Source organism: Paenibacillus profundus (assembly GCF_021369635.1).
GTDB lineage: Bacteria > Bacillota > Bacilli > Paenibacillales > Paenibacillaceae > Paenibacillus_B > Paenibacillus_B profundus.
Genome location: NZ_JAJNBZ010000005.1, coordinates 188,905 through 283,524, shown reverse-complemented (window position 1 = coordinate 283,524; position 94,620 = coordinate 188,905). Strand labels below are relative to the sequence as shown.

The 94,620-nt window shown below is 47.5% G+C and carries 90 protein-coding genes, 1 pseudogene, 1 riboswitch and 1 other annotated feature; of the genes and pseudogenes, 58 read left to right on the top strand and 33 right to left on the bottom strand.

The annotated features are described in order from the left end of the window. The 9 genes from LQV63_RS10080 to LQV63_RS10040 all read left to right on the top strand — a co-directional run. A partial coding sequence (locus LQV63_RS10080) for a DUF5643 domain-containing protein (protein WP_233696585.1) occupies window positions 1-792 on the top strand: 792 nt, incomplete at its 5' end. A 104-nt stretch (window positions 793-896) separates the two neighbouring features. Continuing rightward, complete coding sequence (locus LQV63_RS10075) at window positions 897-1,889, top strand: hypothetical protein (protein ID WP_233696584.1); 993 nt, start codon at window positions 897-899, stop codon at window positions 1,887-1,889. Window positions 1,890-2,446: 557 nt separating this feature from the next. Beyond that, a complete protein-coding gene (locus LQV63_RS10070; RefSeq protein WP_233696583.1) occupies window positions 2,447-3,352 on the top strand; it encodes a transposase in 906 nt (301 codons plus the stop codon). A gap of 468 nt (window positions 3,353-3,820) precedes the next feature. Next, the gene (locus LQV63_RS10065) at window positions 3,821-4,999 is read left to right on the top strand and encodes a Gfo/Idh/MocA family protein (RefSeq protein ID WP_233696582.1); all 1,179 of its coding nucleotides are present in this window, start codon (window positions 3,821-3,823) and stop codon (window positions 4,997-4,999) included. 53 nt (window positions 5,000-5,052) lie between these two features. After that, on the top strand, window positions 5,053-6,318 hold the full coding sequence (locus tag LQV63_RS10060) for a glucuronate isomerase (protein WP_233696581.1): 1,266 nt from the start codon (window positions 5,053-5,055) through the stop codon (window positions 6,316-6,318). A 16-nt stretch (window positions 6,319-6,334) separates the two neighbouring features. Continuing rightward, window positions 6,335-7,105 carry an SDR family oxidoreductase gene (locus tag LQV63_RS10055; protein WP_233696580.1) on the top strand — a complete coding sequence of 257 codons (771 nt, stop codon included), beginning with the start codon at window positions 6,335-6,337 and terminating at the stop codon, window positions 7,103-7,105. 41 nt (window positions 7,106-7,146) lie between these two features. Continuing rightward, complete coding sequence (locus LQV63_RS10050; protein WP_233696579.1) at window positions 7,147-8,007, top strand: sugar phosphate isomerase/epimerase family protein; 861 nt, start codon at window positions 7,147-7,149, stop codon at window positions 8,005-8,007. 23 nt (window positions 8,008-8,030) lie between these two features. Then, a complete protein-coding gene (locus LQV63_RS10045; RefSeq protein ID WP_233696578.1) occupies window positions 8,031-9,104 on the top strand; it encodes a Gfo/Idh/MocA family protein in 1,074 nt (357 codons plus the stop codon). 30 nt (window positions 9,105-9,134) lie between these two features. Next, entirely contained in the window at window positions 9,135-10,205 is a 1,071-nt protein-coding gene (locus tag LQV63_RS10040; protein WP_233696577.1) for a mannonate dehydratase, read from the top strand. Between the two features lie 67 nt (window positions 10,206-10,272). Here LQV63_RS10040 and LQV63_RS10035 read toward each other — a convergent pair whose 3' ends face one another. The 3 genes from LQV63_RS10035 to LQV63_RS10025 all read right to left on the bottom strand — a co-directional run bounded on the left by LQV63_RS10035 (window position 10,273) and on the right by LQV63_RS10025 (window position 12,563). Beyond that, window positions 10,273-11,517, bottom strand: a complete 1,245-nt coding sequence (locus tag LQV63_RS10035; protein WP_233696576.1) for an MFS transporter — start codon at window positions 11,515-11,517, stop codon at window positions 10,273-10,275. A gap of 164 nt (window positions 11,518-11,681) precedes the next feature. Next, on the bottom strand, window positions 11,682-12,278 hold the full coding sequence (locus LQV63_RS10030) for a TetR/AcrR family transcriptional regulator (protein WP_019422870.1): 597 nt from the start codon (window positions 12,276-12,278) through the stop codon (window positions 11,682-11,684). 129 nt (window positions 12,279-12,407) lie between these two features. Then, complete coding sequence (locus tag LQV63_RS10025) at window positions 12,408-12,563, bottom strand: hypothetical protein (protein WP_233696575.1); 156 nt, start codon at window positions 12,561-12,563, stop codon at window positions 12,408-12,410. 95 nt (window positions 12,564-12,658) lie between these two features. Between LQV63_RS10025 and LQV63_RS10020 the strand changes: the two genes are divergently transcribed. The 4 genes from LQV63_RS10020 to fur all read left to right on the top strand — a co-directional run bounded on the left by LQV63_RS10020 (window position 12,659) and on the right by fur (window position 15,811). Then, window positions 12,659-13,246, top strand: a complete 588-nt coding sequence (locus LQV63_RS10020; RefSeq protein WP_233696574.1) for an NUDIX hydrolase — start codon at window positions 12,659-12,661, stop codon at window positions 13,244-13,246. Next, on the top strand, window positions 13,234-14,481 hold the full coding sequence (locus tag LQV63_RS10015; RefSeq protein WP_233696573.1) for an endonuclease Q family protein: 1,248 nt from the start codon (window positions 13,234-13,236) through the stop codon (window positions 14,479-14,481). The genes LQV63_RS10020 and LQV63_RS10015 overlap by 13 nt, the downstream gene beginning before the upstream one ends. Before the next feature lie 90 nt (window positions 14,482-14,571). Beyond that, window positions 14,572-15,201 carry a stage II sporulation protein M gene (gene spoIIM, locus LQV63_RS10010; protein ID WP_019422866.1) on the top strand — a complete coding sequence of 210 codons (630 nt, stop codon included), beginning with the start codon at window positions 14,572-14,574 and terminating at the stop codon, window positions 15,199-15,201. Between the two features lie 121 nt (window positions 15,202-15,322). Beyond that, complete coding sequence (gene fur / locus LQV63_RS10005) at window positions 15,323-15,811, top strand: ferric iron uptake transcriptional regulator (protein ID WP_019422865.1); 489 nt, start codon at window positions 15,323-15,325, stop codon at window positions 15,809-15,811. A 50-nt stretch (window positions 15,812-15,861) separates the two neighbouring features. Here the strand turns inward: fur and LQV63_RS10000 are convergent, their stop codons facing one another. Continuing rightward, window positions 15,862-17,268, bottom strand: a complete 1,407-nt coding sequence (locus LQV63_RS10000; protein ID WP_233696572.1) for a S8 family peptidase — start codon at window positions 17,266-17,268, stop codon at window positions 15,862-15,864. A 190-nt stretch (window positions 17,269-17,458) separates the two neighbouring features. Between LQV63_RS10000 and LQV63_RS09995 the strand changes: the two are divergent. The 15 genes and pseudogenes from LQV63_RS09995 to LQV63_RS09925 form a co-directional block, all read left to right on the top strand. After that, window positions 17,459-17,632: pseudogene (locus LQV63_RS09995) on the top strand (alanine dehydrogenase); the annotation flags it as partial. Between the two features lie 77 nt (window positions 17,633-17,709). Further along, on the top strand, window positions 17,710-17,946 hold the full coding sequence (locus LQV63_RS09990) for a DUF4227 family protein (protein ID WP_019422862.1): 237 nt from the start codon (window positions 17,710-17,712) through the stop codon (window positions 17,944-17,946). 103 nt (window positions 17,947-18,049) lie between these two features. Continuing rightward, complete coding sequence (locus LQV63_RS09985; protein WP_233696570.1) at window positions 18,050-18,973, top strand: tyrosine recombinase; 924 nt, start codon at window positions 18,050-18,052, stop codon at window positions 18,971-18,973. 129 nt (window positions 18,974-19,102) lie between these two features. Next, on the top strand, window positions 19,103-20,293 hold the full coding sequence (locus tag LQV63_RS09980; RefSeq protein ID WP_019422860.1) for a phosphopentomutase: 1,191 nt from the start codon (window positions 19,103-19,105) through the stop codon (window positions 20,291-20,293). Window positions 20,294-20,335: 42 nt separating this feature from the next. Beyond that, the gene (locus LQV63_RS09975; RefSeq protein WP_233696569.1) at window positions 20,336-21,163 is read left to right on the top strand and encodes a purine-nucleoside phosphorylase; all 828 of its coding nucleotides are present in this window, start codon (window positions 20,336-20,338) and stop codon (window positions 21,161-21,163) included. 18 nt (window positions 21,164-21,181) lie between these two features. Beyond that, on the top strand, window positions 21,182-22,510 hold the full coding sequence (locus tag LQV63_RS09970; protein ID WP_233696568.1) for a pyrimidine-nucleoside phosphorylase: 1,329 nt from the start codon (window positions 21,182-21,184) through the stop codon (window positions 22,508-22,510). A gap of 220 nt (window positions 22,511-22,730) precedes the next feature. Further along, window positions 22,731-23,960, top strand: coding sequence for a D-alanyl-D-alanine carboxypeptidase family protein (locus LQV63_RS09965; RefSeq protein WP_233696567.1), 1,230 nt, complete (start codon window positions 22,731-22,733; stop codon window positions 23,958-23,960). Between the two features lie 88 nt (window positions 23,961-24,048). Beyond that, window positions 24,049-24,402, top strand: a complete 354-nt coding sequence (gene spoIIAA, locus LQV63_RS09960; RefSeq protein WP_019422856.1) for an anti-sigma F factor antagonist — start codon at window positions 24,049-24,051, stop codon at window positions 24,400-24,402. Next, window positions 24,399-24,854: an anti-sigma F factor gene (gene spoIIAB, locus LQV63_RS09955; RefSeq protein ID WP_233696566.1), complete on the top strand. Its 456-nt coding sequence runs from the start codon at window positions 24,399-24,401 to the stop codon at window positions 24,852-24,854. The genes spoIIAA and spoIIAB overlap by 4 nt, the downstream gene beginning before the upstream one ends. Window positions 24,855-24,865: 11 nt before the next feature. Continuing rightward, complete coding sequence (sigF, locus tag LQV63_RS09950; protein ID WP_019422854.1) at window positions 24,866-25,621, top strand: RNA polymerase sporulation sigma factor SigF; 756 nt, start codon at window positions 24,866-24,868, stop codon at window positions 25,619-25,621. A 142-nt stretch (window positions 25,622-25,763) separates the two neighbouring features. Further along, window positions 25,764-26,405, top strand: coding sequence for a stage V sporulation protein AA (locus LQV63_RS09945; RefSeq protein WP_019422853.1), 642 nt, complete (start codon window positions 25,764-25,766; stop codon window positions 26,403-26,405). Continuing rightward, entirely contained in the window at window positions 26,389-26,835 is a 447-nt protein-coding gene (locus tag LQV63_RS09940; RefSeq protein ID WP_036704898.1) for a stage V sporulation protein AB, read from the top strand. Before LQV63_RS09945 ends, LQV63_RS09940 begins: the two co-directional genes overlap by 17 nt. Window positions 26,836-26,882: 47 nt before the next feature. Beyond that, the gene (locus LQV63_RS09935; RefSeq protein WP_407672906.1) at window positions 26,883-28,493 is read left to right on the top strand and encodes a spore germination protein; all 1,611 of its coding nucleotides are present in this window, start codon (window positions 26,883-26,885) and stop codon (window positions 28,491-28,493) included. A gap of 1,213 nt (window positions 28,494-29,706) precedes the next feature. Continuing rightward, window positions 29,707-31,038 (top strand): diaminopimelate decarboxylase, encoded by a 1,332-nt coding sequence (gene lysA / locus LQV63_RS09930; RefSeq protein WP_233696565.1) that lies wholly within the window; start codon window positions 29,707-29,709, stop codon window positions 31,036-31,038. A 162-nt stretch (window positions 31,039-31,200) separates the two neighbouring features. After that, window positions 31,201-31,641, top strand: coding sequence for a peptidylprolyl isomerase (locus tag LQV63_RS09925; RefSeq protein ID WP_233696564.1), 441 nt, complete (start codon window positions 31,201-31,203; stop codon window positions 31,639-31,641). Between the two features lie 50 nt (window positions 31,642-31,691). Here LQV63_RS09925 and LQV63_RS09920 read toward each other — a convergent pair whose 3' ends face one another. The 24 genes from LQV63_RS09920 to LQV63_RS09805 all read right to left on the bottom strand — a co-directional run bounded on the left by LQV63_RS09920 (window position 31,692) and on the right by LQV63_RS09805 (window position 60,553). Beyond that, on the bottom strand, window positions 31,692-32,429 hold the full coding sequence (locus tag LQV63_RS09920) for a peptidoglycan DD-metalloendopeptidase family protein (RefSeq protein WP_233696563.1): 738 nt from the start codon (window positions 32,427-32,429) through the stop codon (window positions 31,692-31,694). 69 nt (window positions 32,430-32,498) lie between these two features. Continuing rightward, on the bottom strand, window positions 32,499-34,313 hold the full coding sequence (locus LQV63_RS09915) for a DNRLRE domain-containing protein (protein ID WP_233696562.1): 1,815 nt from the start codon (window positions 34,311-34,313) through the stop codon (window positions 32,499-32,501). Window positions 34,314-34,345: 32 nt separating this feature from the next. Then, entirely contained in the window at window positions 34,346-36,595 is a 2,250-nt protein-coding gene (locus tag LQV63_RS09910; RefSeq protein ID WP_233696561.1) for a hypothetical protein, read from the bottom strand. Window positions 36,596-36,652: 57 nt separating this feature from the next. Next, window positions 36,653-37,858, bottom strand: coding sequence for a LamG domain-containing protein (locus tag LQV63_RS09905; protein WP_233696560.1), 1,206 nt, complete (start codon window positions 37,856-37,858; stop codon window positions 36,653-36,655). A gap of 29 nt (window positions 37,859-37,887) precedes the next feature. Beyond that, window positions 37,888-39,063, bottom strand: coding sequence for a hypothetical protein (locus tag LQV63_RS09900; protein WP_233696559.1), 1,176 nt, complete (start codon window positions 39,061-39,063; stop codon window positions 37,888-37,890). A 29-nt stretch (window positions 39,064-39,092) separates the two neighbouring features. Next, a complete protein-coding gene (locus LQV63_RS09895; RefSeq protein WP_233696558.1) occupies window positions 39,093-40,271 on the bottom strand; it encodes a hypothetical protein in 1,179 nt (392 codons plus the stop codon). Window positions 40,272-40,337: 66 nt separating this feature from the next. Next, on the bottom strand, window positions 40,338-41,618 hold the full coding sequence (locus LQV63_RS09890; protein ID WP_233696557.1) for a hypothetical protein: 1,281 nt from the start codon (window positions 41,616-41,618) through the stop codon (window positions 40,338-40,340). 15 nt (window positions 41,619-41,633) lie between these two features. Beyond that, window positions 41,634-42,311: a hypothetical protein gene (locus LQV63_RS09885; protein ID WP_233696556.1), complete on the bottom strand. Its 678-nt coding sequence runs from the start codon at window positions 42,309-42,311 to the stop codon at window positions 41,634-41,636. A 2-nt stretch (window positions 42,312-42,313) separates the two neighbouring features. Beyond that, a complete protein-coding gene (locus LQV63_RS09880) occupies window positions 42,314-42,889 on the bottom strand; it encodes a hypothetical protein (RefSeq protein ID WP_233696555.1) in 576 nt (191 codons plus the stop codon). Between the two features lie 15 nt (window positions 42,890-42,904). Continuing rightward, entirely contained in the window at window positions 42,905-43,519 is a 615-nt protein-coding gene (locus LQV63_RS09875) for a hypothetical protein (RefSeq protein ID WP_233696554.1), read from the bottom strand. 76 nt (window positions 43,520-43,595) lie between these two features. Beyond that, a complete protein-coding gene (locus LQV63_RS09870) occupies window positions 43,596-44,120 on the bottom strand; it encodes a hypothetical protein (protein WP_233696553.1) in 525 nt (174 codons plus the stop codon). A 58-nt stretch (window positions 44,121-44,178) separates the two neighbouring features. Next, window positions 44,179-44,559, bottom strand: a complete 381-nt coding sequence (locus tag LQV63_RS09865; RefSeq protein WP_233696552.1) for a hypothetical protein — start codon at window positions 44,557-44,559, stop codon at window positions 44,179-44,181. A 35-nt stretch (window positions 44,560-44,594) separates the two neighbouring features. Beyond that, entirely contained in the window at window positions 44,595-45,749 is a 1,155-nt protein-coding gene (locus LQV63_RS09860) for a hypothetical protein (RefSeq protein ID WP_233696551.1), read from the bottom strand. Between the two features lie 12 nt (window positions 45,750-45,761). Beyond that, a complete protein-coding gene (locus LQV63_RS09855; protein ID WP_233696550.1) occupies window positions 45,762-46,208 on the bottom strand; it encodes a PAAR domain-containing protein in 447 nt (148 codons plus the stop codon). 30 nt (window positions 46,209-46,238) lie between these two features. Next, window positions 46,239-49,784 carry a phage tail spike protein gene (locus LQV63_RS09850; RefSeq protein ID WP_233696549.1) on the bottom strand — a complete coding sequence of 1,182 codons (3,546 nt, stop codon included), beginning with the start codon at window positions 49,782-49,784 and terminating at the stop codon, window positions 46,239-46,241. 12 nt (window positions 49,785-49,796) lie between these two features. Then, window positions 49,797-50,438, bottom strand: coding sequence for a phage tail family protein (locus LQV63_RS09845; protein ID WP_233696548.1), 642 nt, complete (start codon window positions 50,436-50,438; stop codon window positions 49,797-49,799). An 11-nt stretch (window positions 50,439-50,449) separates the two neighbouring features. Beyond that, window positions 50,450-51,085 carry a hypothetical protein gene (locus LQV63_RS09840; protein ID WP_233696547.1) on the bottom strand — a complete coding sequence of 212 codons (636 nt, stop codon included), beginning with the start codon at window positions 51,083-51,085 and terminating at the stop codon, window positions 50,450-50,452. A gap of 14 nt (window positions 51,086-51,099) precedes the next feature. Beyond that, the gene (locus LQV63_RS09835; protein ID WP_233696546.1) at window positions 51,100-51,693 is read right to left on the bottom strand and encodes a distal tail protein Dit; all 594 of its coding nucleotides are present in this window, start codon (window positions 51,691-51,693) and stop codon (window positions 51,100-51,102) included. A gap of 13 nt (window positions 51,694-51,706) precedes the next feature. Beyond that, window positions 51,707-56,362: a rhoptry family protein gene (locus LQV63_RS09830; protein WP_233696545.1), complete on the bottom strand. Its 4,656-nt coding sequence runs from the start codon at window positions 56,360-56,362 to the stop codon at window positions 51,707-51,709. A gap of 51 nt (window positions 56,363-56,413) precedes the next feature. After that, complete coding sequence (locus LQV63_RS09825) at window positions 56,414-56,575, bottom strand: hypothetical protein (protein ID WP_019420059.1); 162 nt, start codon at window positions 56,573-56,575, stop codon at window positions 56,414-56,416. A 17-nt stretch (window positions 56,576-56,592) separates the two neighbouring features. Continuing rightward, entirely contained in the window at window positions 56,593-57,075 is a 483-nt protein-coding gene (locus LQV63_RS09820; protein WP_233696544.1) for a hypothetical protein, read from the bottom strand. Window positions 57,076-57,528: 453 nt separating this feature from the next. Beyond that, entirely contained in the window at window positions 57,529-58,299 is a 771-nt protein-coding gene (locus LQV63_RS09815) for a hypothetical protein (protein WP_233696543.1), read from the bottom strand. Between the two features lie 41 nt (window positions 58,300-58,340). Beyond that, window positions 58,341-59,063: a hypothetical protein gene (locus LQV63_RS09810; protein ID WP_233696542.1), complete on the bottom strand. Its 723-nt coding sequence runs from the start codon at window positions 59,061-59,063 to the stop codon at window positions 58,341-58,343. 215 nt (window positions 59,064-59,278) lie between these two features. Beyond that, window positions 59,279-60,553: a hypothetical protein gene (locus LQV63_RS09805; protein WP_233696541.1), complete on the bottom strand. Its 1,275-nt coding sequence runs from the start codon at window positions 60,551-60,553 to the stop codon at window positions 59,279-59,281. 158 nt (window positions 60,554-60,711) lie between these two features. Between LQV63_RS09805 and LQV63_RS09800 the strand changes: the two genes are divergently transcribed. From LQV63_RS09800 to LQV63_RS09780, 5 genes are all read left to right on the top strand, one after another. Then, window positions 60,712-62,031, top strand: coding sequence for a DNA sulfur modification protein DndB (locus LQV63_RS09800; RefSeq protein WP_233696540.1), 1,320 nt, complete (start codon window positions 60,712-60,714; stop codon window positions 62,029-62,031). A gap of 26 nt (window positions 62,032-62,057) precedes the next feature. Next, entirely contained in the window at window positions 62,058-63,035 is a 978-nt protein-coding gene (locus tag LQV63_RS09795) for a phage lytic cycle repressor MrpR family protein (protein ID WP_233696539.1), read from the top strand. Between the two features lie 192 nt (window positions 63,036-63,227). Continuing rightward, on the top strand, window positions 63,228-63,665 hold the full coding sequence (locus LQV63_RS09790; RefSeq protein ID WP_233696538.1) for a hypothetical protein: 438 nt from the start codon (window positions 63,228-63,230) through the stop codon (window positions 63,663-63,665). Between the two features lie 69 nt (window positions 63,666-63,734). Continuing rightward, window positions 63,735-64,007 (top strand): hypothetical protein, encoded by a 273-nt coding sequence (locus tag LQV63_RS09785; RefSeq protein ID WP_019420067.1) that lies wholly within the window; start codon window positions 63,735-63,737, stop codon window positions 64,005-64,007. Window positions 64,008-64,418: 411 nt separating this feature from the next. Further along, window positions 64,419-65,135 carry a transglycosylase SLT domain-containing protein gene (locus tag LQV63_RS09780; RefSeq protein ID WP_233696537.1) on the top strand — a complete coding sequence of 239 codons (717 nt, stop codon included), beginning with the start codon at window positions 64,419-64,421 and terminating at the stop codon, window positions 65,133-65,135. 380 nt (window positions 65,136-65,515) lie between these two features. Here the strand turns inward: LQV63_RS09780 and LQV63_RS09775 are convergent, their stop codons facing one another. The 4 genes from LQV63_RS09775 to LQV63_RS09760 all read right to left on the bottom strand — a co-directional run bounded on the left by LQV63_RS09775 (window position 65,516) and on the right by LQV63_RS09760 (window position 69,041). Continuing rightward, window positions 65,516-66,052 carry a PepSY domain-containing protein gene (locus LQV63_RS09775; protein WP_019420070.1) on the bottom strand — a complete coding sequence of 179 codons (537 nt, stop codon included), beginning with the start codon at window positions 66,050-66,052 and terminating at the stop codon, window positions 65,516-65,518. Between the two features lie 165 nt (window positions 66,053-66,217). Further along, window positions 66,218-66,970 carry a PepSY domain-containing protein gene (locus LQV63_RS09770; RefSeq protein WP_233696536.1) on the bottom strand — a complete coding sequence of 251 codons (753 nt, stop codon included), beginning with the start codon at window positions 66,968-66,970 and terminating at the stop codon, window positions 66,218-66,220. Between the two features lie 13 nt (window positions 66,971-66,983). Beyond that, window positions 66,984-68,339, bottom strand: coding sequence for a sensor histidine kinase (locus tag LQV63_RS09765; protein ID WP_233696535.1), 1,356 nt, complete (start codon window positions 68,337-68,339; stop codon window positions 66,984-66,986). 6 nt (window positions 68,340-68,345) lie between these two features. Further along, window positions 68,346-69,041 (bottom strand): response regulator transcription factor, encoded by a 696-nt coding sequence (locus tag LQV63_RS09760; RefSeq protein ID WP_233696534.1) that lies wholly within the window; start codon window positions 69,039-69,041, stop codon window positions 68,346-68,348. A gap of 179 nt (window positions 69,042-69,220) precedes the next feature. After that, window positions 69,221-69,378, top strand: a riboswitch (FMN riboswitch). 329 nt (window positions 69,379-69,707) lie between these two features. On the opposite strand from LQV63_RS09760, the gene ribD reads away from it, so the two are divergent. The 18 genes from ribD (at window position 69,708) to LQV63_RS09670 (ending at window position 86,521) form a co-directional block, all read left to right on the top strand. After that, window positions 69,708-70,877, top strand: coding sequence for a bifunctional diaminohydroxyphosphoribosylaminopyrimidine deaminase/5-amino-6-(5-phosphoribosylamino)uracil reductase RibD (gene ribD / locus LQV63_RS09755; protein WP_233696533.1), 1,170 nt, complete (start codon window positions 69,708-69,710; stop codon window positions 70,875-70,877). Further along, on the top strand, window positions 70,858-71,535 hold the full coding sequence (ribE, locus tag LQV63_RS09750) for a riboflavin synthase (protein WP_233696532.1): 678 nt from the start codon (window positions 70,858-70,860) through the stop codon (window positions 71,533-71,535). Before ribD ends, ribE begins: the two co-directional genes overlap by 20 nt. 19 nt (window positions 71,536-71,554) lie before the next feature. Then, window positions 71,555-72,793 carry a bifunctional 3,4-dihydroxy-2-butanone-4-phosphate synthase/GTP cyclohydrolase II gene (locus LQV63_RS09745; protein WP_233696531.1) on the top strand — a complete coding sequence of 413 codons (1,239 nt, stop codon included), beginning with the start codon at window positions 71,555-71,557 and terminating at the stop codon, window positions 72,791-72,793. A gap of 64 nt (window positions 72,794-72,857) precedes the next feature. Further along, the gene (gene ribH, locus LQV63_RS09740; RefSeq protein WP_019420077.1) at window positions 72,858-73,325 is read left to right on the top strand and encodes a 6,7-dimethyl-8-ribityllumazine synthase; all 468 of its coding nucleotides are present in this window, start codon (window positions 72,858-72,860) and stop codon (window positions 73,323-73,325) included. A 62-nt stretch (window positions 73,326-73,387) separates the two neighbouring features. Continuing rightward, window positions 73,388-74,185: a segregation and condensation protein A gene (locus tag LQV63_RS09735; protein WP_019420078.1), complete on the top strand. Its 798-nt coding sequence runs from the start codon at window positions 73,388-73,390 to the stop codon at window positions 74,183-74,185. After that, entirely contained in the window at window positions 74,154-74,771 is a 618-nt protein-coding gene (scpB, locus tag LQV63_RS09730; RefSeq protein WP_019420079.1) for an SMC-Scp complex subunit ScpB, read from the top strand. The genes LQV63_RS09735 and scpB overlap by 32 nt, the downstream gene beginning before the upstream one ends. Before the next feature lie 2 nt (window positions 74,772-74,773). Continuing rightward, entirely contained in the window at window positions 74,774-75,472 is a 699-nt protein-coding gene (locus LQV63_RS09725) for a metal-dependent hydrolase (protein ID WP_233696530.1), read from the top strand. 167 nt (window positions 75,473-75,639) lie between these two features. Further along, window positions 75,640-76,317 (top strand): DUF2953 domain-containing protein, encoded by a 678-nt coding sequence (locus LQV63_RS09720; RefSeq protein WP_233696529.1) that lies wholly within the window; start codon window positions 75,640-75,642, stop codon window positions 76,315-76,317. After that, window positions 76,290-76,745 carry a GerW family sporulation protein gene (gene ytfJ, locus LQV63_RS09715; protein ID WP_233696528.1) on the top strand — a complete coding sequence of 152 codons (456 nt, stop codon included), beginning with the start codon at window positions 76,290-76,292 and terminating at the stop codon, window positions 76,743-76,745. The genes LQV63_RS09720 and ytfJ overlap by 28 nt, the downstream gene beginning before the upstream one ends. A 195-nt stretch (window positions 76,746-76,940) precedes the next feature. Then, complete coding sequence (locus LQV63_RS09710; protein WP_233696527.1) at window positions 76,941-78,182, top strand: D-alanyl-D-alanine carboxypeptidase family protein; 1,242 nt, start codon at window positions 76,941-76,943, stop codon at window positions 78,180-78,182. Between the two features lie 27 nt (window positions 78,183-78,209). Then, complete coding sequence (locus tag LQV63_RS09705) at window positions 78,210-78,866, top strand: nucleoside recognition domain-containing protein (protein WP_233696593.1); 657 nt, start codon at window positions 78,210-78,212, stop codon at window positions 78,864-78,866. A gap of 100 nt (window positions 78,867-78,966) precedes the next feature. Further along, window positions 78,967-79,512, top strand: coding sequence for a spore maturation protein (locus tag LQV63_RS09700; protein WP_233696526.1), 546 nt, complete (start codon window positions 78,967-78,969; stop codon window positions 79,510-79,512). 282 nt (window positions 79,513-79,794) lie between these two features. Beyond that, window positions 79,795-80,535, top strand: coding sequence for a pseudouridine synthase (locus LQV63_RS09695; protein WP_233696525.1), 741 nt, complete (start codon window positions 79,795-79,797; stop codon window positions 80,533-80,535). 260 nt (window positions 80,536-80,795) lie between these two features. Next, a complete protein-coding gene (resA, locus tag LQV63_RS09690; protein WP_233696524.1) occupies window positions 80,796-81,317 on the top strand; it encodes a thiol-disulfide oxidoreductase ResA in 522 nt (173 codons plus the stop codon). 28 nt (window positions 81,318-81,345) lie between these two features. Continuing rightward, on the top strand, window positions 81,346-83,010 hold the full coding sequence (gene resB / locus LQV63_RS09685; RefSeq protein ID WP_019420088.1) for a cytochrome c biogenesis protein ResB: 1,665 nt from the start codon (window positions 81,346-81,348) through the stop codon (window positions 83,008-83,010). Beyond that, entirely contained in the window at window positions 83,007-84,266 is a 1,260-nt protein-coding gene (gene ccsB, locus LQV63_RS09680; protein ID WP_019420089.1) for a c-type cytochrome biogenesis protein CcsB, read from the top strand. The genes resB and ccsB overlap by 4 nt, the downstream gene beginning before the upstream one ends. A 99-nt stretch (window positions 84,267-84,365) precedes the next feature. Continuing rightward, a complete protein-coding gene (locus LQV63_RS09675) occupies window positions 84,366-85,082 on the top strand; it encodes a response regulator transcription factor (protein WP_233696523.1) in 717 nt (238 codons plus the stop codon). A gap of 2 nt (window positions 85,083-85,084) precedes the next feature. Continuing rightward, window positions 85,085-86,521 carry a HAMP domain-containing sensor histidine kinase gene (locus LQV63_RS09670; protein ID WP_233696522.1) on the top strand — a complete coding sequence of 479 codons (1,437 nt, stop codon included), beginning with the start codon at window positions 85,085-85,087 and terminating at the stop codon, window positions 86,519-86,521. Between the two features lie 164 nt (window positions 86,522-86,685). On the opposite strand, the gene serA is transcribed toward LQV63_RS09670, so the two are convergent. After that, window positions 86,686-88,272, bottom strand: coding sequence for a phosphoglycerate dehydrogenase (gene serA / locus LQV63_RS09665; RefSeq protein WP_233696521.1), 1,587 nt, complete (start codon window positions 88,270-88,272; stop codon window positions 86,686-86,688). A 65-nt stretch (window positions 88,273-88,337) separates the two neighbouring features. Further along, window positions 88,338-88,580 (bottom strand) — a binding site (T-box leader). Window positions 88,581-88,827: 247 nt separating this feature from the next. On the opposite strand from serA, the gene LQV63_RS09660 reads away from it, so the two are divergent. The 7 genes from LQV63_RS09660 (at window position 88,828) to prsW (ending at window position 94,249) form a co-directional block, all read left to right on the top strand. Further along, entirely contained in the window at window positions 88,828-89,418 is a 591-nt protein-coding gene (locus LQV63_RS09660) for a type II CAAX endopeptidase family protein (RefSeq protein WP_019420093.1), read from the top strand. Then, window positions 89,415-89,804 (top strand): hypothetical protein, encoded by a 390-nt coding sequence (locus tag LQV63_RS09655; RefSeq protein ID WP_019420094.1) that lies wholly within the window; start codon window positions 89,415-89,417, stop codon window positions 89,802-89,804. Before LQV63_RS09660 ends, LQV63_RS09655 begins: the two co-directional genes overlap by 4 nt. Before the next feature lie 6 nt (window positions 89,805-89,810). Then, on the top strand, window positions 89,811-90,641 hold the full coding sequence (locus tag LQV63_RS09650; protein ID WP_233696520.1) for a metallophosphoesterase: 831 nt from the start codon (window positions 89,811-89,813) through the stop codon (window positions 90,639-90,641). A gap of 71 nt (window positions 90,642-90,712) precedes the next feature. Beyond that, window positions 90,713-91,162, top strand: a complete 450-nt coding sequence (locus LQV63_RS09645) for a DNA-directed RNA polymerase (protein WP_233696519.1) — start codon at window positions 90,713-90,715, stop codon at window positions 91,160-91,162. Window positions 91,163-91,428: 266 nt separating this feature from the next. Continuing rightward, entirely contained in the window at window positions 91,429-92,049 is a 621-nt protein-coding gene (locus LQV63_RS09640; RefSeq protein WP_019420097.1) for a genetic competence negative regulator, read from the top strand. A 176-nt stretch (window positions 92,050-92,225) separates the two neighbouring features. Next, window positions 92,226-93,476 (top strand): Glu/Leu/Phe/Val family dehydrogenase, encoded by a 1,251-nt coding sequence (locus LQV63_RS09635; RefSeq protein WP_019420098.1) that lies wholly within the window; start codon window positions 92,226-92,228, stop codon window positions 93,474-93,476. A 2-nt stretch (window positions 93,477-93,478) separates the two neighbouring features. Beyond that, entirely contained in the window at window positions 93,479-94,249 is a 771-nt protein-coding gene (prsW, locus tag LQV63_RS09630; protein ID WP_233696518.1) for a glutamic-type intramembrane protease PrsW, read from the top strand. Window positions 94,250-94,620 lie beyond the last annotated feature (371 nt).

Here is a 94,620-nt window from a genome sequence, read left to right as displayed (position 1 = left end):
ATGGTTCATTTTTCCTTGCCAAGGGTTGCTAAGAACTTTGATTCAACTTATATAGAAGACATGGAAAATGAAAGATTTGAGTTCCGTTTTCCGGTTAAAAAGATTGCTTCCCGCACCCTCACGCCGAAGATAGAAAAGCAACGGGGCGAGGAGAAAATTGCGCTGGAACAAATCGAGATATCGGAAGCTTCCACGCGTGTGGTGCTGGCGTTTGATCATCCGGTCAATGAGGAAGATGGCACCAGCTACCTGAAGGACCTGAAGGTCGCAGTGTTCGATGACCGGGGGATTGAGCTTGAGCCAATAGGAGCATCCGGCACAGGCACGCGTATTGATACTATGTTGTACAATACGTTGAATAAGCATTACGCGCCTTTCCAGCGAATGCCGAAATCCATTACGCTGCGGCCGTATTACGATGAGTTCAAGATGAAAGAGATTAAAACGAAGGTGGAAACTGTGCCTACGGAAGATGCACCGCTCGTTCTGGATCAAGGTCCGGCTGGACACCTGGAAGTGTCACGCATCGAGTATAAAGATGATAAAACACTGCTCTATTACCGCTCGTTCGGAGATGAGCCTTTCCGCAACAGTGGACAGTTGTTAATAGAGGATGAGGCAGGAAATAAATATCATTATGATAAAAAACGGATTGAAGATCCGGAAACGTACAGCTTTGTTGCCGAGTACCCGGCGTTGAAGCCTGATGAAAAGCTCACGTTCATCACAGATGAAACCCCCGCGACGAAGTACATTGAGGAATTTGAAATGACGATCCCGATAACAGAATAATTCGAGGTTTAAAGCGACATAAAAATTTTTCTAATAAAATGGAACCGGAATTGAAGATGAATGATCTAACAGAGTGAATCTTGTATTGATGGAGGTACTTACTAATGAAACCATTTAAAATTTCCATGTTATCTATATCCGCAGCAGCGCTTGTGATAGCGTCCATACCGGGGCCTGTTACTCATGCAGCAAAGGGAAGTACGCAGCAGGAACAAGCCCAAGATATGAAATTTTCGGATTTGGATCCCAAAATACAAGAGACTGCCAAGAAATGGGTTACAGATTTGTCCGGAAAAAACATGGAGTTTGCCAGAGTGTTGAATCAGGATGGTGTATGGGTTATTGAATCTAAGGATGGAAAAAGCCAACTCTCCATTATCAAGAAAACGGGAGAAATGGAATATGTGAATATTTTCCTAACCTTTGACCAATTGGATGATACCTGGAAAAACAAAGCAATGACCGCACTTAAAAATATGGCAGGCGAACGTGAATTTAAGGTCGAACGCGTCGATATCAACCGACATGCCAATGACAAAGAAACAAGAACCTCAATGGGCGGTAAAGGCTTCGCGGTGTCCTTCACGGATTCGAGCCAGGTGGTGACGGTGGAGTATCCTATCAAGGAGGTGGACCGTTCCGTACTGCAAACGGTAGAACAAGCGCTTAAGCAATTTACGGGCGGGACAGCGCACAAGCTGACGAGCGCTACTCGCTATGATATTAATATTAACGATCCGAGAGAACAGGCTGACATATGGAGCCTATGGGGCGGAGATAAAAAACAAAGCTTGTATGTTCAAGTCGGCGCAAAAACAGGTAAAGTGACGCAAATTAGCGTGACGAAAGAAGAGACACCCGAAAAAGACAAAGCTTATGGCAGCCTAAAAGCAGACAAGGTGAAGGCGGCGGCGGCACCGGCGGCGAAGAAAATGTTCGGCATTGACCTGAAGGATTATGCCATGGAGCAAACCAATAGGTACGAAAACCATTTTGTTTTTGCGAAAAAGGGAAGTCCAACGTTGGAGGCGCGAATTGATTTGAAAGGGAATTGCTACAGCTTGGCAGTTAAGCCGGCTAACGGCAAGGTCGAGTAAATACAGTCTAAAGGGGCATACGCCAGCATGAAGACGGAAAGGTCAAAGAGTCGGTATCCATGAAGGCAAAGATGGTATTTGACATCGATATAGTTGTAATTACCGAGTAAGTTTTCGTATTGTATATTGCTAATCCAAGAAATTATACAAAGGAACTGGTGTGAGCCAGTTCTTTTTTTATCAAGTCCTCAGTTCCGTTTGTGCTCTTAAGCACGCTCCACCCTGTCTTGATGAGCACTTTTGCCCACTCACCCCAAGATTCAGATTACACGATGAACGGCATGTAGGGGGAGCAGCGACTGCAATCATTGTTCTTTCATCAGATCCACAGTAATTGTTACTTCTATCTATGCTCTCGAGCGCCCACATCCATGTCATAATGGCTCTTTTGCCCATTCTACCAATGACTCAGATTACGCAAAAAATGACTTGTGAAATATGACTTGTTAAATGGAATACGTATTTTTGCAGCGGATTTGAGTTGAAACTCTTTGCTTTGTTTGTTATAATTTGTATTTAGAACAAATGTTCTTATTTTTTTTTGGGGGGTCTGGACTATGACGGGGCAGATGTCGTTTGCGACTTTGGAACAGTTGTTGGCGCATTTTCATTCTGAGGAGTCATGTGTGAATGAGGTGTATCGGAGAAAGTGGCCTCAGGGCTTCGTCTGCCCTCGTTGCGGCCATCGTGAGGCATATACGATACGCTCACGCAGGCTGCCGCTTTATGAATGCTGCTCTTGCCGTCATCAATGCTCTCTCATTGCCGGTACTGTCATGGAAGGAAGCCGGACTGCTCTCAGAAAGTGGTTAGCCGCCATCTGGCTTATTTCGAGAACAGATAAGGGCATTAATGCGGTGCAGCTCAGTTCGCTCATCCAAGTTACATATAAGACCGCATGGGCAATGTTGCATAAGCTTAGGGCTGTTATGAGTGCAGCCGATGCCGAGCGCCCGCTTGATCAGGACGTTCGTGCGGCCTTGACCAGTTATGGACCACCTTTCACCCCGTTATTTGAGTTGCATCCCAAGGAGCATCCGTTTTTGATAGCTGCCTCCATGAACAATCCAGACAACATCCCCATCTATGTAAAAATGAAACTCGTAATACGTGAACATTTGTCCTATAAGAGCTTGGTGTGTGCGGGGAGAGGAGCATTTGTCTCACAGCACGTATCTTGTCATGCAAGCAACATAGATATCATGAATCACCCGTTCCGTTTTCGCAGACCTAATGCGCTACGTTATATCGCCGACCAGGCCAAGGCATGGATCAATAACACGTTTCACGGCTTAGGCGGGACCTATTTGCAAGCATATTTGGACGAATACTGCTACCGATACAATCTTGAATCTCAAAACGTATCGATCTGGGAGCGGTTAGCAGATCACTGTCTGTCTATCTCTACAGCATTATCATGGCGATGCCGCGGAAGAAGTGGAAGAATGGTTTTTGCTGCATGATGCTTTTTCCCTGTAGTTGATATGAAACTGCTATGCTTAAAGACATGTATTTCGATATGAATATAGTCATTTATTTATGGTTCCAATAAATAAGCACGCTTTGTAAGTAGTGTTGTATGGCGATACATAAAATTCAAGATTATCTTATCGCAGGCAACCGTGAGAATATGCTCATTTCAGATAAAGAGTGGGTAAACTCAAAAAACGGGTGATATTTCGATAGTTTATTTTCTGAATAGTTGGGATAGTGGACAAAAGGACCTTTTGGCAAGCCCTTCACGGGAGAGGGGGCGCCATGATTTTCAGAAGAGTCGTGGGACAGGGGAAAAGCCAATCAGAGTTAAATAGACGTTTAAAAGGACGCAACTGGATGTAAGCGTTCGCACATTATTGGTGGTAAGCTACTATCGAGTCCTAGCAATATTACAAGCCAAGAGAACAATGACAGCCGTTCAAGGAGGCAGAAGCATGCAAAAGGTTCGAGTTGGAATTATCGGTTTAGGCAATATGGGCGCCGCGCACGCAGCGTATTTGGCAGCCGGACAGGTGGAAGGGGCAACTCTTGCAGCGGTATGCGACGCGATACCATCGAAGCAGGCGTGGGCTTTGGAAAGCCTAGGGGATCAAGTTGCGTTCTACGAGCAAGAGGGCGAGCTGTTCTCATCGGGTCTCGTGGACGCGGTCCTCATCTGCACGCCACATTATCATCATCCGGCATCGGCGATCCATGCGCTTCAGCACGGCCTGCATGTGCTCATCGAGAAGCCGGCTGGTGTCTATACGAAGCAAGTGCGCGAAATGAATGAAGCAGCCAAAGCAAGCGGGAAAGTATTCAGCATTATGTACAATCAGCGGACCAACCCGCTGTATCAGAAGCTTCGTGAATTGGTTCAGAGCGGCGAGCTTGGTGAAATACGCCGCACGAACTGGATTATAACGAATTGGTATCGCTCGCAAAGCTACTATGACTCGGGCGGATGGCGCGCGACGTGGGCCGGAGAAGGCGGCGGTGTCCTCATTAATCAGGATCCGCATCAACTGGATCTATGGCAATGGACGATTGGCATGATGCCGGTTCGCATGCGTGCGTTCTGCCGTTTCGGCCGGTATCGCGACATCGAGGTGGAGGATGACGTCACGGCATATGTGGAATACGAGAACGGCGCCAGTGGCGTGTTCGTCACGACGACTGGTGAAGCGCCGGGGACTAACCGATTTGAAATAACAGGCGACCGCGGCAAGATCGTAATTGAGGATGATCGCATGACCTTTTGGAGACTCCGCACGCCGGAGCCTGAATTCAACAAGGATTTTAAAGGCGTCTTTGGCCAGCCGGAATGCTGGAAATGCGACATCCCGATCCACGGCCAAGGCGGTGCCCATCGCGGCATAACGCAGGATTGGATCCATGCGATCCAGAAAGGCACGCCGCTATTGGCGCCCGGGGAGGAGGGCATCCATGGCTTGATGCTATCGAATGCGATGCTGCTGTCCACGTGGACGGATAATTGGGTATCGCTGCCTATTGACGAGGAGTTATTCTACAGCGAGCTGCAGCAGCGAATCGAGCAATCGAGATATCAGGCTGATTCATCTAACTCCAGCGATGCAACAGTAGCCGATATGAGCAAGACATTTGGGTCATAATGGATTGACATTTACGCTATGATGAATTTGCTCCTCGAAAGGACGGTGCCGCTTTGCTCGCCCAAGAAGAAGGCTTGAGAAGGCTAACGCACGAAGTCGTGCAGCAATGTCCGGTTACGGATATGCATACTCATCTATATTCGGCTGATTTTGATTCTTTATTGTTATGGGGAATTGACGAGCTCTTAACCTATCACTATTTGATTGCTGAAATGTTCAGGCATTCCGATGTGGACACGGATACGTTCTGGTCATGGTCGAAGCAGGAGCAAGCCAATCATGTGTTCCAGACGCTATTTGTAGAGCGGACGCCGATTAGTGAGGCTACGCAGGCGGTTGTGGGCGTCTGTCAACGTCTGGGCATGCCGATCCTGTCCAAAGACATTGACGAGCTGCGAGAAGCATGGGGCAGCCGGAAGCTGACAGAGCATATCGATGATGTGCTTCGCATTGCCAATGTGCGTTATATCGTCATGACCAACGATCCGTTCGATTCACTGGAGCATCCGGTATGGATGAATGAAGGCGTATCCGATCAACGCTTCGGGGCAGCGCTTCGGATAGACTCGCTGCTGCTTAATTGGACATTCGCCAGCAACCGAATGAAAGCTCAAGGCTATACGGTGACGGAGCAGTGGACGGATGCGAACAGGGACAGTCAGCTTGAAGAGACTAGACGCTTCCTCCGGGATTGGGCACGGCGCATGGATGCGCTGTACATTGCCGCTTCTTTGCCGGGAACATTCGATTATCCGGCGGACGATTACGGCACAGCGGTGTTGGAAGAAGCGATTCTTCCTGTATGCAAGGAGTTGAACCTTCCGCTTGCGCTTATGATCGGGGTGAAGCGGCAGGTTAATCCGGCGCTCCTGCTGGCGGGCGACCGTAGCGAATGCGCGGATATCAATGCGCTGGAACGGTTGTTGGTCCGACATCCGGCCAACCGGTTCATGGTCACGATGCTGGCGCGCGAGAATCAGCATGAGCTGGCGGTGCTTGCGCGCAAATTCCGCAATGTGCTGCCGTTCGGCTGCTGGTGGTTCCTCCATATCGAGTCCATGATTGATGAGATGACCCGGTTCCGGATCGAGCTGCTCGGAACGTCATTCGTTCCTCAGCATTCCGATTGCCGGGTGCTGGAGCAGCTCATTACGAAATGGTGCTATTCCAGAACGATTATCGCCAATGCGCTGGCGCATAAGTATATCCGGCTGCAGCGGGAAGGCTGGCAGGTGGAACGGCACCATATCGAACGTGACGTGGATGAATTATTCAACGGCCAGTTCTGGAAGTTTGTCGGCAGGGAACGAAAAGATTGACCTTAGGAGGGGTGGCATGTCATCACTTTTTGACTTGCGCGGCAAGACGGCGGTGCTCTTGGGCGGCAACAGCACGCTAGGGCGCGCCATGGCGGAGGGGCTTATTGCCCACGGCGCCAGAACAGCTATCGTCGGCCGCAATGCCGATACCGTTGCGCAAGCTGTGGAGCAGCTCACGGAGCTGGGTGGGGATGCGCAGCCGTTTCTGGGCGACGTTACCCTCGAGGCGGATCTAATGCGAGTTCATCGCGAGATTATGGAGCACTACGGGCGCGTCGATATCTTACTCTATTGCCCAGGCGTGAATAGCGCAACGCCTTTTTTTGACATTGAGATGGAAGAATGGGAACACATCATGAATGTGAATGTGAAAGGAGCGGTTCGCAGCTGCCAGCTGTTCGGGAAATCAATGACGGACAGCGGCTTTGGCGGTTCCATCATTCTTATTTCTTCGGTATCGTCTGATCCGCCATTATCCAAAGTATTTTCGTATTCGATGTCCAAAGCGGCGATTAACAATATGACGCAATATCTCGCACGCGAGTTTGCACCGCATGGTGTCCGCGTTAACGCGATTATACCCGGTTTTTTTCCGGCGGAGCAGAACCGCGCCATCCTGGCGCCGGAGCGCGTTCAGTCCATTATGAGGCATACGCCGCTGGGACGCTTCGGGGATCCAGATGAGCTGCAAGGGGCCGTCGTCTGGCTGGCATCGGAGCGCGCTTCGAGCTTCGTTACCGGTTCGCTTGTGCGGGTAGACGGCGGCTTCGGGGCCATGACCATTTAGGTCATGACGAAATAGTTCACTGAATATAGGAGGCTAACATAATGAAATGGTCATTATTTACGGTTGCGGTACCTGACATTTCTGTATTTGAACTACTTCCAATTGCAAAAGAAGCGGGTCTGAACGGCATCGAATGGCGCTGCTGCACGATCGCGCCTGAAAACAAAGGCAAGCCGTTTTCATTTTGGGGAAATCACCAATGCACCATCGAACCGGATGCTGATATCTCGCTGCTGCAATCGCTGCGCAAAGAAATGGATGATCATGAGCTGGCCAATGCAGCCGTCATGCCTTATTTGAAGGTAGGGGATATGGATGCGGCGGAGCAGGTGCTGCGCATTGCGCATGCGCTCGGCGCCCCGAAGATGCGTATTGGCGTTCACGGCTACAATCGTTCGAAGTCCTATAACGAGCTCTATGACGAGCAAGTAAAATATATGGAGCAGCTGATTCCGCTGCTGCGGAAATATGAAATGAAAGGCTTGGTCGAGACCCATCATGGAACGATAGCGGCCAGTGCCAGCGCAGCGTATCGGTTAGTATCGCATTTTGATCCGCAAGATGTCGGCGTGCTGTTCGACCCGGGCAACATGGTCTTTGAAGGCTATGAGAACCATCGTATGGGACTTGAAATATTGGGGCCTTATTTGGCTCATGTGCATGTTAAAAATGCCGATGTCGCTCCGGAACGGGACGATTCTGCACCGAAGCTGGTCTGGTCGCCGCCTGAGGAAGGCTTCGTTCGTTGGCCGCAAGCGATGGCTGATTTGCAAGCGGTGGGATATGACGGATTTTGCGGTGTGGAGGACTTCAGCGGGACGCGAAGCTCCGTGCAGATGATTCAGCATTTCGTGAGCTGGATGAATGAATTGTCGAAGCAGACGACCTCACCGGCGACATAGCAAATAGATGGAGGCCAACCAAAATGAACCGACAAGACGGAATGCGTTATGCCCCGCAAGGCAAACCGAATCCGGTGTGTGATGCTGGACAGTTCGTGTTTGCAGCCATGGCGCTGGAACACGGACATATATACGGGATGTGCAACGGATTAATCGAGGCGGGCGGAACATTAAAGTGGGTGTACGATCCGGACCCTGCCAAGGTGGAAGCTTTCGTCAACGCCTATCCTTCCGTCCGGCGGGCCCGCTCCGAAGCCGAAATATTGGAGGATAGCGAGGTGCAACTCGTCGCGGCGGCAGCGATTCCATCCGAGCGCTGTGCTCTGGGGCTGCGGGTGATGGATCACGGCAAGGATTATTTTACCGATAAGACTCCGTTCACCACGTTGGAGCAATTGGCTTCGGCGCGGCAGAAGGCAGAACTAACGGAGAAAAAGTATATGGTGTACTACAGCGAACGACTGCATGTAGAAAGTGCCGTATATGCTGGACAACTGATTGCACAAGGAGCGATCGGCCGAGTCATTCAAGTAATGGGAACCGGACCGCATCGTTTGAATGCGCCGTCGCGCCCGGGATGGTTTTTTGACAAAGAGAAATATGGCGGCATTCTGTGTGACATCGGCAGTCACCAGGTTGAACAATTTTTATATTTTGCCGGCTGCCAGGATGCGCGTGTGCTTCACAGCAAAGTTGCGAACTATGCCAATAAGAGCTACCCGGAGCTGGAAGACTTCGGAGATGCGACGCTTGTGGGGGACAACGGGGCGACCAACTATTTCCGCGTGGATTGGTTTACGCCTGACGGGCTGGGTACGTGGGGGGACGGTCGAACGATTATTCTAGGGACGGAAGGCTATATCGAGCTGCGTAAATATATCGATATTGCCCGCTCCAATACGACCGACCATGTCTACATGGCGAACCATGAAGGCGAATATTATATACAGACCGCAGGGAAAGTCGGCTTTCCGTTCTTCGGACAGCTCATTCTGGACTGTCTGGAACGAACGGAACTCGCGATGACGCAGCAGCATGCATTTAAGGCCGCCGAATGTGCGTTGCTCGCTCAAGCCCAAGCGGTGCGTGTCGAATAATGACTTCATTTTCCGGGAGGTGGGGCACATATGGAATTAACGTTTCGCTGGTATGGGGAAGAGGACCCTGTCAAGCTGGAATATATCCGGCAAATTCCTGGCATGAAGGGCATCGTATCTGCTATTTACGATGTTCCTGTCGGAGAAGCGTGGAGCCTCGAACGCATCACAAAACTGAAGCATACCATTGAAGGACACGGATTGAAGCTGAGCGTAATCGAGAGCGTGCCGGTGCATGAACATATTAAGCTGGGGCTGCCGACGCGGGAACGCTATATTGACAATTATAAGGAAACGTTACGGAATCTCGCGCAGGCTGAAGTCGATATCGTATGCTACAATGTGATGCCGGTCTTCGATTGGACGCGTTCCAGACTCGATTTTCCGCTGGCTGACAGATCAACAACGCTCATTTATGAAGATGAGGTCGTGACGCAAATGGATCCGGTAACCGGTAAGCTGCGTCTGCCGGGGTGGGATACCAGCTACAAGGATGGCGAGCTGGAACTGCTGTTTGCACAGTACCATGAGTTGAATGAAGAGGATTACTGGGTGAACATCGCGTACTTCGTTGGCGAGATTATGCCGCTCGCCGATGAGCTTGGCATAAGGATGGCCGTGCACCCGGACGATCCGCCATGGCCGATATTCGGATTGCCGCGCATTCTAGGGAAAGAAGCGCAGTTCGAACGTTATCTAGCTTTGCACGATGGCCCTTCACACGGGATGTGCTTCTGTACAGGTTCACTGGGTTCCGATCCGGATAACGATCTGCCGGGAATGATTCGCAGAATAGGGAGTGAGGGACGCATTCACTTCGTGCATGCGCGCAATGTGAAAGTAACAGGACATCATTCCTTCATGGAGACGGCACATCTGTCAGAAGAAGGCTCGGTAGATATGGCCGAGATCATGTGTGCACTCTCCGATATCCGTTATGAGGGACCGTTGCGCTCCGACCACGGCCGGATGATCTGGGGGGAGACCGGGCGTCCGGGCTACGGACTGTATGATCGCGCCCTTGGCGCCGTCTATTTGAACGGATTGTGGGAAGCGGTCACGAAATGCCGCAAGCAGGAAGCGGCTGTTGCTTCACGATAGATAGAGAGCTTGAGCTTGGGTAGAGAGAAACCAGGTCATGGATGCTCTCTGCCCAAGCTTTTTTATGTTATACGCCGGCCGATTCTAATTGCGCATTTTGAGACTCGCTGGGATGGAGCTCGAGTTGGAAGCAGAACAAGACACTGAGAGCAATGAGCAAGGCAGAGCACGCAAAGACTGCAAAGAGTGACGTATATTGCATCAGAAACCCGCTAACCGAGGAACCGATCAGGATGCCGGCTGTAAATATTGGTGTGATGATGCCGTTGACGCGTCCGATATACTCGTCAGTCACAAGGGTAATGAAAAAGGTGCTGATGACGACTTGGAAGAACGCCATAATAAATCCGACAAGGAATCGCAGAGAACCGGTAAGCCAAGCGAAAGTAGACCATACTTCAAAGAGCGTGGCAGCGGATAAGATCAGAATGACGAAGCACATAATGGCACGCCCATGGCGGCGAACAGCATTGCCCATCAGAACGGCGATCCCAACGCCGGCGAACAGGCCGACGCCTGCAACGGTTGCAAACCACTGTAGCTGCTCTTTTTCCAATCCCAGCCTCTGTGTGATTAAAAACACTTCCATGGGCTGTATCAAGCCCACACCCAGACTAATCAAGCCGTACATGAGCGCAATGTTGCGAAGATTGGCGTGTTGTATGACATAGCGCAGACCATCTTTCATTTCTCCGATGATGCGGGATGGTTCGTCCTTAGGCTTTCTCGGACTGTGCGGCAGTGAGAATTGTATCGCAGCAGCGAGCAGAAAAATGAACATGAGCACAGTAAGAGACGTTTCCACATGAAAGGTCTGATACACAAAGGTGCCTATAATCGGCCCGACGATAAGGAACAACGAGCTCAGGCTTTGTCCGATGCCGACGGCGGCAGTAACTTGCGCTTCCGGAACGTGGCGCTTGAACAGCACCGTCGACGAAGGGCGCGAGAACTGGCTGACCATGGCGGAGACAACCGTCGCTACGAAGACGGACTGCCATATACCAGACTGCATGCAAATAAGGATCAGGCCGATGGATAAGGCGCTTAATATATCTCCTGTGATGACCGTTCGCTTCGGGTTCCATCGATCGGCCAATGTTCCGCCGATGAACGAAAACAGAAAGATAGGCAAATACTCGAACACGGTTATTAATGAGACGGCGACGGGATTGTGGTTCGTCATCTCCATCACATAGAACAGAATGGCTATATTTCGAATCCAAATTCCCAGTTCCTGCAGTACATCCGCAGTCGTAACGACGAGAAATACGCGGTTACGCCATAGGGGAAGCGCGGGGGAAGCGCTCATATGATATCTCCTCCCATAATATTAAATAATTAATCCGACCAGTCGGTATGAATATATTGAAAAAGGAAGGAACGGGTTACCGTTCCATTTCGTCACCAGAATCGTAAATTTACCACCGATCCGATGCAGAATGATTACTAGTCTATGCGTGTACCGCAGAAAGGTTATTGCACACTTATCCCTTGCAGAAAGATACGAATCGCTTTGTCATACAGTTCGCAAATCTCCTCTTCAGGTCGCCCCTCCATAAAGGTAATTCCCAAACCGCCAAGCATACTATAAAGAATCAACGTAAGGTCTTCCGTATTCGCGCGCGCAAATTCTCTCTTCGCCATTCCTTCCTCTAACAATTCGGAAATGATTGGAAATGGCCTGCGGGATATTTCAAGCATCACATCGATGATGTTCGTGTCGGATCCGCGCGAGAGCATGAATTCTTCGCTCGCTTTCATAAGCGGACTGTTGAAATCCTTCGCATAATGCTCAGCGAGCAGAATTAGCTTGTCGGTTGCGCTCATGGCAGGCTCGACGGTTTCATACCATTTCTCATTCCATTGTTCCATATCCATTTCATGCAAGTAGATGAACAATGCCTCTTTATTTTTGAAGTGGTAGTAGATGCTTCCTTTGCTCACACCAGATTGTTGGCATATCTGATCCATCGAGGTGGCTTGGTACCCTTGCTGGATAAAGAGTTGTTTTGCGGCCGCGCCAATCGACTTCTTCGTCTGTTCAGCTTCTTCCGCCGTACGCCGCGCCATAGGACAATGACTCCTTCTCAATATGTAGTGTGTGGATTAGATTATTAGACTAACTGGTCGGATTAATCTTTTGATGCGATTATATCGTTGAAGGAAGAGAGATGTCAACAGGAGGAGAGGGGAGGGCTACTATTTTTTCTTGTGTACGCGTGTCGCTTGCTTCTGCAATGTATGAGAAAGGAGGGAAGACTGGCCGTCACGTATTAACAACCGCCGCAGCTCCGCAGTAATTTCATAGCCTTTTCCTACAAACAACAAATCATGCTTGGAAACATATTGTTTCATTATTATCGTTCCTCATTTCATATCGGACAAGCCGTTTTGGTATAATGGGTATGTTCTGAAGAACGGATTTATGTATACAAAGGAGTGGCTGACTAATGATTGGCTCGAAGAATGACAGCAAGCAGCCGAATGGCGCGAAGTTCGAAGAAGTTACATTAGAAACGAAACCGATATTTGACGGGAAAGTGATTTCGCTGCAGGTAGATACCGTTAGTCTGCCTGATGGGACGACAGCTACCCGTGAAATCGTGCGTCACCCGGGAGCCGTTGCCGTACTGGCGTTGAAGGACAACCGCATGTTGGTTGTGGAACAATACCGCAAGCCTCTGGGCCGAACCCAGATAGAGATCCCTGCAGGCAAGCTTGATCCAGGAGAACAGCCTGAAGCGGCAGCACGCCGTGAACTCGAGGAAGAGACAGGCTTCCGGGCACAGTCGCTCATTCCGCTCGGAGCATTCTATACGTCTCCAGGCTTCGCGGATGAGATTATTCATCTCTATGCGGCTGAAGAACTGGTGTCCGGCGAAGCACATACGGATGAAGACGAATTTCTTGAAGTGGGCGCCATGACGTTAGAGGAAGCGTATGCGGCGATGCGTGAAGGAAGCATTAGCGACGCGAAGACGATCAACGCTATCTATGCTTGGCATCTGCGCGAGCTTACAGGACAATGGCCGAAGTGAAGCCGATGAAGGATACAGCGCTGCATGAATGGAGTGAACGACATGAATCTTCTTCACTCGTGACCATGTATGGGGATTTCCATATTCACATTGGCAGCACCTCGCGCAATCAGCCGGTCAAAATGAGCGCCAGCCGCAGCTTGACCTTCGAAGCGATCGCCAAGGAGGCAGCAGAGCGGAAAGGACTTCAGCTGATCGGGATTATTGACGCTCATGCGCCTGGAGTTCAAGACGATATTGCCAGTCTGCTTGATCGAGGCGAGATGGAGGAACTGGCGGACGGAGGGATTGCATACAAAGGAACGACACTGCTTCTCGGTACGGAATTGGAGATTCGGGAGGAAGGATACGGAATGGCCCATGTCCTGTGCTTTCTGCCGAGTTTCAGCGCCATGCGGCACTTTTCTGCATGGCTCTCGCCCTATGTGACCAACATGAGCTTGTCCTCGCAGCGGGTATATGTATCCGGGCGTACCTTGCAGGAACAGACAGCCGCTCATGGCGGTATCTTTATTCCAGCACATGTATTCACACCGTATAAGAGTGTTTACGGCAATTGCACCGACCGGATGTCGGATGTGCTGGATATGGAATTGATCGATGCGGTCGAATTGGGCCTAAGTGCGGATACGGACATGGCGGGATGCATTTCGGAACTGGACCGCTACACGCTGCTGACGAACTCGGATGCGCATTCCTTAAGCAAAATTGCGCGGGAATATAATGCGCTGACCTTGGCTGCGCCGACCTTTAAGGAATGGGCGCTGGCGCTGCGTCGTCAGAATGGACGCGGCATTCAAGCCAACTATGGCCTGAACCCCCGGCTTGGCAAGTATCATCGCACCTCATGCGTCAAATGCGGTCAGGTGATTGCCGATAAAGCGATGGAAGCGAAGCTGGCATGCGCCTCATGCGGAAGCACCCGATTCGTGCAGGGCGTGTGGGATAGGATTCAGCATATTGGAGATCGCGAACAGTCTCTCGTACCTGCACATCGACCGCCCTACATTATGCAAGTGCCATTGGAATTCATTCCAGGGGTAGGGCCGAAGACGATGGCGAAGCTGCTGGAGCGGTTCGGCACGGAGATGGCCATTCTCCATCAAGCGACGGCAGCGGAACTGGAGCAGACGGTAGGCGGGAAGACCGCTGAGCTGATCGTAAAGGCTCGGAGCGGGCAGCTGGCGCTGCAGAGCGGAGGCGGCGGCACGTACGGCAAAGTGATCGATGCATAAGCGGCAGCCGTTATCATAAATGGACGGGCTTCTGCATAGAGTGGATCGACTGGAAGATTCGCAAGCTGCTTGTGAAAGGAGTCATCCCCTATGAAGCCATTAGCTCATTCATTGCGCGCACAGCTCCACCTTTATATTTTCGTATCGGTCCTGTTTCTTGTCGGCGTCGTATTCGGTGCCCTGCTGGTCAATGCGTTAACCTTGGAGCAGCAGCAGGATATCGGAAGCCATCTCGGGCATTTTTTCACGACAATCGATCAGAACGGAACTTCGGCGAATGGCGGGGAAGCTTTTCTTGATTCGGTATTGTTCTATTTGAAATGGATCGCCGTAATAGCGTTGCTCGGCATTTCCATTGTAGGATTTCCGCTCGTATTGGTGCTCGTGTTCGCCAAAGGCGTGTTCGTCGGGTTCACGGTCGGAACGTTGGTCGGACAATATGCTTGGAAAGGCGTCTTGTTCGCCTTTGTGTCGGTAGCCCCGCACAACATGATTGCTATTCCATTAATTATGATTGCAAGTGTCGCATCTATGGCACTTGCCATGCACGTATTGAAGCACAGGCTATTCATGCCCAAGCTGCAGTCGCTGCGGGAACCGATCGGCCGTTTCTTTGCGTTGCAAGCGTCCGCAGCGCTTGGTATGGGGGCTGTTGCCGCCGTCGTGACCTGGGTATCACCCGGATTAATGAAATGGGCCGCGCCTTTTCTAACCGGGTAAGCTAATGCACAGTGAAGAAGAAAACTTGCCTTCGTGCAAATGATTTGACACTGCTTGCATTCTCCCCCTATAATAATAGAAGTGAAATCGAAATGTGGCTTGGCGGGCAAGGGGGGAGACCATGGAAGCGCGGATTGAGAAGATTAAACAACAACTGCAATCCCAAGGGTACAAGCTGACACCGCAGCGCGAGGCAACCGTTCGCGTCCTGCTTGAGAATGAAGAGGATCATCTTAGTGCGGAAGATGTCTTCATGCTCGTGAAAGAAAAAGCGCCAGAAATCGGTCTTGCCACCGTTTACCGTACATTGGAATTGTTGAATGAGTTGCACGTTGTGGAAAAATTGAATTTTGGCGATGGCGTAGCTAGATATGATTTGCGTGGAGACAACAACAAGCATCACCATCACCATCTCATTTGTGTCCAATGTGGGTCCATGCAGGAAATTCAGGAAGACTGGCTCGGGCCATTGGAAGAACGCTTGGAGCAAGAATTTCATTTTACGGTGATCGATCACCGTTTGGATTTTCAAGGAATATGCAAGCATTGTCGCGAAAAAGAACGTGAACGAGAACAGCAAGCCCAAAAGGACGATAACGCGGACGTATAATGCTTATAACGAAGCAATTTAACCGTATGAAATGAAGAGAAGCCTCAGCGCTAACTGCGCCGAGGCTTAACTACGTTGTGCAGCTTCGAGGACTGGGCTGTGCCCCTTCCTGCCTTCTTTGTTCGCTGGCGTGATGCCGCTGCTGCTTGGGCTTCCGATTTGTTCGGCCTGCACGCAGGGGAGCGGCTAGTTGCCGTACGGCGCGCCAACGCTTTTTTAATTGGACCACTCACTGCAGAAATGCCTGTTAACGGGAAAGACGATTTCAACGAATCCATGGCGCATGCCGTCGCTTTATCTGCACGAACAAGGCCAGCGCCTTGCGAACGGTCGGAGTAACCTTTCAGTTCACTCGCCGTATCGATCAGTACGGACTTCACGTCTTGCGGCGTTAGCTCGGGATTGCTGGCCAGCATGAGGGCGACGGTCCCGGATACATGCGGTGCGGCCATGGAAGTGCCTGAATCCTTCGAAAAACTATTCTTATTGTTCGTCGATACGATATCTTCTCCTGGCGCGGCCACATCAATCCCTTTGCCGCGGCTGCTGAAAACAGCAATTTGATTGTTTTTGTCGGTTGCCGTTACCGCGATCGTCTCCGGATAACTGGCAGGAACATCAATCATATCCGCATCACCGCCTTCATTCCCGGCTGACGCGACAAGCACGATGCCTTTTCGGTACGCCCTTTTTACGGTAGAACGCAGCAGATCGCTCGGACCGTTTAATCCAAGACTCAAATTAATGACATCCATTTTATTTTTTATACACCATTCAATGCCTTCAACGATGTCCGATACATATCCGTCGCCGTTCTCATCAAGCGCTTTCACAGCGTACAGATCTACTTCTGGAGCCGCTCCGTACAACATATTTCCTGTGCCGGTTGCAGCTACCGTTCCTGCTACGTGGGTTCCGTGCCCGTTATCATCCTGATGGGGCATCCCTCTTCGAATCGTATTGATTCCCCCGGCAATATTCAAATCCGGATGAGTTGAAATCCCTGTATCGACGATTGCAACTTTGATGCCTTTTCCTTTCGTCTTCGGCCACACGCGGGGAGCGTGAATTCGCTTGATGCCCCAAGGAATTTGGGAAGTTGTGGCGTAAGGAGTTGAATGGTTGCGTTTCTTTAGACGCAATCTAGAGGAAGTTGACGAGCTTCGCTTTGTGCCCTTCGCGGGTTTAATGGCATGAGCGCGGACTCGGGCATCAGTTTCGATTCGCCGAATGCTTGGATGATTCATAATCTGCTGCAGATCTTTGTGCCGATCTAAATGACAGCAGAGCATCCGGGCGGATTTTACCTGCTTTAAGGGGACGATTCCTTGCTTTTTTAGCTGCTGAATACAGGCAGCATAGCTTTTGCGGTCTTTCAAAATAATCATTTTGCGATCGGTCTTACGAGTAGGCTGACCGTGTACGGCCGCCTGTAACATGCGGGTTAATGTGCGCATGCATTCATGCCCTCCACTTCAAAAAGAATAGATAACTTGCTGTGACAGCGCGTCTGACACCGCCTGTAAATCTAATTTATCGTATGTGGACGTTCGTGGAACGGTGAATGCAAACCTGAATCGTTCGCCCATTGTTTCAGAAATGGCAGAGGTTATAATGGAAGTAACATGTTAAAAGCGCACATCGACCCTTGCATTGACGCACGCAACGTTGCCATATGTACGCAAGCTCGCTGCTCATAGTCTGGAAGAAGCCGTCCGCAGATCGCCGGAGCTGAAAGGCGGGCTGAATACGTATCAGGGCGGCATCGTTCATCAAGCGATTGCGGAAGCGTTAGGCATGGAGGCTTGTCCTTTTAAATAATGCATACGGCATATCCAGCCAATTCACCTCATACGTTAATTTTAGCGGGACAAACATGAGGTGAGGAGGTGCTTCCGATGATTGTGCCTTTGCGCAAGCTGTTGGAACGCTTGAGGTTCATCGCGTTGTTTCTGCTTATGACCTATGCGATGGCTCATTTGTTCGGCACAGTAACCGAATGGATATCGCCAGTGGATAAGTATCGTGAGCCGCATGGGAAAGCGGTCAAAGTATTTCGTGCCGATGAAAATGCGGATTTGGAGCCTGCATCGTTTACGGATCGGTTGCGGTTATTTTACTGGCTCGGCGAATAGGAAAATAACGTGCGAAGTCCATGGAATGATAGCAAAACAGCAGGAATTTGATGATATCGTGTGGAATATAGGAGAGAGTGTTTTGGAAGTAAGGAGTTTAACGATGAGAAGTGCAATCATACAGCAATTGGAAAGCTACGAGCAGCATTTGAAGCAGGAGCGACGTCTCTCTCCGCACACGCTGGAAGCGTACATAAGAGATATCTCGACCTTTTTGAACGCCATTGCGCAGGAAGAGATTCAATCCGTAGCAGACGTGCGTTCTTATCATGTCAATCAATATATGTATCAACTCAAGCGTGACGGCCGGGCCGCTTCAAGCATTTCGCGCATCGCTGCCTCGTTGCGTTCTTTTTTTCATTTTTTCATTATCGAAGGAACGATGAGACAAGATCCGACGCTTCAAATAGAGCGCCCGAAGGCGGAAGCGAAGACCCCTCATATATTGTCGTTGCAAGAGACGGAACGGCTGTTGTCGATGCCGGATGGCGAATCCGTGCAAGGGCTGCGCGACAGGGCCATGCTGGAGACGCTGTATGCGACCGGCGTGCGCGTCTCTGAGCTCATGGCGCTCGACCTCGAAGACGTTCAGCCGAAGCTTGGCTTCTTGCGGTGCGTCTCCTCTGGGAAGGAGCGGGTCATCCCGCTAGGACAAGTCGCGGGTGAGGCGATTCAATTGTACTTGGAGAAGGCCCGTCCGGAAATGATTGGAGCCAACTCCACTTCAGAGACGGCCATCGAGTCGGCTCTGTTCCTGAATGTTCGCGGTCAGCGGATGTCCAGACAGGGCTTCTGGAAGATGATTAAGAAGTATGCGGACAAGCTGGATCTGCCGTTTCCGATCACGCCCCATACAATGCGCCATTCGTTCGCGGTTCATCTGTTGTCGAATGGGGCGGATGTGCGCTCCGTGCAGGAAATGCTGGGGCACTCGGAGCTTGCCACGACACAGCGTTATGTCGAGCATATGAAGAAGAGCAGCATGAAGGATGTTTACACGCTAGCCCATCCACGGGCGAAGAAATGATAGCATGAAATGAAAGTGCGTGGGATGCTTCGGAATCAAAAGAGGGCTTTTAGAACAACCTCTGAATCGGAGTATGGTCCATTTCTCCTTAACACAAGCTAAGAAGAAGGATAAAAAGGAGTGATTGGCATGAACACAAGCAATAAGCCGTTCGATCGCATTGCGGTGATCGTATTGGACAGCGTAGGCATCGGCGAACTGCCTGACGCAGAGCAATTCGGCGATACAGGCACGCACACGCTCGGTCATATTATTGAACGGGTGCCTCATATCAAGCTGCCTCATCTGCAGCAGCTCGGCCTGGGGAACATCGCCGATCTGGGTGCGCTGAAGCCAGTTGACGCGCCGCAAGGAATCTACGGGAAAATGGCGGAGATTTCGGTAGGCAAGGATACGATGACCGGCCATTGGGAGCTAATGGGCCTTCGAATTACGACTCCCTTCAACACGTACCCGGATGGGTTTCCAGCAGAACTGATTTCCGCGTTTGAACAGGAAACGGGACGCAAGGTGCTGGCGAATAAGCCTGCTTCCGGAACGGAGATTATCGAGGAATACGGCGAAGAGCAAATGAAAACCGGCGCATGGATCGTTTATACATCTGCCGATAGCGTATTTCAGATAGCGGCGCATGAGGATATCATTCCACTGGAGGAATTGTATCGCGCCTGTGAGATTGCGAGACGGTTGACGCTGCAAGAGCCTCATACGGTAGGGCGCGTCATTGCACGTCCTTATGCTGGTCAGCCAGGCCAGTTCGCACGCACGCCGAATCGTCATGACTATGCCGTCGTGCCTCCGGAAGATACTGTATTGAACTTGCTTCAACAAGCGGGTAAAGACGTCATTTCGGTCGGCAAAATCAATGATATTTTCTCAGGGGAAGGCATCTCGGCTTCTTACCCGACGAAGAGCAACGCGCACGGTATTACCACAACGACAGATATTCTGGGTCAATCGTTCAACGGCTTGTTGTTTACGAATTTGGTTGATTTTGATTCCATGTACGGCCATCGCCGCGATGCGGAAGGGTACGCGCAGGCGTTAGAGCAATTCGATGAGGCATTGCCGGCCATGATGGAACGAATCGGTCCCAATGATCTGCTGGTCATCACGGCGGATCACGGTAATGACCCGACCCATACCGGCACCGATCATACGCGCGAATATGTCCCGCTTCTGATGTACAGTCCAGCGATTCAGGCGGGACGAGCGCTTGGCATCCGTTCGACATATGCGGATTTGGGCGCAACGATAGCGGATAATTTCCAAGCCGGCCAGCCTCAGGTCGGTACCAGCTTCTTATCCGAACTGCTGTAAAAAGCGTCGTTCGGCATCATTTCAATATTGGGGGAATCTTTCATGAGCCACGCAGTAACGTATGACCACATTCAAGACGCGGCAGCGTATATTAAGACGCGCATTGACGCGACACCTGACATTGGCCTTATCCTCGGATCAGGGCTAGGCATTTTGGCCGATTTGGTTGAAAACCCGGTTACGATTCCTTATCAGGACATTCCGCACTTTCCACAATCGACGGTTGAGGGTCATGCGGGTGAACTGCTCATTGGCCAGATTGAAGGCCGGACGGTCGTAATGATGAAGGGCCGATTCCATATGTATGAGGGCTACGGGCCGGAGCTGACAGCATTTCCTGTACGTGTCATGAAGGCGATCGGTGTGGAGAAGCTGCTGGTGACCAACGCGGCGGGCGGAATTAACACTGCGTTTCAACCGGGAGATTTGATGTTGATTCAAGACCATTTGAACATGACCGGATGCAATCCGTTAATCGGACCGAATGATAATCGCTTGGGCGTACGCTTCCCGGATATGTCCACAGCATATAGCCCCCGTCTGCGCCAATTGGCGAAGGAGATTGCAGGCGAGCAGCAATGTTCATTGCAGGAAGGCGTATATGTTGGGCTGTTAGGTCCAAATTATGAAACGCCGGCAGAAATCCGCATGTTCCGCACCTTGGGCGGCGACGCCGTCGGCATGTCCACTGTATCCGAAGTGATCGTGGCTAAGCATACTGGAATGGAAGTGCTCGGCATTTCCTGCATCAGCAATATGGCTGCTGGCATATTGGATCAGCCGCTCTCTCATGCTGAAGTGATGGAGACTGCGGAGCGGGTGAAAGAGACGTTTTTGAAGCTTGTTTTGGCCATCATCCCGAAAATGTAAGGTCTAGGAGGTTATATTTTGCGAGCGGTAGACATCATTCAGAAGAAACGTGACGGACAGGAGCTGTCCCCTGAGGAAATCCGATTCCTTATCCAAGGCTACAGCAACGGTAAAGTTCCGGATTATCAAATTGCCGCGTGGGCGATGGCTGTATACTTTCAAGGTATGAATGCACGTGAAACGGCTAGCTTGACGCTTGAAATGGCGAAATCCGGCGATCAAATCGATCTGAGTCCGATCCAAGGCATTAAAGTGGATAAGCATTCTACCGGGGGTGTCGGCGACAAGACGACGCTCGTGCTGGCTCCGCTCGTCGCAGCGGCAGGTGTCCCTGTCGCCAAGATGTCGGGTCGCGGGCTGGGGCATACGGGCGGAACGATCGATAAGCTAGAGGCGATCGCCGGCTATCAAGTGGAGCTGGAGCGAAGCCAATTCTTCGCGCAAGTGAATGATATCGGAGTCTCGCTTATCGGTCAGAGCGGGAATATTACCCCGGCCGATAAAAAGCTGTACGGGCTTCGGGACGTCACCGCCACGGTCGAATCGATTCCGCTCATCGCCAGCTCCGTCATGAGCAAGAAGATTGCAGCCGGCGCGGATGCGATTGTGCTCGACGTTAAGACGGGCAGCGGCGCGTTCATGAAGACGCTGGATGATTCTATCGCCTTGGCGCAAGCGATGGTCGATATCGGGACGGAAGTCGGCCGTCACGCGATTGCGGTCATCTCGGATATGGATCAGCCGCTCGGCCATCTGATCGGCAACTCCCTTGAAGTGGAAGAAGCGATTATGACGCTGCGCGGACAGGGGCCGGCTGACTTGCATGAGCTGTGTCTCATCCTGGGAGCGCATATGCTGGTACTGGGCGGCAAGGCACAGGACGAAGCGGATGCCCGCAGGCAGCTGGAGCAGCATTTGCAGGACGGCACTGCGCTGCAGAAGCTGAAGCAGCTAGTCGCAGCCCAAGGGGGAGACGCCTCGATGATCGACGACCCGAGCCGTCTGCCGCATGCGGGAGACCGGATTGAGGTCGCAGCGCAGACGGAAGGCACCGTGGCTGCCATTCAGGCTGAGCATATCGGGATTGCCGCGATGCTGCTTGGCGCAGGCCGGGAGACCAAAGATTCAGTCATCGACTTGGCCGTAGGCATTGATTTACGCAAGAAAGTCGGCGAATCGGTACGGGTTGGCGATGTACTCGCCATTTTGCATGTAAATGATAAAGGGCGGATGGAAGAAGCCAAGGAGCGGGTTCTGAAGGCCTACGAGATTACGCCACAGGAAGTTGCCGCGAAGCCGCTCGTATATGCGGTTGTAACCAAAGACGGCGTTCAACGATTCGTATAAGAGATTGTTCATAATCCCCCTCTTGATCACGCACCATAAAATAAAAAGCCAATCATCCGTTTCTATCGAAGACTCTTTTCGGTAGAAACTTTTTTTATGCCTATCCATTGACAATGTGGAATATTTTGCTTGCGTTCGGACAAGAATGGATATAAGGCACATCCAGCTATATTGAGTTTGCCATTAAGGTTGTGCACATCTCTTTAGGAGGGGACATTCTTTGAACAAATGGCTACATGCTAGTGTGTGCGTCGTGTTGGCAAGCGCTGTTATATTACCGTCCAGCACCGCTGCGCTCCAAGCAGATTTGCCGCCGTGGACAGATGCTGAACCGTCCAGCCAAGCGACATCCTCCTCGAATGCGACAGAAGTGCAATTGGCGGAGAATGCTCGTTCTGCTGTGCTGATGGATGCGGACACGGGAACGATTATTTTCGAGAAAAATAGTCATGACAAGCTTCCTCCGGCCAGCATCACTAAAATTATGACGATGCTGCTCGTCATGGAAGCAATCGATGAAGGAAAGCTGAAGCTGTCAGATAAAGTGTCGACCAGCGAATATGCGGCATCGATGGGCGGTTCGCAGATTTTTCTGGAGCCCGGTGAAGAAATGACGGTCGAAGAAATGATGAAGGGCATTGCCATGGCATCAGGCAATGACGCATCAGTCGCTATGGCGGAGAAGATTGCCGGCTCGGAGAAGGCTTTTGTTCAAATGATGAACGATAGAGCAAAAGAGCTTGGCATGAAGAATACTCATTTTGAGAACTGCAACGGTCTTCCTGCTGAAAATCATTATACGTCAGCCCATGATATCGCATTAATGTCTCAGGCATTGATGCAATATCCGAACGTGACGAAATATACCGGCGCGTATGAAGATTATTTACGTCAGAATACAAGCAAGAAGTTCTGGCTCGTCAATACGAACAAGCTCGTTCGATTCTATCAAGGGGCGGATGGATTGAAGACAGGGTACACGTCGGAAGCGAAATACTGCCTGTCGGCAACGGCAAAGCGTGAAAATATGCGTGTCATTGCGGTCGTGCTGGGCGAACCGAATACGAAGACTCGAAATGCGGAAGTGACTCAAATGTTCGACTATGCCTTCGCCCAATATACAAATGTTCCTTTATTGAAGGCAGGGGAACGAATCGGTGGCGTGCGCGTGGAAAAAGGGATGGTTGAGAACCTGGAAATCAAAGCGCAACGGCCATACACCGTATTGCTGAAGAAGGGCGACGCCAAGCAAAATATTCGCTTCGAGCTGGACGCTCCGAAATCGGTGAAGGCACCGATTGAAGCCGGACAGCCGATTGGACGCATCGTGGTGTATCAAGGGGATAAAATGATTCGGGAATTTCCTGTCGAAGCAACGCAAAACGTAGCGAAAGCCGGCTGGTGGACTTTATTTAAACGGACTTGCGGCAAGTTGTTTTTTGTCAAATAAAGACGCGCTGCTTCTAGTTTTGTCGCCTAGCAGGAATTGGGTTTCTCTGTGACGAATGTTTCGGCATCGTGGGAGGAGAGTGATACGCATGAATTTGCAGGTGGAATTGGAACATCGGCGTAACGTGTTAATTACCCGTTTGAGGGGGGAACTGGATCATCATACAGCAGAGATTGTACGCTTTCAGCTCGATGAGGTGATTCAACGCGGACAAGTGAACCATGTGGTGCTAAGCCTTAGTGAATTGACGTTTATGGATAGCTCTGGCCTCGGTGTTATCTTGGGAAGGTACAAGCAAATCAAAGGCAGAGGCGGAAAAATGGCGGTCTGTGAGATGAATCCGGCCGTGCGCCGATTATTTGAATTGTCGGGCTTGTTCAAAATTATGCATGTCTACGATAACGAGCATTTAGCGCTCAACGGTCTGGAGGTCGTATCATGAACGGACAAAGCCAAGCTAACGTTATGACGTTGCAATTTTCCAGTCGTTCCGAGAATGAAGCATTCGCCCGCGTAGCCGTTGCGGCATTCGTGTCGCAGCTGGACCCAACACTGGATGAACTGACGGATCTGAAGACGGTCATTTCTGAAGCGGTAACGAACTGTATTATTCACGGATATGATAATGAACCGACTGGAATGGTCAGCATTACTGCTGCAATTGAAGGCGAAGACATTACATTGACGGTATCCGACCAAGGACAAGGCATTGAAGACATCGAGCTGGCGCGACAGCCTCTGTTCACGTCAAAGCCGGATATGGAACGTTCTGGCATGGGCTTTACCATTATGGAGAACTTTATGGATGAGTTTGAAGTGACAACCGAACTTGGCGTTGGTACCACCATCCGCATGAAGAAGCGGATAGAATCGAAAAAAGCGCTCTATAATTAGGGGTTGAAGCCATGAAAGTCGATTTGAAGCAATCGTCACAAAGTTATTTGGACGACGCGGAAGTGAAGCGTCTGATTGCGCTCAGCCAAGCTGGGGATACGGTGGCAAGAGATACGCTTGTCAACTGCAACATTCGTCTCGTATGGTCGGTCGTACAGCGGTTTATGAACCGAGGGTACGAACCGGATGATTTGTTTCAAATCGGATGCATCGGCTTGCTTAAATCTGTCGATAAATTCGATTTGTCATACGACGTGAAGTTCTCTACGTACGCGGTCCCGATGATAATCGGTGAAATCCAGCGCTTCTTGCGGGATGATGGCACGTTAAAGGTAAGCCGCTCCTTGAAGGAAATGGCGAACAAAGTGCGAAAGACGAAGGATGAGCTGTCGAAGCGATTCGGTCGTCTTCCAACGATTAAAGAAGTGGCTGCAGAACTCGGTGTTACACCGGAGGAGGTTGTCTTCGCTCAAGAAGCGAACAAGCCTCCGACCTCTATTCACGAGACGGTATTTGAAAATGATGGCGATCCGATTACGCTCATGGATCAAATTGCGGACGAATCACAGGAGCGGTGGTTCGATAAGCTCGCTCTGAACGAAGCTATCGAAGGATTGAGTGAACGCGAACAGCTCATCGTCTATTTACGATATTTCCGCGACCAGACACAGTCGGAAGTTGCCAGCCGCTTGGGCATCTCGCAGGTGCAGGTGTCCCGGTTGGAAAAGAAAATATTACAGTCCATAAAGGCGCAGATCGCGCAGTGATGCAGACACCGTAAGGAATCATCCTTGCGGTGTCTTTGTGTCTACTCTTCCAGCAGGAATGCAAATGTTTCCTGCTGTCCCATCTCCTCATAATGCAGCGCAACTCAACCATACTAAGAACAATGAGGAAGGAGTGATGGACATGGTGATATCGGATGATAAGCCATCGACATGCTACATCCGACTAAGAAAGCAGTCCAAGGTTCCGCCGGGACAACCCGTCCGGTTGGGGGACGTAGCGGAAGTGATCGTAGATTCGTCTTGGGAGGCGAAGCTGAAGCAGCTAGTGCTGTTGAATCCGAAACCTAAGGACGGCAATATTCTCCTCGTCGACATGATGGCCATCGTCAGGGCCATCAAAGCGGTAGCTCCCGCTCTTGGCATCGAATGCTTCGGACAGCCGCATACACTTGTGGAGATTGTTAAGCAGGCGAAGCGGCCGAATCCGTTTTTTATTGCAATCGTGTGGCTGCTCTTATTCTTCGGTTCCGGGCTGGCCATTATGAATTTTCATGCCGATGTCAGCATGCTGCAAGTCCACCATCGGATTATAGAACTGCTTACCGGACGCAAAGAAGCGAGTTCCTTCTGGTTTCAGGCATGCTATTCCATCGGAATCGGGCTGGGGATGGTCATCTTTTTCAACCACATCTTCCGCAAAAAATTCAATGAGGAACCGACGCCACTGGAAGTGGAAATGTATCTGTATCAGGAAAACTTGAATCAATATATTGTGACGGAAGAGTACCAGCGGCTGCGAGAGGCGGATGAGAAGCGTGAGTAATGCGCTAGTGAACGTATTCATCCAAATATTCGCCGCATTTCTCGGCTTGGCGGGCGGCATCGCGGTAGGTGGCGGCATGGTGGCTTTATTTGTCGTACTGGACATGCTGCCGAGGCTTGCGCAGATAACAAATTCCTTTCATCGCGTGCATTGGTTCGAAGCTGCGATCATTACCGGGGCGCTGTTCTTCACCGTTATCGATCTGTGGAGCATCAAGCTTCGTTATGCCGGTTGGTTGTCACCAGTGATAGGTTTGTTGGACGGTGTATTCGTGGGCTTGCTGGCCGCTGCTTTGACCGAAGTGCTCAATGTGCTCCCGATATTGGCGAAGCGCCTTGGGATGTCCGGTATTCTAACGTTTTTATTAACCGCTATGGTCCTCGGCAAAATTATAGGCTCATGGTTTGATTGCTTTATTTACCCTCATTAGCTTGGCTAGAGTCTACAATGCGCGCGAAGGCAGAAGGAGGAAGAACGATGACAGAGCAAGTGACGGAGCCGTCCCATCCAGAAGGCAGCATGCCGCCCCCTGGCCAGCCTCAAGACGAGCAGCAGGATTTGGAGAAGAAGCAGCATGAAGTATCCAATACGGTAGAAGAATCGATTAAATATTGGCAGGATGATGATGCAATCCCCAAGAAGATGGAGATGATCAGACATACGCTGCAAAATGTGGTCGGTCTGGAGGAATCCTTTGATGTTCTGCTCCGGGAGATGACATTCGGCGGCCGACGAGTAGGGCTGTTCTATCTCAACGGATTTGCCAAGGATGAAGTAATGACGATGATTCTGGCGCGATTGTCGTTCCTGAACAAATTATCCATCACCTCGAACGCGTTAAAAGCATTTTTCGAGTGCTACATCCCGCACATTCAAGTTGAAAAAATAGATAAAATGAGTGAAGCAATCAACAAAGTTTTGGCGGGCAGCAGCGTTTTCTTCATCGAACATGAAACGACAGCGCTGATGGTCGATGTGAAGTCGTTCCCGACTCGAGGCTTGGAAGAGCCATCACTGGAAAAAGTAGTCCGCGGTTCACGGGACGGCTTTACCGAAACCTTGCTCACGAACGTCACCTTGGTCCGAAGACGGCTGCGCGATCCTGGACTGAAGTATGAGATGGTGCAGGTAGGACGCCGCACAAGGACGGATGTGTGTATTGCCTATATCGATGACATTGCGGATAAACGTCAAGTGGAAGCGGTACGCAAAAAGATAAAAGCGGTCAATATCGATGGCTTGCCGCTTGCTGATAAGCAGCTGGAGGAAGCCATTATCAATAAAGGCTGGAATCCGTATCCGTTGGTCCGTTATTCGGAGCGTCCGGACGTCGTCGCCGCACATCTGCTGGACGGCAACATCGTTATTTTCGTGGATACATCACCTTCCGTCATTATTTTGCCGACAACGTTTTTTGACTTGTGCCAGCACGCGGAGGAGAATAGGCAGACGGCCTTCATGGGCACCTATTTGCGAAGCGTGAGGTTTATCGGCATTTTTGCCTCACTGTTCTTGCTGCCCTTATGGCTGCTGCTTGTTATCGAGCCGGGCTTGAAGCCAGCGGCGCTGCAGATTATCGGTCCGATGGAAACGGGGAAAATCCCGTTAATCGTTCAGTTCCTGCTAGCTGAGCTCGGGGTGGACCTCATGCGGATGGCCGCCGTGCACACGCCTTCGCCGCTTGCCATTGCGCTTGGCTTGCTGGCGGCCATTCTCGTCGGGGATATCGCGGTCAAAGCAGGGGTATTCGTCAATGAGGTCATTCTCTATATGGCCATTGCGGCTGTCGGCATGTTCGCCACGCCGAGCTATGAATTGTCACTTGCGAACCGCATCGTGCGCCTGTTCCTATTGGTGGCGGTGGCGCTATTCAAAGTACCAGGGTTGGTCATTGGCACAACGATATGGGTAGTGTACCTGGCCGTTAATCGCTCGTACAACTCGTCCTATCTATGGCCGTTTATTCCGTTTAACGCCAATGCGCTATTCAACATCCTCGTGCGCCAGCCCGTTCTCTACATGAAGCAGCGTCCGAGCTTCAACAAAACGAGAGATAATACCAAGATGCCGCCGGATACAACGCCATAGTAACTGATTTCCAGTGGTGGATGTGACGTAAATGCACAATTTGGTGGAAGTTTCAGACAAGAATCGTGGGCATCTTTAGGCATCAGCAACGTTCGGGCTCCCGCAGGAGCCTGATTTGTTATGATCATTCAACACAATGCGGAATGAAGGCTTGGTAACTCTTGTTCACATTGGATTTTGTACAGTGAAAAAGCTCCTGAATCACTTTATTGGTTAGTTTCATTGGATTTCATCCAATGGTTTGACACTCCTAAGCAGCAAATGCAGAAAAACATCCGGATCCACTGTACAAAATGCAGTCAACTTGTTGTTTACCCGCCTAACCGAAACATTACACTACATATTTTCCAATAGAACTCACTCAGCTGATAGATAGTGTATCCCTGGCGAAAAAACCGAATTGCACAGATACTTCACTTAAGCATTAAAGCCCTGGAGAAAATCCAAGGCTTTTTTATATTGATGAGAAAGCATAAATTGGGGGTCTGCGGAAAAATCGTTTGAAGTAGGGGGTGGGCGAAAAAATATGTCGGCCAATGGATGTGTAACTAAACAGTTCTGCTGTACCCTTACGTCCACTCTCCCAGAGAGTCAGATGCGTAAGGCAAGAGTTGTCGAAGTGCTCTTTTGTTCACTATCCCCATTATTCAGACTATGCAAAGTAACAACTTAAGTACTAAAGATTGATTGAGCTTTACCTACTAATGATTCAAAGGAGTTCTTGTTCTTCTGAATCAAGGGGTTAGTGGGCAAAAGGACTTTTTGGAACCCTTTTCTTAGAGGAGAGAACGGTTTTCATACATTGTTGGAGCATACCGAAAGTAGAGAAAATAGAGAAATTCACTTGCAAATGGTGTCTGGGCAGTCTGAGCGTGATTTTCTGTTCGTATAATCTAATGCTATTTATTACGGTTGTATTCTCCTTCTTATATTCGAGTGTTTTTGCTCGTGTATGTCCTGTTTTGGTTGTATGCATACTATGTAAAATGAATATTGCCTATAAATTGCACTGACAGAAAGAATGCTTCATAAAATGTATGCAAATCGCAGCCTGAACGGAGTGAACAATGTCAGGGACATAATGCAAACCTTGAGCCAAAAAATCCATTCTTCAATGACAAGCTTAGCTGATATACTCGATGTAATATTTTTCATGATGCAATATAATGGATTCAGACAGCGTGGATAGATTAGGGAATGGGGAGAAAAGACGATGTACTTACATGGAACCAGTGAAATCAATGCCAACGGACATTTGGAAATCGGCGGTTGTGATGCTGCTGAATTGAAGGCTCAATTCGGCACTCCGTTATATATAGTAGATGAACATCTCGTGCGTGAACGGTGCCGGGAGTATATGGAGGCGTTTCGCGCCTCTGGATTGAAATTTCAGGTTGCCTTTGCGAGCAAGGCGTTCTGTGTGATGGCGATGTGCCGGATCGTGGATGAAGAAGGCTTGTCGCTTGATGTCGTATCTGAAGGGGAGCTATACACGGCGCTACAAGCCGGATTTCCGGCTGAGCGCATTCATTTTCACGGCAACAACAAGACGCCAGACGAGATCGCAATGGCGCTGGATGCCCGTATCGGCTGCTTCGTCGTTGACAACTTTACCGAGCTGCATCTGCTCAATGCCATGGCAAAAGAACGCAAACAGACCGTCTCCGTGCTGCTCCGCGTCACGCCAGGGGTAGAGGCACATACGCATGAGTATATTTCCACAGGCCAGATTGATTCCAAGTTCGGCTTCGATATCGGGAACGGAACGGCGCTCGAAGCCGTGCAAGCGGCTGCGGATGCCGAAGGTTTGGAGCTGCTCGGCATTCATTCGCATATCGGTTCGCAAATTTTTGAAACGGAAGGCTTTCAGCTGGCGGTGGAGCGCGTAGCGCAATTCGCCCGTCAAGTGAAGGACGAAGCGGGCGTGGCGTTCCAAGTCGTTAATCTGGGCGGAGGCTTCGGCATACGGTATGTGGAAGGCGATACACCGCTTGCAGTAAGCGAATATGTGCGTTCGATTACGGATGCTGTGAAGAGCTGCTTTGCGGGAATCGGCAATCTTCTGCCGGAAATCTGGGTGGAGCCGGGTCGTAGCATCATTGGTGAGGCGGGAACGACATTATACACGATCGGGTCCGTAAAAGACATTCCAGGCGTTCGCAAGTACGTGGCGGTGGATGGAGGTATGACGGACAATCCGCGTCCGGCATTGTATGAATCCCGCTATGAAGCGATGGTGGCGAACCGGGGAAATGAGGAAGCTTCAGAAGTGGTCTCGATTGCAGGAAAATGCTGCGAGAGCGGTGACATGCTCATTTGGGACGTCGCTTTGCCTAAAGTGAACCAAGGCGATCTGTTGGCCGTGTCCTGCACCGGAGCGTACAATTATTCGATGGCCAGCAACTATAACCGCATCCCGCGTCCTGCTGTCGTCTTCGTTCAAGACGGCGAAGCCGACATTGTCGTACGCCGTGAGTCTCATCGTGACATCGTCATGAATGATTGCATTCCGGCACGCCTGAACAAGCAAGCGGTTCTGAAATAAAGCGAAGAAAGATTGACGGTACCCTGAGTTTCGCTGCGTAGGGTTGGGCAGCGGGTCTCGGGGTCTGTTTGTGCTTGCGTATCTGTTTTCTTTTTACGCTGATTTATCGTATAATCGTGAGGGTAGTTCTAACACAACGCATATTGAAGGGAGTTCATACATATGAGCAAATACGCACAGATTGAAATGGAAAAAGGCGGAGTCGTCAAAGTTTTACTTCACGATCAAGAGGCGCCGGGCACAGTTGCCAACTTTGAGAAGCTGGCAAGCGAAGGCTTCTACAACGGGTTAACATTCCATCGCGTCATCTCGGGCTTCGTAGCACAAGGCGGCTGCCCGAACGGAACAGGTACAGGCGGTCCTGGCTACACGATCAAATGCGAAACCCAAGGCAACCCGCACAAGCATGAACGCGGCGTTCTGGCGATGGCGCATGCCGGCAAAGATACAGGCGGCTCGCAGTTCTACATTACGTATGCGGCATTCCCTCACTTGGATGGCGTGCACACTGTGTTCGGTAAAATTGTAGAAGGCATGGATGTCGTCGATGAAATCAAGCAGGGCGACAAAATGAAAGAAGTAAAAGTAACGGAAGAAGCGTAATCTCAACCCCTGTCATCCTCGCGATGGCAGGGGTTTTTGCTATTTCGAGTTTACTGGATTATGTTTACCTCTTGACCGTTCCATACCACTTTGACCTGAATGGCTTCTTCAAAGGCTCGAACAGGTATGTAAGTGCGTCCATTGATTAATTTCCCGCCTAACATGCGGGTTCCATTGACTGCTGCTTCCTTGCCGTTCCAAGTTACCCGGGCTCCTAATTGCTCGCTGATGGCACGCAATGGGGCATACGTAATGCTTCCCTCCAGAAATCCTTCACAGAACGCTTGATTGTTAAGACGGATGGGTACTGTTTTGCATTCTTTTTTATTTTCACTTTGTGTGTGTGCGGAAAAATAAGTTGATAAATAGTGCCCCGGATCGATGTGATGACCGAATCCAAAGCTCGGAGAGGCCTTACTGCGCACTTCAAAGTGCAAATGCGAGCCCGTAGAGCGCCCCGTCGTTCCTTGCTTGCCAAGCTCTTGACCTTCTTTAACAATCTGCCCGACCGTGACACCTATGCTATCCAGATGAGCATAGCATTGCAGATGTCCATTGCTATCCTTGATAGCGACGACATTGCCGAAGCCGCCAAAGCCGCTTCCTGCAGCACCCATGCTGGCATGAACGACTTCGCCAGCTGCAAAAGCATGTATGGGAGCCTGATGTGATTTGACTACATCCACGCCGGTATGACATACTTTCTTCCCGTTGAATGGATCGTTCCTCCAGCCATATGGACTGGTGACGCGAACAAAGCCATATTTACTCCAATCAAATGTATTCATTTAAGATCCTCCTCGCTCAAATAAAAGAAGCCGCCCCAAGACGGGACGACTTCAGCTTTCATATATCAATTACAGGATGTAATAATACGCTCCAGCGACTCCATTTACATTGATTCGACTGTGCAGATCGGCTGCATTTTTCTTCAGAATTCTTGCAATTGCACGTAAATCATCCTTATCGATTACCCTTGGGTATAAATATGCCTGTAAATCTGGAATGCTTATCGACAGATGTGCAGGTGCATCGGCAACTTGTCGAATGTCAATTGTTGCATGAATCTGAGAAATCTGCTTTGTCTCGATGAACGACTCCATATACTCGTGATGCTTCACATAAATCGTCGAATTCAAGGAGTGCCCATATTTCACATCCAAGGAAGATGCAAGATTAGGCTTTGAAACATGGATGAACGACTCTTTGTCATCGTAATGCGGAATCTCAATTCGCCCTGCAACATCGTCTTCTTTATATGCTCTTACTGTAAAAATTCCGCCCAAGTCTGGTTGATTGACAGTTAAAAACGCATTACGATCTTCGGATTTCTCTTTTTGTACGGTCAGCGAAGCGTCTAAGTCATTGGACGCTCTTCTGTATTTGGAAACTTCGAGACGCGAATGCAGATGAGGAACCGATACAGAGATATGGCCGGGGCGACTCGTGCGTTCTCTCTTGGCTACCGTCATCATACTTGGCAGACTGATGTTCGGATCGATTGTTAGGACTGCATGCTTTTCCGGAGTGTTGATCTGAACGATTGAATCAAGATCTTCTACACCGTAATCAGGAACGCTGATGCTGCCGTATAACACGTTTTCTTTTCTAATGCCAACTGTCATGCTGGATATCATATTCGCTCGACTAACGGCAATGGTTCCCGTTTTATCGATAGGCACAGGCACTTCTGGCCGATGAATATATAGGGTAGCCTCTTTGGAATCCTCGCCTCGGTCACTATGCACGGTGAGCGAAGCCGAACGCTCGGAATTGCCTACGCCATAAATAAACATGGTCGCTTCAGTCGCGCTTCTGCCGACGCTGTAAATCAGATTAGATATATATTTTACTTCTAAAAGCGGCTGCTTGCTTGATTCCCGAGTATAGAAATAAACGGGGTAATCGTTCGCAGATTTGATCAGAAACCCATAATCCACCAAGCTTCCAGCCTGCCATCGCTTCAGGATGTCCAGCACATCGAATTCAATGTAACGTTTTTGCCGATCGATTGTATATTCATTTGACAGGAGCTCAGCGGAGCGGGGTTTATTGGCGTGTGTAACTCCAAGCTCCTCCCAGAATCGATGCGGCTGGTGCAGCTCAATGTTGGTGCCGTCCGGTAATGATCCAGTATAATATATTTTCAATTTTGCCTTTTCTAATAGATGCAAATCAGGCATTAACTCTTTCAGACGTCCAAACTTTACGTAAGAATCAAAATACTCTCCATTATTCGCGCCTATCATCATTTGCTGCGTATCGCCGAAGTTAATCGTCTGCAGGTCGGTACGGCTGCGGGTCGTTGCGTCTTCATTCGAAGGGAACCCTGTTTCAATCCTTGGAGCTTCCAACAATTCGAATTTGCCGAACATTTGATTATGCGGTCTAACCTCAAGCGAAGCCGGCAAGTATTCGGCTGCTATCGCTTGGATGCTGGAAGGCAAATCTCCGTTGCCGCGATACATGACTTCCAAGCGGGAGGACAAATCATACGCTCTCTCGACTTTTACAGATAGGCTCGCATCGAGGTCTTCCCGAACTCGGGTCGCGACCACAAAGGTTGATTTTACATCATCGCTGCCTGAACCGTAGAGAAAAAACTTGCCATTTAGTTTGTTTTCCGCTTTTTTAACGTAGAAGGGGGAGCTTATATCATTACATTCATTCAATGTTATTCACATCCGATCTCATTGTATTGAGATTATACCCGATCCGCTTTTGCGCGGATTTCAAATTGACCATTCACCGTTGGCTCGGCTTCTATTACAGTAGCAATACGGACGTAAAATTCAACCGTATCATCCTGCTGGAAGATCTGGCTGAAGAGCAGCTTATCCTGGGCGATAAATGGCTTATTGGATCGTGACAACTCAATGGTAACGCCTTGGGGCAGAGAGTCTTTGACCACCTCCAGTGTAAGATTCGTGATTTCATATCCCAACTGGTTTTTTACAACGACTTTCTGATCCACGGTCGTTTGACCCGCGATGATAATTCCGAAGTCCAAGTACTTCAATATCCCGCCGAACGTGTCCGAGTAATAGTTTCCGGTCTTGTCCATGAACATCAAGCCGGAATAGGTGCCGATAAACTTCGTTTCCCATTGATCGGTCTGCCCCCAGTAATCTTGGAACTCGACCGTCAGTTTATTTTCCTGATTGAACAGAATCTCTCTTTCGGAAATGTAAAGATTGATATCCAACGGAGAAGAAGCCAAGCGCGTGAACTCGCCATTGTCTGGATAATACGGCTTGTCGTTCAGCAGCACCCGATACTGGACTTTACCTTTATCTGCGTCATCCAGCTCACCAGTCAGTTTATTTCCGGTTAATTGGAGCTGAATCGTCGCTGTCGTATTGAGCAAATAAAAGGACATATCTTCGAATTTCACATCATCAAGAGCAGATTTCACCACTAACTGCGAATGATCAAGCTTTATTTCTTCTTCACGGTGTATGCTGTCGTCCAAGTAATAGCCAATTCGAATCTGTTTTCCTTTATTCAGGAGATGCTTTTCTTTTATTTGAGCAAGGGTTTTGAAGCTCATTCCTTGTTCTCGGACGTTCACCATATCGGCAGCGTTCACTGTTTTCCATTTTCCGTTCTTGAAAGCTTCCCACGTAGCGCCTTTATCGAAAGAAACGATAAACTTGCAAGTACCGTCATAGGCGCTCACTTCGGCAGGGAGTTTATTTGCAGCGATGGAGAGCAGATTGCCGTGCAAGTCAAAATCGGAAGGCTGCACGATAAGCTGTTCGAAAGGCAAGGCAGTCATGTCGACACGCAAGGGGATGTCCATGTGTGTCTCGGTAAAAGGCTTGGCTTTGTTACCCTCTGGCACGTATGTAACGATCTCGATAGTGGGGGAGAGTTGGGCCAGTTCTTGCCATGCTTCCGGTGGAATGATGGATAGATCGGTCATTCCGTGTTCTTCGAAAATTTTCTCATCAATTGTAGATATAGGGATGCTTTCCCATGCTCCTATAAAAGTTCCACTATATAATTTCAGTTCATTAATAGTTGTATAATTTGAAGGATTGGCAGTCCAATTCAAACGATACATTTTGTATGGTTTAGGTTCTTTGATTATATATTCCTTGTCCGTTCTTAATGTTGTCCAAGTTTGGCTTTTCTGTGTATCTAAAACATCCCAAATAACTCCATCATTACTTCCTTCAAAAGTCCAATCTTTAGGAAGTCTAGATAATTTAGAAGAACTATTCATACTCCTAACTGCATATTTTACAATTGGTATTGACTTATCAAACTCATATCCCAAATAACCAGCATTGCTGTTCTTTGACACATAGCCTTCCTCATCGTCAACTTGATTAAAAGCTTTCCATTCTTCATTTGCTGGTGTATAGATGTCTTTTGCAAATGCTCGTCCAGATGGTGTTGTATTTGATGTCATCTTAGGAATAGCTGTTGTTTTATCATCAACATTAAACATAGATTTGTATGTTCTGTATTCGCCACCACTCAATTCAATTAGACTTTTATTAAGAACTAGATTTTCAACATACCACTCATTGAAAGTAACATAATTAGCTACCGGAGTAATCTTATATTTTCCTGCTACTAGGCTTGGACACAGTAAGTACCAACCATTAGTCGCAGTAGTATTATAGATTCCAACATCTTTATATTCTTGACCATTCCACATTTCCAATTTTAGTTGTTTACCAGCACTTCCACCACTATCTGAATAGCTGCCACCAACAGCCCACAAATTACTATTTCTATTTATAGAGAATTCCAAGTATGAATCGAAATGAGTGGACATTGCTACTGCATTGTAAACTCCTTGTTTAGTCGTTACGCCATCAAGTAATACGGAGGCATCTGATGCATTATTTGGTGTATTTACAGATGAACCTCTAAAGCCTGTAATTTCAATTTTAGCTTCGTCTCCTAAATTCGGTACTCTAGGTTTTGCATTACCTGCCATAAAATCAGCTCCTTCCAATAGATATGTAAACAAAAGAGACAGCCCCAAGTGACTGTCTCACTTAATATTTATAGTTCCTTTTGACAAATCCACAGTTACACCGTATAAATCGCCATCTTCAATCTTTTCTTTAAATATTGGTTTTAGCTCTTCCTGTACTTCCGTTTCTTCTTCCATTGTCCACGTAACTAATTCAAAATCACCATCAAGCTCATCCCAAGGGGAATAGTTATGATTTATTTCCAGCTCAGCTTCGGTTTTATCTGGATCATCTGTGTAATGCAGAACATCGAAGCTATCGCCAACTTCGTCATAAAACGTAAATGGTTCAGTTTCTAATGTGATAATGGATTCTTCTTGTGTAGGATTATCAGTATATTCAATGATTTTGATTGTTTGACCATCAAACTCTTCAGCAAGGGTAAAGGGTTCAGTTTCGATATTGAATGATACTTCTGTTTTGTTTAGAGCGTCTGTGTAGTAGCAAAGTTCAACGTCACCCTTTAGTTCTGCCCATGCAGCTTCTGGAATAGTTGAAATGTCGTCTACTCCCTTAAAAATATAATCATTTTCTACAACTGATGTGCCAATGTTTTGCCATGATTCATTATAGGTTTTATATTGATTTCCATGGTAGATCAATATTTTATTTGGAATAGGAGATATAATATCATTATATATTTCTAATTCACAAATTTGACCTTTAAAATATCGTTCTGAGTAGTTCACAATAGTTTTTCCGACAATAAGATTGTTAGTAGGCTCTAGTTCTAATCCAATCAATTCTGTAATTGAGTGTTTTGTAAAACTATTAACATAAATTAATATTTTCTGAGATGAAAAAATCACTAATACATCATTCCATTCCCCTACAACCAATGAATCTAAACTCTTCGCAGTCGCTAAAATATTTGTTGTGTTTTGAGCAATTACCATTATTTTATTGTCTGTGTCTTGATCGATTCTTATTCCTGTATTATTATACCCGCCAGTTTGAAGTATCGCCTTGATTGAAGAAGTAGGATACGGCTTTATTTTGAATCGTATACTTTTGTTTCCTATTGGGATGATTCTTTGATTGAATTGAACATAACTATTTACCCCATTAAATTCTATAGAGTTCCTATCTTTATCTGAGATTCTCTTGACATTGGAAGGAGTACCAATTGCATTACCTTTACTATCTATTGCATTTCCACTTGCCTCATCCATCTTAAACCAACCCACACCACATCTATTCATGTTGTCTAATGTACTACTCAAAGTTCATCGCTCCTTTCTAAATAAAACAATCATTCAATTGATACTTTTTTAATTGGAAATTTCGAAGTATCAACTTTCTGTTTGAACACTTTTCCTTCTCCCAGAACAAAAAATTCTGATTCTATAAATGATCTTTGTGTAAACTCTGTTGCCAAATCAATAACAAACGATTTTCCCATTCCATGATTAACAAAACTTTGTTTATCCATCGAAGGGAAATGTATAAGTATATTAGGATCAGGAGTTTCGTACATCTTTAATTCATTGATACCAGTATACCCTGTGTGCCCATTGTTAGCAGTCCAATTCAAACGATACAATTTATAGGATTTCGGAGTGCTAATGTTGTAATCTTTGTCCGTGTTTATGGTAGTCCAAGTTTGGTTTTTCTGTGTGTCTAAAATGTCCCACTTATCTCCATCAAAGCTTCCTTCAAAAGTCCAGTCTTTTGGCATTGTATTAAGGACAGCAGATGAATTCATGCTTCTTACTGCATATTTAAAAATAGGAATGTCCTGAGCAAATTCGTATCCAAGGAAACCAACTCCAGCACTTCCATTTTGGGAGCAATATCCATCATTATCGTCGATTTGATTAAATGCTTTCCACGCATCATACGGAGCGGAATAAATGTCTTTTGCAAATGCTCGTCCAGATGGTGTTGAATTTGATGTCATTCTAGGAATTGCTGTTGTTGAAGAGTGTTCTCTATCAAATATACTGTGATATCCTCTATCTGATTGAATTAAAAACTTGTAGGTAAGTGGGTCATACGGTTTTAATTGCCCACTTTCATCAATATCAATTGCATCAAGATTAAAGTCAATTGTATATCCACCTTGATTGATTTTTGTTATTTCAACTGAGTGCTCTTGGAATTTCAATCCTTCCTTAATAAAAAAGACTGCTATATTACCGCCACTGATTTGAGTAGTTTCATATAACTCTTCATCAATTTTAATCTCAATTTTGTTTGAATAAGAAGAATACAGAGAACTAATTAATATTATTTTGCTCCCAATAAAGTTAAACTTTATTTTTGGATTGATGGATGTTCGAGAACATTCTTGGCGAGAGCCGTTGTAATACGCACTATTCGAATATCGTTCCCATCCACTTCCCTCATAAATGATATTTGAGTCTGAATCATCATATCTTTTCCATCCTGATTCTGGAGATGCTAATACTTGTCCAAATATAGCCATATTTTTATCACCATCCTTTGTAAAGTTTTTTATACTCCAAGAGTTATTTTATTCACCTCATATTTCTTCAAATCAACCTCATGTTCAAATGTTTTTCCTTCGTTCAGATTACTTTCTCTATTAGAGATTAACTGTACTTGATCATAATCACTTTTAAGAGTTTGTTGAGTTATTTTGTTCATTCCATACGCCGTAAAATACTTTTCATTTATTGATGGAATCTGTGAGGCCGTATTCGAACCACTATACATCTTTAGTTCATTGATGCCTGTATACCCTGTATGTCCATTGTTGGCAGTCCAATTCAAACGATACATTTTATAGGATTTCGGATTGCTGATGTAGTAATCTTTGTCTGTGTTTGTAGTAGTCCAAGTTTGATTTTTCTGTGTATCCAATACATACCACTTATCTCCATCAAAGCTTCCTTCAAAAGTCCAGTCTTTTGGCATTGTATTAAGGACAGCAGATGAATTCATGCTTCTTAATGTGTACTTAAAAATAGGAATGTCATTAGTAAACTCGTATCCAAGAAAACCAACTCCAGCACTACCATTTTTGGAGCAATATCCATCATTATCGTCGATTTGATTAAATGCTTTCCACGCATCATAGGGAGCAGAATAGATATCTTTTGCAAATGCTCGTCCAGATGGTATTGAATTTGATGTCATTTTAGGAATTGCTGTTGTTGAAGCGACTTGGTTTTCAAATGACAGATACTGTCCACTATTTGATTGAATTAGATACTTGTGTTCTATGGGGTTATATGGTTTCAGTTGTCCATTTTCGTCTATATCAATCGCGTCAAAATTAAAGTCATTTTCCCATCCTCCTTGGTTGATTTTTGTTATTCCAACTGAGTGCTCTTTGAATTTCAATCCTTCTACAATAAAAAAGACTGCTTGATTATAAGTCCCGTTACTCACTTGACTAGTTTCATAAATTATTTCATCAATTTTAATCTCTATATTATTCGAATATGAAGAATATAGAGAGCTAATTAATATTAATTTGCTCCCAATAAAGTTAAACTTGATTTTTGGATTGATGGATGTTCTCGAACATGCATGACGGGAGCCATTGTAGTATGCACTATTCGAGTGTCGTTCCCATCCACTTCCCTCATAAATGATATTTGAATCAGAATCATCATACCTTTTCCAGCCTGATTCTGGTTGAAGCAATACATCTCCAAACTTAGCCATACCTATCACCATCCCATCTAAATAAAATCGTTATTCAATATAAAAAGAAGTAGAACCAATTCAGTCCTACTTCACATTAATACGGTTAATATCAAAGTGTTTTTTGTAATCAACCTTTGCCTTAAACAATTTACCTTCACCTAAACCAGAGGATGTCATAGGAAGAGTAACAATTTGTTCTTTTCTATCCAGAGTAGATAAATCACTAATACCATCATTCATAAAAGTATCTTTTGAAGGCAAAGTTGTTGAAATTGTCTTCCATTCGTTGTCGTAAGTTTTGTATTTATTGTCGTGAAAAATAATATTTCTACAATATTTTATTACTAAAAGTAATACAGGTCTAAACCCTACAGTTTTAATAGTCCCTTTTGGGTCTTCATATGAAGACAAGTTATCAATTCTTACTGTACGTCTTTCAACGTAAGTACCAAAAGTGCTACTTGACCATGAATACATATGCTTGAAGTTCCAGACGTTATTGTCACCTGCAATAATTGAACTATTTAAATCACTACTTAAAATATATTTATCCCATTCATTATCTTTATCAGTTCCAATTCCACCTTTTATTAATCTAAGAGCGGTTAAACAGTCTTTATCCAAAACAACAGGCAAACCACTACCACTAGCTACTCCAGCACTATTTAATGTATCCCATGAAATAGAATATTGTATGTTTCTGTCAGCGATTAATTTCCATCTTCCAAGATGATCCTTGTCAACACAAATAAAATAAAAATCACCGTCTGGCGTTGCAGATGATGTTGTAGATATAAAATCGGATGTTTCTTTTCCTAATCCAGAAAACGTACCACAGATATTAGCAAGTGCTTTATAGTGACAACGAATTCTTTTACCTATTTTTAACTTTGAAATAGAACTAACTTCGTCTGGATGGAGAAGTTGCCCATTCTCATCAATATCTAATGCATCAAATCTAAAGTCATATCCACTACTATTAGATGGTTTATTAACAGTAGTAACTTCTATATAATGTTTTCCATAGCTTAATCCGGTTTTTTCATATGACAGAATTTGATGTATAAATGAAGATGACTTTGCACTGAAAAACTCTATAATCTCATTATCAATAGTAATTTGTATTTTATCTGTGTATGTATTTGAGTGTGATAGTATTAACCTCAGTTTTGTACCAACAAATGAAAAAACAAATTTGTTTCCATTCGAATTAGTTAATGAGCCTGATGAAGATCCAAGGTAATGATCGTTTAATGTTGCTTTCCTCCAACCATCAGAAGGAGTATAACTAATTGCACCATCACTATCATCATATCGCTTCCAACCAGCCTCTGGCTTCTTTAACTGTTCACCAACCTTAGCCATCTAATCACCTTCTTTCTACTCTTTATATTCAAATACTGGACGGAAACCAACTGAAACATCAGCTTGAGAAGATGGGCCGAAAGATAATCTTTCTGGGCTTGTCATATCTACCCCGTAGCCTCGTCTAATCCTATTTGTGTTTGTTGCCGTTGTGGTTCTATATATCAATCCATTAACGGGCGTTTCTTGACACCATGAAAACATTTTATTCCAATGCCATACTGCATCATCTCCAGCAGTAATAGTGCCATTGAGAGAGCTGTTAACTATATATGTATCCCATTCATTATTAGAAGGCCATCCACCGTACCCTTGATCGGTTAATGATGTATTCCCGTTAACATCCGCATAAGCAACACCGCCTGTAGGAGAACGAACAATGCCCTGTACATTAGAAATTGTGATAGTAGTTCCTTCTATATTCTTCAGACTATTTAAATAGTCCCAAGACCATTGATTCCTAAGAATTCTGTCTGAAATCAGTAAGCCTTTATCTACCTTTATTCCGTACCAGTATTTTCCTTTAGAGGTTTGCCCGCTTGGAATACCTTCCAAGGGACATTCGACATATCCTGAAGTATTTGTGCCAAATTCATAATAGTCATTGTTATGGTAGCTCCAAACGATATAATCACCGATCTCCATATCTCGCACTTTTTCTCTTAATTGTCCCTTAGTCGCTGGAACAGGCATAATTACACCTCCACTCGTAACAAATCAATTTTCTTCAACTTACTACTCGGAATCTTCTTCCTCAAAACCACACCTTCATCTTTCCACGATTCATCCTTCGCATACTTATAGCGATAATGCTTCTTTAGCTCAAGAACGCCGTTGTCCGAATTTACGAATTCATTGGCATATTTCCCTGCATCCGTGAACTCATCCACGGTAAAGGTCGCGCCAATGAGTGGGGGAATAATCTCGACTTTTACTTTTGCGTATTTGGCGGCAGGGGAGTGGGTACTGCCATCGGCATTATCGATTTCTGCATATTCAGTCCATGTCGTGCCATCCACCGAGGATTTGGTATAGATTTTATAGGTTGCATCGCCTTTCACTTCAATATCTTTAGCGATTCGTTTGAAGGAAGTGATTTTGTCTTGGATGAGAATAAGCTGCGATTCCCAAAAGCCAAAAGGGGCATAGACGATGTTGCTTTTGTCGTCTTTTTTGAGTTCAGCCAATTGCAGCTTTCCATCTTTGACGATAGTATTGTTGAACGTTCCGGTTTCGAACTTAATAGGTAAGCCTATCTCTTGTGTAGCCATTGCCATGTCACCTCGCTATCTAATTTCCCAATTCATCATTCCTGCATGCTGCGCTTTGAGCGGAGCATGAATCTCATCCACAATTAATCCGTTGCGGCGTATAATCAGTTTTCCATCAAGATCTTTATCGGAAGTAATTTTAATGGCCAGAAAAGAAGCTTCGTTGTAGGGGATAGACAACAGGCACTGAAAGTTAATGTTCACATCCAGCAACGCCATATTTTTTTTGTAGCCTAAATTATATTGAACGATCTGATCGTTGAAGCGTCCCTGCTTGGCGCCAGCCAACAGTAAATTCACATCGGATACAGCGTCTTTATAGGTGATGATGTCGTTATATAGAAAAGCTCTTCCGGTTAGGGGATACTCATGCTGTTTGGTCTGGTAAGATACCATGAGCCGATGGTCATTCATTGTAAAAACTCCGTTGCCAACATCGAAGTATACTTGTGAGCCGTGGCCGATTAAGCCGAATCTCGTTAATTTGTGTTTATCTATGTGATAAAAGCTATTCGCTTTTTTAGTATCGAAGTCATATTCGGACAAATAGGTGCCGTCATAATATTCCGCAATCCAGATAAAGCTCTGATGGGGAACCGGAGAACGATTGTATCGGTTATGAAAAATCATAGTAAACCTCCCATTGTATTGTGAGCATAAAAAAAGGCGAGACTGCGGTCAGCCTCGCCTTGAAAGGAAGCGTTCGTTACATGTAGCGGTACGACACACGGATTTTGAAGTCTTGTCTTCCGCTTGAAGCATCCAATGGTATTTCTGCCTGCAGCGAGACGGTGACATAGTTGCCTGCCGCATCAAGCGGATTGCCGTTATTATTAACGCCGAGTATTTCCTGTGCTGCCGGAGTTAACGGCGTCGTCAGTTCTTTCCCGGAATGGTCCTTGGTTGTGCTCCAGGTCGTGCCAATAGGCTTCAAGCGCGTTTTGCCGATAAGAGAAGAGGGATCTGCAATATCTGTTTCACCCAAAGAATCTACTTGTGCGTGAAACCAGTTGCCACTTACAACTTGTGTTTCTAGACCGCCTTCCATTTCACGCGTTGTGATGGTGCAATCCTCCATTTTAGAAACGTCCGTTTTACCATTTTTATTGTTCCAAATATTGAAAGTAACAGGCCGGCTGCTGTCTCCGGCATCGATCACACCGAAGTCAAAGGGGGCAGTTACCTCTGCCGAATGCGTGCTGTTAAGCCAAGAAATAATGGGTTGTGTCATATGAATTCCTCTTTTCATTTTTTGTTTTTATAAATAATTAGTGCATTGCTTACATAGCTCATTCGCTGCCGGAATGATCGGTTGTATGCTCTGTGCTTCCCCATACGAGTTCCTTGGCGCTTCCGCCGAACGAATCGATGGTATGCGGGGCAGAGGAGTCGTCATGTTCGAGCACAAGCACGTTCATGTGCTTGTCCATATGGACTCCACCCAGCTTGGCGACTATAGGTGCGCCTGCGTTTTCTAATGCTCCATTCAAGGGAACGATCAGATTGGAAGTGAAGTATTCCTTCTTGGTCTCATAGGTGCCATCAGGAATCGTGACTTCATATTCCATGGCATCCACTTTGAAGGATAGACGGTTATTGGTTTTGTCGATGACGATGGGCTGTGCTTGAAGCGCTGCCGATCCCCATACTTGCGAACCTTGCTTGCTCATTTTTTCCCTCCTTATTGCCGATTGGCGTCCCCAGATTAGATGCGCACGACCATTTCGACCGTCACATTTTGAATGTTCCCGCCTTGCTTGACTACGTTCAGCCGGAACATATCGCCCACATTGACGTTGCTGCTGCTTACTGTCGACGTCCGGTCATCAAAAAACTCATGCGGTTTAAAGTGGATGTTGTGCGACAAAATGCTGCTCCATTTCACTAAATCGGCTGTTTTCTCAATTTGTATTTCCGTGTCGGAATCGCCGGGAACGCTGCAAATCGCCTCAACGGACGTAATCTCGCCCTTGAAAGGGAACTTGGCAATGACGCTTTGCACGCCTTGAAAGAGGGAGGATGGCAAGCAAAATACGATGACTCGGTCTTTCACATCCAGGGGGATGCTTTTCAGCTTCACATGTTCGGCGACTGACATCAGCCCATCTGCATGTTCGCTTACGACTTGAATGCTTTTGCCGAAAATATCAATCGGAATCCAGCTCTTGCCGTCAAAGCGGTATCTCATGCCATCCTTGTAGGTTTGAACCGTCCAGCCAACTTGTGGATATGGGTATGTATTCGTTAGTTCCTTCATATCCGCTACCGGAGGCTTAAATACAAGCGTCGTCGTGTTATAGGCATGCAAGGCCTTCTCGGTGGCCAGCTTTGCGTCATCAGCAGCCTGATTCGCATTATCGGACGCCATGTTGGCAGCATGAGTGGCTTCCTCAGCGTTCTTGATTACTTGCTTCAAGTCGACAATCGCCGTATTGGTCTCCTGCAAGCGGTGGAGCATCTCGTCAATGATATCCTGCAAGGTCTGCACGACGTCGGGACTCCGGCTGACCATGGCATAGATGCGTGAAGCGGGGTAGAGGATGAACCCTTTCCCTTTGTACTTGCACAGCAACGTTTTCCCTTCGTGGGCGGGATGGAATTGCATGATGCCGTTGGAGTAGTTGACGAGAAATTCGTCAGGCGCGAGTGCGCTTCGATTCGTGAACCGCTCTTGGTCGATTTCGGTGAAGCCCTCAATCATGACTTTGTGCCCGTGTGACGGGATCTCAAGTAAAGTAATCTGATTGTTGATGATAGGCAGGGAGTCCATCCGGTCTTTATAAGGATCGTCCGGGGTGCCGCTGCGCCATATCGTGGTGACGGGATCATTCAGTTCCAGGTACGTTTTTATCTCTGGCATATTATCACCTCCTTATCCGATGAATACATTGCTGCTTCCATCTTTGATTGTTGTAGAGACTCCTGCATGAGTGGAAACTGTGCTGCCTGCTACAGCAATTGGACTGCCGTTAACAAATACGCTTTTGGAATTCCCAATTGTAATGCTTCCGGATCCTCCTCCATCAGAGTGCTCTAAATCCCACCCGCTTGGAATGGAGTATGTTTCTGTTTCCGCCGTGGAATCACTTTGTCTAGCGACACCCATCCCGTTGACGAAAACATTTGATGAACCGCCATTTACAGTTCCGTTGATAGTAGCGTCAATACTATCATATTGATAATACCCTTCCGTCCACCCTTGGCATACTCCATCTATCCATCCGCCCGAGCATCGACGAGGGTGCCAATATTTAATCCTAATGTGGTTACTTGCTGCAGTTGAAGCAATGCTGGCCCCGTAATACGCGACTCCAGCCATACGTTTCACCACCTCCCAATTCCCAAGTGCTTAATTAAGTCTTATTTCTGAACCGGTCATAATGATCTTGCCTGTTGCATTCAGCACAATATCACCGTTGCTTTGCAGTTCCACCTTGCTTCCATTTTGGTTAACCATCCGGATGTTCGTTCCTTCTTTATTAATTTCAAATTGAGTGCCGTTGTGATGCTTCACCAGCAAGCCATCTGATTCCACCTTGAATGTGCTACCTTGAACATAATTGGTGATTCCTGAGTCTGCTAATGAAATTCTGACTTCTCGACCTGAGTTATTCGTGAAATAGATAAAATCGAGGGTTGTGTTCTTCTTCTCTATGAAGCCGATGCCCGATTTCTCGGGAATTGCGTTATCGCCGACGCCCATTCGAATTCTTGGGTAGGAGTCGATGCCCGTATTCTCAAAGCTCAACTCCATTTTTGTTAGTTTATTGTATTCAGGAACCATAGCCGGCAGATTCGAAATCCCGTCGGTGCTTGCTTCGGTGGTCAGTCTTTTACTTGTGCCCTGTTCATAATAAAGGAGCTTGCCATCCGCCGTTTTTGCCTGAACTTCCGAACCTTTGCGCATGCCAGTTATCCATTTCGCGGATTTTTCCGAGATATCGATATAATCTACGGTAACGCCGTATGGATCGGTAGTATCTTTCGTTACGAGACGAGTCACAGTTAGATCGTTAATGACGCCATAATTTGCATTTAAATAATCGGCATCGATATTTTTGGCGCTTATCTGTCCGGCAATGAGTTGAAACGCATCTAAATCGAGGAAGCCTTTGTCGGTATCGATAAGCACTTGACCCGCGTCCCCGGTTAGAGTCGCTTTGCGCGCTTTCAGATTCCCGTCCAGATCCACGCTGAACGGTGCCTTGTCGAACTGGTCGTGCCCCGCCCATATTCCTTCGTCCGGGAACACCTTGAATACTTCATTGCCTTGACCGATCTTCAAGCTGGAGCCTTCGATATGCCCGTCCTTGAACAAGGAATTTTTAATTTCCGCATCATCGGCGAACAGCTTGTTCATCCACACATTCCCGAAGTAATCGGCATGGAAGGGGGCATCGGCCCAGCGTGAATTGCCCAGAGCCAAGCCATCCTTGTTGATGGTAAAGACGCGATCGCCTTCGCCAGCTTGGAAATTGCCCTTCATGTGCAGGTCGCCATCGGACGAGGTGTAGAAGGTCTTGTCGAAAGAGCCGTTGCGGTTGCGCTCGATGATGAATCCATCCTCACTGTTGACCGTGGTGCGGTTCACGATGGTGTTGTCGGCGCACTCGGAGGAGCGGTACCGATTTACGACCATGCCGAACTTATCCGTTTTTTTGTCATACAATCCAAGCCGCATCACTTCGCGCTCGCACCGATCGGATATCGTCAGCTTCGGACCTTCAATCATGAACAGGCCGTCAGGGTCGCCCACGACGACACGCTGTCCCAAAATGATCTTGCCGAGCACCTGCTCCGCGATTAGGCCGTCAGGCGTAATGGCAGTCTCGTAGCGGAGGCCGCCGCTGCGCGTCAGCCCGAGCGCGCCGTGCGTCGCCCGCAGGAAGCGCTGCGGGTCATGCGGGTCGATGATCGTAATGCCTTTGCGATCGATCGTGACGTACTCGTTGGACGCCATGTTAATATCGTTCGTCACTTTATTCCAGAAATGCTCGAACAGCTTGCTCATTTCTGAGGTATCCACCACCGCTTTGCCCCATTTGTGCTTGTTGCTGTCCACGGTAACGGAGGTGTTTTTGCTGTCATAAATGAATTTCTCCAGCTTCTTCTGGTCATTCGTCAGGTCCTTGGCGTTGCTGATCGTAAGCTGGATGCTCGAATTTTCGTAATCGTAGCGGATTTCGGAAATTCGCGCCTCTATTTTGATGTTCAGCAGTTCGTAAGTAATCAGTACGAAGTCGCCGATGACCAGCTTGTCCCAATTACGCTGCTCTTTCACGATGTCCAAAAAATTAATGACGTCGATGCTGAACTGGGTTTGCGGGAGCTGCAGCTCTTTGAATTTGCTCTCGGCTGCTTGATAGAGGTCTTTTTCCTCGACATATTTTTCGTCCGCAAACTCTTTCTCAATGACGTAGTAATTCAGTTCCAGCAGCTGCTCATCCGTAAAGTTGCGCGCGGGGGAGAAGTCCTGCTGCAATTCGGCAATCGCATGCTGCACCTGCTCTAATTCATGCGTCAGATTTGCCAGCTCGATTTCGGCCGCTTTCATCTGCATGTGCTTGTGATCCAGACTGAACTTGTCGATAAGCTCTCGCTCGTTGTTGCCGGCGTCGTGTTCCTCAAGCGAAATGTTGGCCACCTGCAGAAACACGTCGACATTCGAGCCGCCGCGCACTTCCACGGTAACGTTCTCCGCCCGATGAACCTTGCCGATCAGCACCCATTCGCCGGATTGTACGGGCTTGCCGACTCCATTGAGCGTAACCTGGACGCCAGCGGCAGGGCTTACTTTGCATAGCACCGCGTAAGGATAGATGTCCTTCACGGGGAAGCTGCGCGAGCTGGAAGAATCGTGAATATATTTCTCGAAAAACATTTTGCCGTCGAACTGCTGCGCAAGCATCGTGTTGGTGATGACGGCTTCGTTGTTTTTCAGCTTGTGCAGCTCGACTTCCTTCTGTGTCAGGCTCTCTTCCAAGCGCTTCCGGGCGGCGAGCTGCTTGGCGAATTCCTCTTCTCTGGCCTCGATCCGTTCTTCATAGTCAAGCAGGGCGTGGCAGAGAGAATCGCTCATATAGTCGCTTGAGCGGATGACCGTGTTGTTCGCGTCCCGTTCAAATGGATACATGAAGTAGCTGAAGTTCTCAATATAATTTTGTCCGGTCGGATTAACCTTGTGGATGGTCAGTCCATCCTGGCCAAATGCTTTCAGGCGGGTTACCATTTCGTCCGCTCTGGACTCCTTGCCGAGCGACTTCAAATATTTTCCGTACGAAAATCGCAGCCCTTTGTTCATGCCGAACAGTTCGGGCTTCATCATGGATACGGTCCGCCGGTTCGTATCCCACTGAACAACGGCGTTGTACGTCTCAGCGACCTGATAGATTGCATCCAGCACCGTCGTATTGCCAAAATCGAACGCGCGATATGTAAGCTTGAAGTCCGCATCCAAATAGTCGATGGTCCAGACCGTATTGGTCAGTACGTCGCGCAGCACTTGCTCAGCATGGTACGATTCCACGGCGTAATCTCGAATCAACTTGTCGCGCAGTTCATAAGGAAGGGCGTAGCCATGTATTTCTTTGTAAGTAGTCTCGCCGTCGCCGTTCTCGTTCGTCGAATGAATCATATAGCGCTCTATATGTTGGCCCAACACGACTTGGACATGATAACGTTCCTTTAAAAGAGCAATATTTTTGTTGTTCACGAGCTTATGATTGATGTCGATTTGATAGGGAAGCTTGAACGACAGTTCATTGACGGAAGACAAGAGTATGGATTGGTTAATATCATAGGCTTCACTCAACTTGCTTATCGTCTCTCCGTTCGGCTTCACCAAGAACAGCTGGGGCTTGATCGGTTTCTTCAAGAAATCAATATTTCCTAACATCGGATCACCTCCTTATTGAATGCGTGTGAATTGATATCTTAATTGGAAGTTGGCGTCACCGCGGACTTTAAACACATTTTTGCCGGGCGGAAGGTCTAAATAGTTGTCATTGAAGCTGCTGTACCGATAGGTGGCAGCCAAGCTCGTTTCAATATGATCTTGGTCGCTGTTTACGTACACCGTTTCTTGATCAAGCAAATCCGTAAACCGGAAATCGGCGTTGCCTTGAGACGTATTGATAATGGCAAACTCGCCTTTTCCTTGCTTCGTAATCCAAATCTCCGGCTTGCAATTCAGATCGCCTTTGTTGTCGAATACGACCACGGGCTCGAAGTGAAAGGAGATCTCGCGAAAAGCAGGGGAGACCGAGTATCGATCAGACTCCATAATGACCCGAAATCGGAGCAGCGTATCGTGCAGCGGGGTGTCGATCTCGGCGTCCGGAATGCTGCCGCCATTCACGCACGGCTTCCAATCACTCCACGAATATCCTTGATCCGTCGAGAGGGAGGTCTGCACATGGACTTTGCAGTTCGGAGGAGCATCGCTCTTCCACGTCATCTGCGTCAGTGCGCCGTCTCCATACAGGGATATATCTAGTGGGGGAGAAGTGTAGACGCCTAACAGGTTGCTTAAAGAAAGCCAATTCGCCATCGCTCACACCTCTAATCAATTTTCCCAAACGGTCTGAAAAGCGCCGATATTCCGCTTTCCTTCCATCTGGCGATGCGATATCCCAGCCATACCACGGTATTATCGTAGATGCTCGTGCCGCTCGTTAAGTTCCAGGCCGGTTCGGCCGCTCCGGCTTCGCCTTCAGTGATGCACACATAAAAACGACCGTTGTCAACGGTCGGGAAGACGATATCGTTTTTAAAATACAGCTTGGACCGTTGCCAGGTGGAAGCGCCGCGCGTGTCTTGGACTTCCCGATCCGCAGCGGTCGGAAAGACGGGCTCCATCACTCCGGAATGGCCTGCTTGAATGCAGGTGTACACATGGCCGTTGTCTTCAGGCGGAATGATATAGTCTCCGTTGCGATAGGAAGTCAGTGCTTCCCATTGAGGAGCAGTCCGTCCCGTACGTGTATTGACCCAGCCGACATACTCGCCAATGGCGGGCTTCAAGTTCCATATGATATCGTTCTGATCCCATAAGTCCTCTACAGGCGGGGACAAGGCATAATCTTTAGATACCTTATCCAAGGTCGAGAAGTTCTCGCCGAGCTCTTGAATCGTTTGATAGATCTCATCCGTGTATTCCGGGATGTGCAGCTTCAGTTTTTTCGTTAGTTGTGACATGTTGTGCTCCTTTCTTATGTAATATCCGGCCAGGCTGCGCCGGAATAGTCGCTCCATCGCGGCACCTTGGAGTCCAGCACGAGCTGCCCGGAGGCATCTACGGCAAGGCCTGTCTTCGTGCCTGCGGAGAAATCGTTGATGCGATGGTCGAGACGGGTATCTTGCCATTCATACAAGGGGGATGAATAGACAGGGGAGTAAGAATAGGGCGAATCGCAGCGGAACGTTAGATTGACATAGCCTTGCGCCAGCGCGTTATGTACCAGTGTAGGCTCATCGACTGCAAGGGCATAGAAGACGCGTTCGGGATCGCTGGAGAAGATAAGCTCCTTGTAATAATCCTGTTCCGTCAGCCATCTGGCAATTTCGCGGATTTGCCGCGTATCCCACGTCTGTTCAAAGGCGAATGACACTTGAAATTTGAGCGGGTCTTTCGCAATGCCTTGGAAATAAGGCTTGCTGCGTCCGCCGATGCTGACCTCTTGCAGCGTGCGCGGGGCCGCGAAAGGTTCTTCCAGCAAACCCGAGTTAATGTTTACATTCACGATGCCGTAATCGCTGCATTTGATCCCGGCATAGGAGAAGTATTCGGAAGATCTGATTGTCAATGGATGTCACCTCCTAAATATTCACGCCGCGCGCTTTGAGTCCATTGATTAAGGAAGCAGCCATATCGCCGCCGTCTTTTGGGCCGAAGGCTCCGGTAATGGCTACGTGCAAATTCTGAATCGTCGTGCCGGCATGCGTGGTGTTTTGCTGCTGCGTGAGGCTTGGCAGCTTCATGTTCCGAATGGAATCGACTACATTTCTAGTAATATCAACCACCTTCAATAAATTGAAGGAATCGGATTGATTCAAAATGATTTCTTTCTCGTGGGCGAGCAGGAACTTGCCGTTGTTGCCTCCCCAAGGGGGAGTCATGCCGCCTGACTTCGCGGAGAACGGCTTCATATTTTTCAACTGATCATAAGATTGATCCGGGAAATTGTATTTGTTGCGATAATCGTTGTTTAATTTGCGCAGCTTGTTGATTTCTTCCTTGATATGAACGATGTCAATCGAATTGGGATCGGTTCGTTGCAGCTGGATCACTTGCTTGGTCAAGGATTCGGCACGCTGCTTATTGGCAAGGTACTCCTTCCAGCTTCTCTGCTTGTCAGCATCTTCGGTCTGCTTGCCTCCGCCTGCATGTCCCGGCACACCGGAGCTGCCGGAAGGCGCTTTGCCAGACGAATCGACAGTATCGCGATACTCCTGCGTATTTTTATAATCCTGCTCAAAGCCGTATCTCATATTGTCAGCTATTTTCTTGCCGAATAGCTCGCTTTGTCCTTCGAGATAAGCAAAGAACGAATCATATTTCGATTGAATCTCGTCCAAGGCCGTATATACGGCGACTTTATCTTCGCTGAGCAGGGACTGCTTCATGTCATAGAAGTATTTCTCATCTTCTAGAATTTGCTTATAATGACGCTCGACTTTGCGTTTCTCCTGATCAAGCTTGTCCAGTGTGTCCTCGTGCTGCTTATCTGCGAGCTCTCTTTCTTTCTCGATCGTTCGTCTCCGGTCTTCGAGTTGATCGGAGAGGCCTTCTTTGACGAGCTCGCGCTCGCGATCGAGCTTGAACTTGTCGATTTCTTCATTTTTGGAATCGAGCTGCTCCTGCAGCGCTTTTTTCTTTGCTTTTGCTTCAAAGGAATTGTCCAGCGCCAACACATTGATCTTGTCGGCAATGTCCTGCCGCTCCTTCATCAATTTATTGAACTTCGCTTCGTAATCCTCTTCCGCATTGGCTCGATCCAGCGACTTCAGCTGAGCGTTGATGATGTCTTCGTATCGTTTTAGCTCGTCATCCAAATGTTTGACTTTATTGTTATGACGCTCATTTTCGACTCGTATTTCTTCTTCAATCGCTTGCTCCCGCAGCTCTTTTTCTTTTTGGAGCATTTTCTTGTAATTCTCGATGATGCTGTCAGCCCGATCGGATCTGGCTTTCCATTCCGCGTTGTTCATATCGGAAATTTGCTTCAATACGGTGCGCTGATATTCATTGAGAGCATCAAGCTTGGCTTGGGTGCGGCTCTTTTCCGTGATGGATTGGCTCTGATTTACTTTCCGCGTCAATTCCGCCGTTTGCGATTCAATGGATTGTGCAGCTTGGGCGTAAACGGAAGCAATGGCCTTGTCGATGTCTTTGGCCGCTTGCTGCTTCTCGGGCGTGTCCAATGAGCCCAACAGGCTTTTCTGGAATTCCAGCTCTTTAATCTGATCCTCGAACCCTGAGATGAGAGCATCCGCTTGTTTTTTTCCGAGGTCCTCAGATTGAGCGACTACCTCTTCATACTTATTGTTTTGAGCATCCAGCAAAGTCTTCAGGTATATTTCCGCAGCCCGTTTCTGTGCATCCGTAGACTTGCTGCTTCGGATAAATTGCTGGGTTTTATAGATTTCATCATTGATTTGCTTTCGCTCGTTGACGATGTTCTGAACAATCTCTTCCGTATACTTAGCCAACAGCTCTTTTTCTTCCGTGGTGTTGATTTCACCCAGCATGGCGATTTTATGCTTGGACTTGGCTTGTTTATGTCCGCTGGTGTTTTGAATACGTTCCAGGCCTTTGCCGAATGTGTCCGCTATGCCCATGACCGCTTGGTTCAATTTTGAATCAGCGTCATTGATTTGCTGGGGAAGATTGAGATATTGTTCGACAAAGGATTCTATCGTTTGGATAGAATGGCCTTGAATGGTTTCCGTGCCGCTGTTGGCGATGGATTCCAGCTTTTTGCCGACGTTCTCGATGACATCGCCGTTCTTATCAAGCAGCCCGGCCTTCCCAAGGACGCCTCTTAGTTCTTGCTGCTGTTTGACATGCGAGTTTTTTAGATTATCCAAGGCTTTCGTAAGATTGTCGTAGAGCGTCAGTCTATTATTGAGTACTTTATCGTAATCTTTACCGGAGGCGATGGCTTCATCCAGCTTCTGTAGGTTTTTGTCCAGCTCCGCATTCGCTTTATTGACGGCGTCCTCTAATTTGTTTATTTTGAAACGGGACTCATAGGCAGCCTTGTCTTTGCTGCTGGAGGAGGAGCGGGAGCCAGAGTTAGACCCTGAAACACCATATTTAGAGCTGGATAGTGCTTCTCTAAATTTTGCTACATAGTTCATTTTTTCGCCATGATCTAAAATTGCTTTCCGGTCACGTTCGGCCGTGGCATCTATTTTTTTCGCTGCTCCCTCAGGCAAATATCTCTTTATATTTTCTGGAATTGCTTCTGAGCCTTTGATTTCCGCAGCAGCTAGCTTTGCCGAAGCTACATCATTAATCGCATCTAGTTCAATTCCATAGCCTTTTAATCTTGCCTCGAGCTCGGTTTTGTAGTTTTCGGTGATTCCATTTTCAGCAAGTATTGAATCGTTAAGTAAATCTAATTTTTTTGATCTGACGTCCTCAATAGCATCTTTTTCGATACTCCATCCATCGCTCATCTTGTGGACGTTATCAGCTAACTCAGGGTACTTTTGAATTAATTCAGACGCTGCATCTGCGTTTAGTTTTTGTCCTTGTTCAACAGTGGATAAGATATTATTGAAATATTTCAGGTCACCGGACAGTTCGTTAACACTTTTTAAGCTTTTGACCTCTTCATTGTTTTCTTTAAATGAATTAGTTAGGTTGTTAACAGCTTCATCACTCAATTGAAGAGCATTCTTTAATTGCACAAAACGTTCCTTTTCCTTATAAGAAACAATGCCGTCTGATAAGATTTCTGCAAGTTCGGCTAAACTTGTTGTGAATTCTTCAAGCTTGCTTTCATCATTGACTATTTCTGAATCAAGGGAATTGATTATGTTTTTTATTTCTTTCGATGTTTCAGGATTAAACTCAATGTCCCGTAACTTTAAAATCCCCTCAACGGAGGAAGAAACAGAATTCAATAATTCATCTGATGAACTTGCAATTTTCTGTTGAGTGTTAATGATTTGAAGATCTAATTTTCCTAACTCGATATTACGACTGCGTATGAACTCATCTTGAGTTTCTTGGCTGCGTGACGAAGCTGGTACTTGAGCTTGACGATTTTTTATGCTTTTTTTGCGCTCTATTTTTGCTATTTCTTTATTTAGTTTATTAATTTCATTTATTTTATCTTTGTAATTATCTTTAGCAGAATGTGCATCAATTCTTAGCTGAATTTTAGATAGCTTTTCGGTGTTCTCTATTTCTCTCTGAATAGCCTCTGTGCTCTTTAAATGCTTTTGGCCTTTTTCATCAATGGATGCTACTAGACCCGGCATAAGAGTGGACAATCTCTCAATTACGTCCAGATAAGACTGCTCTTGTTCATGATTCGTGAACAGTTGCCCATTTTGTGTTACAGCTTGAAGATAATTATAAGTGTTGACAAGCTCTAATATTTCATCTTTATGAGCTGTCCATGACTCGGTGGTCTGTCTCGTTTGTTTTTCTAATTCGATTTGTTGCTGTTTTTCTTCTTCATATTTATTGTATAAATAGGTTAGACCACTCACTACTGCCCCAATAGCGACAGACAACCCCAAGCTTAAAGCAGATTGTAGAGCAACCGTTGCTATTCGTGCTTTGACAGTCGAGCTGGTATAAATTTCCGCGAATACCGAGAGTGCTTTGAACTTTAGTCCACCTTGAGCTATTGCTTCAAAGAATAGGGAGACCATAGATGTATCAAACAGCTTTTTAAAAGCGTCTATATTTACATCTTTAAAAAAATCGTTGGCTGTTTTTTCAAACGGATTGGATACAGGGCTTGCCTCCGTTTGGGGTGCGGATTCAACACTCTTTGATGCTTCGTTACTCCCTATTTCGCTGGCTGACTGTACACGAAGTAAATCTTGTTGCTTTGCTTCGAACCTCTCCATATTACTAATTAGGGTTAGGATAGCATCGCTTTCTTGCAGAATTGCTGATCTTCTATCATTTATATGTTTTGTGGCTTGGACTGAGCTATCTATATTTGCGCGTATTCTTTGTGTGACCCTATTGATTGCCTCACCAAGCGAGAAATTTTTGGCTATGATTTCTTCAATGAGTTTCTTTTGCAGCTCAAAGTGTTTTATTACTTGTTGCCCGGATGAAAGCAATACATCCACGCTTTTCGTATACTTCTGATCAAAATCAACACTTAGTTTTACTTTACTAAGCTTGGGATGTTTCTCGATCTTTTTGATTGCCTTATTGATCTCTTCAACTGTCTTCGTAATATTCAAGGAACCGGTCAGCAGGGTTAAATCGTTTTTCATGGCTTCCACTCCTTTCCTTCATGATGAGCGCATGCGCATTCGTCAGCATGCTCATTCACTTTCTTGGGTGTCGTGCTCCTCCGCGATGGGGTGGGAGAGCAGGTAGCGGATTTCATACATCGCATCCTGCTGGGAGAAGCCTTCGACCGGCGTCCGGTTCAGAAACTGCAAAATATTGCTGACGATGTTGTCTGACAATTCATATTTAGGCATGAACGTTCACTCCTTTACTAAGCGGTCTCTGTATCTTTTTCCGTGTCTGCGTGTTCGCTGTTCCATTTTTCAAGCTCCTTATCGATCGCTTGGTTGAATACGCCTAGAGCGGCATCCAATTCCTCGAACAGCATGTGCAGCTCATCGATTTCAAAAGCATCCAAAATCTTTTCGGTATAGTCGCCATCATTGAGCAAATGAAGCATCTCCATATATTGCTCAAATGTTTCAGCATCGGTCTTCAGCGACGTAAAGTACTTGATGGCCAGCATCGTTTCGAGGCCCAGAATCAGGCCGGCATCAAATGGCTGCTTGGTTGTCAATGCTTCGGTCAAGATGCGCAAAAGCTCTGCTTTGAGCTTGTTTTTCCGGGAAGGGCGAAATACGGTCTCGACATCGACCTTCGTGTTGTTGTCGAACACGACTTGTTTTTTAGGTTTGTATTTTTCATTGGTTTCTTTTTTTACCTGGGTCAAGGTGAGATTTTTGAGTTGTGCCATGTCGGATTCCTCCTTATTAAAATGAAATAGGGGAGGAAGAATACTCCCCTAAATAAAAGCGAAACGGATTCAACTGGGACGGAAGCGGAACGAACGCCTCCCAATCTTCCCCCCCAATGTGACATCCATTGGATTCTGTACAGTGAAAGCAGCATGGAGACCGCTTAAGATTAAGTTCCATTAGAATATGTCCAATGCGATTCAATGCTTTTGCACTTATTCCGGTGTATGCACAGAAAAATAGTCAAATCCATTGGATCAAATCCAATCAACAGGCCGCTTAGCCGCGCAAACCCAACTTTCTGCTGCACATTTTCCAGTGGATCCGTCTCTTGGGCTGTTCCAGCAGTTCCACCTCTTAGGCGTTCCAGTGGATCCGCCTCTTAGGCATCTCCAGCGGGCCGCTTTTCAGGCCGCTCCAGTAGATCTGCCTCCTGAAAGCCGCAGTGTCGATTAATCCTCGTAAATGACCATATCTGCCAGCGTGTCCACGCCATTTACTTTCGCAGGGAAAATATCAAACACAAGAGACAGCGAGCTTGGATCACCAGTAGGGCTCATCGTCAGGGTGAAGTTCGGCTGGAGCTTCGCCTTGTAATAAGTCATTTGCATCGGAACCATTTCGCCGCTCACTTCATCGGCATAGAGCGTATCGCCGACAATTTTCACATATTTCGGGAACGACTTCGCGTTGAAGGACAATTTATGGGCAGTCGTCGCCTGGAATTGATAATATACTTCCACTTCTTGACCTACAGCCACAGTGGAAGTGTCAGCAAGCTTCACTTCGGCAGAGGTTACCGATGCCACGTCCTGAGGGGAGCCTGTAACGCCGTTGGCAAATTCAAATACGCTAACCGCTTTATTTCCGCCAACTGGAGTTTTGCTCAGCTTGATTTTCTTGCCGCTCGATCCGTCACTCTCAACCAGAACGATTTCACGCTTGTAGATGCTTTGCGGGCCGTTCGTAATTTCATCGCCTGCCAGCAAGGCGAGATGCTGCATCGTAAAGATTTGCGTTTCCAGCGTAAGCGTAGCGCCCTTATCGCCATTCCATGCAATTCGGCGCGGGTTGCCGCTTCCGCCGCGTGCGTATACCGTTTCACCCGTCCATTCATTTTGTGCGGATGTGGCGTAGTCCATATATAAGATCGGCGCGTTTGTTGCGTAATCAATAATTTGTGTGTCCAAAATTTCGCGGGAACCGTATTTTCCTAATGTCATAGTGTAAATCCTCCTAATATGTCTGTTTAATTTTAAAAAAACTATAATTTGCTTTTAACAATCCATTCAGGCAATTGGTCATTTTCTTTCATGTAACCATTCGCCCAGACGGGCAGCATGCGGTTGTGGCTTTCCTTCAGACCGATTCGTTCGAACTGCTCGTACGCTTGATACACGGTCAGCTTGCCGACATTAAATACATTGATATCGTTGCCTTCTGCACTGCAGAGGATGGACAAAATGTCTTTCAGTTCTAAGGCATTTTGCTCCGCATCATTGTATTTCCTTCTTGCCCTTTTCAACTTCTCGAACATGATTTTAGCTTTATTATTTTTTGGTTTTAATTCAGCTTTAGCCTCACTGACCTGGCCATTCAACTCTTGAATGACACGGGAACAGAAACGATAGTTATCTTTAGTAAGAAAAGGCCTGTCATCAACAACAAATTGCCGCGTTGCGCTATCGAACTGCACGTCATCCTTTGTAAAGAAGGATAGGGCATTGCATAGATAGGCCTTCGTTGTCTCTTCAAGCGTCAACAATTCATAGTCATCAGCAGATTCGACCAAAGAATATCTATCATCATCGATGCGAAACACATCTTTAAAAATTATCTCTTTATCAAAAGAACAAAACAGCAGATAAATGTAATAGTTATGCTCGCCGACCTCGGCAATGTCATCAATTAGAGGAGAGTAGAGGCGGATTCCATTATCCAATGACACGGGTCTTCCGAGAAAAGCTGCTAGCCGGTTAATATGCATGTTGATCCCTCAATGAATGCTTATTATGTAGTTCATAGCTCATAAGTATCGTCTTTATACAATGAAGTTCATTGCGCACCACTCCATTTCTAATATTTTAATTATATATATTTTACTTTTAATAATCGGATACGCCGCCTCTCTCATCCTCTCACTATATATAGAGGCATTGGAGGAAAAATGACCACTTTTCCATTTGAAAATTTTTCGGGTGTCTATAAGAGCCCCTTTTTACGCTTTGTTATGTATCTGTTATGCGACACGCAATAGGTTTTCGATATTTTATCAGCGATGCTCTGTACCATTCGTTTCACTTGTCGCATATTGGCTTTGTTGGAATAGGTCTGCTGCACATGCTCGGTGGCGCGTCTGATGATTTCCGTCTTCGGATTTATCGTAAAGGTCATCATCTTACACCACTTTTCATCATCGTTAAGCTTATCATCCGTTAAAATATCATTGGTCTTCTCATGATGGATGTAGGACATATTCATCCGATACGACTCACTTTGCTGCAGCAGGATATTCAGAACATCTCTTTCCTTTGGCTTTAAGTTGGTAATTGCAGCTAAATCCTTAACCTCCCTTAGTATTTCATATAAGTCTTCATCAACACGGCCGACATATTTTGAGCTCAGTTCAAAATAATGCAGCAAAATACCTTGAATGTGTTCTCCCTTTTTAAAATCAATTTTATTGTCGCTTACTGAAATATAATGGTCTCCGTCAAAATAACCGGTATCCTCATCCCATACATAGGCGGAAGTGCCGCTCGATTCAAATGAAAAAACGCCGCGCAACTTTTCTCTAACAATAAACATTTCGTACTTTAATTCTCCAAGCAGCTTCCTCATTTTTCGTGCTTTGACATCGTTCAATGGCTGCTTATTGGTAGCTGCTGCAGCTGTTGCCTGCAGTTGTTTCTCTAAATGATGAATATTCAGCATGATTTGTTGGAGCGGCGCATACTTCTCGATATCTTTTTTTGAAACCTTTCTATCTTCCTGTTGTCTTTTCTCGGATTTTCGTTTGATTAACATCTCTTGAATGCTGTGCTCTTGGAGGGCCAGTTTCGATTCTGGAACGTTCTCAAATACGAGCGCTTCTCTATATTTATTTGTCGATTTTTTATGCTGAGATAGAGTAGGATATTCATTTTTTATGTTATTGCACTTGCCAGAAAGCACATCTTGTTGGTGCGGCTCGTCCCGGAAATCCGTAAATAAAATATAGTCGGCTATTTTGGATAAGCACTCGGAAAATTCATCATTTTCACATAAGAAATCATTATTTGTTTTTATATGTCTGTTTGAGAACTGCTTGGTTTGAATGTAGCTATGGAGCCATGATTGGTTGCGCAACACCTCTTCACACCATGCGACGCGTTCATCGCCATACTGCAAGGAATAATCAAGCTGCTGAAATAGTTGATAGAGCAACTCTTTTAAGCCTTCGTTTTTGATATCATATGGTATATATTTCTCTTCCATGTTCAATCGCCTCCTGGAGTCGTTTCGTACAATCATTTTACAGCATAACTCCATGAAAAACAAACATATGTTCGCATTTGATAATATATAGTTCTCACTTATATGAGCGTATGCTATTATATCCACGAAGAGTGTGGACTTGAAAGGAGAAGGAATACATGACGGAGGAATTATTCGATACGTTGCCTTCCTTATTTGCGGACATTATTAAAAATAAAGAACAACAAAGAGAGATTGATAACCTATTAGTAGAGAGACATTGCTTTCCAAGAAGCTTGTTTATTGAAATGTTAGCGAATTATGAAGTCATTCATAGCTTGTCAGAGGAAGAATTATGTGTGCTTACCTTAGCTTTGTACGAAGTAACCGGCAATGAGCAGGCTGCTCCCGCTCATTTTTATAGTAAGAGAGAAATAGCGAAAGCGGCTAAATATGAACGTCAAAGCAAGGACGACATTACGTTGCCTTATACGATGGAAGGGGTAATCGCAGCCCCATCGGGAAGAGACTTTGTCACGATGCTGTCTTATCAGGAGATTCGACGATTATGGAATTCCAAGGTGATTACGTACAATTTGCAAGCGCAACGATTGTCAAAGAATAAGCTGCTGAAGGACGGTACTATAACCGAAAAGCCGGATATCAATTTGAAAAGTGTAAAAAATATTACACGCTTGATGCTTGAAGGGAAATATAAGGCGGATACCCTGCTTATCAATATATTAGTTGATGGACATGATCGCGTTGCATACGAAGCTGGCAGCTTAACCGTTTATGAAGGAACGACAGTCAATCTGATCGATGGGATGCACCGCGTTCAAGCGATATTGAACGTCCTTGAGGAAGAACCGGATTATGAAGGGATAATGAATGTAGCGATTAAATATTATCCGCTAAGCGAGGCACAATTTCTTCTTGGACAGATCAATACGGTCAATCGTTTTGACAAAACGCTAGTAAAGCATTATATGGCCGAGAGTATAGGTTCACAGGTCGCTAAAGATCTGATGCTGCTTCCGGAATTGAAAAAAAGAATATCTATTAAGACCTCAATCGATAAGAAGATGGATTACCTTACCAACTTTGCGGTCCTGTCTGAATCAATCGACCATATTTTCGAGCCTCAAAATAACAAAGACCGGTATGATATTACCGAAGTATTAAAGAAGTTTTTTGGCTACTTGATTCCCGCTTTTGAAGCAGAATTTGTAACCAATATGCAGGAAACGGCGAAAAAAAGCTGGATTAATCATCATAATACATTTGTCGGGTTTATCGTCGTAGCCAAAAAATTGTACGACACGTATGGAAAAGATTATCCGGTCGATGAAATTGTTCGTATAATTGGAAGCATCGATTTATCTCGTGACGGCTCGCCATTCGATGAGCTGATGACGACACAAGGAAAAGTAAATTCCAACAAAGTAAAGCGTCAGATTAAACAGTTTTTTGAGCAAAAGGTTGAGGAATTCATGTAAATCAAGCTTTCTGGGGGTGTGGAACAATGGCCAATATCGTTTATGAAAATAAGTTTTACAATGAAGAAGTGAAGCGCAAGTTCATGCAGGAGTACGCCGCAGGCACCCAAAAAATAATAGCCAGACTGTTTAAAGTGTCCCAGACGCTCGAAAATGATGTAAACAAGGATCTGTATGACTTTAATCGCGAACAACTAAGACGCTTATTTTATTTGTACTTGCCCAAGACAGTGTACTCAAGCCGAGCCAACGTGACATGGGTGTCAAAATATATAGATTGGGCGATAGACGAAGGTCTGGGACATGGTCTTAATCCATTAGATGGGGTAGCGAAAGAGTGGAAAGAGCAGTTTGTTATCAAAGGTATAAAGAAGTATTGGACGGATCAAGAAATCGATAAAATTATTTTAAAATGCGTCAATGCCCAGGATGCCGTCATCGTCAGCTTATTGTTCAACGGCGTCCGCGGCGTTGCGAATAGCGAGCTGCTGAATTTAAAGAGCGAAGATGTGGATGCAACGAGCAATCAGCTGACACTGTTAGACGATAAAGGCAACCGCAGAACGATTGCCGTCAGCGAGCAATGCATTGATTTATGTGTGAAAGCGCTGCGAGAAAGTGAATACGAAAAGAAAAACGGGAATCCAAGCATCGATATTAAAGCTCCAACAGCATGGTTGGTCGAAAATAATTATGTCATAAAATCTTCTCACACCAGAACAGAGCATTTTAATGAGGCCGAAAAAAATATTATTCACCGCAGACTATCTAACATTGCCAAAGAAATCAAGGAACCGAGCTTCACGCCAATGAATATTCGCTACTCGGGGATGCTGGCGATGGCCAAAAATTTATACGCACAGTTCGAACGACTGGAACGAAGCGAATATAAGTTGATCATGAAGCAATTCAATGAAGAATCAGAACAGAGCGGTTATCGCATTCGAAATGAATTTTTGAATCTTCCTAAGCTTAGAGAGCTATATAAGTGTAACGAAAAGTAGGCGGAAAACAATATTGCCAAACTTATAGAGCAGCAAAAAACTATAAGATTATTTTAAAAAAATGTTGTGATAATAAACAGGTTGCTGTAATCCGCCATCATAAATGCCCCTTATACTAGAAATATAGAGGTTGTTCAACAAGTTCCGTGGTCTTTTTGAACACACATATAGCAGACAGAGGGGGGTTCTTGAATGGCAGCATGTCCAATGGTAAAGGAAGAATGGGGAAGCAAGCGAGATTATTTTTTATTGTGGTTAATTGAAGCTTGCGGCCTATGTACGGAAGGAAGCACGTTTCGTGCAATAGAGGAAGCCGTCCAAGCTGAACAAGATGTTGACGATTGGCATCGTTTTTTTAGAGGAGATGTGGATGCGTTAGAGGAAGCTACAGACGATTATATTGGTTGGATACGCAGTAACTATTCTGAAATTGAATTTATATATGATTATTATAAAAATCGCATAACCGCCTTGGAAAAGCTGTTCCGTAAAAAGTGTTCAAGCTGGGAATTAGTGAAGCTCGATCAAAAAATAGTTCGCGGTGAGTTGTCTGCTTCCAGAGTATACAACATCTGTATCCATGACGAATGGTATAATTCGCTAAGTAAAATAGTACGAGCAAAATGGTGAGAGGCTGACAGCAAGCTTCTTCCTGACATTATAAAAGTAAAATATACATAAAATGAAGAGGTGATTCTTGTGGTCCCGAATTATGAGAAAACGATTAAGCGCGTACTGATTCCACAATACAAATGGCATCAAGTGGAGGAGGAAGGACGCACCAAATTGGTCAAAACGAAAGAATTGCAGTCTGATGAATATGGGAGACCTAAGATTGGCGGAGTAGTCGAAGATCGGATGTTTCAATTTCAACATTTTTTATATGATTCTGAAAAGTATGGCGGGGCAGAAACAGATTATCAACGGAAAAAACAATATATGGCCCACTACGATTGGTCCAATCCTTCATAGTGGAGTTGAACCGATGAATCATACCTATATCGATCCGAACGAGACTGCGTTCTTCATGTCACTAGATTCGGAACAAACGTTAGCGTTATACCAATTGGTTTGCATGTGCTTCGAAAAGGCACATCATATGCAATCGGATTTTGCGTTAACAACGTCCGAATACAAGTTGCTGGGCTCTCTATTAGCGAGAATGGAACAAGCTGATTTTCCAGTCGTTCCACTTCGAAACTGCAAATATATGTATTGAAAACGAATGAGAATCCATGGAAATTTGCTGTAATAACTGTGGTAATTGATGTAAAGGCGTGTTTTATGCGCGATTATATGGTTTAATGTAAAGATGTGTTCGGCAGAATCTCCTCTGAATGGACAAGCCTGATATATTCTGGAGAACATGATAAGGAGTTGGATATGGCTAAAATAGTTCTCTCTATCTTGAGCGCATTGGTGTTGATTACTCCCCCGGCTCGGGAAGAAACGAACAAGGTAGCGCTGTTGTTGGAAAAATGGAGGGCAAGCAAAGCAATTGTCTTCGATATTTCACGTTCGTTTATTAAGGACAGATCTGCAGTCGTGCAAGCTAGCGAGGGGGTCAAGGCGGAACAGATAAAAACAAAAGAAGTATCCGTCCTCGGAGTGAGCGATAACCGTCGTCCGAATATCCCATCCGTCACATTGTCCGATGAAGTTCTGGATATCATCTGGAAGGAAACGCGTGCGGAAGGTATTAACTATTACACGTTCCTGGCGCTCATCAAAGCGGAAAGCAACTTCGACGCCAAAACCGTCTATCATAACGATAACGGTACGACCGATTACGGCTTGGTGCAGATGAATTCACGGAACATCGGCAGATTGGCGAAGGAAATTCACGTCAGCAATCTGGACGTATTCAATCCGGACCACAATATCCGGCTTGGCATTGAAGAGCTGATTGAATGCAGGGAATACTGGGAAGACACGTATCAGGGCGAAAAGCTGGAGAAAGCGATGCTGCTCGCATATAATCGCGGCCGGGCAGGATCAGAGCGATGGATCAACAATGAAGGCACGATCGACAGCTCTTATACGAAAAAAGTGATGAAGTATAAGAAACATTTTGAACGGGAAGCAGCAAAGCACTCGTAGTCAGAGCAACATGGATTACTAGGGATTAAAAGATGAGCCGTACTGGTGTCAACGATTACCGTAATGGGAAAGAGGCAAGCAGCGAGCGCAAAAGCTCACTTGATAACAATCGTACTTATTATTGAAGTTTACTATGAAGCACTTATGAAGCATTCTATTAACTCCGAATATATATCCTCCCATTCTCATTACGCCTCTTATTAATATGTATTACGAGAGCTCGATAAATCCCGTGCGCAACCCTGTCAGAGATGCACCTTTTAGAACGGCAGCAGGAACATCTCGGTATCCGCTCCGTTCCGAAAGGTGTATTTTCGCAATGCATCATTCTAAGGGAGAGGCAGTTAGCCCCTCCCTTAGAATAACAAAGATTCCCTGTTTTAATCGTCCCATTCGACTTTCAATACATTTCCTGTTGTTGCAGAGACATCGACTTGGGCTTCCTTTCCCTTGCCTGTCCGTATATCCACCTCGTATACATAGCTGCCGTCATCCTCATCCAGATCGACTTCCTTCACGATTCCGGCTACCTCGGCAAGAGCTATCCGTTTTGCCTGTTCCTTGTTGATTTTCACTTGGGTACCGTTAGGTCTAGAATTGGAATCAGCATGATTCTCATGGTCGTCGTCATCGTGGTGCTGCCACACCTTTCCAGATACGGCATCCACGTAAACGTCAGTCTTATCGTTGTCATAATCGAATTGGTAGACGAGCCGTCCGTCCTTTATTTCAAGCTCGATTTCTTCAATAGTGCCTGCATATGCTTGCAGGGCAAGCTTCTTCGCTTGATCTTTGCTTATTTTCACCTGATGCTGTGATTGGCTTCCGTCTTTGGCGCTCCACGGTTGGGCCGTAACGGCAGCTGCTCCTCCCAACGTCAATGCTCCAGCCAATGATAGGATAATGATCTTTTTCATGTTTGTGACCTCCTAATTTGGTTTAACTTAACTCCATCATAGGACGTCAACATGAGAAGAACACGATAACAAGATTAAAATTTGATGAGAGACAAGTTGATGCGATGTCGAATAACCTCACGGGATGCTTCGTGATCAAAAGGGAGATTTTTGAACAATCTCAAGCTAGTCCTCCCATGAGATGGACAGCACCTCTCCTGTATAAGCATGAACTTCAATCTTTACCTCCTCTTTTTTATCCGTAATGATTTCCACTTCGAAGAGAAGGGTATCGTCGTCGTCCTCCAGCTCAACCGAGTGCACTGTGCCTTTCACTTTAGCGAGCGCGATTTTTTTGGCTTGTTCGGCGCTAATTTTCGGCTGTAATGTTGGCTTGTCTTCTGACGTGCCGTCAGCATCTTCGACTTCTGACATATACACGACGTCACCGGTGTCCGCACTCACTTCGACGATCGCTTTGCCGTGATTTTTGGTTTGGATAGTGACCACATATACTTCCGTGCCGTTGCGCTTGCTCTTTTTCACTTCCGTCACGTCACCTTGTGACTTCGAGAGCGCAATGCGCTTCGCCTGTTCGTCCGTCACAACCGGCTTAGGAGCGACATCGGGAGCCGGAGTGTTATCAGGGGCATTGCTGCGGGACGCTGCCACATGAACAATATTTCCTGTCACCGCATCGGCCTGAATGTTGTAGGCACCATTCGACGACTTCAAAAGCATGGTATATACAGCGTGTCCTTTGCCGTCGCTCAATTCCAGCTTTGTCACTTTTCCGGGGTAGACGGCTTCGACCTTTGTCTTGATCTCTTGTTCGGACAGCAAAGATGGCCGCTGATTAAATACTAGGCAGGCTATCCCCGCAATCAAGAGGATGGCTGCGATGACACCGCCGAATGCAATGCGCTTGTTTCGATTCATTTTAGTAACCACCTCATCGCAGTGTCTTCACAGGAATCCTTACCATGAAGCTTGTTCCTGCGCCTTCTATGCTGTTCACGTCAATCGTTCCTGCATGGGCGTCGACGATTTGCTTCGCAATCGATAAGCCTAGTCCTGTGCCGCCGGTTTCCCGACTGCGGGCTTTGTCCACCCGGTAGAACCGATCGAAGATGTGCGGGATATCTTCTTGTGGAATGCCAATCCCGCGGTCATTGACGCTGAAAAACGCACCAGCATCATCGCAGCCCATGTGCAGCTCGATAGGGGACGTGCTGTATTTCAACGCGTTATCAAGCAGGATGAACATCAATTGCTTCATCATCTGTTCATCGACGAAGGCACCTACCTCGCGCTCTTCACTGTGCAACGTAATCGGACGGTCATGCACCGCCTGTATCAGCCTAACCACATCTTCGCCAAGCTGCAGCAAATCCGCCTGTGACAACTCAACGGCCTGTTCCATATCATGCCGGGCAAGCGAGAGGAGTTGGTTCGCCATCTCCTTCATCCGGACGGATTCGGAGTAGATCGCCTCGACGGACTCTTCCAGCACCTCTGGCTTGTTCATTCCCCAACGCTTCAGCATACGCGCATAGCTCTCGATGACGGTGAGCGGGGTCTTCAACTCGTGGGAGGCGTCAGAGACGAACTGCTGCTGCTTCTCGAAGTTGTTCTTCAAAATGTCAATCATGCTGTTGAACGTGTTGCCCAATTGAACCAGTTCATCGTTTGCGCTGCCGGTGAGCTCAAGCTTTTTGAAAACTCCGTTGCGTCGAATTTCTGACATGGTCGCATTTAAAGAGTGTATCGGACGCAAGATGACATTGCTAAGCATTTTACCGGCAATAAAGGAAGGGATGAGCACGACGAGCGATGCGGCAATTAAGACGGCGAGCAGCAGCTTCATATTTTGTTGGGCCGATGCCAGGCTTTCCGTCACTTCCAGAGCGGCGATGCTGCCGTCACTCCAAATGATCGGGAAATACGACTTTGCGATGAGAGTGCCCTTCAATTTGGACAACTCTGTCGTTTGCGCGCTCTTATAGGCCGGAGCAATGCCCGCGAATTCCGGCTCCTTCGTCACCGTCACGATAGAACGCTTATCCTCCTTAATGACGCGAATCATGCCAGACGATGGCAAGTACGCGCGCAGCAATTCGGCAGCCGGGATTGCAAGCTCGGAAGGCTTCATGGCTTCGGCGATGCTCTGGGTGCGCATTGCAATCCGATCAAGCTCTTCATTCGTTATCATGCGATTGAAAAGGAAATAGATAGACGTGTTAATAATAAGGACGATGAATAGCAGTCCGACCGTCGAGAACAACTGAATCTTGTGTTTGAGATTCATTGGAAGCTACTCCTTCAGCACATATCCCACGCCTCGCACGGTATGAATGAGCGGGGGAGTATAATCATAATCCATTTTTTTGCGCAAATATCGGATATACACGTCCACCACGTTCGTATCGCCCACGAAATCGTATCCCCACACATTGCTCAAAATTTGTTCCCGGTTTAACACTTGGTTGGCATGCATCATCAGGAACTTGAGCAGATCGAATTCGCGCGCCGTCAGCTCGATGGGGACGAGATGACGTGTAACTGTGCGGGATTTCTCATCAAGCGCAAGATCGGCGATTTCCAGCAAACCTTCATTCCCATCGTTGCCTTGCTGCAGCTGTTGCCTAATGCGAAGACACGCCCGGATTCGAGCAAGCAGCTCCTCGATCTGGAACGGCTTCGTAATATAATCGTTCGCGCCCATGTCGAGACCGCTAACTTTGTCCGGAACGGAGTCCCTTGCCGTCAGCAGAATGACCGGCGTCATATCTTCAGCTGCCCGAATGCGGCGCAGCACCTCGAGACCGTTGAGGCCAGGCAGCATCACATCCAGCAGAACGAGATCCCATTGCTGCTCATTATATTTTCGAAGTCCCTCGGTGCCGGAATGTTCGATGTCCGCCGTGTAGCCTTCATACTCCAGCTCCAGCTTGATTACGCGTGCTATTTTTACTTCGTCTTCAATAATTAAGATGTGTCCATTGTTCATCGTTGCATCTCCCGGAATTTATCGTATGGGTCTATATTGTGCCGCTTCGGCAAAACGTGCTGTAATTAAGGATATCCCGTTATCGTGTCATGTTCAACATGAGCGGGAATGCCCGGTTGCATTTTTCAGCGACTAATGATAAACTTCTATTCGCAAGGCTTTATCATTCATATATTTTGACTTACCTTCAGGGCAGGGTGTAATTCCCGACCGGCGGTGATGGGCGATGACCGAATCTCGGCAAGTCCTCAGTCCGTGACCCGGGCGAGCAAGTTCGCACGGTGGATCTGGTGCAATTCCGGAGCCGACAGTATAGTCTGGATGGGAGAAGGGGCGTTAGGAGAAGGACCTTTTTTTGGTTCTTTATAGTTCTTTTTTTCACAATGCGAAGTACACACGAAGCTGTGTGCAACGTTTATATTGGCGTATGATACTTTTTCAGCTGTTGTTCAAAAAGGACCTTTTTGAATACGCGTTTTTAGAATTTTCTGAAAAAGTGTTATTTTTACTGCCGATTTTTACGTCGCCTGTGCTTTGCGCTAATTGTGAAATGAAGTACATACCTGTAAGCTCATATGCTCTAGCCCTTCGGAGGAACCGAAGGGCTTTTTTTGTTCCCGAATAACCCGATCAGGGAAGAATTGCAGGAAAGGAGGATTGAAATCGGTGCACGATGTCATAAATGATGAATTCTACATGCAGCTGGCGCTCGACATGGCGGAACGGGCGGTGGGGCAAACGGAGATTAACCCTGCGGTCGGATGTGTGATTGTGCGTGAAGGCCGCGTAGTCGGACTTGGCGCCCATCTGAAGCGCGGTGAAGGCCATGCAGAGGTGCATGCGCTGCATATGGCGGGAGATTCGGCCCAAGGCGCAACCGCTTATGTGACGCTTGAGCCATGCAGTCACTATGGGAAAACGCCTCCCTGCAGCTTGCGTTTGGTGGAGTCTGGCGTATGCCGCGTCGTCGTTGCGTGCCAAGATCCGAATCCGACCGTAGCGGGGAACGGTATTTCACTGCTGCGCGCTAACGGCATCGAGGTTACCGTGGGGGTGCTGGAGGAACGGGGGCGCGAGTTAATTGAAATGTTCGCCAAATATATTACGACACGTCTCCCGTACGTCACGCTTAAAACAGCCAGCACGCTCGATGGCAAAATTGCGACGTCTACCGGAGACAGCAAATGGATATCCAATGCGGAAGCGCGCGAGCGGGTGCATGCAATGCGTCATCGTCACCAAGCCATCATGGTCGGCAGCGGAACGGTGCTGGCAGACAATCCATCGCTCACGACTCGCCTCGCTGTTGCAGGCTTGCATCCAATGCGCCTCATTGTAGATTCCAAGCTGCGCCTCCCGATAGATGCCAGGGTGGTGACGGACGGTCTCGCACCAACGGTTATTTTTACGACCTCGCACGCAGATGAAGTGAAGCGGATTGCTTTGCAGAAGCTTGGAGCCGAGGTAATTACGGCAGGAGACGGCGAACATGTAGATTTGCGGCAAATGATGACATGGTGCGGCCAGCACGAGATTGGCTCCGTCCTTCTCGAAGGCGGAGGCCAACTGAACGGAGCGATGCTGGAAGCCGGTCTCATCGACAAAGTCATCTTGTTCTATGCGCCGATTATTGCAGGCGGCAGCCTCGCGCCGGGAAACTTCTCTTTTGCCGGTGTCGAACGCATGCAGGATGCGTATCGGCTGCAGCAAGTAAAAGTAGAAACGCTAGGAGATAATATTTGCATTAGCGGCTATCCATACGGGAAATCTTCCGAAAATGGGGGAGCTTCAGAATGCGATAAGGAGGTAGAGGACGATGTTCACGGGGCTTGTTGAAGAGATAGGAAAGCTTCAGTCCGTGACCAAGCGCGGTGAGGCGATGGTGCTGAACATTCAAGCGGCCAGCGTGCTTGAGGGCATGAAGATAGGAGACAGCATCGCCATCAACGGTGTCTGTCTGACGGCTACCTCCTTCAACCGTTCATCGTTTGCGGCGGATGTGATGCCGCAAACATTCCGGCATACGAATCTGAAAGATTTGCGTCCGGGCGACCCCGTTAATTTGGAGCGGGCAATGGCAGCAGACGGCCGCTTTGGCGGTCACATTGTGCAGGGACACGTAGATGGGATGGCCACCATTGTGAGCCGGACGCCGGAGCATAATGCGGTCGTGTTCGAATTTAGAGCGGCACGACCTGACATGGCGAAATATATGATCCCGAAAGGTTCGATTTCGATAGACGGCATTAGCCTGACGATCATTCATACTGATCAAGGCGAGTTCGCCGTATCCATTATTCCGCACACGCTGGCGGAGACGGCGCTCTTTTTCAAACAGCCTGGCGATACGGTGAATATTGAATGCGACGTACTTGGCAAATATGTCGAGCATTTGCTTAACTATCGTATATCCTCCGTGGAAGACGAGCAGAACAGCACGGCAAAGTCAAGTTCGCTGAGCGCCGCTTTTTTGGCAGAGCACGGCTTTATGTAACCGATAAGGGGGAAATTCCATGAATGAAATCATTCACTTTGATTCGATCGAAGATGCAATCTACGATTTGATGCAAGGCAAAGTGATCGTAGTCGTAGACGACGAGGATCGCGAAAACGAAGGTGATTTTCTCGCGCTTGCGGATAAAGCGACTCCGGAAGTCATCAACTTCATGATTACGGAAGGACGGGGGCTTGTGTGCGTTCCAATTACAGCGGAACGTGCCGAAGAGCTCGAACTGCCGCCTATGGTTACACATAACACCGACAACCACGGCACCGCATTCACCGTATCTATCGACCATGTGGACACGGCGACGGGGATATCGGCCCATGAGCGTTCACTCACGATTCTGAAGATGCTCGATCCGGCAGCTAAGGCGCATGACTTCCGCCGTCCCGGCCATATCTTTCCGCTGATCGCGAAGTCGGGCGGCGTGCTCCGTCGTGCGGGACACACCGAAGCGGCGGTCGATCTGGCCCGTATGTGCGGTGCCAGTCCTGCTGGAGTCATCTGCGAAGTCATTAAAGAAGATGGAACGATGGCTCGTCTGCCGGATTTGATGGAACTAAAGGAAAAGCATGGTTTAAAGCTCATTTGCATCAAGGACCTTATTCATTACCGCAATGAGAAGGAACATCTGGTGCGTCGCGAAGTAGAAGTGAACATGCCGACCGACTTCGGCACATTCAAGGCGATTGCGTATACGAACGAAGTCGACAACAAAGAACACATTGCTCTCGTGAAGGGTCACATCGACGGTACGCGTCCCGTGCTCGTCCGCGTTCATTCCGAATGCTTGACGGGTGACGTCTTCCATTCTCACCGCTGCGATTGCGGGCCTCAGTTCGCTGCCGCCTTGCAGAAGATAGAGGCAGAGGGAACGGGAGTTCTGCTCTATATGCGTCAAGAGGGTCGCGGTATCGGACTGGTTAATAAGCTTAAAGCCTATAAGCTGCAAGAGCAGGGCTTGGATACGGTCGATGCGAATCTGAAGCTGGGCTTTCCTCCGGATTTGCGCGATTATGGCATCGGTGCGCAAATACTGAAAGACATCGGTGTGCGTGAAATCCGGCTTATGACCAACAACCCGCGCAAAATTAAAGGGCTCGAAGGGTACGGGCTTGAAGTGGTTGAACGTGTTCCGATTCAAATGGAAGAAAATGAGGACAACACGCGCTATTTGCACACGAAAGCCGATAAGATGGGCCATATGCTGAAATTTGATTCGATTGAACAGAACGAACACAACCAATGACAGGCGCATTTCATTTGCACGCAACCTGCAATTTAAAACTCAAACTCAATGGGAGGATTCACCTATGCCACATATATTTGAAGGACATTTAGTATCCGATGGATTGAAATATGGGATTGTTGCCGGACGTTTTAACGAGTTTATTGTAAGCAAACTTGTATCTGGCGCGCTTGACGCTTTGAAGCGGCACGGTGTCAAGGATGATGAAATCGATGTAGCCTGGGTGCCGGGAGCATTTGAAATTCCTTTAATTGCTCAAAAAATGGCAGAAAGCGGCAAATATGATGCCGTCATTACGCTCGGTGCGGTTATTCGCGGATCCACTCCACATTTTGACTATGTATGCAGTGAAGCTGCTAAAGGCGTAGCGCAAGTGAATATGAAGACAGGCGTACCGACCATCTTCGGTGTGCTGACTACCGACTCCATTGAACAAGCAATTGAGCGTGCTGGAACGAAAGCCGGCAACAAAGGCTGGGAAGCGGCTGCTACCGCGATTGAGATGGCAAACTTGACGAATCAGTTAAAATAGTGCTTATTTAATGTAGTGCCCTTTTTGGGCGCTACATTTGTTTTTCACGGGAGGTTCACGGGGTGTCCGTAGTAACGTATAAATTGGATTTGTTCGAAGGGCCGCTCGATTTGCTCCTGCATCTTATCGATAAAGCGGAAATTAATATTCAAGACATATCTATTAGCGAAATTACTGATCAATATATGGATTATTTGCACAATATGCACGAGCTCGAGCTTGAAATTACGAGCGAGTTCCTCGTTATGGCGGCAACCTTATTATCGATGAAGTCACAGCAACTGCTCCCTAAACCTCCGGTGATGGACTGGGAAGATGATTTTGTGGATTACGATGATGATGATATGGATCCGCGTTCGGAATTGATTCGCAAGCTGATTGAATATCGCAAATACAAAGGCATCGCCGAGCATTTGCGCGAACGCGAGACTGAACGCAGCTTGATCTTTACGAAGGAGCCGGAAGATTTATCGCCGTACATGCCGACAGCCCAGGAAAATCCGGTGGAGGGGCTGCATGTGACGGATTTGATCGCCGCTTTCCAGAAGGCGCTCCGCAAGGCGGCAAGACGTACTCAGGTGGCGACCATCCACCGGGATGAAATATCGGTGAAGGACCGGATTCAAGATATTGTACGGGCGCTGCGCCCGGTCGGCAACGGCGGCAAGACGATGTTCTCCAAGCTGTTGAGCGAACAAATGTCGCGGCATGAGATCGTGGTTACGTTTCTCGCTCTGCTTGAATTAATGAAGATGAAGCAAATACAATGCTATCAAGACCAATTATTCGAAGATATCGTGATTCAATGGAACGGTGAGGTGGAAACGGATGGACTTTCAGATGTTGAAGTCGATTATTGAAGGTCTTCTGTTTATGGCGGGAGATGAAGGGTTAAATAATAAGCAACTGGCAGAGATTACGGAACAGCGTCAGGAGATTGTGCAAGAAGCTATCAACGATTTGCAGGCAGAGATGGAGCGGGCCAAGCGCGGCATCCAAATCGTCGCCATAGCAGGTATGTATCAACTGGCTACATTGCCTGATCATGCGCCGTATTTTGAACGCATGGCGTATTCGCCTTCTCGTTCATCCTTGTCCCAGGCGGCGCTGGAGACGCTATCCATCGTGGCTTATCGCCAGCCGATTACCCGGGTGGAAATCGAGGAAGTCCGCGGTGTGAAATCGGATCGGGCGATACAGACGCTCGTCAATAAAGATTTAATAGAGGAAGTCGGACGGGCAGAAGCCATCGGTCGCCCCATTCTGTATGGAACGACTAAATCATTTTTGGATTATTTTGGTCTGTCAGCGATTCAGGAATTGCCTGAAGCTTCTTTATTTGAAAAAACAGATGGATTAGAGGAGGAAACACAGCTTCTGTTCGAGAAATTAGAAGGACGTCAGCTGACGATAGAGGATGTGAATGAAACTGAAGGAGGAAAATAACGATGCGAATTCAATTTCACGGCCATTCCTGCATTCAATTGGAGACCGAACATCACCGTTTACTCATTGACCCTTACCTGACCGGCAATCCGGTCGCGACCGCCAAGCCCGAGGACATCGCTGTCGACTATGTGTTGTTGACACACGGGCACGGAGATCACATTGCCGACGCTGCCGCCATTGCGAAGCAGAATGATGCGACTATACTTGCCGTGGTAGAACTGGCAGAGTATATGGAACGGCAAGGCGCGAGAACAGTCGGTATGAACTTGGGTGGATCCTGCACCTTTAATTTTGGCATGATTAAATGGGTGCCAGCACTGCACAGCTCTTCGTATACAGTGAATGGAGAAGCCATTTATTTGGGAAACCCGGCTGGGATCGTGCTGCAAATGGACGGCCTGACATTGTATCACGCTGGCGATACGGCACTGTTCAGCGACATGAAGCTGATTGGTGAACGTTTCAAACCGGATATTGCCTTTTTGCCTATCGGGAGCTTCTTCACGATGGATCCAGAAGACGCGCTGCTTGCCGCCCAATGGGTACAAGCCAAAGTCGTCGTTCCGATTCATTACAATACATTTCCTCCTATTGAACAGGATGCTTCGGCATACATATCCAGATTGAAATTAATCGGCATTCATGGCGTTGAGCTTCAACCAGGTGAATCCTTAGAGACGTCCGATTTAAACTTATAGTGGGCTAGCGTTTGAGCGGGTAAGAGCCTGTCTGTCAAAGATGTTCATCGTCTTTGACAGACAGGCTCTTTATCATGTAATGGATGAATTTTGAATACAGAAAGTATGCTCAGTTGGATGAAAGGCCATAATACGGTTAGTTCAGGAAATGGGGGGAGGCATACCATATGATTATAGGGACGGTAGTCATCATCGTGCTTCTTCTGCTGTTGATCTGCATACTTGCCTCATCTGTCGAGTGTAAAATTGTCATTCATAAGTCAGGCAAGCATGACCGCATTGCCGTATTTATCCGCTTCTTGTTCGGCCGGGTTCGATTGCGGTATGAATGGCGCTCGATTCGCTTTGTCGATTGGGATGAAGGTTTTAATATACGAGTTCATAAGAAAGACAATGTAGGAACCGGCCATGCCCGTAAACAGAAAGGGCGCATCAATAAGCGAATACTGCGTTATTATGCCGAGAAAGTGAAGAGGCTTCTCCATCATACGCTTGATTTTATGGAGTGGGTCGGTGAAGCGCTGGATAAAGTAAAGTGCGATTCGCTGATATGGGATACGGAAATCGGCCTGCGCAACCCTGCGGCGACGGGAATCGTGACAGGAGCTTCTTGGTCTGCCAAAAGCCTGCTGGTAGGATTTTTGACGAGACATATCCGTTTCCACCGCCATCCCGATCTGGATGTGATCCCGCATTACAATCATCCGTATTTTTCCACGAGACTTGTCTGTATAACAAAAATTCGCACCGCACACGCTATAAGTGTCGTTTTTAAGCTAATCATCCGCATCGTTCGCGCAGAAGGAGGAGTCAGAACATGGCGGAACATCCTATCGAAGGCTTAATGCACGCCGCCTTTGAGAATATCAAAGCTATGGTGGATGTCAACGCAATTGTAGGGGATCCGGTGCAAACACCTGACGGCAGCGTAATATTGCCGATTAGCCGGGTCGCATTGGGATTCGCTGCGGGCGGAAGCGATTTTCGCATCGAAGAGAAAGAACTCCAGCGTAGAGAACCTGGAGCGCAGCACCATCCGCCCGCTGCCAAGCCTTTTGGGGGAGGGAGCGGGGGCGGTGTATGCATTACGCCCATCGCATTTTTAGTCGTTGGTCCGCAAGGTATCAATGTAGTGTCGCTCGATAATCAAACGCATCTATTGGAAAAAATTATTGACGTCACGCCAAAAGTGCTGGATCGCATTGAGGCGATGATAAGACGCTCGCCATCCCAATCGAAACCTGTGCCAGGTGAAGATATCATTTTGCCGTAGAAGAACACGACACAACGATTGGCGTCAAGTTCACTGTCCTTAAAAAAGCCGTTCCCGGGAATGGCTCTGAAGGAGACAGCGAGCTTGGCGCCTTAATGCGTTAGCCCGTTGCAAGCAAAGAAATTATACATACCTGGTCTCGCGTAAGCATACATATGAAACAACTTGACCGGTACGAATGTGAAGGAGGAACTTATGAACAGATTTCCATACGTGGGACAAGTTGCGAAAGTGCTCCTCATCAGTATGGTGCTGATGGGAATGGGGACCGTAGAAGTGTTCGGACAACCCGCTTCGCCGAACGATACGGAAGCGACTATCCAGACGACGAAGCCAGTTCCGTCCGGTCAGAAGCCTGCACGCATTTCACTGCCATCCACGAATGCTAAGGCTGCGGCATTAATCGATGTCAAGACAGGCCGATTGCTATTTAGCCATAACGGTGACGCGATGCTGCCAATGGCAAGCACCACCAAGATTATGACGGCGATCGTGGCGATTGAACATGGCCGTCTCAGTGACAAAGTGAAGGTTAGCGGAAAGGCGTTCGGAAAAGAAGGCTCCTCGATATATTTAAGGCTTGGCGAAGAGATGAGTCTGAACCATCTGTTGTACGGATTAATGCTGCGCTCGGGCAATGATGCAGCGGTTGCGATCGCAGAACATGTGGGCGGGTCAGAGGAAGGGTTCGTTTATATGATGAATGAGAAAGCCAAGATGCTTGGGTTAGAGCACACGCAATTCCGCAACCCGCACGGACTCGATGCAGAAGGACATTACACAACGGCTAATGAGCTCGCCCAATTATCCGCCTACGCGCTTCATAACAGCATCTTTCGTGATATCGTGCGCACTCAGGTGAAGATGGCCCCGAATCCGTATGAGAAGTGGGATTACAAATGGATGAACAAGAACAAAATGCTTCGCTTGTATGAGGGGGCGGACGGTGTGAAGACGGGATATACGTCAGATGCTTTGCGCTGTCTTGTTAGCTCAGCCACGCGAGACGGACAGCAATTGGTGGCGGTCACCTTGAATGATTCGAGCGATTGGGTAGACCACTCACGGCTGCTTAATTATGGCTTCCAAGCGTTTCCGATGACGTCGTTGGTGGAAAAGGGGCAGGAAATTGAAGGATATCCCTTGCAAACATCAAGTGAGGTTGCTTATCCGATAAGTGCAGGAGAGCGAGAGCGCATTGTGACGGCTGTGAGCATTCTGGACAAAAACAGTCTGGATGCTCGTTTAGGTCACCGCGGACGGCTCATCGTGAAGCTGGATGACAACGTGATCGCAACGGTTCCGTTAACGGATTCCAATGCCTCCGCCTCCTCGCCTGCGTCGTCCATGCCATCTTATGAAGGACAGGCTGCTACGCTTGTGGGCAAGTGGTTCGCAAAAATGCGCTATGTGGTTGGTTCGCTATTCGGCGCATAATCTCATCTTCAATAGGAGGCGGAAACGATTGTAAATGCCATTTGGATGTTTATGCTGCTAGTCGGCTTTATCGCGGCTGCTGCTCAAGGCCGTATTGAGGCGGTCACAGAGGCAGTGTTCGACGGTGCAAAAACGGGGGTGACCGTCAGCTTCGGTCTGATTAGCGTCATGGTGTTCTGGCTTGGTATGATGCGCATCGCGGAAGACGCAGGATTATTGAAGCGTTTGGCCAAGGCGCTTGGGCCTATCGTGCGGTATTTGTTCCCAGATGTGCCGCGGAACCATCCGGCCTTAGGCTTCATCATGTCGAACATGAGCGCGAACCTGTTAGGTCTTGGCAATGCTGCTACTCCGATGGGGATTCGCGCCATGCAGGAGCTGCAGAAATTAAATCCGAGCAAAGACACGGCGAGTCCTGCCATGTGCACCTTGCTGGCCATTAATACGTCAAGCATTACGCTTATTCCGACGACCTTGATTGCGATTCGGATGAATTTCGGCTCGGAGAACCCAGCGGAAATTGTCGGCACGACCTTGCTGGCCACGATTGTCGCCACGTGTGCGGCCATTGCGGCGGATCGATGGTATCGACGGCGCAGCAATGCACCGCCAGGAATGACGACACGCCGCAAGTCTGGACTGCCGGCTCAAGCCAGCGTGGAGTTGCCTCCAGTGCCGGATTAATGATATGACGCACGGTCGTATGACGGCATGCGCCGCCATTGCAATCTACGGACTTATCTATCTGCAGCTTCTGTAATGCTTCGGAAAGGACGGTTCGCTCATGTATTCTTTTGTTACCACGATATCTGCATGGGCCATTCCAGCCATTGTCGTATTTATTCCCCTATACGCTTATTTTCGCCGCGTGCCCGTCTATGAAACGTTCGTCGAAGGCGCAAAGGACGGTTTTCAGACCTCGATTAATATTATCCCAACCTTAGTGGGGATGATGGTGGCGATTAGCGTTTTTCGCGCCTCAGGGGCAATGGATTGGATGGTCAGTCTGTTCCGGCCGCTGCTCGATATGCTTGGTGTGCCGAGCGAGGTGATGCCGCTCGCTTTTCTGCGGCCGATAACCGGGGCCGGTTCGTTGGCGTTTACGACGGATTTGATTAAGACGTATGGTTCTGATTCACTCATCGGACGAATCGCTTCTACGATCCAAGGCAGTACGGATACGACGCTGTATGTGCTGACTGTGTACTTCGGGGCCGTAGGCATCCGCAACGGGCGCTATGCGCTCAAAGTCGGACTCTTCTCTGATCTGGTAGGCTTTGTGGCAGCCATTATCGTATGTTTGCTTGTATTTGGCTTCATATCAGGATAATATCTATATAGCTTGAAAGAAATGAATGACCAAGGACTGTCTTAAAAGGTCTGTATGACCTGAAGGACAGTCCCTGTTTTTGTCTGCAGAAGGATAGGTTGAGAGGGAGCAATGCAGCACGTACTATCGAGAACAAGTATCCCTCACGTGTATTTATCTACTTTTGGGACAGCTGCTTACGTATCTTGTCAATTCGACAACCAAATTCGACAACATTTTGAACAGTCCTTCTTGTGGTATTGTTCACAAAAGGATATCATTATCATGAGGTGACAAACGTATATGGAAGAACGTTTACAGAAGATTTTAGCGAATGCAGGTATAGCATCGCGTCGAAAATGCGAAGAACTTATATTAGCCGGCAAGGTTGAATTGAACGGGGAGGTTGTTACGACTCTCGGAGTGAAGGCGAACCCTGCCAGTGATGTCATAACGGTGAACGGCAAGCCGCTCAGAGTGAAGACGGATAAAGTCTACTTGGCGTTCCACAAGCCGAAGGGTGTAATTACGAGCACATCGGACCCAGAAGGACGCAAAACGGTTATCGACTTTATTAAAGGCGTTGGCACACGTGTATATCCTGTCGGACGTCTGGACTACGATTCCGAAGGATTACTGCTCCTGACGAACGACGGTGACTTAGCCAATCGCTTGACGCATCCACGCCATCATGTGGCGAAGATTTATCATGTAACAGTGAAAGGTGTTCCACACGGGGATGCGTTGGAGAAGCTGAAGAAAGGCGTCATGTTGGATGACGGTATGACTCAGCCTGCGGAAGTCGAATATCACGATGTTGATATGGAACGTAATATTGCAACCATTAGTGTCATCATTCACGAAGGGCGTAACCGCCAAGTCCGCCGCATGTTTGATACAATCGGTCATCCAGTCATTAAATTAAAGCGGGTTCAATTCGCCAATATTACGCTGCAAGGCATCGCGCGCGGGAAATATCGCCATTTGACCAAGTCTGAAGTAAATGAGCTGCAAATGGTGCTCTTGTCGAATCGTACCCCTTAACGGAACGAACCGCGCCATTATATCTGCCCTTGGCTAAGACACATAATTTTCATATTGAGGAAGATATGACCGCTGGTCTTTGAATTATAATGATCGTGAGTGGTGTAATGAATTTGTTGAAAATCTTCCTCTAAAATGTGAATAATGTCATAGAAGTGCGAATTCAAGAAGAACCATTTTCAGCTGATGTCGAATCACATCTTGGGATGCTTCGTGATCAAAAGGGGCTTTTTGAACAACTTCTGGAAAGGGCGTTGGTAATGGGCAAGCGGAATAAAACAACCCAGATCATCATCTTGGTCGTCATTCTCGTACTCGGCGGCTTCGCCGTAAGCTCTGCCTTCAAGAAGCCGGAGGCGCCGAAGGAAGGCAGCACGATCCCGGATCTGCCATTGCAGCAATTGAACGGCAGCGTCGTGAAGCTGGGGGATTACAAGGGCAAGGCGCTCGTGCTCAATTTCTGGGGCTCGTGGTGCGAGCCGTGCGAACGGGAAATGCCGACGCTGCAGAAGGGCTCGGATGAGTGGAAGGCCAAAAATGTTGAAATCGTCGGAATTAACTATGGCGAAGATCCATTGGTCGTACAAAATTATATGAAAAAGGTCAATGTGCACTTTACAATGCTGCTTGATCAGAAGAAGAAAGTAACGGAAGCGTTTGGGATTCGACCGCTCCCGACCACATTTTTCGTGAAGCCGGACGGTAAAGTTCACGCCATCCATATCGGTGAACTCACCCAATCTCAACTGGATAAATATCTTCAGGAGATAACGGGACAATGATAATCGATAATGGAAGGAGGACAATGTAGTGCGGTTCGACAATACGAAATGCGAATGCGGCCACCAGAACGCAATTGGAACCGTTCTCTGCGAAGCGTGCGGGAAGCCGCAGCATGAGGAACCCGCATTGGATGAAGTCCTAGAGATGCGGTATGACGGAGTTGCGCGAAAATCGCAAAAAGCGAATCCGTCCATTATCGATCGCATTTGGAACTTTTTCTCATCCGTCAAGGTAGCGGTTTATTTAATCGTCATCACACTGATAGGCTCGATGTTCGGCACGATCTACCCGCAGGAAAGCCAGTTCATCAATATTGACGCTTCGTTGTACTATAAGCAATCGTATGGGACAATGGGGCACATTTATTACTTGCTCGGCTTGTCCCATACCTACGAGTCTTGGTGGTTTATTACGCTGCTCGTCATGATTGGGGCGTCGCTCGTCATCTGCAGTCTGGATCGGGTGCTGCCGTTATATCGCGCCTTGCATAAGCAGAAAGTGCGCAAGCATGGGCAATTCATCACCCGTCAGCGCATTGTGTACCAAGGCGACATACAGGATTCACCGAATACTTGGCTCGACGGGATGAGCAAGTCGCTCAAGAAGCGAGGGTACAAGATCGTCCGCGATGAGGATGCGCTCTTGGCGGAGAAAAATCGCTTCAGCCGTTGGGGTCCATACATAAACCATATCGGGCTTATTATCTTTTTGTTGGCTGTTCTGGCCCGCAGCATTCCAGGATGGCATATGGAATACTATGATGCTTTTCCGCAAGGTCAGCCGAAGGAAATACCGGGTACGCCGTTTTATTTGCAGAATGACCACTTTACGGTTGAATATTATGGCGAGGAGGACATGCCCGAGCAATTCGTCAAGGAAGGCCGTGTCATAGCGAAGTTGTTCGAGACTAAGGCGACGTTGTATCGCTGCGTGGATAAATGCGATGAACTCGCCGCCGAACCGGTACTAGAAGAAGTGATGAAGCATGATATACGCGTGAACGAGCCATTGGAGTATGAAGGCTTGATGGTGTATCAATTCGACTTCGATCTGACACCAAGACTCGTCGCAGTAAAGCCAGTGCTGGAGAATCCGCAGACTGGGGAAGTGTACGGACAGTTCGAGCTGAAGATCAATCGTACGGAGACCCACTATGAAGTCGGTCCTTACACCTTAGAACTCACCCACAAATTTATGGATTTCGGACTTGATGAGAATGGGAAACCGACAACGAAGTCTCAAGACCCGAATGCACCTGCCTTTATCTTTATGATTAAAGGTCCGGGCCTGCCGAACGAGGGCGAGCCATATATGTATTTCCCTCTTCAAAAAGACAAAGTGAAGTTTCAGCAAGACGTCATCAATGGCGAAATAGCCAACAAGTTCGATTTGCATGTCCAATCGATGAACGATGTAACACTGTCTGAATCCACCAGCTATCTGAATGTGCGCAAAGATACAGCGATGCCGTTCATTTGGATAGGAGCTGCCATCAGCATGATTGGCCTTATTATGGGCTTCTACTGGCAGCACCGCCGCATATGGCTGCGATTGGATGGGCAACAGCTGGCGCTCGGAGCGCATACGAACAAGAACTGGTATGGGCTTCGGAATGAAGTCGCCCGAGCTTTGCAAGCAGTGGACATTGAAGTCGATGCTAAATCTATCGATCGTGGGGGGAGTAAGGCGTGACGTCATTAGAATTGAGCCAGGACGCATATGTAGTCGCGTTCTTCTTATTTTGTATTTCATTCATCCTGTTCGTCTATGCGATGCCGGGCAAAAAAATGAAGACACACGACCGGGCGCGCCATGAGCGCAGGTGGGGCAGAATTTCATTTACCGTAACGGCCATCGGCTTTGGCAGTCAGCTCGTCTATTTTATCTCTCGCTGGATTGGAGCGGGACATATCCCGGTCAGCAACATGTACGAGTTCATGTCGTTCTTGGCGATGATGATTATCGGCGCATTTGTCGTCATGTATCTCATTTATCGTTCGGCGGTGCTTGGCGCATTTGCGGTTCCGCTGGCCGTCATTATTATGGCTTATGCTTCTGTCTTCCCGAGTGAAGTGCAGCCTTTGATTCCTCAGCTCGATTCGGTCTGGTTGAAAATACACGTTACGTTGGCAGCGCTCGGCTATGCTTTTTTTGCCGTCGCCTTCGTAGCCGCACTGCTCTATTTGCTGCGGACGGTGCGTTGGGATTCGGGAAGCGACCGGCGTTCACAACGTTGGCTCGAATTCACAATGGGATGTATAATTGTTGTTATCGGCTTCATTGCTGTCGTATTCAGCTTCCGCGCCGCGGACTATGAAGTGATCGTCAATCAAAAAGTGGAAACGGTCGAAAACGGCCAAATCAATAGTAAAATAGAATCGGTTACGTACACGATGCCGCCTTTGATTGCACCTTACAACAGTGAAGAAAGCTCTTTAGAAGCGGTGCCGAGCTTTATCGGCATGAAGCTGCCGCTGATGGAAGCTCCTGGCTGGATGAAAGGGGTGCAGGCGGGACGTAAGCTGAATACGGTTATTTGGTCACTTCTTGCCGGACTTGTGCTGTATGCGGCAATCCGGCTCATCTTGCGCAAACCGATTGCAAAAGCTATCAGTCCGCTGGTGCAGGGGTTAGATCCCGATCTGGTAGATGAAATCAGTTATCGTTCCATCGCCATCGGATTCCCTGTCTTTACATTAGGGGCACTGGTCTTTGCCATGATTTGGGCACAAATCGCCTGGTCCCGCTTCTGGGGCTGGGATCCAAAAGAAGTGTGGGCGCTCATTACATGGTTGTATTACAGCGCCTATCTTCACCTGCGCTTGTCCCGCAGCTGGCATGGCGCAAAATCTTCATGGTTGGCCGTTATCGGCCTCCTGATAGTGATGTTTACGCTTGTCGGCGTCAATCTCGTCATTTCCGGGCTTCATTCTTATTCTGGAGTCTGACCATTGCGCCGATAACGATTCGGTCGAACGACTGCGGCTTCTGTCCTGCTGAACTTCAGTCGTTCATACTTTTTGATACCGTTGGAAGGAGAGTCGTTCATGTCCGAACAAGTGAACCGCATCTTGGTCGTAGATGATGAAGAACGGATTCGTCGCCTGCTTAAGATGTACCTGGAGAAGGAAGGCTACGAAATTGAGGAAGCGGAGGATGGTGAAATTGCGCTTCGCAAAGCGGTTGGCGAGGATTACGACCTAATACTGCTGGATGTCATGCTTCCTGGCATAGATGGAATCGAAGTGTGCACCCGCTTGAGACAAGTCAAAGCGACACCGGTTATCATGCTCACTGCCAAGGGCGAAGAGATGAACCGGGTGCAAGGCTTTGAGGTCGGGGCGGATGATTACGTGGTGAAGCCGTTCAGTCCGCGAGAGGTGATATATCGCGTCAAGGCAGTGCTGCGTCGCTCATCGGCTACGGCATTTTTGACGAACGATCCAAAAGCAAGCAACAACATCGTATTTCCTCACCTGATTATCGAGCATGATGCCCACCGGGTGACGGCAGGCGGACATGAAATCAGCCTGACTCCAAAGGAATATGAGCTGCTTCATTATTTAGCCGTGTCTCCGGATAAAGTGTTTTCGCGTGAAGAATTGTTGAAGGATGTATGGAATTATGAATTTTTCGGCGATTTGCGTACGGTTGATACCCATGTGAAGCGGTTGCGCGAGAAATTAAACAAAGTTTCACCGGAAGCGGCTACGATGATCACGACCGTGTGGGGCGTCGGTTACAAGTTAGAGGTGCCGAAATAATCGTGAAATTTTGGCGCAGTGTAGTCGGCAAGCTGTGGATGACCATCATCGGTCTCGTTGCAGTCGTCATGGCCACGTTGGGTGTATACTTGCTTCCATATATCGATAGCAACTTTACCCATCCTAACGATATAAAACAATTATTCGTATATACCGCTATTACCGGGTTCTCGCTCACGACCTTTTTCGCTTTGTTTCTATTTACTAAAATTACGCAGCCGCTTCGCAAGCTGAAGCAGGCTGCCGATACGATTCGCCAGGGCGATTATTCGACGCGCGTCACGATCCCTTCCTCCGATGAGATTGGGGAATTGTCGCGCACGTTCAACCACATGGCCGAAGAGCTGAAGATGACGATTCAGGATTTGCAGCACGAGAAGGAGCATTTGGCGAGCGTGCTGCGGAGTATGACTGATGCGGTCATTACATTTGACGCTTCAGGGAGCATGCTTCTCGCCAACCCGCATGGGGAAGCGATTTTGAACCGTTGGAATTCGATGGAGTGGAATGTCGACGTAGAGCCGTCCGATCCTTCATCAGTTCCCGTCCCGATGAAGCCGCTGTTCCAGAAGGTCATTCGAGAAGGCGAAGAAGTGTCAACGCGCGTCCATGTCAGACAGGAAGTATGGTCTGTCATCGTGGGGCCGCTTCATGCCGACAGCCGCGTGCGCGGAGCTGTAGCCGTGCTGCGCGATGTGACGGAGGAGGTGCGGCTTGAGAAGCTGCGCAAGGACTTCGTGGCGAACGTCTCACATGAGATTCGGACGCCGCTGTCGATGCTGCAAGGATACAGCGAAGCGCTGCTGGACGATATTGCGGCTTCGCCAGAGGAACGGCAGGAATTAGTTCAAGTCATTCATGACGAATCGCTGCGCATGGGGCGTTTGGTCAAGGATTTATTGGATTTGGCCCGCATGGAGGCGGGACACTTGCCTATGCATTGGAGCGAAGCGGATGTGCATGAGCTCATTCATCGCGTATACCGCAAGTTTTCCGTTATTGCCAAAGAAAGAGACATACCCTTGCACATGTCATTGGATGCGGAGGATCCTGTCCTGCCTGTTGCGGACGAAGATCGCTTGGAGCAGGTGTTGACGAATTTGCTCGACAATGCGCTCCGTCATTCTTCGTCAGGGGAAGAAATACGAATTCGTACCGAACGAACGGTGTCGTCAGGCGGAGAGGAACTGCTGTGGATTCATATTGAAGACCATGGTCAAGGCATTCCTTCGGAAGACGTTCCCTACATCTTTGAACGCTTCTACAAAGCCGATAAGGCCCGTAAGAGAGGGGCTTCTGGCGGTACGGGGCTGGGACTAGCCATCGTCAAAAACATTATTGAAGCCCACAACGGCATCTTACGTGTCGACAGCGCGTTGGGACAAGGGACAACATTCTCCTTTGCGGTGCCTGTTCGTGCACCAGAAGATGAAAAATGACTAACAAACGACAACTCCCTTCCCGCCATTTCGGCAGAGAAGGGAGTTTTTTGTTGAGATCTGCATCTCAGTTGCTGTCAGAGTAACGCGTTTTTTTACTATAAATCTTGTTCGTCGTGGAACAATTTTATAGAGGCTGAACACGCACGTATTACGTTACTGCGTTACAGCACGATTTCCTTCGCTTTAATAATATCCGCATTGTTTTTCAGTTGCACAAGCACATCTTTCGAAATCATCTTATCGACAGACAATACCATGATGGCTGAGCCGCCGACAATTTTCCGTCCGACCTGCATCGTCGCGATATTGACGTCATTGGAGCCGAGCAATGTGCCGACCGTTCCGATAACCCCAGGCTTGTCATTATGCGAGATGAGCAAAATATGGCCTTCTGGCGCGATATCTACTGGATATTTGTCGATTTGCACGATTCGCTCGCCGTATCCATTTAACAGCGTACCGGCTACCAGACGCTCTTCCGAACTTGTCCGAAGCGTTACCGAGAGCAGATTGGTGAAGCCCTTTGCGATGTGCGATTTTTGCACAATGATGTTGATGTCTCTCACTTTTGCCAAGTGCATGGAATTCACGACATTAACGTCCGAGCCTAAATGCTGGGAAAGAATGCCCTTGACGATTTCGCGTGTAATCGGCTGCGTGTCCACTTCAGCCAAGTCACCGGAATAGTTGACGACGATCTCATGGACGGCACTTTTGGCCATTTGGGAGACGAATTGCCCCAACTTCTCGGCAAGACCGAAGTACGGCTGAATCTTTTTAAGAACATTTGCCGGCACAGGCGGCATGTTGACCGCGTTCTTGAATGGTTCATTGCGTAAAATATGAAGCACCTGCTCCGATACGTCCACGGCCACGTTCTCTTGCGCTTCCACGGTCGATGCACCCAAGTGAGGGGTTACAATGACCTTGGGATGGTGCAGGAACGGATGGTCCGCCTGCGGCGGTTCCGCTTCGAAGACGTCGAAGGCTGCACCAGCAACGATGCCTTCATCTAATGCTTCGATGAGCGCATACTCATCGATGATGCCGCCGCGCGCGCAGTTAATAATGCGCATGTCTGGCTTCATCACTTCGAACTGCGGGCGAGAAATCATGTGGCGCGTCTCGGCCGTCAGCGGTGTATGGACGGTAAGGAAATCCGCCGCACGGATAATTTCGTCTACCGAACCGAGTTTAATACCAAGCTTCTCGGCTCGCTCCTCCGTCATAAACGGATCGAAGCCCATCACTTCCATCCCGAATGCTTTGGCCCGCTTCGCTACCTCGCTGCCGATACGGCCCATGCCGAGGACGCCCAGCGTCTTGTTCGACAGCTCTACGCCGAGGAACGATTTGCGGTCCCATACGCCGCTAATCGTCTTCACGTAAGCTTGCGGGATGTGGCGGGCAAGCGCCATCATCATCGCAAAGGCATGCTCACACGTCGTAATTGTATTTCCGTCCGGAGCATTAATGACAATAATTCCGCGCTGTGTCGCCGCCTGCAGATCGATGTTATCGACACCGACCCCTGCGCGTCCAATAACTTTCATTTTCTTGGCTGCTTCCATAATACGCGGGGTAACGCGTGTCTGGCTTCGTACCAACAGCGCGTCATACTCTCCGATAATTTCCACCAGCTCGTCTTCCGACAATCCCGTTTGCTTTACTACCGTAACATCCTGTGCATCCACCAACTGCTGAATCCCGAAATCGCTAATCGGATCCGAAACTAACACTTTAAACATGGTTTCTCCTCCTTTAGAACTATGTTTACATATAAAAAAACTCCCATCCGCATACTACGACCGTAGTAAGGGACGAGAGTCTTCTTTCGTGGTGCCACCCTTATTCGCTGTTCGTTCACACAAACAGCCTTTTCATCTCATAAAGAGATAACGAACGATATCGGGTTCGAACCGTTCACGCCTACTAACTATTCGAATTCAGCGCAACAACTCCGGAACGCTGGAACATGACAATCCACCGCCGATTCCCACCTAACATCGGCTCTCTGTAGGCTTCTTTGCCCGTTCGTTTCCTTCACCGTATTAACTCATGAAATTTTACTTAATGTACCATGCTTCCAGAATAGTGTCAATAGGTTGAAAAAACGAAAATGAAATCTTTGAAATGAGTGAAAACGCTTATTTTGCCTCGTTATAACGAACAAAAACACAACACATAGCATTTTACGTAAAGATTTTCTCTTTTCGCCAGCTAAGGTTGAATGATTCTTAAAGTTTCTGCTATGATTCATCTATTGGTTCATATTTAAACAGAATTGGTTAGGCAGGGATGGAATGAAACAAAAATGGAAAAACTTCAAGTCGCGACAGGTCAATGTACAAGACTTAGACGACCGCATTTTGCTAATTAACTTATATTTGACTCAGGCCATAACCCTTACGATAGGCTTGGTATGGATTTGGCTGCAAGGAAGAAATCCGTTCAAGCTGCTAAGCTTGCCGGAAGGCTGGACTTGGTTGTGGTGGGGATGTGGCCTCGCCGTTGCTGTCGTACTGTTCGATATTGCGATATCCCGCTTCGTGCCGGAGGAACTGAACGATGATGGTGGAGTCAATGAGAAGCTGTTTCGCAAGCGTCCGGTATGGCACATTTTCGTCATCTCCTTTATAGTAGGAGTATGCGAAGAAATGCTCTTCCGGGGAGCTGTACAGCATGCGTTTGGCCCGTACTGGACCAGCATTATGTTTGCAACCATCCATGTTCGGTATTTACGCCACTGGCTCCCGACCTTGATGGTATTTTTAATCAGTTACGCTTTGGGGATCGTCTATGAATGGACGGGAACATTGTGGGCTCCAATTATGGCTCATTTTGTAATTGATCTTATTATGGGACTTATCATACGGTTTCGGAGGGAAGCATGAGCGAGAATCATTCAGACCCGTCCTTTCGAGGGTTCTCTCGCAGTCAAGACTCGATCGTACATAGCCCGGCACTGGATGCACTACGCCAATTGAAGGAAGATACGACGGACACATCAGAATCAAAAGTCGATCATCATTCGAACATCAAGACAAAGACAGCAAATCATCAGGCGGATATATCCGCTAGAGAAATGGCAGCTGTCGCTGCCGTTTCTCCATCTATAGATGAAGATGAGGACCGTTCTCTACCCTCTCGTAAAGAATTGTATCCTTCCGACTATGCGAAGTTGACGAATTGGTTTTACAATGTTCTATTTTTGTTGTTTATCGGGTTATTAGTCGGACTTCTATTATGGGGACGCCACAAAATGGCGCTGGAGGGATAATCCGCCATGCTTGCTGCTGTTATCATTGGTGTTATCGCAGTTATCGGTGTTCTCTTCGGGTATATGCTGTGGGAAGCTCGGGGACTTACAATTACAGAAGAAGAAGTGGTATTAGAGCGGTTGCCGTCATCCTTTGACGGGGTCCGCTTGTTCTTTATTACCGATTTCCATCGCAGGATGTTGACACAGCAGCATATGTCGCAACTGGAACAGCATGAGAAAGCAGAGCTAGTGCTGGTCGGCGGGGATATGATTGAGCGTGGTGTTCCGCTAGAACAATGTTTGTATAATATGAGTTGTCTGCGCCAATATGCTCCGGTAATCGCGGTGCATGGCAACCACGACTATAAAGTGGATATCCGCAAATTGGATGACGATCTGAGGGATATCGGGGTTAAGCTATTGGATAATGAAGCGATGCGGCTCGAGCAGAGCGGCGAATTCATATGGATTGCGGGCTGGGATGATTTCAGCTCGGGAAGAACCGACATCCGCCTTGCCATGAGCGAGCCGAGAGGCGAACCGCATTGCACGATCGTTCTTACTCATGATCCGCTGTCTCTGCGGGGGGTGGATGTCAAGGACATTGATGTGGTGCTGTCAGGTCATACGCACGGCGGTCAAATATGTGTTCCGGGGTATGGTCCGCTGCGAACGGGCAAGTTTTACCGAAAATATTTAGCGGGCTGGTATGATTTTCAAGACGAAGCCAATCAGCGAACGAAGCTGTTCATCAGCAGGGGATTCGGCACGTCCCATCTGCCTTTTCGCTTGAACAGCAAGCCGGAAGCGCATTTTATAATACTCCGCTCCGGAGCCAAAGCCAGTGTTTCCTAAAATTAATCCGAATGCTTCGCACATCCGGCGCTCACACTACAACTGATCCTAACAAATAAGGAGGAAACAGCATGAGAGTGAATGCATTTATTTCGGGAGCGGCAATCGGAATATTGGCGGGCATGTACATGGCGGATCGCCGTTCGCTTGCGAATCTGCAGTCCAAGCTTCAACTCGCAGGCGACATGGTACAGGATGTGATGGGGAAAGCGAAGGACAAAGTAATGGACTCCGCGCTTACCAAGAAGATGTCCAACATGACGACGCTCATGGATTCGAAAGCGCAGCATAGTGTCGACGGGTTCAGCTTGGACCAGATTAAAGCATTGATTGATGGCGACCCAGAAGTTAGACGAAAAGTCGATGCCATTCTGAGTGAGAATGGACTGGCTCCGGTTCCGGCGACGTTGGCATCCAATAAGTCGTCAGCGGCAGAGTCGGCGTCGCAAAATATCGCCAAGGCCCAAGTGGCGGATCGTTCGAAATCCGCCAGCAGCATCGAGCAACAATCAACTCATTAATCGTTTGCTTCTAACTGGAATGAACCTCTTTACGCATGTCCATCGTTAAGGATTAATTATGGTTTACTCGATGAAGCAACCGCATTAGAGCGGTTGCTTTATTTTTGTAATAATTTACTTTTCCATACATAACCTTGTGCGTCTATTTTATGTAGTGCAAAACATTTGAAATAATGATAACATGAGTTACATAGAACCATTTTCAGCACATATTATATGTTGCTTCATAATCTGTTATAACCGAAGCTGTAAAGGAGGGTCCTGTCATGAAAATCGAACGTCTAAGTCAAGATAAAATCCGTATTTTTCTTACGTTCGACGATTTATCGGAGCGCGGGATCCAACGCGAGGATCTGTGGCAGGAAATGACTAAGCTGCAGGAGTTGTTCGCGGAAATGATGGATCAAGCGTATACCGAACTCGGATTTGACGCGACGGGACCGCTTGCCGTAGAAGTATTCGCAATGCCTGCACAAGGCATGGTCGTCATCGTCACACGAACCCGTTGGGACAGCGCATCACACCATGCTCACGGTGTGGATGAAGATGAACTGGACGACGTATACGAAATGGAAGTTACACTGGAGGAAAGCGACACCATCGTGTTCGCGTTCCGTGATTTTGAACATTTCATCGAAGCGGCTCATACGGTGAACGGTCAATTCCCCGTCTCCGGCGCGCTCTACCAATATAACGGACAGTGGATATATCACGTGGAACCGGCCAATATGGAGCCCCATCGCTTGCACGGCTTTATCGCCATTTTAGCGGAATATGGGGAAGCAACGTCGGTAACAACCGCTGTTTTGGAAGAGTACGGTACCTGCATCATTGCAGAAGATGCGATATCCGTAATTTGTGCTCATTTCAAAGCGCGACGTGTCTAAGCGCCGTGCATCGTCAACAGGGAGCGCTTATTGGATCATCAATATGTGAGCTCCCTGTTTTTAATTTGTCATCACTTGTCAATCAATATATGCTGACTTCCTCTCATTGGACACTACATAACCAACATCATAGAATCAATGAGCCTATCTAACTAAACTCTATGAGGTGAATCAAGATGTCCGCACAAGATCACAATTCTCTTCTTCAATCTACACAAGTTGTAATCGAGCAAGCTCTACATCGTTTAGGTTATGGACAAGACATGGTCGATTTGTTAAAAGAACCGCTGCGTATGCTGACCGTTCGTATTCCGGTTCGGATGGATGACGGTAAAGTGAAGATGTTTACTGGTTTCCGAGCTCAGCACAACGATGCTGTCGGTCCGACTAAAGGCGGGGTTCGTTTTCATCCAGAGGTGTCAGAAGAAGAGGTTAAGGCGCTTTCCATCTGGATGAGCTTGAAATGCGGAATTGCCGATCTCCCTTATGGAGGCGGGAAAGGCGGGGTTATCTGCGACCCGCGACGGATGTCCTTAAATGAATTGGAACGATTAAGCCGCGGCTATGTTCGCGCGATTAGCCAGATTGTCGGGCCAACGAAGGATATTCCAGCACCTGATGTCATGACAAATGCGCAAATTATGGCATGGATGGTGGATGAGTACAGTGTTATCCGGGAATTTGATTCTCCTGGCTTCATTACCGGCAAGCCGATTGTGCTCGGGGGCTCGCAAGGTCGTGAGACAGCGACTGCGCAAGGCGTTGTTATGATGATCTACGAGGCATTAAAAGTGAAGGGGATCCCGCTCAAAGATGCGCGTGTCATCGTGCAGGGCTTCGGCAATGCGGGCAGTTATCTGTCCAAATTCATGCATGAAGCGGGAGCCAAAGTTGTCGGCATATCCGACGTGCACGGCGGGTTGTATGACCCGAATGGATTGGATATCCCGGATTTGGTTGACCGTCGCGATTCCTTTGGTACGGTAACAAATCTGTTCAAAAATACGATTTCGAACGAAGAACTGCTCATTCAGCCTTGCGATATTCTTGTACCTGCAGCGATCGAGAATCAAATCACCGAACATAATGCGCATCAAATTCAAGCACAGATCATTGTCGAGGCGGCAAATGGGCCGACTACGATTGAAGCGACGAAGATCGTTACGGATAGAGAGATACTGCTCGTGCCTGATGTGTTGGCGAGCGGTGGAGGCGTTATTGTGTCTTATTTCGAATGGGTGCAAAATAATCAAGGTTATTATTGGAGTGAGGAAGAAGTGATGCAGAAGCTGCAGAAGCTAATGACGCGCGGATTCCTAAAAGTGTACGAAGTACACCAGACGAAGCAAGTTGACATGAGGCTTGCCGCCTATATGGTCGGTGTCCGTAAAATAGCGGAAGCGGCTCGCTACCGGGGGTGGGTGTAAGCGTGACTTGTATTTCGGCCATGACTACTTTTGTTGCCAGCATCACAGAAACGGCCGTGCAAACAAGCGAAAGTACGACGCCAATCCTGCCATTGTTAACGGCAGCGATTGCCCCGGGAATTGCTTTGTTAGTTTACTTTTATTTAAAGGATCGATACGATTACGAACCGATTCATATGGTTATTCGTATTTTCCTGCTCGGATTTTTAATCGTATTTCCCATTCTTATTATTCAGTACGGACTTGTGCAGTGGTGGGGTAATAGTCCTTATGTATTCTCGTTTATCATCTCAGCCGGTGTCGAAGAGTTCGTTAAGTGGTTTGTCCTGTATCATATGATTTACAACCATGTCGAGTTCGACGAACATTATGATGGGATACTGTACGCGGTAGCAGTCTCACTTGGTTTTGCCACGATTGAGAACGTGCTGTATGCATGGTCGAATTATACCTCATTCTCGCATCTGCTGATTCGGGCGCTGCTGCCAGTATCTGGGCATGCTCTGTTTGGTGTAATAATGGGCTACTATTTAGGAAAAGCCAAATTTTCAAAAGGAGGCCGTTCCCGCCGTTATTTGCTGTATTCCATAGGTATACCTTTGTTCTGGCACGGTGTATATGATTTGATATTGCTTATGGTGACTCGTTATTGGATATGGTTCGTTGTTCCTCTCATGATCTTTCTCTGGTATTACGGGATGGGCAAGGTACGGCATGCCAATGCGCGCTCTCCGTTTCATTCTGTTAATCGCGAGGAAGAGATTAATATGTAGCGTGTTGGTAAATACTGTACACAAATGCTCTTTTTTTCAGTTTAATCACCAAAATAAGGAGGACTTGTGTGCGGGTAAAGGTAACCATTCGCTGCAGACAATGCGGTGAGAAATTTATTCTACGGGGCAGACGGGAAAGGGGCCGGGTCGAGACCGGCTTCAAGCAATGCGTATGTGACAATCGTGAAGATTTCGTAATTGATGAACAGCCCATATAGGATGCTTCGTGATCAAAAGGTCGCTTTCAGCACCGAGCAGGTTGCGTGAAGCCGAAGAAGGAAGGAACGGAGTGTAGGCAACTACATGAGTACCGGACTTCAAGGGTGAATGCAAGATTCGATGCCGAATATGCTCCCAGAAAATGCTACGAG

Coding starts and splice junctions, on each gene's coding strand:
- LQV63_RS10045 (WP_233696578.1), top strand. CDS start 8,031: ATGAACCGACAAGACGGAATGCGTTATGCCCCGCAAGGCAAACCGAAT.
- LQV63_RS09710 (WP_233696527.1), top strand. CDS start 76,941: ATGAACAGATTTCCATACGTGGGACAAGTTGCGAAAGTGCTCCTCATC.
- LQV63_RS09830 (WP_233696545.1), bottom strand. CDS start 56,362: ATGAAAAACGATTTAACCCTGCTGACCGGTTCCTTGAATATTACGAAG.
- LQV63_RS09890 (WP_233696557.1), bottom strand. CDS start 41,618: ATGGCTAAGGTTGGTGAACAGTTAAAGAAGCCAGAGGCTGGTTGGAAG.
- LQV63_RS09780 (WP_233696537.1), top strand. CDS start 64,419: ATGGCTAAAATAGTTCTCTCTATCTTGAGCGCATTGGTGTTGATTACT.
- LQV63_RS09795 (WP_233696539.1), top strand. CDS start 62,058: ATGGCCAATATCGTTTATGAAAATAAGTTTTACAATGAAGAAGTGAAG.
- LQV63_RS10035 (WP_233696576.1), bottom strand. CDS start 11,517: ATGAGCGCTTCCCCCGCGCTTCCCCTATGGCGTAACCGCGTATTTCTC.
- LQV63_RS09765 (WP_233696535.1), bottom strand. CDS start 68,339: ATGAATCTCAAACACAAGATTCAGTTGTTCTCGACGGTCGGACTGCTA.
- LQV63_RS10020 (WP_233696574.1), top strand. CDS start 12,659: ATGATTGGCTCGAAGAATGACAGCAAGCAGCCGAATGGCGCGAAGTTC.
- LQV63_RS09860 (WP_233696551.1), bottom strand. CDS start 45,749: ATGCCAGAGATAAAAACGTACCTGGAACTGAATGATCCCGTCACCACG.
- LQV63_RS09815 (WP_233696543.1), bottom strand. CDS start 58,299: ATGACATTAGGAAAATACGGTTCCCGCGAAATTTTGGACACACAAATT.
- LQV63_RS09910 (WP_233696561.1), bottom strand. CDS start 36,595: ATGGCAGGTAATGCAAAACCTAGAGTACCGAATTTAGGAGACGAAGCT.
- LQV63_RS09990 (WP_019422862.1), top strand. CDS start 17,710: ATGATTGTGCCTTTGCGCAAGCTGTTGGAACGCTTGAGGTTCATCGCG.
- LQV63_RS10055 (WP_233696580.1), top strand. CDS start 6,335: ATGTCATCACTTTTTGACTTGCGCGGCAAGACGGCGGTGCTCTTGGGC.
- LQV63_RS09805 (WP_233696541.1), bottom strand. CDS start 60,553: ATGGAAGAGAAATATATACCATATGATATCAAAAACGAAGGCTTAAAA.
- LQV63_RS09650 (WP_233696520.1), top strand. CDS start 89,811: ATGCTTGCTGCTGTTATCATTGGTGTTATCGCAGTTATCGGTGTTCTC.
- LQV63_RS09935 (WP_407672906.1), top strand. CDS start 26,883: ATGACAGAGCAAGTGACGGAGCCGTCCCATCCAGAAGGCAGCATGCCG.
- LQV63_RS10025 (WP_233696575.1), bottom strand. CDS start 12,563: ATGAAACAATATGTTTCCAAGCATGATTTGTTGTTTGTAGGAAAAGGC.
- LQV63_RS09700 (WP_233696526.1), top strand. CDS start 78,967: ATGTATTCTTTTGTTACCACGATATCTGCATGGGCCATTCCAGCCATT.
- spoIIM (WP_019422866.1), top strand. CDS start 14,572: ATGAAGCCATTAGCTCATTCATTGCGCGCACAGCTCCACCTTTATATT.
- LQV63_RS09985 (WP_233696570.1), top strand. CDS start 18,050: ATGAGAAGTGCAATCATACAGCAATTGGAAAGCTACGAGCAGCATTTG.
- LQV63_RS10000 (WP_233696572.1), bottom strand. CDS start 17,268: ATGCGCACATTAACCCGCATGTTACAGGCGGCCGTACACGGTCAGCCT.
- LQV63_RS09885 (WP_233696556.1), bottom strand. CDS start 42,311: ATGCCTGTTCCAGCGACTAAGGGACAATTAAGAGAAAAAGTGCGAGAT.
- LQV63_RS09865 (WP_233696552.1), bottom strand. CDS start 44,559: ATGAGCAAGCAAGGTTCGCAAGTATGGGGATCGGCAGCGCTTCAAGCA.
- LQV63_RS09850 (WP_233696549.1), bottom strand. CDS start 49,784: ATGTTAGGAAATATTGATTTCTTGAAGAAACCGATCAAGCCCCAGCTG.
- LQV63_RS09770 (WP_233696536.1), bottom strand. CDS start 66,970: ATGAATCGAAACAAGCGCATTGCATTCGGCGGTGTCATCGCAGCCATC.
- LQV63_RS09800 (WP_233696540.1), top strand. CDS start 60,712: ATGACGGAGGAATTATTCGATACGTTGCCTTCCTTATTTGCGGACATT.
- LQV63_RS09855 (WP_233696550.1), bottom strand. CDS start 46,208: ATGGCTGGAGTCGCGTATTACGGGGCCAGCATTGCTTCAACTGCAGCA.
- sigF (WP_019422854.1), top strand. CDS start 24,866: ATGAAAGTCGATTTGAAGCAATCGTCACAAAGTTATTTGGACGACGCG.
- LQV63_RS09880 (WP_233696555.1), bottom strand. CDS start 42,889: ATGGCTACACAAGAGATAGGCTTACCTATTAAGTTCGAAACCGGAACG.
- LQV63_RS09645 (WP_233696519.1), top strand. CDS start 90,713: ATGAGAGTGAATGCATTTATTTCGGGAGCGGCAATCGGAATATTGGCG.
- ytfJ (WP_233696528.1), top strand. CDS start 76,290: ATGGCGGAACATCCTATCGAAGGCTTAATGCACGCCGCCTTTGAGAAT.
- spoIIAA (WP_019422856.1), top strand. CDS start 24,049: ATGAATTTGCAGGTGGAATTGGAACATCGGCGTAACGTGTTAATTACC.
- LQV63_RS09975 (WP_233696569.1), top strand. CDS start 20,336: ATGAGCCACGCAGTAACGTATGACCACATTCAAGACGCGGCAGCGTAT.
- fur (WP_019422865.1), top strand. CDS start 15,323: ATGGAAGCGCGGATTGAGAAGATTAAACAACAACTGCAATCCCAAGGG.
- LQV63_RS09675 (WP_233696523.1), top strand. CDS start 84,366: ATGTCCGAACAAGTGAACCGCATCTTGGTCGTAGATGATGAAGAACGG.
- LQV63_RS09900 (WP_233696559.1), bottom strand. CDS start 39,063: ATGGCTATATTTGGACAAGTATTAGCATCTCCAGAATCAGGATGGAAA.
- LQV63_RS10075 (WP_233696584.1), top strand. CDS start 897: ATGAAACCATTTAAAATTTCCATGTTATCTATATCCGCAGCAGCGCTT.
- LQV63_RS09875 (WP_233696554.1), bottom strand. CDS start 43,519: ATGATTTTTCATAACCGATACAATCGTTCTCCGGTTCCCCATCAGAGC.
- LQV63_RS09840 (WP_233696547.1), bottom strand. CDS start 51,085: ATGTCACAACTAACGAAAAAACTGAAGCTGCACATCCCGGAATACACG.
- LQV63_RS09775 (WP_019420070.1), bottom strand. CDS start 66,052: ATGAAAAAGATCATTATCCTATCATTGGCTGGAGCATTGACGTTGGGA.
- LQV63_RS09870 (WP_233696553.1), bottom strand. CDS start 44,120: ATGACACAACCCATTATTTCTTGGCTTAACAGCACGCATTCGGCAGAG.
- LQV63_RS09810 (WP_233696542.1), bottom strand. CDS start 59,063: ATGCATATTAACCGGCTAGCAGCTTTTCTCGGAAGACCCGTGTCATTG.
- LQV63_RS09695 (WP_233696525.1), top strand. CDS start 79,795: ATGGAAGAACGTTTACAGAAGATTTTAGCGAATGCAGGTATAGCATCG.
- LQV63_RS10040 (WP_233696577.1), top strand. CDS start 9,135: ATGGAATTAACGTTTCGCTGGTATGGGGAAGAGGACCCTGTCAAGCTG.
- LQV63_RS10015 (WP_233696573.1), top strand. CDS start 13,234: ATGGCCGAAGTGAAGCCGATGAAGGATACAGCGCTGCATGAATGGAGT.
- resA (WP_233696524.1), top strand. CDS start 80,796: ATGGGCAAGCGGAATAAAACAACCCAGATCATCATCTTGGTCGTCATT.
- LQV63_RS09920 (WP_233696563.1), bottom strand. CDS start 32,429: ATGAATACATTTGATTGGAGTAAATATGGCTTTGTTCGCGTCACCAGT.
- ribH (WP_019420077.1), top strand. CDS start 72,858: ATGCCACATATATTTGAAGGACATTTAGTATCCGATGGATTGAAATAT.
- LQV63_RS09720 (WP_233696529.1), top strand. CDS start 75,640: ATGATTATAGGGACGGTAGTCATCATCGTGCTTCTTCTGCTGTTGATC.
- LQV63_RS09745 (WP_233696531.1), top strand. CDS start 71,555: ATGAATGAAATCATTCACTTTGATTCGATCGAAGATGCAATCTACGAT.
- LQV63_RS09925 (WP_233696564.1), top strand. CDS start 31,201: ATGAGCAAATACGCACAGATTGAAATGGAAAAAGGCGGAGTCGTCAAA.
- LQV63_RS09790 (WP_233696538.1), top strand. CDS start 63,228: ATGGCAGCATGTCCAATGGTAAAGGAAGAATGGGGAAGCAAGCGAGAT.
- LQV63_RS09635 (WP_019420098.1), top strand. CDS start 92,226: ATGTCCGCACAAGATCACAATTCTCTTCTTCAATCTACACAAGTTGTA.
- LQV63_RS09845 (WP_233696548.1), bottom strand. CDS start 50,438: ATGGCGAATTGGCTTTCTTTAAGCAACCTGTTAGGCGTCTACACTTCT.
- LQV63_RS10065 (WP_233696582.1), top strand. CDS start 3,821: ATGCAAAAGGTTCGAGTTGGAATTATCGGTTTAGGCAATATGGGCGCC.
- LQV63_RS09820 (WP_233696544.1), bottom strand. CDS start 57,075: ATGGCACAACTCAAAAATCTCACCTTGACCCAGGTAAAAAAAGAAACC.
- scpB (WP_019420079.1), top strand. CDS start 74,154: ATGGACTTTCAGATGTTGAAGTCGATTATTGAAGGTCTTCTGTTTATG.
- LQV63_RS09980 (WP_019422860.1), top strand. CDS start 19,103: ATGAACACAAGCAATAAGCCGTTCGATCGCATTGCGGTGATCGTATTG.
- LQV63_RS09945 (WP_019422853.1), top strand. CDS start 25,764: ATGGTGATATCGGATGATAAGCCATCGACATGCTACATCCGACTAAGA.
- LQV63_RS09760 (WP_233696534.1), bottom strand. CDS start 69,041: ATGAACAATGGACACATCTTAATTATTGAAGACGAAGTAAAAATAGCA.
- serA (WP_233696521.1), bottom strand. CDS start 88,272: ATGTTTAAAGTGTTAGTTTCGGATCCGATTAGCGATTTCGGGATTCAG.
- LQV63_RS09655 (WP_019420094.1), top strand. CDS start 89,415: ATGAGCGAGAATCATTCAGACCCGTCCTTTCGAGGGTTCTCTCGCAGT.
- LQV63_RS09725 (WP_233696530.1), top strand. CDS start 74,774: ATGCGAATTCAATTTCACGGCCATTCCTGCATTCAATTGGAGACCGAA.
- lysA (WP_233696565.1), top strand. CDS start 29,707: ATGTACTTACATGGAACCAGTGAAATCAATGCCAACGGACATTTGGAA.
- LQV63_RS09660 (WP_019420093.1), top strand. CDS start 88,828: ATGAAACAAAAATGGAAAAACTTCAAGTCGCGACAGGTCAATGTACAA.
- LQV63_RS10070 (WP_233696583.1), top strand. CDS start 2,447: ATGACGGGGCAGATGTCGTTTGCGACTTTGGAACAGTTGTTGGCGCAT.
- ribE (WP_233696532.1), top strand. CDS start 70,858: ATGTTCACGGGGCTTGTTGAAGAGATAGGAAAGCTTCAGTCCGTGACC.
- LQV63_RS10030 (WP_019422870.1), bottom strand. CDS start 12,278: ATGGCGCGGCGTACGGCGGAAGAAGCTGAACAGACGAAGAAGTCGATT.
- LQV63_RS09895 (WP_233696558.1), bottom strand. CDS start 40,271: ATGGCTAAGTTTGGAGATGTATTGCTTCAACCAGAATCAGGCTGGAAA.
- spoIIAB (WP_233696566.1), top strand. CDS start 24,399: ATGAACGGACAAAGCCAAGCTAACGTTATGACGTTGCAATTTTCCAGT.
- LQV63_RS09825 (WP_019420059.1), bottom strand. CDS start 56,575: ATGCCTAAATATGAATTGTCAGACAACATCGTCAGCAATATTTTGCAG.
- LQV63_RS09640 (WP_019420097.1), top strand. CDS start 91,429: ATGAAAATCGAACGTCTAAGTCAAGATAAAATCCGTATTTTTCTTACG.
- LQV63_RS09940 (WP_036704898.1), top strand. CDS start 26,389: ATGAGAAGCGTGAGTAATGCGCTAGTGAACGTATTCATCCAAATATTC.
- LQV63_RS10050 (WP_233696579.1), top strand. CDS start 7,147: ATGAAATGGTCATTATTTACGGTTGCGGTACCTGACATTTCTGTATTT.